The organism is Mumia sp. Pv4-285 (genome assembly GCF_041320275.1).
GTDB classification, from domain to species: domain Bacteria; phylum Actinomycetota; class Actinomycetes; order Propionibacteriales; family Nocardioidaceae; genus Mumia; species Mumia qirimensis.
The window spans coordinates 2832683-2944417 of sequence record NZ_CP162023.1 but is presented as its reverse complement, the minus strand read 5'-3'; the positions used below and the strand labels follow the sequence as shown (position 1 = coordinate 2944417).

General features: G+C 70.6%; 115 protein-coding genes (2 of these 115 only partly in view). 78 read left to right on the top strand and 37 right to left on the bottom strand.

Translation table 11 applies throughout. The annotated features are described in order from the left end of the window. The 3 genes from AB3M34_RS14215 to AB3M34_RS14205 form a co-directional block, all read left to right on the top strand. Window positions 1-788, top strand: partial view of an ABC transporter permease subunit gene (locus AB3M34_RS14215; RefSeq protein WP_370614819.1) — the final stretch only. Its footprint begins 2074 nt before the window's first position; only the last 788 of its 2862 coding nucleotides appear in the window; the start codon falls outside the window, past its left edge; it ends in the stop codon at window positions 786-788. A 109-nt stretch (window positions 789-897) separates the two neighbouring features. Beyond that, a complete protein-coding gene (locus AB3M34_RS14210) occupies window positions 898-1506 on the top strand; it encodes a neocarzinostatin apoprotein domain-containing protein (RefSeq protein ID WP_370614817.1) in 609 nt (202 codons plus the stop codon). Beyond that, on the top strand, window positions 1503-2738 hold the full coding sequence (locus AB3M34_RS14205) for a hypothetical protein (RefSeq protein WP_370614816.1): 1236 nt from the start codon (window positions 1503-1505) through the stop codon (window positions 2736-2738). The genes AB3M34_RS14210 and AB3M34_RS14205 overlap by 4 nt, the downstream gene beginning before the upstream one ends. 165 nt (window positions 2739-2903) lie before the next feature. On the opposite strand, the gene AB3M34_RS14200 is transcribed toward AB3M34_RS14205, so the two are convergent. Next, complete coding sequence (locus AB3M34_RS14200) at window positions 2904-3767, bottom strand: NAD-dependent epimerase/dehydratase family protein (RefSeq protein WP_370614815.1); 864 nt, start codon at window positions 3765-3767, stop codon at window positions 2904-2906. After that, window positions 3764-4585, bottom strand: a complete 822-nt coding sequence (locus AB3M34_RS14195) for a hypothetical protein (protein ID WP_370614813.1) — start codon at window positions 4583-4585, stop codon at window positions 3764-3766. The genes AB3M34_RS14200 and AB3M34_RS14195 overlap by 4 nt, the downstream gene beginning before the upstream one ends. A 52-nt stretch (window positions 4586-4637) precedes the next feature. On the opposite strand from AB3M34_RS14195, the gene AB3M34_RS14190 reads away from it, so the two are divergent. Both AB3M34_RS14190 and AB3M34_RS14185 read left to right on the top strand, forming a co-directional pair. Next, window positions 4638-4955 (top strand): antibiotic biosynthesis monooxygenase family protein, encoded by a 318-nt coding sequence (locus tag AB3M34_RS14190; RefSeq protein WP_370614811.1) that lies wholly within the window; start codon window positions 4638-4640, stop codon window positions 4953-4955. Then, window positions 4952-5641: an alpha/beta fold hydrolase gene (locus tag AB3M34_RS14185; protein WP_370614810.1), complete on the top strand. Its 690-nt coding sequence runs from the start codon at window positions 4952-4954 to the stop codon at window positions 5639-5641. The genes AB3M34_RS14190 and AB3M34_RS14185 overlap by 4 nt, the downstream gene beginning before the upstream one ends. Here AB3M34_RS14185 and AB3M34_RS14180 read toward each other — a convergent pair. Continuing rightward, the gene (locus tag AB3M34_RS14180) at window positions 5613-7163 is read right to left on the bottom strand and encodes a class I adenylate-forming enzyme family protein (RefSeq protein ID WP_370614808.1); all 1551 of its coding nucleotides are present in this window, start codon (window positions 7161-7163) and stop codon (window positions 5613-5615) included. The two genes, AB3M34_RS14185 and AB3M34_RS14180, sit on opposite strands and share 29 nt — an antisense overlap. 224 nt (window positions 7164-7387) lie before the next feature. On the opposite strand from AB3M34_RS14180, the gene AB3M34_RS14175 reads away from it, so the two are divergent. Next, the gene (locus AB3M34_RS14175) at window positions 7388-8194 is read left to right on the top strand and encodes an IclR family transcriptional regulator (protein WP_370614806.1); all 807 of its coding nucleotides are present in this window, start codon (window positions 7388-7390) and stop codon (window positions 8192-8194) included. A gap of 11 nt (window positions 8195-8205) precedes the next feature. Here AB3M34_RS14175 and AB3M34_RS14170 read toward each other — a convergent pair whose 3' ends face one another. The 4 genes from AB3M34_RS14170 to AB3M34_RS14155 are packed head-to-tail and all read right to left on the bottom strand — an operon-like array spanning window position 8206 to window position 13251. Then, entirely contained in the window at window positions 8206-9672 is a 1467-nt protein-coding gene (locus tag AB3M34_RS14170; protein ID WP_370614805.1) for a dihydroorotase, read from the bottom strand. Continuing rightward, entirely contained in the window at window positions 9669-11129 is a 1461-nt protein-coding gene (locus tag AB3M34_RS14165; protein WP_370614803.1) for an MmgE/PrpD family protein, read from the bottom strand. Before AB3M34_RS14165 ends, AB3M34_RS14170 begins: the two co-directional genes overlap by 4 nt. After that, entirely contained in the window at window positions 11122-11970 is an 849-nt protein-coding gene (locus AB3M34_RS14160; RefSeq protein WP_370614801.1) for a cyclase family protein, read from the bottom strand. Before AB3M34_RS14160 ends, AB3M34_RS14165 begins: the two co-directional genes overlap by 8 nt. Before the next feature lie 15 nt (window positions 11971-11985). Further along, window positions 11986-13251 (bottom strand): CaiB/BaiF CoA transferase family protein, encoded by a 1266-nt coding sequence (locus tag AB3M34_RS14155; RefSeq protein WP_370614799.1) that lies wholly within the window; start codon window positions 13249-13251, stop codon window positions 11986-11988. Window positions 13252-13386: 135 nt separating this feature from the next. Here AB3M34_RS14155 and AB3M34_RS14150 point away from each other — a divergent pair, with 135 nt between their 5' ends. Beyond that, window positions 13387-14244, top strand: a complete 858-nt coding sequence (locus AB3M34_RS14150) for an HpcH/HpaI aldolase/citrate lyase family protein (RefSeq protein ID WP_370614797.1) — start codon at window positions 13387-13389, stop codon at window positions 14242-14244. Between the two features lie 11 nt (window positions 14245-14255). Here the strand turns inward: AB3M34_RS14150 and AB3M34_RS14145 are convergent, their stop codons facing one another. From AB3M34_RS14145 to AB3M34_RS14090, 12 genes are read right to left on the bottom strand one after another with little or no spacing between them, the layout of a single operon-like run. Further along, window positions 14256-15419 carry an acyl-CoA dehydrogenase family protein gene (locus AB3M34_RS14145; protein ID WP_370614795.1) on the bottom strand — a complete coding sequence of 388 codons (1164 nt, stop codon included), beginning with the start codon at window positions 15417-15419 and terminating at the stop codon, window positions 14256-14258. Continuing rightward, entirely contained in the window at window positions 15419-15859 is a 441-nt protein-coding gene (locus AB3M34_RS14140; protein WP_370614793.1) for a Zn-ribbon domain-containing OB-fold protein, read from the bottom strand. The genes AB3M34_RS14145 and AB3M34_RS14140 overlap by 1 nt, the downstream gene beginning before the upstream one ends. Further along, window positions 15856-17004 carry an acetyl-CoA acetyltransferase gene (locus AB3M34_RS14135; protein WP_370614791.1) on the bottom strand — a complete coding sequence of 383 codons (1149 nt, stop codon included), beginning with the start codon at window positions 17002-17004 and terminating at the stop codon, window positions 15856-15858. Before AB3M34_RS14135 ends, AB3M34_RS14140 begins: the two co-directional genes overlap by 4 nt. Beyond that, on the bottom strand, window positions 17001-17447 hold the full coding sequence (locus AB3M34_RS14130; protein WP_370614789.1) for a MaoC/PaaZ C-terminal domain-containing protein: 447 nt from the start codon (window positions 17445-17447) through the stop codon (window positions 17001-17003). The genes AB3M34_RS14135 and AB3M34_RS14130 overlap by 4 nt, the downstream gene beginning before the upstream one ends. Beyond that, entirely contained in the window at window positions 17444-17944 is a 501-nt protein-coding gene (locus tag AB3M34_RS14125) for an FAS1-like dehydratase domain-containing protein (protein ID WP_370614787.1), read from the bottom strand. The genes AB3M34_RS14130 and AB3M34_RS14125 overlap by 4 nt, the downstream gene beginning before the upstream one ends. A 1-nt stretch (window position 17945) precedes the next feature. Beyond that, window positions 17946-19172: a Rid family hydrolase gene (locus tag AB3M34_RS14120; RefSeq protein WP_370614785.1), complete on the bottom strand. Its 1227-nt coding sequence runs from the start codon at window positions 19170-19172 to the stop codon at window positions 17946-17948. Then, the gene (locus AB3M34_RS14115; RefSeq protein WP_370614784.1) at window positions 19169-20554 is read right to left on the bottom strand and encodes an MmgE/PrpD family protein; all 1386 of its coding nucleotides are present in this window, start codon (window positions 20552-20554) and stop codon (window positions 19169-19171) included. Before AB3M34_RS14115 ends, AB3M34_RS14120 begins: the two co-directional genes overlap by 4 nt. A gap of 4 nt (window positions 20555-20558) precedes the next feature. Then, window positions 20559-21779 carry a CaiB/BaiF CoA transferase family protein gene (locus AB3M34_RS14110; RefSeq protein ID WP_370614782.1) on the bottom strand — a complete coding sequence of 407 codons (1221 nt, stop codon included), beginning with the start codon at window positions 21777-21779 and terminating at the stop codon, window positions 20559-20561. Further along, window positions 21776-22807, bottom strand: coding sequence for an LLM class flavin-dependent oxidoreductase (locus AB3M34_RS14105; RefSeq protein ID WP_370614780.1), 1032 nt, complete (start codon window positions 22805-22807; stop codon window positions 21776-21778). Before AB3M34_RS14105 ends, AB3M34_RS14110 begins: the two co-directional genes overlap by 4 nt. 5 nt (window positions 22808-22812) lie before the next feature. Continuing rightward, on the bottom strand, window positions 22813-23337 hold the full coding sequence (locus AB3M34_RS14100; protein WP_370614779.1) for a MaoC family dehydratase: 525 nt from the start codon (window positions 23335-23337) through the stop codon (window positions 22813-22815). Window positions 23338-23363: 26 nt separating this feature from the next. Next, window positions 23364-24104: a hypothetical protein gene (locus tag AB3M34_RS14095; protein ID WP_370614778.1), complete on the bottom strand. Its 741-nt coding sequence runs from the start codon at window positions 24102-24104 to the stop codon at window positions 23364-23366. Further along, complete coding sequence (locus tag AB3M34_RS14090) at window positions 24101-25417, bottom strand: DUF4437 domain-containing protein (RefSeq protein ID WP_370614777.1); 1317 nt, start codon at window positions 25415-25417, stop codon at window positions 24101-24103. Before AB3M34_RS14090 ends, AB3M34_RS14095 begins: the two co-directional genes overlap by 4 nt. A gap of 145 nt (window positions 25418-25562) precedes the next feature. On the opposite strand from AB3M34_RS14090, the gene AB3M34_RS14085 reads away from it, so the two are divergent. From AB3M34_RS14085 to AB3M34_RS14070, 4 genes are all read left to right on the top strand, one after another. Next, complete coding sequence (locus AB3M34_RS14085; protein ID WP_370614775.1) at window positions 25563-26093, top strand: gluconokinase; 531 nt, start codon at window positions 25563-25565, stop codon at window positions 26091-26093. After that, a complete protein-coding gene (locus AB3M34_RS14080) occupies window positions 26090-27484 on the top strand; it encodes a gluconate:H+ symporter (RefSeq protein WP_370614774.1) in 1395 nt (464 codons plus the stop codon). The genes AB3M34_RS14085 and AB3M34_RS14080 overlap by 4 nt, the downstream gene beginning before the upstream one ends. Window positions 27485-27559: 75 nt before the next feature. Beyond that, on the top strand, window positions 27560-29293 hold the full coding sequence (locus AB3M34_RS14075; protein ID WP_370614773.1) for an ABC transporter ATP-binding protein: 1734 nt from the start codon (window positions 27560-27562) through the stop codon (window positions 29291-29293). Beyond that, window positions 29290-31206 carry an ABC transporter ATP-binding protein gene (locus AB3M34_RS14070; protein WP_370614771.1) on the top strand — a complete coding sequence of 639 codons (1917 nt, stop codon included), beginning with the start codon at window positions 29290-29292 and terminating at the stop codon, window positions 31204-31206. Before AB3M34_RS14075 ends, AB3M34_RS14070 begins: the two co-directional genes overlap by 4 nt. Window positions 31207-31220: 14 nt before the next feature. Here the strand turns inward: AB3M34_RS14070 and AB3M34_RS14065 are convergent, their stop codons facing one another. Beyond that, the gene (locus AB3M34_RS14065; RefSeq protein ID WP_370614769.1) at window positions 31221-31664 is read right to left on the bottom strand and encodes an HIT family protein; all 444 of its coding nucleotides are present in this window, start codon (window positions 31662-31664) and stop codon (window positions 31221-31223) included. Between the two features lie 182 nt (window positions 31665-31846). On the opposite strand from AB3M34_RS14065, the gene rpsP reads away from it, so the two are divergent. From rpsP to trmD, 4 genes are read left to right on the top strand one after another with little or no spacing between them, the layout of a single operon-like run. Next, entirely contained in the window at window positions 31847-32299 is a 453-nt protein-coding gene (gene rpsP, locus AB3M34_RS14060; protein WP_370614768.1) for a 30S ribosomal protein S16, read from the top strand. A gap of 8 nt (window positions 32300-32307) precedes the next feature. Continuing rightward, window positions 32308-32550, top strand: a complete 243-nt coding sequence (locus AB3M34_RS14055) for an RNA-binding protein (protein WP_370620023.1) — start codon at window positions 32308-32310, stop codon at window positions 32548-32550. A 4-nt stretch (window positions 32551-32554) separates the two neighbouring features. Beyond that, on the top strand, window positions 32555-33094 hold the full coding sequence (rimM, locus tag AB3M34_RS14050; RefSeq protein ID WP_370614767.1) for a ribosome maturation factor RimM: 540 nt from the start codon (window positions 32555-32557) through the stop codon (window positions 33092-33094). Then, window positions 33094-33813: a tRNA (guanosine(37)-N1)-methyltransferase TrmD gene (gene trmD / locus AB3M34_RS14045; protein WP_370614766.1), complete on the top strand. Its 720-nt coding sequence runs from the start codon at window positions 33094-33096 to the stop codon at window positions 33811-33813. The genes rimM and trmD overlap by 1 nt, the downstream gene beginning before the upstream one ends. 24 nt (window positions 33814-33837) lie before the next feature. Here trmD and AB3M34_RS14040 read toward each other — a convergent pair whose 3' ends face one another. Next, the gene (locus AB3M34_RS14040; RefSeq protein ID WP_370614764.1) at window positions 33838-34680 is read right to left on the bottom strand and encodes a LuxR C-terminal-related transcriptional regulator; all 843 of its coding nucleotides are present in this window, start codon (window positions 34678-34680) and stop codon (window positions 33838-33840) included. A gap of 440 nt (window positions 34681-35120) precedes the next feature. Here AB3M34_RS14040 and rplS point away from each other — a divergent pair, with 440 nt between their 5' ends. The 10 genes from rplS to AB3M34_RS13990 all read left to right on the top strand — a co-directional run bounded on the left by rplS (window position 35121) and on the right by AB3M34_RS13990 (window position 45007). After that, window positions 35121-35471, top strand: a complete 351-nt coding sequence (gene rplS / locus AB3M34_RS14035) for a 50S ribosomal protein L19 (protein WP_370614763.1) — start codon at window positions 35121-35123, stop codon at window positions 35469-35471. A 25-nt stretch (window positions 35472-35496) separates the two neighbouring features. Then, window positions 35497-36273: a signal peptidase I gene (gene lepB / locus AB3M34_RS14030; RefSeq protein WP_370614761.1), complete on the top strand. Its 777-nt coding sequence runs from the start codon at window positions 35497-35499 to the stop codon at window positions 36271-36273. 56 nt (window positions 36274-36329) lie between these two features. Then, on the top strand, window positions 36330-37040 hold the full coding sequence (gene lepB / locus AB3M34_RS14025; RefSeq protein WP_370614759.1) for a signal peptidase I: 711 nt from the start codon (window positions 36330-36332) through the stop codon (window positions 37038-37040). A gap of 51 nt (window positions 37041-37091) precedes the next feature. After that, window positions 37092-37868 carry a ribonuclease HII gene (locus AB3M34_RS14020; RefSeq protein ID WP_370614757.1) on the top strand — a complete coding sequence of 259 codons (777 nt, stop codon included), beginning with the start codon at window positions 37092-37094 and terminating at the stop codon, window positions 37866-37868. 59 nt (window positions 37869-37927) lie between these two features. After that, entirely contained in the window at window positions 37928-38236 is a 309-nt protein-coding gene (locus AB3M34_RS14015; protein ID WP_370614756.1) for a DUF2469 domain-containing protein, read from the top strand. Between the two features lie 108 nt (window positions 38237-38344). Next, on the top strand, window positions 38345-38713 hold the full coding sequence (locus tag AB3M34_RS14010; RefSeq protein WP_370614754.1) for a YraN family protein: 369 nt from the start codon (window positions 38345-38347) through the stop codon (window positions 38711-38713). Window positions 38714-38730: 17 nt separating this feature from the next. Beyond that, complete coding sequence (locus AB3M34_RS14005; RefSeq protein ID WP_370614753.1) at window positions 38731-40284, top strand: YifB family Mg chelatase-like AAA ATPase; 1554 nt, start codon at window positions 38731-38733, stop codon at window positions 40282-40284. Beyond that, the gene (gene dprA, locus AB3M34_RS14000; protein ID WP_370614751.1) at window positions 40281-41549 is read left to right on the top strand and encodes a DNA-processing protein DprA; all 1269 of its coding nucleotides are present in this window, start codon (window positions 40281-40283) and stop codon (window positions 41547-41549) included. Before AB3M34_RS14005 ends, dprA begins: the two co-directional genes overlap by 4 nt. 32 nt (window positions 41550-41581) lie before the next feature. Continuing rightward, entirely contained in the window at window positions 41582-42586 is a 1005-nt protein-coding gene (locus tag AB3M34_RS13995) for a tyrosine recombinase XerC (RefSeq protein WP_370614749.1), read from the top strand. A gap of 168 nt (window positions 42587-42754) precedes the next feature. Then, window positions 42755-45007, top strand: a complete 2253-nt coding sequence (locus AB3M34_RS13990) for an NADP-dependent isocitrate dehydrogenase (RefSeq protein WP_370614747.1) — start codon at window positions 42755-42757, stop codon at window positions 45005-45007. 56 nt (window positions 45008-45063) lie between these two features. Here AB3M34_RS13990 and AB3M34_RS13985 read toward each other — a convergent pair whose 3' ends face one another. Next, the gene (locus AB3M34_RS13985) at window positions 45064-45963 is read right to left on the bottom strand and encodes a M23 family metallopeptidase (RefSeq protein WP_370614745.1); all 900 of its coding nucleotides are present in this window, start codon (window positions 45961-45963) and stop codon (window positions 45064-45066) included. Window positions 45964-46091: 128 nt separating this feature from the next. Here AB3M34_RS13985 and AB3M34_RS13980 point away from each other — a divergent pair, with 128 nt between their 5' ends. The 12 genes from AB3M34_RS13980 (at window position 46092) to AB3M34_RS13925 (ending at window position 55962) form a co-directional block, all read left to right on the top strand. Then, window positions 46092-46604: a CAP domain-containing protein gene (locus AB3M34_RS13980; protein ID WP_370614744.1), complete on the top strand. Its 513-nt coding sequence runs from the start codon at window positions 46092-46094 to the stop codon at window positions 46602-46604. Between the two features lie 254 nt (window positions 46605-46858). Beyond that, window positions 46859-47851 (top strand): 30S ribosomal protein S2, encoded by a 993-nt coding sequence (gene rpsB, locus AB3M34_RS13975; RefSeq protein ID WP_370614742.1) that lies wholly within the window; start codon window positions 46859-46861, stop codon window positions 47849-47851. A 117-nt stretch (window positions 47852-47968) separates the two neighbouring features. Beyond that, entirely contained in the window at window positions 47969-48793 is an 825-nt protein-coding gene (gene tsf / locus AB3M34_RS13970; RefSeq protein WP_370614741.1) for a translation elongation factor Ts, read from the top strand. A 108-nt stretch (window positions 48794-48901) separates the two neighbouring features. Continuing rightward, entirely contained in the window at window positions 48902-49648 is a 747-nt protein-coding gene (gene pyrH / locus AB3M34_RS13965) for a UMP kinase (protein ID WP_370620021.1), read from the top strand. A gap of 36 nt (window positions 49649-49684) precedes the next feature. Further along, the gene (frr, locus tag AB3M34_RS13960; RefSeq protein WP_370620019.1) at window positions 49685-50239 is read left to right on the top strand and encodes a ribosome recycling factor; all 555 of its coding nucleotides are present in this window, start codon (window positions 49685-49687) and stop codon (window positions 50237-50239) included. Beyond that, the gene (locus tag AB3M34_RS13955; RefSeq protein WP_370614739.1) at window positions 50239-51081 is read left to right on the top strand and encodes a phosphatidate cytidylyltransferase; all 843 of its coding nucleotides are present in this window, start codon (window positions 50239-50241) and stop codon (window positions 51079-51081) included. The genes frr and AB3M34_RS13955 overlap by 1 nt, the downstream gene beginning before the upstream one ends. Window positions 51082-51087: 6 nt before the next feature. Then, window positions 51088-52071 carry a zinc-binding metallopeptidase family protein gene (locus AB3M34_RS13950; protein ID WP_370614737.1) on the top strand — a complete coding sequence of 328 codons (984 nt, stop codon included), beginning with the start codon at window positions 51088-51090 and terminating at the stop codon, window positions 52069-52071. A gap of 53 nt (window positions 52072-52124) precedes the next feature. Further along, on the top strand, window positions 52125-53255 hold the full coding sequence (gene rlmN, locus AB3M34_RS13945; RefSeq protein WP_370614736.1) for a 23S rRNA (adenine(2503)-C(2))-methyltransferase RlmN: 1131 nt from the start codon (window positions 52125-52127) through the stop codon (window positions 53253-53255). After that, entirely contained in the window at window positions 53248-54111 is an 864-nt protein-coding gene (locus AB3M34_RS13940) for an HAD family hydrolase (RefSeq protein ID WP_370614734.1), read from the top strand. Before rlmN ends, AB3M34_RS13940 begins: the two co-directional genes overlap by 8 nt. After that, window positions 54108-54836, top strand: a complete 729-nt coding sequence (locus AB3M34_RS13935; protein ID WP_370614732.1) for an enoyl-CoA hydratase — start codon at window positions 54108-54110, stop codon at window positions 54834-54836. Before AB3M34_RS13940 ends, AB3M34_RS13935 begins: the two co-directional genes overlap by 4 nt. Further along, complete coding sequence (locus tag AB3M34_RS13930; RefSeq protein ID WP_370614731.1) at window positions 54836-55240, top strand: thiol-disulfide oxidoreductase DCC family protein; 405 nt, start codon at window positions 54836-54838, stop codon at window positions 55238-55240. The genes AB3M34_RS13935 and AB3M34_RS13930 overlap by 1 nt, the downstream gene beginning before the upstream one ends. Then, window positions 55237-55962, top strand: coding sequence for an AMP-binding protein (locus AB3M34_RS13925; RefSeq protein ID WP_370614730.1), 726 nt, complete (start codon window positions 55237-55239; stop codon window positions 55960-55962). The genes AB3M34_RS13930 and AB3M34_RS13925 overlap by 4 nt, the downstream gene beginning before the upstream one ends. 6 nt (window positions 55963-55968) lie before the next feature. Here the strand turns inward: AB3M34_RS13925 and AB3M34_RS13920 are convergent, their stop codons facing one another. After that, window positions 55969-56439, bottom strand: coding sequence for an Lrp/AsnC family transcriptional regulator (locus AB3M34_RS13920; protein ID WP_370614729.1), 471 nt, complete (start codon window positions 56437-56439; stop codon window positions 55969-55971). Window positions 56440-56695: 256 nt separating this feature from the next. Here AB3M34_RS13920 and AB3M34_RS13915 point away from each other — a divergent pair, with 256 nt between their 5' ends. Genes AB3M34_RS13915 through AB3M34_RS13900 form a run of 4 tightly spaced genes read left to right on the top strand, consistent with a single transcriptional unit; the run spans window position 56696 to window position 60780 of the window. Continuing rightward, a complete protein-coding gene (locus tag AB3M34_RS13915; protein ID WP_370614727.1) occupies window positions 56696-57844 on the top strand; it encodes an ABC transporter substrate-binding protein in 1149 nt (382 codons plus the stop codon). Next, on the top strand, window positions 57828-58994 hold the full coding sequence (locus tag AB3M34_RS13910) for an ABC transporter ATP-binding protein (protein WP_370614725.1): 1167 nt from the start codon (window positions 57828-57830) through the stop codon (window positions 58992-58994). Before AB3M34_RS13915 ends, AB3M34_RS13910 begins: the two co-directional genes overlap by 17 nt. Beyond that, window positions 58994-59935 (top strand): ABC transporter permease, encoded by a 942-nt coding sequence (locus AB3M34_RS13905; RefSeq protein WP_370614724.1) that lies wholly within the window; start codon window positions 58994-58996, stop codon window positions 59933-59935. The genes AB3M34_RS13910 and AB3M34_RS13905 overlap by 1 nt, the downstream gene beginning before the upstream one ends. After that, a complete protein-coding gene (locus AB3M34_RS13900; protein ID WP_370614722.1) occupies window positions 59932-60780 on the top strand; it encodes an ABC transporter permease in 849 nt (282 codons plus the stop codon). The genes AB3M34_RS13905 and AB3M34_RS13900 overlap by 4 nt, the downstream gene beginning before the upstream one ends. Before the next feature lie 183 nt (window positions 60781-60963). On the opposite strand, the gene AB3M34_RS13895 is transcribed toward AB3M34_RS13900, so the two are convergent. Beyond that, on the bottom strand, window positions 60964-62340 hold the full coding sequence (locus AB3M34_RS13895) for an aspartate aminotransferase family protein (protein WP_370614721.1): 1377 nt from the start codon (window positions 62338-62340) through the stop codon (window positions 60964-60966). 143 nt (window positions 62341-62483) lie between these two features. Here AB3M34_RS13895 and AB3M34_RS13890 point away from each other — a divergent pair, with 143 nt between their 5' ends. Next, the gene (locus AB3M34_RS13890; RefSeq protein ID WP_370614719.1) at window positions 62484-63926 is read left to right on the top strand and encodes a gamma-aminobutyraldehyde dehydrogenase; all 1443 of its coding nucleotides are present in this window, start codon (window positions 62484-62486) and stop codon (window positions 63924-63926) included. Between the two features lie 34 nt (window positions 63927-63960). Here AB3M34_RS13890 and AB3M34_RS13885 read toward each other — a convergent pair whose 3' ends face one another. Beyond that, window positions 63961-64605, bottom strand: a complete 645-nt coding sequence (locus AB3M34_RS13885; RefSeq protein ID WP_370614718.1) for a response regulator transcription factor — start codon at window positions 64603-64605, stop codon at window positions 63961-63963. After that, window positions 64602-65768: a sensor histidine kinase gene (locus tag AB3M34_RS13880; RefSeq protein WP_370614716.1), complete on the bottom strand. Its 1167-nt coding sequence runs from the start codon at window positions 65766-65768 to the stop codon at window positions 64602-64604. The genes AB3M34_RS13885 and AB3M34_RS13880 overlap by 4 nt, the downstream gene beginning before the upstream one ends. Window positions 65769-65907: 139 nt before the next feature. Here AB3M34_RS13880 and AB3M34_RS13875 point away from each other — a divergent pair, with 139 nt between their 5' ends. The 5 genes from AB3M34_RS13875 to ispG all read left to right on the top strand — a co-directional run bounded on the left by AB3M34_RS13875 (window position 65908) and on the right by ispG (window position 71448). Continuing rightward, window positions 65908-66855, top strand: a complete 948-nt coding sequence (locus AB3M34_RS13875; protein WP_370614714.1) for an ABC transporter ATP-binding protein — start codon at window positions 65908-65910, stop codon at window positions 66853-66855. Then, window positions 66852-67646 carry an ABC transporter permease gene (locus AB3M34_RS13870; protein ID WP_370614713.1) on the top strand — a complete coding sequence of 265 codons (795 nt, stop codon included), beginning with the start codon at window positions 66852-66854 and terminating at the stop codon, window positions 67644-67646. The genes AB3M34_RS13875 and AB3M34_RS13870 overlap by 4 nt, the downstream gene beginning before the upstream one ends. Before the next feature lie 63 nt (window positions 67647-67709). Continuing rightward, window positions 67710-68948 carry a 1-deoxy-D-xylulose-5-phosphate reductoisomerase gene (dxr, locus tag AB3M34_RS13865; RefSeq protein ID WP_370614712.1) on the top strand — a complete coding sequence of 413 codons (1239 nt, stop codon included), beginning with the start codon at window positions 67710-67712 and terminating at the stop codon, window positions 68946-68948. Further along, on the top strand, window positions 68945-70246 hold the full coding sequence (locus AB3M34_RS13860) for a M50 family metallopeptidase (RefSeq protein ID WP_370614710.1): 1302 nt from the start codon (window positions 68945-68947) through the stop codon (window positions 70244-70246). Before dxr ends, AB3M34_RS13860 begins: the two co-directional genes overlap by 4 nt. Before the next feature lie 53 nt (window positions 70247-70299). Then, a complete protein-coding gene (gene ispG, locus AB3M34_RS13855) occupies window positions 70300-71448 on the top strand; it encodes a flavodoxin-dependent (E)-4-hydroxy-3-methylbut-2-enyl-diphosphate synthase (RefSeq protein ID WP_370614709.1) in 1149 nt (382 codons plus the stop codon). Between the two features lie 13 nt (window positions 71449-71461). Here ispG and AB3M34_RS13850 read toward each other — a convergent pair whose 3' ends face one another. Then, the gene (locus AB3M34_RS13850; protein WP_370614708.1) at window positions 71462-71977 is read right to left on the bottom strand and encodes a DinB family protein; all 516 of its coding nucleotides are present in this window, start codon (window positions 71975-71977) and stop codon (window positions 71462-71464) included. An 87-nt stretch (window positions 71978-72064) separates the two neighbouring features. Here AB3M34_RS13850 and AB3M34_RS13845 point away from each other — a divergent pair, with 87 nt between their 5' ends. The 7 genes from AB3M34_RS13845 to AB3M34_RS13815 all read left to right on the top strand — a co-directional run bounded on the left by AB3M34_RS13845 (window position 72065) and on the right by AB3M34_RS13815 (window position 77339). Beyond that, window positions 72065-72907: a GNAT family N-acetyltransferase gene (locus AB3M34_RS13845; RefSeq protein ID WP_370614707.1), complete on the top strand. Its 843-nt coding sequence runs from the start codon at window positions 72065-72067 to the stop codon at window positions 72905-72907. 9 nt (window positions 72908-72916) lie between these two features. After that, entirely contained in the window at window positions 72917-73486 is a 570-nt protein-coding gene (locus tag AB3M34_RS13840; protein WP_370614705.1) for a hypothetical protein, read from the top strand. Window positions 73487-73499: 13 nt separating this feature from the next. Beyond that, window positions 73500-73877, top strand: coding sequence for a DoxX family protein (locus AB3M34_RS13835; RefSeq protein ID WP_370614703.1), 378 nt, complete (start codon window positions 73500-73502; stop codon window positions 73875-73877). A gap of 50 nt (window positions 73878-73927) precedes the next feature. Then, window positions 73928-74503 carry a hypothetical protein gene (locus AB3M34_RS13830; protein ID WP_370614702.1) on the top strand — a complete coding sequence of 192 codons (576 nt, stop codon included), beginning with the start codon at window positions 73928-73930 and terminating at the stop codon, window positions 74501-74503. Further along, complete coding sequence (locus tag AB3M34_RS13825) at window positions 74500-75069, top strand: hypothetical protein (RefSeq protein WP_370614700.1); 570 nt, start codon at window positions 74500-74502, stop codon at window positions 75067-75069. Before AB3M34_RS13830 ends, AB3M34_RS13825 begins: the two co-directional genes overlap by 4 nt. Then, window positions 75066-75488 (top strand): hypothetical protein, encoded by a 423-nt coding sequence (locus tag AB3M34_RS13820; protein ID WP_370614698.1) that lies wholly within the window; start codon window positions 75066-75068, stop codon window positions 75486-75488. The genes AB3M34_RS13825 and AB3M34_RS13820 overlap by 4 nt, the downstream gene beginning before the upstream one ends. Window positions 75489-75578: 90 nt before the next feature. Further along, window positions 75579-77339: a proline--tRNA ligase gene (locus AB3M34_RS13815; RefSeq protein WP_370614697.1), complete on the top strand. Its 1761-nt coding sequence runs from the start codon at window positions 75579-75581 to the stop codon at window positions 77337-77339. A gap of 99 nt (window positions 77340-77438) precedes the next feature. On the opposite strand, the gene AB3M34_RS13810 is transcribed toward AB3M34_RS13815, so the two are convergent. The 3 genes from AB3M34_RS13810 to AB3M34_RS13800 are packed head-to-tail and all read right to left on the bottom strand — an operon-like array spanning window position 77439 to window position 79575. Next, window positions 77439-78584: a GNAT family N-acetyltransferase gene (locus AB3M34_RS13810; RefSeq protein WP_370614696.1), complete on the bottom strand. Its 1146-nt coding sequence runs from the start codon at window positions 78582-78584 to the stop codon at window positions 77439-77441. Between the two features lie 5 nt (window positions 78585-78589). After that, window positions 78590-79036: a ferritin-like domain-containing protein gene (locus AB3M34_RS13805; RefSeq protein WP_370614694.1), complete on the bottom strand. Its 447-nt coding sequence runs from the start codon at window positions 79034-79036 to the stop codon at window positions 78590-78592. After that, a complete protein-coding gene (locus AB3M34_RS13800; protein ID WP_370614692.1) occupies window positions 79033-79575 on the bottom strand; it encodes a hypothetical protein in 543 nt (180 codons plus the stop codon). Before AB3M34_RS13800 ends, AB3M34_RS13805 begins: the two co-directional genes overlap by 4 nt. A gap of 145 nt (window positions 79576-79720) precedes the next feature. Between AB3M34_RS13800 and rimP the strand changes: the two genes are divergently transcribed. The 10 genes from rimP to AB3M34_RS13750 all read left to right on the top strand — a co-directional run bounded on the left by rimP (window position 79721) and on the right by AB3M34_RS13750 (window position 89620). Then, a complete protein-coding gene (rimP, locus tag AB3M34_RS13795) occupies window positions 79721-80179 on the top strand; it encodes a ribosome maturation factor RimP (protein ID WP_370614690.1) in 459 nt (152 codons plus the stop codon). Continuing rightward, entirely contained in the window at window positions 80179-81180 is a 1002-nt protein-coding gene (gene nusA / locus AB3M34_RS13790) for a transcription termination factor NusA (protein ID WP_370614688.1), read from the top strand. The genes rimP and nusA overlap by 1 nt, the downstream gene beginning before the upstream one ends. 61 nt (window positions 81181-81241) lie before the next feature. Then, window positions 81242-81604 carry a YlxR family protein gene (locus AB3M34_RS13785; RefSeq protein ID WP_370614686.1) on the top strand — a complete coding sequence of 121 codons (363 nt, stop codon included), beginning with the start codon at window positions 81242-81244 and terminating at the stop codon, window positions 81602-81604. Between the two features lie 111 nt (window positions 81605-81715). Then, complete coding sequence (gene infB / locus AB3M34_RS13780; RefSeq protein ID WP_370614684.1) at window positions 81716-84694, top strand: translation initiation factor IF-2; 2979 nt, start codon at window positions 81716-81718, stop codon at window positions 84692-84694. Between the two features lie 100 nt (window positions 84695-84794). Next, window positions 84795-85277, top strand: a complete 483-nt coding sequence (gene rbfA, locus AB3M34_RS13775) for a 30S ribosome-binding factor RbfA (protein ID WP_370614683.1) — start codon at window positions 84795-84797, stop codon at window positions 85275-85277. Further along, window positions 85274-86164: a tRNA pseudouridine(55) synthase TruB gene (truB, locus tag AB3M34_RS13770; RefSeq protein ID WP_370614681.1), complete on the top strand. Its 891-nt coding sequence runs from the start codon at window positions 85274-85276 to the stop codon at window positions 86162-86164. Before rbfA ends, truB begins: the two co-directional genes overlap by 4 nt. A 119-nt stretch (window positions 86165-86283) precedes the next feature. Then, the gene (locus AB3M34_RS13765) at window positions 86284-86754 is read left to right on the top strand and encodes a hypothetical protein (protein ID WP_370614679.1); all 471 of its coding nucleotides are present in this window, start codon (window positions 86284-86286) and stop codon (window positions 86752-86754) included. 44 nt (window positions 86755-86798) lie between these two features. Continuing rightward, window positions 86799-88034 carry a phospholipase D-like domain-containing protein gene (locus AB3M34_RS13760; RefSeq protein ID WP_370614677.1) on the top strand — a complete coding sequence of 412 codons (1236 nt, stop codon included), beginning with the start codon at window positions 86799-86801 and terminating at the stop codon, window positions 88032-88034. A gap of 163 nt (window positions 88035-88197) precedes the next feature. Then, window positions 88198-88641, top strand: a complete 444-nt coding sequence (locus AB3M34_RS13755; protein WP_370614675.1) for a hypothetical protein — start codon at window positions 88198-88200, stop codon at window positions 88639-88641. A gap of 91 nt (window positions 88642-88732) precedes the next feature. After that, window positions 88733-89620, top strand: coding sequence for a serine/threonine-protein kinase (locus AB3M34_RS13750; RefSeq protein ID WP_370614673.1), 888 nt, complete (start codon window positions 88733-88735; stop codon window positions 89618-89620). A 12-nt stretch (window positions 89621-89632) separates the two neighbouring features. On the opposite strand, the gene AB3M34_RS13745 is transcribed toward AB3M34_RS13750, so the two are convergent. The 3 genes from AB3M34_RS13745 to AB3M34_RS13735 are packed head-to-tail and all read right to left on the bottom strand — an operon-like array spanning window position 89633 to window position 92087. After that, complete coding sequence (locus AB3M34_RS13745) at window positions 89633-90298, bottom strand: response regulator transcription factor (RefSeq protein WP_370614671.1); 666 nt, start codon at window positions 90296-90298, stop codon at window positions 89633-89635. Further along, window positions 90295-91689: a sensor histidine kinase gene (locus AB3M34_RS13740; RefSeq protein ID WP_370614669.1), complete on the bottom strand. Its 1395-nt coding sequence runs from the start codon at window positions 91687-91689 to the stop codon at window positions 90295-90297. Before AB3M34_RS13740 ends, AB3M34_RS13745 begins: the two co-directional genes overlap by 4 nt. Window positions 91690-91733: 44 nt before the next feature. Beyond that, the gene (locus AB3M34_RS13735) at window positions 91734-92087 is read right to left on the bottom strand and encodes a hypothetical protein (RefSeq protein WP_370614668.1); all 354 of its coding nucleotides are present in this window, start codon (window positions 92085-92087) and stop codon (window positions 91734-91736) included. Between the two features lie 112 nt (window positions 92088-92199). Between AB3M34_RS13735 and AB3M34_RS13730 the strand changes: the two genes are divergently transcribed. Further along, on the top strand, window positions 92200-93156 hold the full coding sequence (locus AB3M34_RS13730; protein ID WP_370614666.1) for a bifunctional riboflavin kinase/FAD synthetase: 957 nt from the start codon (window positions 92200-92202) through the stop codon (window positions 93154-93156). A gap of 14 nt (window positions 93157-93170) precedes the next feature. On the opposite strand, the gene AB3M34_RS13725 is transcribed toward AB3M34_RS13730, so the two are convergent. Further along, window positions 93171-93377 (bottom strand): hypothetical protein, encoded by a 207-nt coding sequence (locus AB3M34_RS13725; protein ID WP_370614664.1) that lies wholly within the window; start codon window positions 93375-93377, stop codon window positions 93171-93173. A gap of 204 nt (window positions 93378-93581) precedes the next feature. Between AB3M34_RS13725 and rpsO the strand changes: the two genes are divergently transcribed. The 3 genes from rpsO (at window position 93582) to AB3M34_RS13710 (ending at window position 97772) form a co-directional block, all read left to right on the top strand. Next, entirely contained in the window at window positions 93582-93878 is a 297-nt protein-coding gene (rpsO, locus tag AB3M34_RS13720) for a 30S ribosomal protein S15 (RefSeq protein ID WP_370614663.1), read from the top strand. Window positions 93879-94206: 328 nt separating this feature from the next. Beyond that, on the top strand, window positions 94207-96450 hold the full coding sequence (locus tag AB3M34_RS13715; RefSeq protein ID WP_370614661.1) for a polyribonucleotide nucleotidyltransferase: 2244 nt from the start codon (window positions 94207-94209) through the stop codon (window positions 96448-96450). Next, window positions 96447-97772 carry a M16 family metallopeptidase gene (locus AB3M34_RS13710; RefSeq protein WP_370614660.1) on the top strand — a complete coding sequence of 442 codons (1326 nt, stop codon included), beginning with the start codon at window positions 96447-96449 and terminating at the stop codon, window positions 97770-97772. Before AB3M34_RS13715 ends, AB3M34_RS13710 begins: the two co-directional genes overlap by 4 nt. A 25-nt stretch (window positions 97773-97797) precedes the next feature. On the opposite strand, the gene AB3M34_RS13705 is transcribed toward AB3M34_RS13710, so the two are convergent. Both AB3M34_RS13705 and AB3M34_RS13700 read right to left on the bottom strand, forming a co-directional pair. After that, window positions 97798-98478: an ABC transporter ATP-binding protein gene (locus AB3M34_RS13705; RefSeq protein WP_370614659.1), complete on the bottom strand. Its 681-nt coding sequence runs from the start codon at window positions 98476-98478 to the stop codon at window positions 97798-97800. Beyond that, window positions 98475-99509, bottom strand: a complete 1035-nt coding sequence (locus AB3M34_RS13700; RefSeq protein ID WP_370614657.1) for an ABC transporter permease — start codon at window positions 99507-99509, stop codon at window positions 98475-98477. Before AB3M34_RS13700 ends, AB3M34_RS13705 begins: the two co-directional genes overlap by 4 nt. A gap of 175 nt (window positions 99510-99684) precedes the next feature. Here AB3M34_RS13700 and AB3M34_RS13695 point away from each other — a divergent pair, with 175 nt between their 5' ends. Beyond that, window positions 99685-100929, top strand: coding sequence for a sensor histidine kinase (locus AB3M34_RS13695; RefSeq protein WP_370614655.1), 1245 nt, complete (start codon window positions 99685-99687; stop codon window positions 100927-100929). Next, entirely contained in the window at window positions 100926-101552 is a 627-nt protein-coding gene (locus AB3M34_RS13690) for a response regulator (RefSeq protein ID WP_370614653.1), read from the top strand. The genes AB3M34_RS13695 and AB3M34_RS13690 overlap by 4 nt, the downstream gene beginning before the upstream one ends. Window position 101553: 1 nt before the next feature. Here the strand turns inward: AB3M34_RS13690 and AB3M34_RS13685 are convergent, their stop codons facing one another. After that, window positions 101554-101967 carry a TIGR03667 family PPOX class F420-dependent oxidoreductase gene (locus AB3M34_RS13685; RefSeq protein ID WP_370614652.1) on the bottom strand — a complete coding sequence of 138 codons (414 nt, stop codon included), beginning with the start codon at window positions 101965-101967 and terminating at the stop codon, window positions 101554-101556. Window positions 101968-102092: 125 nt separating this feature from the next. On the opposite strand from AB3M34_RS13685, the gene AB3M34_RS13680 reads away from it, so the two are divergent. From AB3M34_RS13680 to kynU, 8 genes are all read left to right on the top strand, one after another. After that, window positions 102093-102791, top strand: coding sequence for a response regulator transcription factor (locus tag AB3M34_RS13680; RefSeq protein WP_370614651.1), 699 nt, complete (start codon window positions 102093-102095; stop codon window positions 102789-102791). Window positions 102792-102841: 50 nt separating this feature from the next. Further along, window positions 102842-104335 carry a sensor histidine kinase gene (locus tag AB3M34_RS13675; protein WP_370614650.1) on the top strand — a complete coding sequence of 498 codons (1494 nt, stop codon included), beginning with the start codon at window positions 102842-102844 and terminating at the stop codon, window positions 104333-104335. Between the two features lie 82 nt (window positions 104336-104417). After that, entirely contained in the window at window positions 104418-104978 is a 561-nt protein-coding gene (locus AB3M34_RS13670; RefSeq protein WP_370614649.1) for a hypothetical protein, read from the top strand. Continuing rightward, complete coding sequence (locus tag AB3M34_RS13665) at window positions 104975-106033, top strand: peptidoglycan-binding protein (protein WP_370614647.1); 1059 nt, start codon at window positions 104975-104977, stop codon at window positions 106031-106033. The genes AB3M34_RS13670 and AB3M34_RS13665 overlap by 4 nt, the downstream gene beginning before the upstream one ends. Then, on the top strand, window positions 106030-106710 hold the full coding sequence (locus AB3M34_RS13660) for an ABC transporter ATP-binding protein (RefSeq protein WP_370614646.1): 681 nt from the start codon (window positions 106030-106032) through the stop codon (window positions 106708-106710). Before AB3M34_RS13665 ends, AB3M34_RS13660 begins: the two co-directional genes overlap by 4 nt. A gap of 20 nt (window positions 106711-106730) precedes the next feature. Further along, window positions 106731-107903 (top strand): ABC transporter permease, encoded by a 1173-nt coding sequence (locus AB3M34_RS13655; RefSeq protein ID WP_370614644.1) that lies wholly within the window; start codon window positions 106731-106733, stop codon window positions 107901-107903. Between the two features lie 88 nt (window positions 107904-107991). Beyond that, entirely contained in the window at window positions 107992-110706 is a 2715-nt protein-coding gene (locus tag AB3M34_RS13650; RefSeq protein WP_370614643.1) for a cation-translocating P-type ATPase, read from the top strand. After that, on the top strand, window positions 110703-111735 hold the 5' portion of the coding sequence (gene kynU / locus AB3M34_RS13645; protein WP_370614641.1) for a kynureninase. Its footprint extends 185 nt past the window's final position; the window shows 1033 of its 1218 coding nt (coding positions 1-1033); it begins with the start codon at window positions 110703-110705; its stop codon lies off the right edge, out of view. The genes AB3M34_RS13650 and kynU overlap by 4 nt, the downstream gene beginning before the upstream one ends.

Below are 111735 nucleotides of genomic sequence, written 5' to 3'. Positions count from 1 at the left end.
GGCACTTCGGTGGCGTCGTCGCGGTGGACCACGTCGACCTCGAGGTAGGACCCGGAGAGATCGTCGGCGTGATCGGACCGAACGGCGCCGGCAAGACGACCCTGTTCGAGATCATCGCCGGGTTCACAGCACCGGACACCGGCGCCATCTTCTTCGCGGACCGAGACATGACGAAGGCGACCCCGGAGCACCGAGCGACCGCCGGTCTCGTCCGCTCCTTCCAGGACGCGGCGTTGTTCCCGACGATGACCGTGCGGGAGACCGTCATGGTTGCGGGGGAGCGCACCCACCCGAGCCGCCTCGCGGTGGCCGCGTTGGGCACGCCGTTCCCGGACCGGCTCAAGGCGAACCGCGCCGACGAGCTCATCGACCGGATGGGTCTGGGGCCGTTCGCGGGGCGCACCATCGCCGAGCTGTCGACCGGCACCCGCCGCGTGGTGGAGCTCACCTGCCTGCTCGCCCTGGAGCCGCGGGTCCTGCTCCTCGACGAGCCGTCGGCCGGCATCGCCCAGAACGAGTGCGAGGCGCTCGGTGACCTGCTGCTCGACGTCCGGCGCGAGCTCGGCACGGCGATGGTCGTCATCGAGCACGACCTGCCGCTGCTCAGTCGGCTGTGCGACCGGATGGTCGCGATGAACCTCGGACGCCTCGTCGCCTCCGGCACGCCGGACGAGGTCCGCAGCCACCCCGAGGTCATCAGCTCCTACCTCGGCTCCGACCATGCCGCCATCGAGCGGTCCGGTTCGCATCTCGCGCCCGTCACGCCGCTGCCCGCGGGGACGCCATGACAGCCGCCGAACTACTCCAGCCCACCGCCCGCCCGTCCATCACCGCACCCGGAGAACGATGCAGATGACCCCGAAGCTACCGTCCGCCCTCCGTGCCCTGGCTTGTGCCATGGCGCTCGGACTCGTGATGCTGATCTGTGCGCCTGCGGCGTCCGCGGCACCCAAGATCGATGTCAGCAAGACCTCGGGCCTGACGGACGGAGCGTCGATCACCGTCTCGGGGACCGGCTTTGCTCCCAATCTCAAGTCGATCGCCGTCGGCCAGTGCAAGACCGGCTACACCGGACCCGCCGACTGCAACACCGCGACGGGCGCGACGTTCGTGAACGCGGACGCCAGCGGCAGCTTCAAGGCCGTCACGCTGAAGATGAAGGAGAAGTTCGGTTCGGTCGACTGCACCAAGCAGAAGTGCGTGATCGGTGCGGCACCGCTGCCGACGAACAACTCTGCGGCCGTGGTCTCCGCCAACACCGTGGACGTCGTGCTGGAGTTCGGCGCTGCGGCACCGGTCGCTGACCCGGCTCCCACCGAGGCCGCGCCGGCCCCGGAGCCGACGCAGGCCGTCGCGCCGGAGACGAACACGGCCGGTGACCTCCCCAAGACGGGCGGCATGGACAGCCTGCCGGTGCTGCTGCTGGCCGCCTCGGCACTGGTGCTCCCGGGCCTCGCACTGCTGGTCGGCATGCCGTCACGACGCCGCGGCGGAGCGAGCGCGTGAGGGCGCCCGGGCGCGTCCGCGCTCTCGCACGCGTCGTGGGCGCCACACTCCTGGCATCGGCGTCCCTCGCTGTCGTCGCCGCGCCGGCGTCGGCAGCAGCGGGCACGCCGGCGACCGGGGAGGCGACGCTCACGTGCCAGCTGTCGGGCTTCGTGAACCGGCCCTTCGACTACCCGATCGAGGTCGAGATCTCGGGCTACCGTGCCGCCGAGGGCGACCCCGTCACGCTGACCGCAGACCTCAACGACATGCCTGGTCTCTCACCGGCGCCGATTCAGAACTACCAGATGGACGTGACCCTCGACCTCGAGGTCGAGGGCGCGGCCGTCACCCTCACCGGCGGGGGAAAGCCGACGGCCGCCGCGAACGCGCCGGTCCCCGTTCCGACCATGACGGGAGAGATCGATTCAGACGCGTCGGACCTCGAGATCAAGGTCAAGAAGTTCACCTTCAACTTCCCGATCCTGACACTGCGGGCCGACTGCCCGGCCGACCTCGCGCTCTCGACACTCACCGTGGGCGACGAGACGCCACCGCCGACGACCGCTCCGACGACTGCGCCGCCGACGACCGCTCCGACGACCGCCGTTCCTACGACTCCGGCACCCACCTCGAAGGAAGGCGAACCGGCCACGGGCACGGTGAACTTCGCGTGCACCCTGAGCCTCGGCTCGAAGTTCGAGTATCCGGCGGAGATGTCGGTGTCCGGCTACCGCGCGAAGGACGGCGACCCGGTCGCGCTGCAGGCGACGATGAGCGATCTGCCCGGCATGTCTCCCGTCCCGATCAACGGCTCGATGGACTTCACCCTCGGTCTCACGGTCGGGGGTACGGCGACGACGCTCAAGGCGACCAGCACGGTCGACGCGGCGGCGAAGGCCGAGGTCAAGGTCCCGACGCTCACGGGCTCCGTGAAGGCGAGCGGTGACGAGCTCGACGTGTCGGGCAAGTCTTTCACGTTCGACTTCCCGTCCGCAGGGATCGGAGCGGAGTGCACCGGTGACGGAGAGCTCTCGAAGCTCGTCGTCGGTGACGAGGCTCCCGAGGACGGAGACGATCCGCCCGGCGGTGGCGGTGGTGGTGGCGGTGACACCGGCGGCGAGCAGCTGCCGAAGACCGGTGGCACCGACGCGCTTCCCGTGATCGCGCTGGTGGCGAGCGCCCTGCTGATGATGGGCGCCGCGGGCCTCGTGCTCGTACCCGCGCGTCGACGAACGGTGTCGGGCGGCTGATCCTCGGCCACCGACGCCCCACGAACGGCGGGCTCCCTGCGTACCTGTCAACGTCAGGGAGTCCGCCTCTGTGCACCTGCTCCCGCTTGACGACGTGACGACATGACGAAGCCCCGACGGGACCTCCCGTCGGGGCAACGTGTCGTCAGGTGCGCGAGTGAGTGCTCAGACCTGCTCGAGCAGGGGGTGAGCGACGTACGACCGCCGTGCGACGAACCCGGTGTCGGCGAGCCGCGCCACCGAGATCGGTGCGGACGGTGCGGCGATCTCGCCACGGTAGGTCAGGCCGGGCAGGCCCTGACTGGCGCCGATCACGTCGAAGATCTCGCCGTTGCGGGGTGGCAGCTCGGGGTGGGTGAGGTTGAAGAGACCCACGGTGCGGTTCTCGACGGCATGCACGATGGCGTCGGCGGCGTCGTCGACCGACAGCCGGTAGAAGAGCGCGTCGGCCCCGAACGGGACCGAGCCGCCGAGGTACTGGTGGGCCATCGCGACCTTCGTCTCGATCGGCGGATCGTCTGCACCGAAGATGTCGCCGCAGCGGAACACCGTCGCACGGTCGCCGGCGGCGTCCAGATAGGTCGCCTCCATCGCGAGGAAGCGGCTCGGGCTCGGATCGCTCGACGTCGTCACCGGAGAGTCCTCGGTGACCGCGTCGAGATGGTCGCTCGCGTCACCGTAGACCGAGAGTGAGGAGAGTGCGACCAGGTGCGGTGAGCCGGGGGCCGACGTCACGCTCTCGGCCGTCGCGACGAGGATCTCGTGGTACGTCGCGGCGCGGTCCTCGGGCGTCATCGCGCGTGCGGCCGAGGGCCCGGCCGTCACGACGACGGCGTCGGCCTCGGAGACGTGTGCGTGGACGGCCTCGCGATCAGCTCCGCGGAGCACGACCACCTCGTCGAAGAGGGTGCTCAGGCCGTCCACCTTCGCCGGGGTGGTCGTGGTGCCCGTGACGTGGTGCCCGCGATCGCGCAGCGTCGCCGCGGCGGCTGTGCCGACGAGGCCGGCACCGATCACGAGCACCCTCATGCGTCACCGCGCATCTGCCCCAGTCCGGCGCGGACCGCGACGAGGTCCTCGACCCGCTCGGCGCCGAGGAACTTCTTCGACAGCTCGTTCATGGGGTCGAGGGTGTAGCCGTACGTGCGCAGGAGGTGGTCGCGCTTGCGGAGCTCGGCGCGCTCCTCCGGCGGCACGGGGGTTGCGTTCTGGACCCACGAGAGCCACGTCTCCACGCGCTCCTCCACGGCCTTGCGGAGGGTGTCCACGATGTCGGCGTCGGAGCTGGCGGCGACGTAGGAGTTGCCCACCGGCGAGAGGAAGGCGCGCATGTAGGTGCCGTGGCTGACGGACCAGGTGAAGCGGTCGTCGCTGCGCAGCGAGAGCCAGGAGGAGTTCTCGGGCTCGTAGTACTTGTCGAGGTACGCGATGTCGGTCGTGATGTCGCGGCGCGCCACGAGATCGCTGAAGTGGAAGATGTTGGGGATGGTGCCGAACACGATCACGAGGTGCGGTACGTCGATGTGCGGGCCGAGCCACACCTGGAGGTTCATGTCGAGGATCGAGGCGCTGCGGTTGCCGATCCACGAGTGGACGAGCCACTCGGCGCCGTTGTCGGGGTCGCCGGCGTAGGTGTTGAGGGAGCCCTCGTACGAGCCGTCCGGGGTGCTCCACGCCTCAAGGTCCGCACTGCTGGCGTGCGGCACGACGTCGAGCACCTCCGTGATGCGCTCCTTGGCGGCGGTGAGGATGTCCCAGAACGCCTGCCAGAGCTCGCGAACGTCGACGTCGGGGGCTTCGGCCAGGAACTCAGGGATGGTCTTGGTCTGCGAGCTGCTGCTTGTCATGACAGAAGTGTAAAGATATATGATCTATGAGTCGAGACCTCTGGAGGATTGCATGATCGTCGTCGTGAGCCAGGCATGGACCAAGCCGGGAGAGGAGCACGCCGATGCCTACATCGCGCTCTCGGAGAAGTTCGGAGTCCTCTTCCGCGACCACTCCGGGTTCCGCGGACGGCGACTGATCCGTGGCGTCGAGGACAGGACCCACTTCACGCACCTCCGCTTCTTCGACAGCGTGGAGGACTACGACGCCTGTACGCAGGCGCCCGACTACGGGGACCACCTCGTGGCGATGTACGAGCACCTGCAGCCGTACGACTCCTATCCGCGGGAGTTCATGGAGGTCGTCATCGACGAGCCGGACCCCCGGTGACCACGTTCGTGCTCGTCCACGGAGCATTCCGCGGAGGGTGGTCGTGGCGCCGGGTGCGGCCGCTTCTCGTCGCGGCCGGCCACGACGTCTACGCGCCGAGCCTCTCCGGCGCGGGTGAGCGCGCGTCAGGGGTCGCGAGCGTGCAGGGGTTGTCGTCGTGGGTCGACGAGATCGTCGGACTGCTGGAGGTCGAGGACCTCGACGACGTGGTGCTCGTCGGCCACAGCCAGGGCGCCGTCGTCGCCCGGGCGGTCGCCGACGCGGTTCCGGACCGGCTCAGGCACCTGGTCTTCGTCGACGGCGCCGTCCCCGACGTGGGGGAGCGGGCGGTCGACCTGACGCCCGGCGCGACGGGCCTGCCGCCGCGAGACACGCTGATTCCGGCCCGGCCGCCGGCCGCCGACGGCGACCTCGATGCCGAGACGGCCGCCTGGATCGCGACCCGCCTGACCCCGACCCCGTTCGCGCCGTCGTTGGACCCGCGGCCGGGTCCGGCCTCCGACGTCCCGGTGGCGTACGTCTTCTGCAGTGGCACGCCTGCCGGCTACCCGTCCGAGACGACCCGCTCACGCCTCGACGAGCGCGGGACGCCGTACGCGCTGATCGACGCCGGTCACGACGCCCCGCTCACGGCTCCCGCGCTCGTCGCGCGCTCGCTCATGCAGGTACTGGCACGTCCCGCTTGACGACCTTCCCGGCGGCGTTGCGGGGGAGCACCTCGATCGCCGACCAGCGTCGCGGCACCTTGAACCCGGCCAGCCTGGTACGGCAGTACGCCTCGAGGGAGGCGACGTCGAGCTCGACGCCCGCACGCAGCACCAGGACGGCCGCGACCTCCTCGCCCCACTGCTCCGACGTCGCTCCGAGGACGCAGGCATCGACGACGTCGGGATGCGTGACGAGGACGTCCTCGATCTCGCGCGGGTACACGTTGATGCCGCCGGAGACGATCATGTCGCTCACGCGCCCGACGATGTGCACGTAGCCCTCGTCGTCGAGGCGCACGAGGTCGCCGCAGGTGACGAACCCGTCCTCGGTGGTGCAGGAGGCCGTGGCCTCCGGGTTCTTGAAGTAGCCGCGCATGAGGTACGGCGACCGGCTGAACAGCTCGCCGGTCCCGCCGTTCCCGACGACCGTGCCGTCGGCGGCGACGACGCGGATCTCCGTCATGTACCACGGCTGGCCGACCGAGCCGGGCTTGCGAGCCATGTCGACCGGTCGGAGGTTCGTGATGATCCCGCTCTCCGTGGAGCCGTACAGCTCGTGCACGGCGACCCCGGGGAAGGTCTCCATCACCCACTGCTTGAGCTCCCAGGGCAGCGCCGCAGCGTTGAAGTAGAGGGTGTCGAGGGTGCTCAGGTCGCGGGCCGCGATCGCGTCGGCGCCCAGCGCGCGCAGCATCTGGGCGTGCGCCGGCACCAGGAACACCGACTGGACGCTGTGGCGCTCCACGAGGTCCAGCATCTCCTCGGGGGACCACTTCGGGAGCATGACGACCGTGCCGCCGGTGAAGACCGGCGCGTAGCCGAAGGCGAAGCCCGCCCCGTGGTACATCGGAGCGACGGCGAGCGAGACGCGGCCGTGGCCCAGGCCCCACTCGGCTGCCGACTGGTAGAAGGTCAGCGTCCGGGACCGGTGACTGATCATCACGCCCTTCGGCTGACCGGTCGTCCCAGACGTGTAGGCGATGCAGAACGGGTCCGACTCGTCGACGGTCCGCTCCGGTGCCACCGGCGACGCGGCGGCGAGTGCACCCTCGTAGTCGAGAACGGGCACTGCGTCGATCGCTCCGTCCGCTCCGTCGATGGCGACGACCGCGATGCCGAGGTCGGCGGCGGCCTCGCTCACGAGGTCGATCAGTGCGCCGTCCACGACGACCGCGCGCGCCTCGGCGTGCTCGAGGATGAACCGCGCCTCGCCCGGGGTGTAGCGAGGGTTCACGGGGATCATCGTCATCGCTGCCATCGCGATGCCGCAGGCGATCTCGGGGTGCTCGAGTCGGTTTCCGACGCAGACGGCGACGTGCACGGCATCGCCGAGCTCGAGATCGATGAGCGCGTTCGCCCAGCGGGCGGCACGCTCGCCGAGGTCGCGGTAGGTCAGGGAGCGGTTGCCGTCGAGGACGGCGGTCGCGTCGGGGGTGGCGCGAGCGAACTCGCGGACGCCGTTGGCGATGTTCAGGGAAGCGCCGAAAGCTGTCAGTGTCACGGTGAGCACCTCGTACGTGGGCAGTTTTTGAAGGAGGGCCGTTTCGGAACAGTGTTCCGCGATAGGTAGGCTCGCGTCCACGAAACTGATGTGGTGCGAGCGAGCTCGACGTCGTCCCGGCAGGTCAAGCCGCATGCGCCTTGCAACTGCTGCAGACTTCGTGAGAGAACAGATCCGCCCGGGTCGGGGCCTCCCGACCCGTTCGATGCACAAGGAGCCGCCTGATGCCGCCGAGGACCAAGACGTCGGACAACGGCGCCACGAGCAGCAGCGCCACGATCGCGACGGTCGAGCGCGCGGCGGACATCCTGCTGCTCTTCGCCGACCGTCCTGGTCCGGACCTCGGGGTCACGGAGATCGCCGACGCCCTCGACCTGTCCAAGGCCGCCGTCCACCGCGTCCTCGCGTCGCTGCGCAGCCGCGGGCTGGTCGACCTCGACGAGCGCTCGCGGCGCTACTCGCTCGGCGTCGCCGCCATGCGGCTCGGCCTCACGTACCTCGACCGCATCGACGTCCGCCGCGTCGGCCGACCCTTCCTCGAGGACCTGTCCGAGCGCACCGACGAGACCGCGACGCTGTCGGTGCTCCTCGGCGACCACAGCCGGATCTACGTCGACCAGGTCACGCCCGACCGCGAGGTCATCATGTCGGTCACCATCGGCGAGCCCTACCCCCTGCACGCGGGCGCCTCGTCGCGGGCCTTCCTGGCATTCCTGCCCGACGAGGAGGTCAACGCCTACCTCGAGGAGACGCCGCTCGACGCCGTCACGGCCAGCACGGTCGTCGACGCCGAGGCCCTCCGCGCAGACCTCGCCGAGGTTCGTCGCCAGGGTTGGGCACACTCGCACGGCGAGCGGATGGACGGAGCGGCGTCCGTCGCCGCCCCTGTGCGGGGCAGCGACGGACGCCCGGTCGCCGTTCTCAGCGTGTGCGGTCCTGCCGAGCGCTTCGAGCGCGAGGTCGACGCGTGCCGCGAGGCGCTGCTCGAGACGGCGGGCGTCCTCTCCCGCCGCTTCGGCTGGGCCGGCTGACCGAGGCACGATCAGGCGCTCGGCCGTGCGAGGTAGCGCCCGCCGCTCGTCGCGGTGATCACGCCGTCGGTGAGGACCTGGCGTCCGCGGACGAACGTGTCGGTCACCTTCGCGGTGAGCTCGGCACCCTCGAAGGGCGTGTACTCCTGGGTCGACTCGGAGTCCTCGGCCCGCACCGTCCACGTGTGACCCATGTCGACCAGTGCGATGTCGGCGTCGGCGCCGACCCGGATCGCACCCTTGGTCGCTCCGAGGCCGTAACGCTCAGCGGGGTTCGTGGCCGTCAGGCGCGCGATGCGGTCGAGGCCGAGCCCGCGCTTGCGGCCCTCGGTGATCATCCCGGCCAGGAGGTACTCCGCACCGCCGAAACCGGACTTCGCCAGGAACACGTCGTCGCGGTCCTCGCCGAACTTCTGCTCGTCGCGGCAGCACGCGTGGTCGCTCACCACCCAGTCGATGTTTCCGGCGAGGACGTGCTCCCACAGCGCCTCGACGTCCTCCCGGGGCCTCAGCGGCGGGTTGACCTTGCCGCCGATGCCGTGGGCGGTGTCGCAGTCCGCGAGCAGGTGACCGACGGTGACCTCGCGGCGGAAGTCGACGTGCGGGAAGGCCTCCGCCATCCGCACCGCCGCGTCGACGGCCTTGCGCGAGGTGAGGTGCAGCAGGTTGATCGTCGGCAGGCCCGTCTCGTGCGCGAGGTACGACGCGATGGTGACCGCCAGACCCTCCGAGTGCGGCGGGCGCGACGCGCTGTAGGCGGGAAGGCCCGACAACGACCCGTCCTCCTCGACGAGCTTCGTGTACGCACTCATGATCTCGGCGGTCTCGCAGTGCAGCGACAGCGAGATCTGGTCGGCCATGTCGGGGTACTGCTCGCGGGCCGCCTGCACGCCGCGCATCACGAACTCGAAGTGCGCCAGGTCGTAGCGCTCGCCCTCCGGCGTCATGAGGAACGCGCGCTGGTCCTCGGAGCGCCCGTGGAGGCCATGGCTCCCGTAGAACATGAAGATCTTGAACGACGTGACGCCGTGCTCCTTGACGAGAGCCGGGATCTCGTCGATGTGGCCCTTCGACATGGGCGCGAGGTGGAACGCGTAGTCGACGATCGACCGGCCTTCGGTGGCGGCGAGAACCTCCGGGAAGAAGTCGGCGTACGAGCCGCCCTTGTTGAGGTAGTACTGCCCCGTACGCATGTAGTTGAGCGCCGTCGTCACGCCGCCCTGGGCGCAGGCCCGGCTCTCGGTCGCGGTGTCCTCCGGGAGCGGGTTGTAGATGCCCCAGTGCTGGTGCGCGTCGACGACGCCGGGGAACGCCGTACGCCCCGCGGCGTCGACGAGGTCGACCCCGGGCTCGACCGGGAGGTCAGGTGCGAGGACGGCGATCTTGCCGTCGCGGATCCCGATGTCGAGCGTACGCGGATCCGTCGCGCCGCTCACCATGACGTCGGCGTTCTTGATGATCAGGTCGAGGTCGCTCATGCGGACTCCTCCTCGGTCGGTGTGGCGGGGGTGCTCTGGAAGTGGGTGAGTCGCGCCATGAGTGTCGCGACGTCCGTGGCGCCATCGAGGCCGAGGACGTCGCGTCGGACGCTGTCGGCGACGTCGGGTGAGATCCTCCCGGCGACGTTGTCGCGGAACTTGCAGGCGAGCTCCTCGTCGGACAGCGGACGCTGCGGGCCGCCACGGTTGGTGAAGACCTCCTCCACCAGGACGTCGCCGGAGGTCGTCGTGAGCGTCACGACCGCCGGGAACTGGTGTGGATAGATCGCGTCGCAGCGCTCGTCGGGGACGACGTCGACGATCGCCATCAACGCGCGGCGGCGTGGCTCCTGAGCCAGCTCGTCGGTGAAGTCGTCGAGCCCGACCCCGAGCCCGCCGCCCCCGAGCAGGCCGGCCACGACGGCGTACGGTCCGCTGAACTGGGCCTGGTAGCCGGTCTGCGGGGCGCGCTTCGTCTCCAGCGGCGCACCGATCGTACGGATGACGGCGGTGGGCGCTCCGATCGTGATCGACGCGACGTCCTCGGCCCTGATGCCGCGGGCGCGCAGAGCCAGCCCGGCGTCGATCGACGTGTGGGTGAAGTGGTTCGCCGGGTACGGCTTGAAGAAGATCCCGGGGACCGCCCACTCCTTGCCGAGGCCGTCGGTGACCGCCTCCGGGAAGAACCGTCCGTGCAGCCACGCCTCGAAGAAGCCGAACCGGCCCTCGAGCACGGTCGGGGGGCCGGTGAAGCCTCGGCGTGCGAGCTGCGCGGCGGTGACTCCCGCCTGGGCGGCGAGCCCGCAGTGCAGGCGCTTGACCGTGCCGCCGGTCCGGTTCGCCTCGATGATGCCGGAGGCCATCGACGCGGTCAGGCCGAGAGCGTCCAGGACGCCTTTCTCGTCTGCGCCGTAGATGATCGACGCCGCGACCGCACTGCCCATGGCACCGGTGATCGACGTGGCGTGCTGCCCGTGCTCGAAGAACACCGAGTTGCCGAGCTCCTGGTCGTAGCCGGCCATGCCCAGGCGTACGGCGACCTCGAGGCCGACCGCGATCGCGCGCACGGTGAGCGCGCCGTCGGCACCGGCGTGCTCGGCCGCGGCGAGAGCGGCCGGCACCACGCTGGCGCTGGGGTGCAGGACGGAGGGCAGGTGCGTGTCGTCGTAGTCGAGGGAGTGCGCCAGGACGCCGTTGACGAGGGCGGCCTGTGCCGCGGTGACGCGCTGCGGCACCCCGACGATGGTGGCCTGCTCGTGCCCGCCCTGGTCGAGGACGTGGTCGATGATCGCGGCGCTGGTCTCCAGGCGGTGGGAGGCGACGCACAGGCCCAGGACGTCGAGGACCCGCTGACGGGTGCTGGCGGCGACGTCGTCCGGTACGCCGTCGCGCGCCACGTCGACCGCGAACCGCGCGAGCTGGGCGCCGAGGGTGTCCGGCGCGGGTGCGTCACTCACCGGCGACCACCGCCAGCGGGCGCACGGGAGACCCGGTGGCTCCGAAGAAGGGAAGCGGCGAGAGGACGAAGACGAACGCGTGGATGCCGGCGACGGCCAGCTCCTCGAGGTCCATCGCCTCGATGATGTAGATGCCGTTCTCGACGAGCAGCACGCGGTGTGCCGGCAGAGTCGCATGACCGGCGCCCGGGGGAAGGCACTCGAAGGCGATGGTGTCCGCGCCGGTCGCGTGGACGCCCCGGTCGGCGAGCCACTGGGCTCCGGCCGCTCCGATGCCGGGGACGCCCGAGTCGTGGCCGACGTACAGCTCCTTGGCGCCGTCGTCGAAGTGCTGGCCCCAGCCGCTGCGGACGAGGACCACGTCACCGTCACCGATCTTGCTGCCCTGTCGCGCCACGGTCAGCTCGAGGTCGGCGACCGTGATCTCGTACCCCGGGTCGAGCCGGCCCACGCCCAGCGCGGAGGGGACGTCGAGGAGGACGCCCGGGCGCACCATCGGCGCGATCGTGTGCGCGCCGAGCCGGGCGTACCGGCCGCCCTCGAGCGCGTCGGCGACGTCGAGGCCGCCGTACAGCTTGCCGTCGTGGGAGACGTGCGCCAGCGCGTCGATGTGGGTCCCGACGTGGGTGCCCATCGTGATCATGTCGTTCGCGGCGGACCCGCCGTCGACGCGCACCGTGTCGCCGTGGCGGCGGGGGAGCGAGTGCCAGTACGCGGGGTGGTTCGGGGACTGCGGCATGCCGACCGTGAGCGGGCGGCCGAGGTCCACGACGCGGACGCCGGCGCGCACGGCGTCGAGCAGCGGCGACGGTGCGGCGGTGGTGGGAGGAACGGTAGTCATGGGTCCTCGATCTGGTCAGCGGACGACGTTGCGGGTGCGGAGGTCGTGAAGGGTGTCGGGGTCGACGCCGAGGTCGGCGAGCAGGGCATCGGTGTCCGAGCCGAGGTCGCGGCCGGTGAACCGGATCCGGCCGGGGGTCTGCGACATCCTCCACATCACGTTGTGCTGCAGTACGGGGCCGAGGTCGGGGTCATCGACCTCGACGAGCATCCCGGTCTCGCGCACGTGCGGGTCATCGACGAGGTCCTTCGCCGAGTAGACGGGCGCGACGGCGGCACCGGCGTCGGTGAACGCCGAGACGACCTGGTCGCGGGTGCGCTCGCCGATCCATCCGCCGACGTAGCCGTCGAGGAGGTCGGCGTGGAGCGCTCGGCTGTGGCCGGCGGCGAACCAGGGCTCGTCGATCACCTCGGGGTGCCCGACGAGGTGCATGACGCGCTCGGCGATCGCCTGTGCGCTGGTGGAGATGGCGACCCAGTGCCCGTCCGAGGTCTCGTACGTGTTGCGGGGCGCGTTGTTGTGCGACCGGTTGCCGTGGCGGGTGCCGACGGTGCCGAGCTGCTGGTAGACGGTCGGGCCCGGTCCGACGGCGGCCATGATGGGCTCGAGCAGGCTCATGTCGACGACCTGTCCCTGACCGCCGTTGTGCTCGCGCGCGAGGAGGGCCATCGACACGGCCGAGGAGGCGGCGATGCCGCAGATCGAGTCGGCGAGGCCGAAGGCCGGCAGGGTCGGGGGCCCGTCGGGCTGGCCGGTGAGGTGGGCGAAGCCGCTCATCGCCTCCGCGAGGGTGCCGAACCCGGCGCGGGACGCGTACGGGCCCCGCTGGCCGAAGCCGGTGATGCGGACGAGGACGAGGCCGGGGTTGATCTCCTGCAGGCGCTCGGGGGACAGACCCCAACGCTCGAGGGTGCCGGGGCGGAAGTTCTCGACGACCACGTCGGCGGTCGCGACGAGCCGGGCGAAGACCTCGGCTCCCTCGGGCGCCGAGAGGCTGAGTCCGATCGTCTGCTTGTTGCGGGCGATCTCCTTCCACCACAGCGGCGTGCCGTCCTTGCTCTCGCCGTGGCCGCGCATGCTGTCGCCGGCGGTGGGGTGCTCGATCTTGATCACCTCGGCGCCGAAGTCTCCGAGGATCTGGCAGCAGAGCGGCCCCGCGAGGATCGTGGACGCGTCGATGACGCGTACGCCGGTGAGGGGGCCGTCGCTCAGCGGCGACGGCGCGTGCTGGGGATCAGGAGGAGGACTCGAGGAGTCGTGTTCCATTGTGCGAAACGCCATTCCAGAATCGTAGGCGCGAGTCTCCCGACGGTCAACGCGTGGTGCCGTGTCGCGTTGACGGGGGAGGGAAGGCGCGGTTAGCGTGCAGTGAAACGCTGTTCCACTTTGTGCACGTCCAAGCCGCGGAGTCGCCCTGTGATCGCTCGCTCGTACCTCTACGTCCCCGGCAACGCCCCGGACAAGCTCGCCAAGGTCCTGGACCGCGGTGCGGACGGCGTGATCGTCGACCTCGAGGACGCCGTGCCGTGGCCTGCCAAGGAGTCGGCCCGCGCCGGCGTCGCCGCGTGGCTGCGAGCGCTCGGCGGTGACACCGCGGGCGTCGAGGTGTGGGTCAGGGTGAATGCGGGTCCGCTCGGAGTGACCGACGTCGACTCCGTCGTCGTCCCCGGTCTCGCCGGCGTGATGGTCGCGAAGACCGAGACCCGTGCGGAGATCGAGGCGATCGACGCCGCGCTCGGCAAGGCCGAGGCACGGGAGGGTCTCGCTGCCGGCTCCGTCGGCGTGGTCCCGCTGCTCGAGTCGGCGGCGTCCCTGCTCGACGCCCGGGCGATCGCCGGCGCCCCGCGCGTCGTACGCCTGCAGGTCGGGGAGGCCGACCTGGCCGCCGACCTCGGGTTCGGTGACGGCACCGACGACTCGGACTGGGCGACGATCCGCACCCAGGTCGTACTGGTCAGCGCAGCCACCGGGATCAGCGCACCGGTGGCGCCAGTCTCGACGGACTTCAGTGACCTCGACCGGTTCGCGGAAGGCACCCGTGCCCTGGCGCGGCGCGGATACGTCGGACGGGCCTGCATCCACCCGGCGCAGGTCGCCGTCGCCAACGAGGTCTTCACGCCGAGCGCCGAGGCGGTCGAGAGTGCGAGGGCGCTCGTCACCGTCTTCGACGACGCCGTCGCCGCCGGGTCCGGTGTGATCATCGGACCCGACGGGCGCATGGTCGACGAAGCGGTCGTACGCCGCGCCCGTGCCGTGCTCGCCCTGGCGCGCTGAGGCGCCCGGGCTCACCGCCCGATCACCGTCTCGCCCGAGACGAGCGACTTGGCGACGACGGTGCGGAGGATGTCGTTGGTGCCTTCGCCGATGCTCATGAGGATGGCGTCGCGGTAGAGGCGCTCGACCTCGAACTCGGTGGAGTAGCCGTAGCCGCCGTGGACCTTCATCGCGTCGATGGCGGCCTGGAGCGCGACCTCGGAGCAGAAGATCTTGGCCATGCCCGTGGCTCCGTCGGCGCGTCCGGTGCGGACGGCGTCGGCGGCCCAGTACGCCATCAGGCGCGCGGCCTGGACCTGGGTGCCGAGCTCGCCGAGCTTGAGCTGGATGGCTTGGAAGTCGGCGATGGGTTTGCCGAACGCTTTGCGCTGCTGGGCGTAGGCGAGGGCTTCGTCGTGGGCACGCTGGGCGATCCCGACGGAGCGGGCGGCGATGTTGACGCGACCCCACTCGAGGGCGGACAGCACCTGCTGCATCCCGCGACCCTCGACACCGCCCACCAGCTGGCTGACCGGGACGCGGACGTCCTCGAGGAGGATCTCGCAGGACTCGGTGCCCTTGTAGCCGAGCTTCGGGATGTCCTTGGTGACAGTGAAGCCGGGGGTGTCCGCCTCGATGAGCAGCACGCTCATGCCCTTGTGGGCCGGGGAGGCCGTGGGGTCCGTCTTGACCAGCACCGGGAGCGGGTCGGCGTAGCGGGCGTTCGTGATCCACATCTTGGCGCCGTTCACGACGTAGTGGTCACCGTCGCGGCGAGCGGTCGTGCGGATGCCCTGCAGGTCGGTGCCGGCGTCGGGCTCGGTCAGGCCGATGCCGCTGCGACGCGTGCCGGTGGCGAGGTCGGGGAGGTACTTCTGCTTCTGCTCCGCCGTGGCGTGCATCGCGATCAGGCGGCACGCCAGCGAGTGGCTGCCGAGGATGCCCGCGATGCCCATCCAGCCGCGGGCGATCTCCTCGAAGACCAGTGCGAAGGAGACCGGGTCGAGGTCGAGGCCGCCGTACTCCTCGGGCACCGTGATGCCGAACAGTCCCATGTCGGCCATGCCCGCGACGATCTCGGTCGGGTAGCGGCCCGCCTGCTCCCAGTCGCGCGCGACCGGGACGATCTCGTTGTCGACGAACTGCCGGAGCAGCGCCTTGAACTCGCGCTGGTCCTCGTCGAGCTCGAACTTCATCAGGACTCCTCGGTCGGGTCGTTGGGGCGGAAGCAGGGGAGTGCCCGTCCGTCGGGCAGGTCGGTCCAGACGACCTCGACGCGGTCGCCGATCGACCAGGACTCAGGGTCGGCGCGCCCCTCGAGGCGGGTCAGCACGATCGGGCCTTCGCCGAGACGGACGCGTGCCACGGCGTACGGTGCGTCGAGGTCGGCACGCGGCGGCCGGTGGACCACCGTGAACGTGTCGACGATGCCGGTGCCGGCGACATCGGGCTGGATGAGCGTGGTCGTCGACGAGCAGCCGGTGCAGACAGCACGCGGCGGGTGCTGCCGGTGGCCGCAGGCCGTGCACTCCTGCACCGTGAGGCGGTGCTCGCGGGTGGCGTCCCAGTACGGGGCGGTCACCTCGTCGGCGGGCGGCACGTCGCCGGACACCCAGCCAGGGCGGTCGATGCTCATCGGTCGACTCCCAGGACGACGGTGGCGTGGGTGGAGAGGATGCCGCCGGTGCCGTGGGCGACGGCGATCTGTGCGTCGGGGACCTGGCGCTGTCCGCACTCGCCGCGCAGCTGACGGACCGCCTCGACCAGCAGCAGGACGCCGAGCTGGCCGGGATGGCAGTACGAGAGACCACCGCCGCTGGTGTTGAGGGGCAGTGCGCCGCCCGGGCGGATCCGGCCGTCGGCGATGTAGTCGAACACCTCGCCCGGGCCGCAGAACCCGAGCGCCTCGACGTTGAGCGCTGCCGTGATCGTGAAGGAGTCGTAGACCTCCAGGACATCGACGTCGGCGGGGGAGATGCCGGCGCGCGCGAACGCGTCGGCGCCGGAGCCGACCGCGCCCGGACTGGTGAGGTCGTCGACGGCGGTGAACGAGGTGTTGGTGGTGCGTTCGCCGTAGCCGAGGACCTGCACCGGTTTGTTCGGCAGATGACGGGCGCGTTCGAGCGAGGTGAGCACGACGGCTCCGCCGCCGTCGGTGACCAGGCAGCAGTCGGCCGCGGTCAACGGGCTCGAGATCATCGTCGACCCGACGACGTCGTCGACGCTCAAAGAGCCTTTGCCGTGACGGAACGCCTTCGGGTTCAGCAGGGCCCACTCGCGGGCGGCGACCGCGATCTCTGCGAGCTGCTCGCGGGTGCCGCCGTAGCGGTGCAGGTACGAGCGTGCCGCCATCGCGTAGTACGACAACGGGTAGAGCGGGTCGTACGGCTCCTCGAACTGTGCCTCGGGGATCCAGGGGTCGTGGACGCCACCGAGCTTGCGCGAGCGTGCTGAGCGCTGGTTGGACGCGAAGGAGATCACCACCGTCGTGCACTGCCCGGCCTCGATGGCCTGGGCGGCGCGGGCGACGAACATCTCGAACGCCGACCCGCCGGCGAACGTCGAGTCCGTCCACGTGGGGACGATCCCGAAGTAGTCGGCCAGCTGCGTCGCAGAGAACCGCGACACGCCGGTGGTGGCGATCCCGTCGACATCGGCGAGCGTGAGTCCGGCGTCGGCCAGGGCGCGGCTCACCGCCTGGGTCTGGAGGCCCAGGATCGACAGCCCGGTGACACCGAGGTCGCACTCGGCTGCCCCGACGATCGCGACGCCGGTGCTCACGGGCGCGAGCCCCCGTCTGCGGTGCCGAGCAGGACCCGTGCTGTGGCGGGCTTGACGGCGAACCGGTCGTCGGCACCGTCGACGCCCACGATCGTGACGGCCAGCGCCACCTCGACCGCGTCGTCGTCGACGGCCGTCACCTCCCCTGTGCAGCGGACCGTCTCGCCGGCGAAGACGAGGTTGCGGAAGGAGAAGTCGAGGGTCTGGACGAAGCAGTCCGGGCCGAGCCAGTCCTGCAGCATCTCGACCAGGTACGCGCCGAAGACCTGCCCGTCCACGATCGGACCCGGCAGGCCCTTCGCTGCCGCATAGGCGGTGTCGTAGTGGAGCTGGTGCCAGTCCCAGGTCGCGCCGGCGTAGGCGACCATGTCCGTCAGGGTGATCGTCCGCTCCAGCCGCGCCACTATGTCGCCGACGGCCGGGGGAGCGGTCTGCGAGGTCATGCTGCACCCTCCAGCGCGACGAAGATGATCGTCTCGGTGTTCTCGGCCAGCAGCTCGCCGTGCTGGTTGGTGTAGGTCGCCGTGGACCCGACCACCAGCATGTCGGCGCCAGAGCGGTTCGTCTTCTCGGTCGCGCTGGTGATCTCCCAGGTGGCGGTCACGACGTCGTCCGGGCGGATCCGGCGCGCGAACTCGTACCGGTTGCCGCCACGCACCTGCCGCGTCCCGGGAAGGTGCAGTCCCCAGGTGTGTCCGGCATAGCCCTCGGCGTCCGCAGGCAGCCCCGCGTACTGGTTCGTCTCGCAGACCAGTGTCGGCGGCAGAGTCACCCCGGCCAGGCCGTGCTCACGTGCGAACGCGGCATCGGTGTAGAGGGGGTTGTCGTCGCCGGTCGCGAGGGCGAAGTAGCGTCCGGCGGCGGCACCCATCGCCTCTGGTGCGGTGTAGACGCGCTGCGTGCCCACCAGGGCACGGACCTCGTCGGTCAGCAGTCCCACGTCATGCCTCCTCGGGGCTGTGCTGATCGAGGGGATAGAGCGCGGTGGGGAAGACCTCGAGCAGGAACTCCGGCCGCAGCAGGTCGGCGCACATCGCGCCGGTCGACGCCGGCCACGGCGCGCTCAGCAGCCGCTCGCGCACCTCGTGGACGACCCCGTAGTGAGGAAGCTCGCTCGCCACGCAGAACTCGATCGTGCTGAGGAGGTGCTCCGGCCCGAGCCCGGCGTAGGTCAGCAGGTGGAGGATGGCCTCGTACGTCACCTCTGCCTGTGCTCTGAGGTCGCCGGGGTGGAGCGCCTCCTGGGTCTCCATGTCGAGCGCGGCGAACCCCGACATGAACAACGTGCGCCCCGCCTTCACGCCGGGCGCGTAGGTCAGCGTGTCGTAGCGCGACCAGCCGGGGTTGACCAGCTCGAGCGGGTGCCGGGAGGCGGTCACGTCGATCGCGACGAGCTGCTCCGGGTGGTGGAGGCGGCTCATCAGGATGCCGCCGGCACCGGGGTAGACGCCAGCGCCGCCGAGCAGCTCCTTACGGACCCGATGGGTCTTGCGGTAGACCTCGCGCGTGCCGGGCGTCGAGTAGTCGAACGTCGTCACGGCAGCGTCGATCGACATCCCCGCCTTCCGCAGCAGCGCGTCGGCCTGCTCCAGGCAGTAGCGGTACTGACCGACGAAGTCTCCCGGCGCGACGATCTCGCCGCTCGCGTCGATCGGCACCATCGTCGGCAGGTGGACGGTGCCGTCGTGCCCCTCGACCACCGGGGAGGCGGTCCACTCGCCCGCACGTCGTGCCTCGCTCGCCAGCAGCATCGTGCCGCCGCCCGCCGACGCCTTCAGCTCGACCTCGAGGAGGGCGGCAGACCGTACGAGGCGCTCGACGACGACCGTCGTCACCGCCGGCTCGTGGTCGCCGAAGACCTCGCGGCGCACCGCCAGTGCCTCGTCGTACGAGGCGAGCCCGGCGATCGTGACGTTCTCGGTGACGTGGGTGACGTCGGTCAGCGACAGGCCAGCACCCTCGACGATCGTGAGGACCTTGCGGTACGCCGTACGCGCCTGCTCGGCCATCGAGCCGGACACCGTCATCTTGCCGACCGCCTCGTCCAGCGCGGCGGCGGTGTGTCCGGACGTCCACACGTGTCCCGACTCGGTCAGGCCGAGGCAGAAGGTGAAGCCGTCGTACGGGAACCAGGTGAACGCGGCCGGTGCGATCGCGGTCGTGGTCATGCGTGTGCCTCCGAGGGGATCAGGTCGGTCGACGCCGCACGAGCGGCGAGGGTGAGCAAGGCGTCCAGGTCCGGCGCCGACGCGAGCGACTCGACGGCGTCGGCGAGCGGGGCGGCGAGCGGGCCGACGTTGCCGGCCAACTTGGCCAGCAGGGCATCCTTCGACAGCGGGGAGGACCCGCCGCCGGGGCTGCGGTCGACGTGCCCGCGGAGCCGGGTGCCGTCGCGCAGGACGAGCTCGACGTCGCCTGCTGCGTCGGCGGCCGCGCCCTGCGGGCCGGTGAGCACGTCCCAGGAGACTGCAGCGGCGAGCTCAGTCACGTCCGGGCGCGCGAGGGCGCGCTCGTCGTACGTGTCGGTGCCGACCCGTCCGTCGAGGACCATCGCCGCGACGCTCCAGGGCAGCGAGAACTTCGCGGCGTACGGGCTGACCGGCCGCGACAGGTCCCGATCGGTCGCACACACCACCGACGCGGAGTCGGGGTGGACCTGCGCATGGACGCCGACGACGTCGGACGGGTCGGCACCGGAGCGCGCGAGGGCGTCCTGAGCGGCAGCCATCGTCGCGTGAGCGAGCTGGCACGTCGGCCACGGCTTGATCCCGATGGCCTCCGTCTCCCAGACCTTGCCGAGCCCGGTGAGGATCGCGGCGGGGTCGACCGGTCCGGTGGCCAGTGCGTCGTACACACCGTGCGGTCCGTCGAACACGGTGACCGGACCGGTCGCGCCCGCGGCGGCGAGCCGCGCGGCGAGGATCCCCGCGTGCGAGGCGAAACCGGGGTGGAGCTGCTTGGTGCTGGCACCGGTGCCGAGGAAGGCGAGCAGCCCGCCGGCCTGGCTCCCGGCGATGCCGAGTGCGTGCGCCGTCGTCGCTGCGTCGAGTCCCATCAGCCGCGACGCGACCGCGGCCGACGAGAACACGCCGGCCACCATCGTCGCGTGGAGGCCCCCGCGGTGGAACGCGTGCGGGGCCGCGGCAGCCACCCGGCACGCCACCTCGTACCCGACCACCGCGGCGGTGAGGACCTCACGGCCGTTCGCCCGCGTCTGCTCGCCGACCGCGAACGCCGCCGGCAGCACCACGGCGGTCGCGTGCACCAGACCGCCGGCATGCGTGTCGTCGAAGTCGAGGGCGTGCACGAGCGTGCCGGTGGCCAGCGCGGCCGCGGCGGCACCGACCCGAGTATCGGTGCCGACGATCGTGGACTCGGCAGGACCGCCGAGGCCTGTCGCGACGGCGACGGCGGGCGCGGCGGCGTGGAGACGCGCTGCGGCGACTGCGGTGCCGATGCCGTCGAGCAGATGACGACGCGCGGCGTCGTCGACCGGCACGGGGACCAGGAGGTCACCGGTCGCCCACGCGGCGAGCTCGGACGCGATCATCGGGTCACTCCTCCGTCGGCTCCGCCGGGGCGCCGAACGCGCCGGCCGCACGCAGCTTCGCGACCTCCGCGTCGTCGTACCCGATGATGTCGCGGACCACGTGGTCGAAGTCCTCGTTGCGGCGCGGTGCGCGGCGGTACGTCGGGGTCTCGGCACCCACTCGTACGGGCGACGCCACCTGGCGGACCGTCCCGTAACGGGGGTGCTCGGTCTCGACGACGAGGTTGCGGGCGAGCGTGTGCTCCTCGCGCAGGGCCTGCGGCACGTCGTTGATCGGTCCGCAGGGGATCGACGCGGGGTAGAGCACGGACAGCCAGTCGTCGACCGTGCGCTGGAGGAAGATCTCCTCGAGCTGCGCGAGGAGGTCCGCGCTGCCCTGCTGGCGCCCCGAGAAGGTGGCGTACGGGGACTCCTGCTCGGCCCACTCCGGGTGGCCGACCACGACCGCGAGCCGTGCCCAGAACTTCTCCTTGGCGCAGCCGACCACGAGCCAGCCGTCGGAGGCCTCGAACGCCTGGAACGGCACCAGCGAGGGGTGCGCGGAATGACGCGTGCGCTCGGGGGTGAACCCGGCGTTGAGGTGCCAGGTCGCGGGGTAGGTCAGCATCGAGAGCGCGGTGTCGTACAGGCTGACGTCGCAGTCCATGCCGATCCCGTCGCGGCGGGCGGCGTGCAGCCCTGCGAGCAGCGAGATCGCGGCGACGTACCCACCGGAGAAGTCCACCAGGGAGAGCCCGGACTTGGTGGGAGGGCCGTCGGGCTCGCCGGTCAGGTCCATCCACCCGGCGAGTCCCTGCAGGATGTAGTCGTAGCCGGGCTCCTTCTGGCGTGGACCCGTCATGCCGAACCCGGTGAGCGAGCAGCACACGATCGCCGGGTTGAGGTGCTTGAGGTCGTCGTAGGTGATGCCGATCTTCTTCGGCACGTCGCCGCGCAGGTTCGAGTAGACGACGTCCGAGCGGGTCACCAGGTCCTCGAAGACCGCCCGACCCTCGGGAGAGGTGAGGTCGAGCGACAGGCTCCGCTTGTTGCGGTTGAAGGTCTCGAAGAAGAGCGAGTCCTCGTCCTCGGAGTACGGCGGCACGTAGCGGCCGACGTCGCCGCCGACCCGCGGGTCCTCGATCTTGATGACCTCGGCTCCGAGGTCCGCGAGGTGGACGCTGCCGAACGGGCCGGCGCCGTACTGCTCGACGGCGATGATGCGGACGTCCTCGAGCGGCTTCATGCGGTGCCTCCGGTGAGCTCGGCGATGAGCGTGATGATCTCGTCCTGGGCGGCACGGGTCTCGACCGCCGAGATGCCGTGGGTGGGCGGGCTGAGCTTGACGGCGTCGGCGAGCCCCTCGTACGCCGCGAGCTGCGTGGCGACGCGGGCGCGGTCACCGTTGAGGGTGAGCGCGTCGACCATCTCCGCGTCGACCGACCCGGCGAGGTAGTCGGCGCCACGTCCCTCGCGGAACGCGTCGATCACCCGCTGCTGCTGGTCCGCCAGCCCGTGGAAGGCGAAGAACTCGGCGTACGTCCGCACGCTGGCGTAGAAGCCGACGGTGCCTGCCACACGTCGCGTCGCGGTCGACGCGTCGTCCGCGACCGAGCAGCACGCCGACACGACGACCTCCACGTCGTCACGACGGCGACCCGCGGCCTCGATGCCAGCCTGCAGCTCGGGCAGGATCTGCTTCTCCAGATAGGTGGGCGAGCAGAGCTCGTGGCTGATCCAGCCGTCACCGATCCGCCCTGCCAGACGGGTCATCGCCGGTCCCATCGCGGCGACGTAGACGGGGATGTCGCGGCGCGGGGGAGCGTACGGCCGCTCGTACCCGCGGATGCGCATCGGCTCGAACTCGCCCTCGACCTCGATCGTCTCGCCGGTCGTGGACCTCTCCCAGAAGAGCCGCACGTTGCGCACGGTCTCGCGGAAATGACCCACCGGCTTGCCCCAGCGGGCGTTGTGCCAGTCCTCGTTGAGTCGCTGGACGCCAGTGCCGAGGCCGAGCACGAAGCGTCCGTCCGACATCTCGTCGAGGTCGAGCGCCTCGAGCGCGGTGACCATCGGGCTCCGCGTGAACGCGAGCGCGATGGCGGTGCCGACCTGCGCGGTCGACGTCGCGCCGATCAGCGCGGCCGCGCTCACCGTGGCGCTGCGGTGCAGCTCGGGAACCCACAGCACCTCGGCGCCGGCGGCCTCCGCACGGCGTGCGGCGTCGGCGAGCTCCGCGAGCGTCTCGCCCCACGGCGCGTACGTGATGCGCACCGCCGTCACGCGCCTTCAGCGGTCAGCGGGCGCTTGCCGGTCGGGAACGTCCCCTCGACCTGCTCGGCGCCCCGACGGTAGACGTAGAACGTCCGCTTGAACGAGCAGACCTCGTCGCCGTCCTGGTTGAGGGTCCGGGTGCGGACGGTGACGATGCCGGCGTGCGGGCGGCTGCCCGACTCCCGCTTCTCCAGCACCAGCGACTCGCTGAACAGCGTGTCGCCCGCGAACACCGGGTGCGTCATGCGGATCTCGTCCCAGCCCAGGTTCGCGAACGCGTTCTGGGTGATGTCGGTGACGCTCTGGCCCACCGCGATCGCCACCGTCAGGGTCGAGACGACCAGCGGCTTCTCGAACTCCGACTTCTTGGCGTACTCGGTGTTGAAGTGCATCTGGTTGGTGTTCATCGTCAGCAACGAGAACCACGTGTTGTCGGACTCGGAGACCGTGCGCCCGAGCGGGTGCTGGTAGACGTCGCCGATCTCGAAGTCCTCGAAGAACCGGCCGGTCCACCCGAGCTTCTGGGTCATCTCTCTCCTTCTCAGGCTGTGTGGATTCAGAACGCTGTAGAGCCGGGCTTGATCACGCCGAGGACGGCGGCAAGCAGGACGAAGCCCCAGATCGCGAAGACGTACGGCTCGCAACCGCGCAGCGAGGTGCGCAGGTCACGCTCGACCTCCGGGGTCGAGCCGGTCGCCATCAACCGGCCGAACGCGGGCCCGAACGACCGCAGCTTCCAGCGGATGAGGACTCCGGAGAGGATGCAGAGGGCGTACGCCGCGAGCTTCGCGCCGAGCCACTTCGGGTTGGTGTCGACCCCGAACGGCTCGGCGACGACCATCGTGTAGGCGCCGATCGCCAGCAGGCTCGCTCCGAGCCCGTAGCGGACGACCAGGTCGAGCCGGGCGATGGTGTGGCCGAACCGTGTCGCCGTGCCGTGGAAGTAGTCGTACACCGCGATCGCGAGCCAGATCAGCGACGCCACCCAGACGAGCGCGAGCAGCGCCCCGTTGACGAAGAACTGGTCTCCGAGCGGGCCCCACGCCATCAGCGTGATCCCGCTCGGCAGGAACAGGACGAGGCAGATGCGGGGTGCCAGATCGACGCCGTGCATGATCTTCAGCGCCGTCGCCCGGGTCTGCGGCGCCAGGTCGTCGCGCAGGATGAAGCGGCTGGAGTAGAAGACGCCGAGGTCGCCGCCGAGCCAGTACGCGAACAGGAGGATGTGCAGCAGGATCGCGACGCTGTAGCCGTTGAAGCCGTGGACCGCCTCGACGGCAGCGAGGGTCTCGCTCACATCCCGTCCCCGTCCCAGCGGCCGCGGGAGCGGCTGCGGACCGGCATCGACGACAGGATCGGCGCGGGGACCGGGTCGCCCGCCTTCCACGCGCGGCCGGCACCCCAGTTGTGGGCCTGCTCGTCCGTACGCTCGTCGGCGTGCTCGGTCGCCTTGCCGGTCCAACCCCAGTCGGGGTTGATGACCTCGCGCTCGTGCTCGTGGCTGTGGTCGCCGTGGTCGTGGTCGTGGTCGCCGTGGTCGTGGTCGTGGTCGTGGTCGTGGTCGTGATCGTGGCTGTGACCGTGGTCGTCGCCGCCGTGCCCGCCCTGGAGGTTGTAGGCGTCCAGGGCCTTCGCGATCGCGATGGCACCGCGATCGGTGGTGCCCTGGTGCGAGATGGGCGTGTTGTCCTGGCCCTGGTCGATCTGGAACTGCCAGGAAGCGGTGAGCTGGCGCATGTCCTCGTCGGTGCGCCACGGCTGTGCCATGTCGTACGTGGAGTGTGCCCAGCGCACCGGCGGGTGAGGCTCCTCCTGCACTCCCTCGGGCCCGTAGTTCACGCCGTCGCCGCCCCAGCGGACCCACTCGTTCTGGGTGTACCAGTTGGCGAGCTCGCCGTCCGAGCGCAGCAGCCAGGTGGCGCCGCCCTCCATCGTCGTGAAGTGGCCGTGCTTCACGCGCGCGGGGCGGAAGAAGTAGGTGCCGAGGTCCAGGGTGCCGAAGTTGTACTCCATGTGGCCCTGAGTGGTGTAGGCCTCCTCGTAGCAGGGGTGGTGGGCGAGGCGGTGGTCGGCCCAGCCCTCCTGCGCGTGCACGAGTCGCGTGTAGAAGCCGGTCTCCGGGTCGACGTGGAGGTACTTGATGAAGAGGCCCGGCATCGGGCCGGGGTTGGGGACGGAGTCCCACTTCATCGCCTCGGAGTCGATCACGATGACGTCTTCACGGGCGTCGGTCCACCGCTGCGCGGGGTCGAGCGAGTCGACCGGGTCGAAGCCGGCGCCGCCGTACTCGCGGTAGTGGAGGATCTGGGTGCCCTCGGCGATCCGGAGGTAGTCGTTCGGGACGCCCTTCGGGGCGTAGACGTACCCGCCCTTGCCGATCTTGCGGCCGCCGTAGTCGATCTCGCCCTCGAGCACGTAGTACTCGGTGTTGGCGTGGTGGATGCCCGGGCCGCGTCCCCAGTCGGTGTGGAAGTCGACGCGCAGCGACGAGGAACCGTCCTCCTCGTCCACCGACAGCCGCCGCTCGCTCGCGCGGCCCTCGCCACCGGGCAGCTCGGCGCCGTGCCAGACGTAGTCGTCTTCCTGGATGAGCTCGACGTGGGGTCGCACTGTTCCTCCTCGATGGATATCGGATATGAAAATATACGATATCTGCATTTCTCGGATGACGATAGGGGATCCGGCAAGCCGGCTTCGGCAGTGATCGGCGCGCCGCCGCGGGTCGTGCCACCCTCTCGGGAGGGAGGTGCGTGGCATGAGCCGACTGACACTGCCGCCGCTGGTGGTGGTCATGGGGATCTCGGGCGTCGGGAAGTCCGAGATCGGGCACGAGCTCGCCGACCGGTACGACATCCCGTACGAGGACGGCGACGCGTTCCACTCCGAGGCCAACATTGCCAAGATGTCCGCCGGGACCCCGTTGACCGACGACGACCGCTGGCCCTGGCTGGAGTCCATCGGTGCGTGGCTCCACGCGCACGACGAGTCCGGGGGAGTGGTGAGCTGCTCGGCGCTGCGCCGGGTCTACCGCGACGTCCTCGTCTCCGCGGCCCCGCGCACGACGTTCCTCCACCTCGCAGGGGACCACGACCTCATCCGCCAGCGGATGGAGCACCGCGACCACTTCATGCCTGTCTCGCTCCTGCAGTCGCAGGAGGAGACGCTCGAGCAGCTCGAGCCGGACGAGAACGGTGAGCTCCTCGACATCACGCCCACCCCGGCCGAGATCGTCGACGAGTTCCTCGCGCGCACGGAGGTCGTGGACGAGCAGGAAGGACCCCGATGACCGACCCGAGCGGACTCTTCGGACTCCTCGGCACGCAGGACGCGATCACCCCGGCTGCCGGGACCGCCCAGCTGATCACCGCCGCCCTCGTCGGCATCGCGTTGATCGTCGTGCTCATCGTCTGGCTGAAGGTCCACCCGTTCCTCGCGCTCACCCTCGGCTCGCTCGCGGTCGGCGTGGTCGCGACGATGCCGATGAAGGACACCCTCGAGAGCTTCACCGCCGGTGTCGGCACCACCGTGGCCGGTGTCGGCGTCCTCATCGCCCTCGGTGCGATGTTCGGCAAGCTGCTCGCGGACTCCGGTGGTGCGGACCAGATCGTCGACACGATCGTCGGGAAGTCCAGCACCCGGATGCTTCCCTGGGCGATGGCGGCGATCGGCGCGATCATCGGCCTGCCGATGTTCTTCGAGATCGGCCTCGTGCTCCTGATGCCCGTGATCTACCTGGTCGCCAAGCGCAGCGGACTGTCCCTGATCGCGGTCGGGCTCCCGACGCTCGCCGGACTGTCGGCGATGCACGGCTTCGTCCCGCCCCACCCGGGCCCGCTGGCGGCGATCGACGTCCTGAGCGCCGACGTCGGCATCACGCTGGGTCTCGGCATCATCGTCGCGATCCCGACGATCGTGGTCGCCGGCCCGCTCTTCACGAGGTTCGCCTCGAAGTGGGTCGACGTCCACGCCGACGCCGCCCAGTTCGAGACCTCACGTGACACCGAGGGACGTCGGCCGTCCTTCGGCATCACGCTCGCGACGGTGCTGCTGCCGGTCGTGCTCATGATGGCGAAGGCCGTCGCCGACCTGGTCCTCGACGAGGACGGCCTGTCGTACGCGTTCATGGACTTCGTCGGCGAGCCCCTCGTCGCCCTGCTCCTCGCGGTCATCGTCGCGATGTTCACCCTCGGAGTCGGGTCGGGCATGGGACGCGACGAGCTGAGCGCGAGCATCGGCGCGTCGCTCCCGCCGATCGCCGGCATCGTCCTGATCGTCGGCGCGGGCGGCGGTTTCAAGCAGGTGCTGATCGACACCGGCATCGGCGAGGTGATCGCCGACTTCGTCACCGACTCGGGCGTCTCGGTCGTCCTCGTCGCCTGGCTCGTCGCCGTGCTGATCCGCCTCGCGACCGGCTCGGCGACCGTCGCGACGATCACCGCGGCCGGCATCATGGTGCCGCTCACCGAGGGGATGGCCCAGGGAGAGATCTCGCTGCTCGTCCTCGCGATCGGCGCGGGCTCGGTGTTCTTCTCCCACGTCAACGACGCCGGGTTCTGGCTGATCAAGGAGTACTTCGGCATGTCGGTCGGCCAGACCATCAAGTCCTGGTCGCTGATGGAGACGGTGCTGTCGGTCTCGGGCCTCGTGTTCGTGCTGCTCATGCACCTCGTGATCTGACTGCCGGCGTTCGCCCTCGGCGTACGGGTCCGAAATGAGTGTCATGGGCAACCACCCCGCAGGTAACGTCGTCCCGTGCTCTGGACCCTCGCGCGGACCTACCTGCGCCCCTACCGAGGTGCGATCGCGGTCGTCATCGTCTTCCAGCTGATCTCCACGCTGGCCACCCTCTACCTTCCCGGCCTGAACGCCGACATCATCGACGAAGGCATCGTCAACGGGGATACCGACTACATCCTCCGCATCGGCGGCGTCATGCTGCTCGTGACCTGCCTGCAGGCTGTGTGCTCGATCATCGCCGTCTACTACGGAGCCCGTACGTCGATGGCGTTCGGGCGCGACCTGCGCGCCGCGGTCTTCGCCAAGGTGGAGACCTTCGCCGCAGCAGAGGTCACGCGGTTCGGCCCGCCGACGCTCATCACCCGCAGCACCAACGACGTCCAGCAGATCCAGCTGATCGCGTTCATGGTCTTCGTGATCCTGGTCGCCGCGCCGATCATGTGCGTCGGCGGCATCGTGATGGCCCTGCGGCAGGACGTGGGGCTGTCCTGGCTGATCGCCGTCGTGATCCCGCTGCTGGCGGTCTCGGTGGGCTTCATCATCTCCCGCATGCGGCCGTACTTCCGCCAGATGCAGGACAAGATCGACGCCATCAACCGCATCCTGCGTGAGCAGATCATGGGCATCCAGGTCATCCGCGCGTTCGTCAAGGGCGGCTTCGAGCGCGACCGCTTCGAGGTCGCCAACCACGAGTACCGCGACGTCGCGATCAAGGCGGGCCAGTGGATGGCCCTCATGTTCCCGACCGTCATGCTCGTCATGAACGCCTCCAGCGTCGCCGTGCTCTGGTTCGGCGGGCACCGGGTCGGCGACGGCACGCTCGAGGTGGGCACCCTCACGGCGTACCTGACCTACCTGGTCCAGATCCTCATGTCGGTGATGATGGCGACCTTCATGTTCGTGATGCTGCCGCGTGCGGAGGTGTCGGCGGAGCGCATCCAGGAGGTCCTCGAGGTCGAGCCGAGCGTGCTGACCGCACCCGATGCCGACGCCGGCGCGGTGCGGGAGGGGCGCGTCGACCTCGTCGGTGTGTCGTTCAGCTATCCCGACGCCGAGGAGCCGGTCCTCTGCGACGTCGACCTGATCGCGAGACCGGGGGAGACCACGGCGATCATCGGTTCGACCGGCAGCGGCAAGTCGACCCTTCTCAACCTCATTCCGCGGCTCTTCGACGCCACTGCCGGACAGGTCCTCATCGACGGCGTCGACGTCCGGGACCGAGCTCTTCCGCAGGTCTGGGCCGCGATGGGGCTGGTGCCGCAGAAGGCGTTCCTGTTCTCCGGCACGGTCGCGTCGAACCTGCGGATGGGTGATCCGGACGCCACCGACGAGCAGCTGTGGGACGCGCTCGAGATCGCGCAGGCGCGCGACTTCGTCGAGGCGATGACCGAGGGCCTCGACGCGCCGATCGCCCAGGGTGGCACGAACGTCTCCGGCGGGCAGCGGCAGCGCCTCGCCATCGCGCGGGCGATCGTGAACCGACCGCTCGTCTACCTCTTCGACGACTCGTTCTCGGCGCTCGACTTCGCCACCGACGTGGCGTTGCGACGTGCGCTCCGTCCGGTCACCGCCGATGCCGCCGTGATCGTGGTCGCGCAGCGCGTCAGCACGATCCGCGACGCCGACCGCATCGTGGTCCTCGACGAGGGCCGCGTCGTCGGGACGGGCACGCACTCCGAATTGATGGACACGTGCGGGACGTACCGCGAGATCGTACTGTCTCAGCTGACCGAGCAGGAGGCGGCATGAGCGGCCGTGGCCCCGGCCCGATGATGGGCATGGCGGCGCCTCAGCGGGCGAAGTCGTTCAAGGCGTCCGTACGCCGTCTGGTCGGCACGCTCGTGCGTGACCGGACGAGCACGGCGGCGATCCTGGTGCTCGCCGTCATCGGCGTCGCCCTCAGCGTCATCGGTCCGCGGATCCTCGGTCACGCGACGGACATCGTCTTCGAGGGCTACATCGCGAGCCAGCTGCCGCCTGGGGAGTCCAAGGCGGAGGCAGTGGCCGGCCTGCGCGCCCAGGGCGACGACCGTGTCGCCGACATGGTCGCCGCGATGGACCTGCAACCGGGGCAGGGCATCGACTACGGCGCGCTCGGATGGGTGCTCATCGGAGTCCTCGCGCTGTACGTCCTCTCGTCGCTGTTCATGTGGCTGCAGGGCATCCTGACGACTCGTCTGGTCCAGCGGACGGTCGCGGACCTGCGCAGCGAGGTCGAGGACAAGATCGGGCGTCTCCCGCTGGCGTACTTCGACTCGCGCTCGCGTGGCGAGATCCTGTCGCGGGTCACGAACGACCTCGACAACATCGCGCAGTCGCTGCAGCAGACGATCAGCCAGCTGCTGGTGTCGCTGCTCACCGTGATCGGCGTCCTGGTGATGATGGTGACGATCTCGCCGCTGCTGACACTCGTCGCGCTGATCACGATCCCCATCGCCGTGCTCATCACGAGCGCGGTGGCCAAGCGCTCCCAGCCGCAGTTCGTCGCGCAGTGGGCGGCGACCGGCCAGCTCAACGGCCACATCGAGGAGAACTTCACCGCGCACGAGGTCGTCAAGGTCTTCGGCCGCCAGGAGAAGGCACGCGCCGACTTCGACGCCGCCAACACGAAGGTCTACGACGCAGGGTTCCGCGCGCAGTTCGTCTCCGGCATCATCCAGCCCGTGATGATGTTCGTCTCGAACGTCAACTACGTCGCTGTGGCGGTCATCGGCGCTGTCCGCGTCGGTTCCGGTGCGATCTCGGTGGGCGACGTGCAGGCCTTCATCCAGTACTCCCGTCAGTTCACCCAGCCGCTGACGCAGGTGGCGTCGATGATCAACCTGCTGCAGTCCGGCGTGGCCTCGGCAGAGCGGGTCTTCGAGCTGCTCGACGAGGCCGAGGAGGTGCCGGACCCGCCGGACGCGCTCGCTCCCACCCTCGTGCGCGGACGCGTCGCGTTCGAGGACGTGTCGTTCTCGTACGACCCCGACAAGCCGCTGATCGAGCACCTCGACCTCGTCGCGGAGCCGGGGCAGACGGTGGCGATCGTCGGCCCGACCGGCGCGGGCAAGACGACGCTCACGAACCTGGCGCTGCGCTTCTACGACGTCGACGACGGCCGGATCACGCTCGACGGCGTCGACGTACGAGCCATGGACCGCGACGTGCTGCGCGACAACTTCGGCGTCGTGCTGCAGGACGCGTGGGTCTTCCACGGCACGATCCGCGACAACATCGCCTACGGGGCGGACGGAGCGTCCGAGGAGGAGATCGTCGCGGCGGCGCAGGCGGCGTACGTCGACCACTTCGTCCGCACGCTCCCCGACGGCTACGACACCGTGATCGACGACGACGGCGGCAACCTGAGCGCCGGGCAGCGGCAGCTGCTCACCATTGCACGCGCGTTCCTGGCGGATCCGTCGATCCTGGTGCTCGACGAGGCGACGAGCTCGGTGGACACGCGCACCGAGGCCCTCGTCCAGCAAGCGATGGCGGAGCTGCGGTCGGGCCGTACGAGCTTCGTCATCGCGCACCGTCTGTCGACTATCCGCGACGCGAGCCGCATCGTGGTCATGGAGGACGGGCAGATCGTGGAGCAGGGCACGCACGACGCTCTGATCGCGGCCGGCGGGGCGTACGCGCGGCTCTACGAGGCGCAGTTCGCGGGCGCCGGGGTGTGAGCGGCGCCGGCGAGTCAGCCGGCGGAGGAGACGTCGGCGGGGACGTACGCCTCGTGGCCGTGGGCGACAAGCCTGGCGCGCAGCCGCTCGGCAGCCTCGTCGAGCGACTCGGGGGAGGGGTTCGGGTCGACCGCCGCGAAGCTGAAGTCGTCCAGACCCCAGACCGGCCACACGTGGACGTGCAGGTGCGGGATCTCGAAGCCGGCGACCATCGTGCCGACCCGCGGGCTGTCCCACTCCTCCTGCTGGGCTGCGCCGATCCGCTTGGCGACGCTGGTCAGCCGGCCGAGCAGGGCGTCGTCGGCGTCGATCCAGTGGTCGATCTCGGCACGGGGGACGACCAGCGTGTGCCCCGGACGGATCGGCCCGATGCTGATGAAGGCGACGACCTCCTCGTCGGCCCACACGAACCTGCCCGGGATCTCACCGGCGATGATCTGGGTGAAGAGCGTGCTCATACGAGCAGTCTGCCGTACGGAGTTGGAGGGCCGACCGGCGTTCTGGCACAATGGGATGTCGATTCCGTCTCGCGTCCGAACCCTCTCATTCGTTCGCGTCCGGATCCGCGATCAGGTGGCCCGTTCCCCACACGGTGCCCGCTGGATCACCACACCACGTTCATTGAGGAGACACCACACCCGTGGCCGTCAAGATTCGCCTGAAGCGGATGGGCAAGATCCGCACGCCGTTCTACCGAGTTGTCGTCGCCGACGCACGCACCAAGCGTGACGGTCGCGTGATCGAGGAGATCGGCACCTACAACCCCAAGACCGATCCGTCGATCATCAAGATCGACTCCGATCGCGCCCAGTACTGGCTCGGCGTCGGTGCCCAGCCGAGCGAGGCCGTCGCGGCGCTGCTCAAGCTGACCGGCGACTTCCAGGCCTCGAAGGGCGAGAAGGCCGAGTCGACCGTCAAGGTCGCCGAGCCGAAGCGCGACAAGGCCGAGCTCTTCAACGAGGCGCTCAAGGCCGTCCACAGCGCGCCGGCCACCGAGGCCGTCACCAAGAAGGCTCCCGCGAAGAAGGCCGCCAAGGCCGAGGAGCCGGCCGCCGACGAGTCGGCCGAGGCGCCTGCGTCCACGGAGGCCTGAGCACCATGATGGTCGCCGAAGTCATCGAACACCTGGTCGGCGGCATCGTCGACCACCCTGAGGACGTCGACGTCAACGCGAAGCAGCTGCGTCGAGGCCTCCTGTTCGAGGTCCGGGTCCACCCCGACGATCTCGGCAAGGTGATCGGGCGCCAGGGCCGTACGGCCTCGGCCATCCGCACCGTTGCCGGCGCGATCGCCGGCAAGGGCGGGGCCCGCATCGACTTCGTCGACGTCGACCGGCGTCGCTGAGCCGGTGGAGATCGTCGTCGGCCGAATCGGCCGGGCGCACGGCATCCGCGGCGAGGTCAGCATCGACCTGACGACCGACGAGCCCGAGAGGCGTTTCGCCCCGGGCTCGTCGGTCGTCGTTCGTCCGCGCTCCGGCGTCGACCGCAAGCTGGTGATCGGTTCCGTCCGCCCGCACCAGGGACGCCTCCTCGTGACGTTCCCGGCCGTGCCGGACCGCACCGCGGCCGAGGCTCTGCGCGGCTCCCAGATCGTCGTCGACGTCGACCCCGACGAGCGGCCGGACGATCCGGAGGAGTTCTACGACCACCAGCTCGAGGGGCTGAAGGTCGTGTCGGGCGGGGTCGACCGTGGGACCGTCCGTGCTGTGCTCCACCTTCCTGTCCAGGACGTCCTCGCCGTGGAGCGTCCGGACGGCACGGAGGTCCTGGTGCCGTTCGTCGCCGCGCTCGTCCTCGAGGTCGACCTCGACGAGGGCGTCGTGCACGTCGCCGAGGTCGCGGGCCTGCTCGATCCCGAGCAGGCCGAGAACGCCGGTCCGCAGTGATGCGGATCGACGTCGTCACGATCTTCCCCGACTACCTGGCGCCGCTCGCGCTGTCGCTGCCCGGCAAGGCGCAGCAGCGGGGCCTGCTCGACCTGCACGTGCACGACCTCCGCGACCACACGTACGACCGTCACCGCACCGTCGACGACACCCCGTACGGCGGGGGAGCCGGCATGGTCATGCGTCCCGAGCCCTGGGGCGAGGCCCTCGACGGGCTCCTGGCCGCCGGCGCCTCGGGCGACGCACCCGCCGACACGCCGCGGCTGCTGGTGCCGACGCCGTCGGGTCGTCCGTTCGCCCAGGCCGACGCCCAGCGTCTCGCCCGCGAGCCGTGGCTCGCCTTCGCCTGCGGGCGCTACGAAGGCATCGACCAGCGCGTCGTCGACTGGGCGTCCGAGCGGATGCCGGTCGAAGAGGTGTCGCTCGGCGACTTCGTCCTCAACGGGGGAGAGGTCGCTGCCCTCGCCGTGATCGAGGCCGTCATCCGGCTGCTGCCGGGCTTCATGGGCAACCCGGAGTCCCTCGCCGAGGAGTCGCACGGGTCCGACGGGCTCCTCGAGTACCCCGTCTACACCAAGCCCGCCCTCTGGCGCGACCACGAGGTCCCGCCGATCCTGCTGTCGGGCGACCACGGCCGCATCGCCGCGTGGCGCCGCGAGCAGGCGCTCGAGCGTACGGCGCAGCGTCGGCCCGACCTGCTCGCGGCCGACGACGACTGAACGCCCGCCGCAGCGACGCAGCTGTCAGGTCAGGACGTCGGCGAATCCGTTGCCTTCCGAACGACCGCCCGCCAGTGGCGGCCGGGCACCAGCCACCGCGTCGGCCCCCGGGGCGTCCACGATGAGGCCGCGACGGTAGGCGAGCTGGAGCGCCGCGACACGGTCGCTCACCCCGAGCTTGCGATAGACGTTCTCGAGGTGCTTGTGCACGGTGCGCGCCGAGATGCCGAGGCTGCGACCGATCGACTCGGCCGTACGACTCTCGGCCAGCATCGTGATGATCGTGTGCTCGCGGGGGGTCAGGCTCACGCCCGCGGACGTGGCCGCGGCCACCGTCTCCGGCTCCGCGAGGCGCAGCAGCAGGTGCCGGTCGAGACCGCGGATGAGCGGCAGGAGCGCGCTCGCGCGCAGACGCGCCCACCGGGGGAACGGATCGTCGCGCACGAGGACGTACGCCACGAGACCTGTCTGCGGGTCGTTGCGCAGCGGGAGGACGAGCTGGTGGAGCCCGACGCCGACCGAGTGCAGCAGGCCGAGCAGGGGAGCGGGGAGCGAGCGCGTGGTCTCGCCCGGCTGGACCAGGACCTCCGGATCCATCGAGCCGGTCGCCCGGTAGTGCTGGACGAGCGGGTGAGTCCTCGCGATCGTCCGCTGTCCGTAGGGCCAGCGCTCGGTGTCGAAGGCGATGTCGCGCGGGAACGTCTGCAGGGCGATGTCGTCGGTGGACGCCGCGATCACCACCCGTGCGCCGCCGGTGGCGCCGAAGTCGCAGAGGAGCTGATCGGTGAGACACCTGCGCGCCTCGGTGACGTCGTCGAGCGCGAGGAGGTCGGCAGCGACCTCGATCCACCGCGCGGAGTCCGTCATCGGTTCCCGTCCTGTCGGATGTCTTGACGGGAGCGTACCGAACAGCGGGTCGCAGCAGCGTCTTTCCCGGATCCGCAGGGTCCGGCGGGTCGCCGAGCGGCGTGAGACATCTCGGGTGCACGTGTCACGGCCAGGCGCCATGCGTACGTACGACTGCGTATTCTTCGGTGCGGTGCTGCCGATCTAGCCTCAGGTGTGGGTCCAGCACCGTGCCCCCGGCGTCTGCGGGGGTGAAGTCGTGGGGGCGGTGCTGGACCCGCTCCGGCCGATTAACGGCCGTCAGGCCTGGTATGGCAGACTGGGACGTCGGTGCTGGACTCTGCTGCCACAGGGGCCTCGAGTCGTCTGATACGTCGTCGCGACGTGTTGCAGCACCGCTCCAAGCATTCACCCCGCGCTGTTTCGTGGGTGACCTGTGGCACCGACGAGGAAGAGATGAGATGACCAACGTAGTCGACGCCGTCGCGAGCCAGTCGCTCCGTGACGACGTTCCCGAGTTCCGCGCCGGTGACACCCTCAAGGTTCACGTCAAGGTGATCGAGGGCAACCGCTCCCGCGTCCAGGTCTTCCAGGGCGTCGCGATCCGCATCCAGGGGTCGGGCATCGGCCGCACCTTCACTGTCCGCAAGGTCAGCTTCGGTGTCGGTGTCGAGCGCACCTTCCCGCTGCACACGCCGATCATCGAGAAGATCGAGGTCGTGACCCGCGGCGACGTCCGTCGCGCGAAGCTCTACTACCTCCGCAACCTGCGCGGCAAGGCAGCCAAGATCAAGGAGAAGCGCGAGATCTGAGCAGTCTCGGGGGGAGACTGTGACGATGCGTGACGGCCGGCCGGACGACGGCCGCGCCGACGATGCTCCAGGGACGCACCGGGCACCCCGTACGACGGGGGGCCCGGTGCGTCCTCGTCTGCCTGCGGCGGCGCGTACGACGAAGCGTGCGTTCCCGCTCTGGATGGAGGTGGGCGCCCTCCTGATGGTGGCGCTCGTGCTCTCGCTCGTGGTGAAGTCGCTCTTCCTCCAGACGTTCTACGTCCCGTCGGAGTCGATGGAGCCGACCCTCACCGGCCACGCCCAGGGCGCCAAGGACCGGATCGTCGTCCAGAAGGTGTCGTACTGGGGTCGCGACCCGCACCGCGGCGAGGTCGTCGTCTTCGAGGACCCGGGCGGCTGGCTCCGCGCGGGCGAGGTCCAGGACTCCACCAACGCCGCCCAGAAGCTGCTCTCCACCGCCGGCCTGTTCCCCTCGGGTGGACACCTCGTCAAGCGCGTCATCGGCGTCGGTGGTGACACCGTCAAGTGCTGCGACACGTTGGGGCGGATCGAGGTCAACGGCGTGGCGATCGAGGAGCCGTACGTCAAGGACGCGTCCGCGACGGCGCGGTCTCCCTTCTCGGTCGAGGTGCCCGAAGGCTACCTGTGGGTGATGGGCGACAACCGGGGCAACTCGGCCGACTCCCGAGCCCACATCGAAGGCGCCGGCGGCGGCTTCGTCCCCACCGGGAACGTCGTCGGCAAGGTCGCCTTCGTGGTGTGGCCGTGGAAGGACCGAGCCGTCCTGCACGACCCCCAGTCGTTCTCCACGCTCGACTGAATCCCGGCCGCTCTGCCGCGCGCAGAACCTGTGGGGCTCGGGGCTAGGCTGTCTGCGTGACGTCCCACGAGCCGGCCGCGAGCGCCGCAAGCCGCCCTTCGAGCAAGAAGCGCAAGGCGCTCCCGCTGTGGCAGGAGACGATCCTGCTGGTCGCGATCGCGCTCGTGCTCGCGCTGGTCGTCAAGACCTTCCTCGTGCAGGCGTTCTGGATCCCGTCGGGCTCGATGGAGGACACCCTTCAGATCGACGACCGCATCCTCGTCCAGAAGGTCTCCTACTGGACGGGCGAGCCTGAGCGCGGCGACGTGGTCGTCTTCGACGACCCGGGTGACTGGCTGGGTGCGGGCGGCGAGCAGGAGCTCGGACCGGTGCAGCAGGTGCTGTCGGTCTTCGGCCTGTATCCGGCGGGCGGTCACCTCGTGAAGCGCGTCATCGGCGTCGGAGGCGACCGCGTGGTGTGCTGCGACGCCCAGGGCCGGCTCGAGATCAACGGAACGTCGGTCGACGAGCCGTACCTCAAGGACAAGAACGCCGACGCGAGCAGCCAGCGCTTCGACGTCAAGGTTCCCGACGGACGTCTGTGGCTGATGGGCGACAACCGCGACAACTCGGCCGACTCGCGTGCGCACCTGGGCTCGCCGGGCGGCGGCTTCGTGAACGTCGACGCCGTGCTCGGCAAGTCCTGGGTCACCGTCTGGCCGTTCGACCGCATGGGTTCGGGCGGGTCGGACAACGCTCCGTTCGCCGCGGTGCCGGACTCCGACTGAGGCGGTCCCAGGTTGTCCACGAACCGGCCAGGTGCAAAGCGGGGAGCGAGCATGCTGACCCCTCCGACGTTGCGGATCGAGCGTCAGATGCTCCGAGGCGGCCTGGCGTCGCTCGCCTGCAGCGACGAGGTCGGCCGCGGCGCCCTGTGCGGGCCGGTCACCGTGGCGATGGTGCTGATCACCGAGGCGACCAGGACGGCCCCGCAGGGCGTACGCGACAGCAAGCTGCTGACGGCGGACGCCAGGCGCCGGCTGGTCCCGAAGATCCAACGGTGGGCGCCGTCGTACGGGGTGGGGCACGCCAGTCCCGGTGAGATCGACGACTTCGGCATCATCGCCGCGCTGCGCCTCGCCGGTCACCGAGCCCTGGCTCAGCTGTCGGTCGTGCCCGACTCCGTGCTGCTCGACGGCAACCACGACTACCTCACCACCCCTGAGCAGCCCGCCATGTTCGGGCCGCCCGTGGTGGTCGACCGGGTGCCGCCGGTCGTCACGATGATCAAGGCCGACATGCGTTGCGCCGCCGTCGCCGCGGCCAGCATCCTCGCCAAGACCGCCCGGGACGAGATCATGGTCGGGCTCGCCGCAGACCATCCCGAGTACGGCTGGGCCGACAACAAGGGCTACGCCGCGCCGGAGCACGTCGCGGCGCTGGTGACCCACGGACCCACGCCTCACCATCGGGTGTCCTGGCGGCTGCCGGGCCTGAACGGGGTCGTCGCAGACGACCCGGAGCTGGACGGTCTTCTCGACGATGCCGAGATGTGGCCGGAGCCGCCGCCGGAGGCGCGCCTTCCCGGCGAACCGTCCGGGCTGCTCGACAGCTGAGTCGGCGCCGCGCGCCAGACGCGGTAGTTTCGCAGTGCGGGAGCAACCGAGGGAGAGCGATGAGCGCAGAGGATCTCGAACGGTACGAGGCGGAGATGGAGCTCGCGCTGTACCGCGAGTACCGCGACGTCGTCGGCATCTTCACCTACGTCGTCGAGACCGACAGGCGCTTCTACCTGTGCAACGCCGTCGACGTGAAGGTGCGCTCGGAGACCGGTGACGCGTATTTCGAGGTGACCATGACCGACGCCTGGGTGTGGGACATCTACCGGCCGGCTCGGTTCGCGAAGAACGTCAAGGTCCTCACGTTCAAGGACGTCAACGTCGAGGAGCTCGCCACCAGCGACTTCGAGCCTCCCAAGGTGTGACACCGGACTTCTCCACAGCCCCGTCGGACGCTCGACCGTCCCCAGCCCGCCGCTGTCGACGGATCTGACGCGTCGTGACGCGCCACCGTGGGTGCGGAGGTGGTTGCGATGGGATCGACGTACGACCAGCGCCAGGCAGTCGGCGCGCACGGCGAGAACGTGGCTGCGGACTATCTGCGCTCCAGGGGCATGCAGGTGCTCGCGCGCAACTGGCGGTGCCGGTGGGGTGAGATCGACATCGTCGCGCAGGACGGCGAGACGCTGGTGTTCTGCGAGGTCAAGACGCGGCGGACGACCACGCACGGCACGCCGCTCGAGGCGATCACGGCCCAGAAGGCCGCGCGGCTGCGGAGGCTCGCCGGTGCCTACCTCGCCCAGCAGGACCGCCGCGCCGCCGGCGTGCGCATCGACGTCGTCGCCGTCCTGCTCCCTCGGCGAGGTGCTGCGAGCGTGACTCACGTCCCGGGGGTGTCGTGATGGGGTTGGGACGCACCATGTCGGTGTCTCTGGAGGGCATGCGCGGGCGCCTCGTCGACATCGAGGTCGACGTGAGCGCCGGGCTCCCCAGGACGACCCTGGTCGGTCTGCCCGATGCCTCGTTGGCGGAGGCGCGCGACCGGTGCCGGGCGGCGATCGTCAACAGCAGGTTCCCGTGGCCCGACCGCAAGGTCACGATCAACCTCTCGCCGGCCTGGCTGCCCAAGGCCGGCGCTCACTTCGACCTCGGCATCGCGCTGGCCGTCCTCGCGAGCGAGGGCCACGTGCCGCAGGAACGGATCGCCGGGGCAGCCGCGCTGGGCGAGCTCGGGCTCGACGGTCGGCTGCGGGCGGTGGCAGGCGTGCTGCCCGCGACGGTCGCCGCAGTCGCCGCAGGCTGCGAGGTCGTGATCGTGCCGGAGCCGAACGCTGCCGAGGCCTCCATCGTCGACGGCGCACGGATCATCGGCGTGCGTTCGCTGCGTCAGGCCGCGGCGCTGCTCCGCGGTGAGGACCCGCCGGACGAGCCGCCCGTCGAGCCGCTCGTGCCGGGAGTCGATCCGCGCCCAGGACGGCTCGACGGCCTGGACCTGAGCGACGTCGCTGGACAGGACGAGGCTCGTGCCGCGGTGGTCGTCGCGGCGGCCGGGGCCCACCACCTCCTGCTCACGGGGCCGCCGGGCGTGGGCAAGACGATGCTCGCGCAGAGGCTCCCGGCACTGCTGCCCGACCTCGACCACCAGCAGTCCATGGAGACGAGCGCCGTCTACTCGGTGGCCGGTGCGCTCTCCCCGGACGCGCCTCAGCTCCAGCGACCGCCGTTCGTCGACCCGCACCACACCGCCTCCGCGGCCGCCCTGGTCGGTGGAGGGACGCGCACGGTCCGCCCGGGCGCGATGTCGTTGGCGCACCACGGCGTGCTCTTCCTCGACGAGGCCCCGGAGTTCCGCCGGGACGTGATCGAGGCGCTGCGCCAGCCGTTGGAGAGCGGCTGCGTCACGGTCGCCCGCGCGGCGCAGACGGCTGAGTTCCCGGCGCGGTTCCTGCTCGTGCTCGCCGCCAACCCGTGCCCGTGCGGCAGCCGCTCAGGTCCGGAGGGCCGGTGCGCGTGCACAGCGGTGGCCAAGCGGCGCTACCGCGAGCGGCTGTCGGCGCCGATCCTCGACCGGGTGGACCTTCAGCGCACCGTTGGTCCAGTCTCGGCCCACCACACCGGAGAGGCGGCGAAGCTCCCCACACCGACCGCCGTCGTCGCCGCACGTGTGGCGGAGGCCCGCGACCGTCAACGACATCGCCTCAGCGGCACACCCTGGCGCACGAACGGCGAGGTCCCCGGGGCGTTCCTCCGCCGGGGACTGCCGACTCCCGCCCGGCTGGTCCTCACGGTCGACCGCCTCGTCCGGTCGGGCAAGGCCAATGCCCGTACGGCTGACCGCCTCCTCCGGGTCGCGTGGACGATCGCCGACCTCCGAGGCCAGTCCGAGCCCGACATCGACGCGCTAGACCTGGCGACGGTCCTGCGTCGCGACCTCCCGTTCGACGGCGGCCAGCTCGCAGGGATCACCACATGACCGGCGACGGGGCCCCGGAGGACGGCGTCACCCGTGACGAGATGCCAGTGCCGACCTCCGTGACGAGATCGGTGTCGCGAGCGCGTCGTGAGGATCGTCGCGCTCGCGTCACGCTCAGCCTCGTCGCGGAGCCCGGTGATCCGCGCCTGGCCGCAGCGCTCGTCGAGTGCTCGCCGACCGATCTGGTGCGAGCGGTCCTGGCGGGCGACTCCGCGGTGCCCGAGGCGTGGCGTGCGCGCGGCGCCGGCATCGACGCTCGCCTCCGCGCGGCGGTCGCTGCTGCCCACGCGTGCGGGGCGCGCTGGGTGTGCCCTGGGGACGCCGCGTGGCCGGCCCAACTCGACGACCTCGACCTGGTCGGCACGGTGGCCGGCGTCGCGGGGCGGCCGCTCGGGCTCTGGGTGCGGGGCGCCGGTCCGCTTGCCGACCGGGTCGCCCGGTCGGTGGCGGTCGTCGGGGCGCGTGACGCCACGCCCTACGGGTGCGACGTCGCGGGTGACCTGGCTGCCGATCTCGTCGATGCGGGCACGACGGTCGTGAGCGGTGCCGCGTTCGGCATCGACGCCGCAGCCCACCGTGGCGCACTGGCGCTCGCAGGACCGACGGTCGCGGTGCTGGCGTGCGGCGTCGACATCGACTATCCGCGGGCGCACTCCGGCCTCCTGCACAGCATCGCGGAGGCCGGCCTCGTCATCAGCGAGCACCCGCCAGGCGCGACCCCGACGCGCAACCGCTTCCTGACCCGCAACCGGGTGATCGCGGCTCTCTCGCAGGGCACCGTGGTCGTCGAGGCAGCCCGCCGCAGCGGGGCGCTCAACACCCTCGGTTGGGCCCACGAGCTCGGGCGGCTCACGATGGCTGTTCCCGGGGCGGTGACGAACCAGTCGGCCGTGGGGGTGCACCAGGCGATCCGGCAGGGCCGTGCCGTTCTCGTCACGAACGGCGCCGAGGTCCTCGAGGACCTCGACGACCTCGGGCAGCGTGACGCGACTCCTCCGCCCGCGCCGGCGACCGCCTGGGACGCGCTCCCGCCGGCCTCACGTGCGGTCATCGAGGTTCTCCCGGCGGCAGGGCCACGGACGACGCCCGAGATCGTCTGGCACTCGGGATTGCGCTCCGACGAGGTGGAGGCCGCGCTCGCCGACCTCGAGGCGCAGGGCTACGTGCGCGCCTCCGTCCACGGCTGGCACCTCCTGCGGCGCGCCGACCTCTCCGCTCGGCCGGTGGACAGCGGTGGTGCCGATGCCGACGGCGTGCCCCGTTGATGCCAGGAGGATCGCTCGTCAGACTCAGCACCATGACGTCCTCCGAGCGCAGCCCTGCGTGGTCCGACGCGCTCGAGGCCTACGCGCGACACCTGCGGTCCGAGCGTGGTCTGAGCGAGCACACCGTCCGCGCCTACTCCGGGGACCTCGCGCTCCTCGCCGACCATGCCGAGGCGCTCGGCGTGCGCGACCCCGCCGAGCTCGAGCTGAGGGTTCTGCGCAGCTTCCTCGCAGGCCAGCAGGTGCGGGGGAGGGCCCGCAGCACGCTCGCCCGCCGCGCCGCCGCCGTACGCCGCTTCACGGCCTGGCTGGTCCGGACGGGCCGCGCCGACCAGGACCCCGGCGCGATGCTCGCCAACCCACGTCGACACCGAGAGCTTCCCGGCGTGCTGCGGCAGGACGAGGTGCGCGACCTTCTGGACGCGGCGGCGCGCGCCGCGACCTCGACCGCACCAGCGCCGGCGGGTGCGCCCGCCGACGGGCGAGGTGCCGCGGTCCCTGCGGGCGGCTCACCCTCCGAGGCCGAGATCTCTGCAGTCGCCGTGCGCGATGTGGCGATCCTCGAGCTCCTGTACGCGACCGGCATACGCGTCGGTGAGCTGTGCGGTCTCGACGTCGACGACATCGACCGCAACCGCAACGTCGTCCGGGTGATCGGCAAGGGTGACAAGGAGCGCAGCGTCCCCTTCGGACGCCCTGCCGCCGACGCGGTCGACAGGTGGGTGGCGCGCCGCTCGGAGCTGGCTGCCGCAGCGAGTGGGCCCGCACTGTTCCTCGGTCGGCGTGGCGGACGCGTCGACCCGCGGACCGTACGCCGGATGGTGCACACGCGGCTCGCCGACGTCGACGGAGCACCCGACCTCGGACCCCACGGTCTCCGGCACACGGCGGCGACCCATCTGCTCGAGGGCGGCGCCGACCTGCGCAGCGTCCAGGAGCTTCTCGGGCACGCCTCCCTGGCGACCACGCAGCTCTACACCCACGTCAGCTCGGAGCGTCTGCGCAGCGCCTACGCGCAGGCTCATCCGCGCGCCTAGGCCCACCCGTTCGTCCCGCGTCCGGCGCCGGGGGCGCGACGAAGTAGGCTCTGTGTACGGAGCGCCTGACCTCAGCGCGGACCGCCACGGTGTGGCGCGTCCCCTCCCGTGCGGTCGCACGGCTGACGGACATGACCCCCAGCACGCCGAACCATCCTGGGAAGCGGGATGGTCGAACGCAGGAACGGAGCCTCGGAGTTGGACTCGAAGGTCATCTACACGCTTACGGACGAGGCGCCGCTGCTCGCGACGTACTCGCTCCTCCCGATCATCTCCGCGTACGCCGGCACGGCCGGTGTCACCGTGGAGAGCCGCGACATCTCGCTCGCGGGGCGGATCCTGGCCCAGTTCCCAGACCGGCTCTCGCCGGAGCAGCAGGTCGGCGACGCTCTCGCCGAGCTCGGACAGCTCGCGAAGCAGCCCGAGGCCAACATCATCAAGCTGCCGAACATCAGCGCCTCGGTGCCGCAGCTCAAGGCGGCCGTCGCCGAGCTCCAGGCCCAGGGCTACGCGATCCCGAACTACCCGGACGAGCCCGCGACCGACGAGGAGCGCGACGTTCGCGCCCGCTACGACAAGGTCAAGGGCAGCGCCGTCAACCCCGTGCTGCGTGAGGGCAACTCCGACCGCCGTGCACCTGCGTCGGTCAAGAGCTACGCCCGCAAGCACCCCCACTCGATGGGCGCATGGTCGGCCGACTCGAAGACCAACGTGGCCCACATGGAGGCCGACGACTTCCGTTCCAGCGAGAAGTCGGCCGTCATCGAGAAGGACGGTTCGCTGCGCATCGAGCACGTCGCTGCCGACGGCTCCACCACCGTCCTGCGCGAGTCCGTGCCGGTTCTCGCCGGCGAGGTCGTCGACGCGACCGCGATGAACGTCGCCGCGCTGCGTGAGTTCCTCACCGCGCAGATCGAGCGCGCCAAGGCCGAGGGCGTGCTGTTCTCGGTGCACCTCAAGGCCACCATGATGAAGGTCTCCGACCCGATCATCTTCGGTCATGTCGTCCAGGCGTTCTTCCCGCAGCTCTTCGCCGAGCACGGCGACGCCCTTGCGGCGGCCGGCCTCAGCCCCAACAACGGGCTGGGCAGCATCCTCGCCGGGATCGACTCGCTCCCGGCGGACGTCCGTGACTCCGTCCAGGCTGCGATCAACCAGGGTCTGGCCGACGGCCCGGCCCTCGCGATGGTCGACTCCGACCGCGGGATCACCAACCTCCACGTGCCGAGCGACGTCATCGTCGACGCGTCGATGCCGGCGATGATCCGCACCTCGGGCCACATGTGGGGCCCGGACGGCGCCGAGGCCGACACACTCGCCGTCATCCCTGACAGCAGCTACGCCGGCATCTACCAGGTCGTGATCGACGACTGCCGTGCGCGCGGCGCGTTCGATCCGACGACGATGGGGTCCGTCCCCAACGTGGGCCTGATGGCGCAGGCCGCCGAGGAGTACGGCAGCCACGACAAGACCTTCGAGATCGCCTCGGCCGGCACGGTGCGCGTCGTCGACAACGACGGTTCGGTGGTCTTCGAGCACGCCGTGTCGGAGGGCGACGTCTGGCGCATGTGCCAGACCAAGGACGTCCCGATCCGGGACTGGGTCAAGCTCGCCGTGTCACGGGCCCGTGCGACAGGGGCGCCGGCGGTGTTCTGGCTCGACGAGACGCGGGCGCACGACCGCAACCTGATCGCGAAGGTCCGGTCCTACCTGACCGAGCACGACACCGACGGTCTCCAGATCGAGATCATGTCGCCGGTCGACGCGACCGCGTTCTCGCTGGAGCGCATCCGCAAGGGCGAGGACACCATCTCGGTGACCGGCAACGTCCTGCGCGACTACCTGACGGACCTGTTCCCGATCCTCGAGCTCGGGACCAGCGCCAAGATGCTGTCGGTGGTGCCGCTGATCAACGGCGGCGGTCTCTTCGAGACCGGTGCCGGTGGCTCCGCGCCCAAGCACGTGCAGCAGCTGGTCAAGGAGAACTACCTCCGCTGGGACAGCCTGGGCGAGTTCCTCGCCCTGGCGGTCAGCCTCGAGCACCTCGCCGAGGTGACGGGCAACGCGAAGGCCCAGGTCCTCGCCGACACCCTCGATCGCGCGACGGGCACGTTCCTCGACGAGAACAAGTCGCCGAGCCGTCGGGTCGGCGGGATCGACAACCGCGGCAGCCACTTCTTCCTCGCGCTCTACTGGGCGCAGGAGCTGGCGGCCCAGACCGAGGACGCGGAGCTCGCGGCGGCGTTCGCTCCGCTGGCGGAGACACTGTCGGCGAACGCCCAGCAGATCACCGACGAGCTCATCGGCGTGCAGGGCTCGCCGGTCGAGATCGGCGGCTACTACCGCCCCGACGACGCACTCGCGTCGCAGGTCATGCGCCCGTCGAAGACGCTGAACGACGCGATCGCCACGCTGGCCTGACGTCGGACCGTCCGGATCGAGACCCGCCGAGGAAGCCCTCGGCGGGTCTCGCCGTCTCAGAGCATGGTCAGCGGGTCGAACGGACGGCCGTCCTGGAGTGCCATCCAGTGCAGGTGGCATCCCGTCGACAGCCCCGTGGACCCGACCTCCCCAACGACACCACCCGCGGCGACGACCGCACCCCTGGCGATGGACGGGGTCGCGAGGTGGTTGTAGCTCGTGACGATCCCGCCACCGTGATCAACCACGACACGGTTGCCGTACGCGGGGTCGTACGTCACGGCGCTCACCCGACCGGCGGCCGCGACCGTCACCGGTGACCCGCACGCCGCCGCGATGTCTGTGCCGTCGTGGAGCTTGAGCTCGCCGGTGACCGGGTGGACGCGCATCCCGAACGAAGAGCTGATCGGTCCGTCGACGGGGAGCAGGAAGCCGCCGGGCCCCGTCGGCGGCACGGCGACCGGAGGGACCGGCGGCGGCCCGTACGGGGTCACGAGGCGCACGGTCGCGGCACGGTCGAGCAGCTCGACGGGGTCGGCGTACGTGGCGCCATGACGTCGTCCGAGGTGCAGGCACGCGCGCGGCAGGCAGTGCCCGCCTGCGAGGAGGAGCCGACCGAGGACGTCGCCTGCGACGACGTGCGTCCCGACCTCCACGGTCGCCGCGACGGGCTGATACGTCGAGCGCACCGAGCCGTGGTCCACGCTCACGACCTCGACGCCGGCGACACTGCCGGCGAAGGTGACGACCCCGTCGTCCACCGCCCTGACGAAGGCGCCGGCGCTCGCGTCGAGGTCGATGCCGCGGTGACCGGAGGCGTACGGGGTGGGCGGCGCCTCGAACGCCCGCGAGACCGTCGGGCGCGGATCGAGGGGCCACCACCATCTCAGATCGTCGGTGCCGGGACCGTGGGGAAGCGCCGCGAGCAGCAGCGCGGCGATCAGCGTTGAACTCATCTGAGGATGCAATCGCGCCGGACGCGACTAGCGTGTCCCGAAAGTCGGCTTTTGGGGACAAACACGACGAGCGGCGCCTGGGGACAACTCACGACGGCGCTCCGGGGGAGTGGGAGAACCCTATGCGAGTGATCGGACCTGCCCTGCTCATCGCCGCGGCGACGCTGGTGGCGCCAGCAGCCTCGAGCACCGCGGCAACACCTGCTCGCGCTTCGGCGGTGTCAGGCTCTGGCGCGGAGGTGGCCCGCACGGCCACGTCGGTGCCGCCGGGTCCCAGGCGCTACGAGCGCCGCGTCGTCCGGCACACCAACCGAGCGCGCCGTGCCCACGACATGAAGGCGCTGCGCCGCAACGCGTGCCTCGACCTCTACGCCCAGCGCTCGGCCGACCGGATCGCGCGCTCGGGGCGTCTCACCCACCAGAACCTGCGGCCGGTGCTGCGGCGGTGCGGCGGCTGGAAGGTCGGAGAGAACATCGCCTACGGCTACCAGTGGCCGCGGTGGGTGGTGCGGGCATGGATGAACTCGCCCGGGCACCGGGCGAACATCCTCGAGCGCCGCTACCGACGGATCGGGGTCGGTGTCCGCGCGGACAGCAACGGCACCGTGTGGGTCAGCCAGGTCTTCGCCTACCGGCGCTGATCCGCGGCGGGGCCGCGTCGGGGGTGCGATTTCGCCCGCTGGGGCCGGTGGCCTAGACTCGGAGCAGCACCTCGACTGTCTCACGACGGGACGGGTGACTTCGCGCGCTCATCGCCCAGCACCGCTGGGATGCGCGGCCCTGGTCCTCTCCTCACGGCGAGGCGGTCCGCGCAAGGGCGCCAGGGTGTCGGCGCCGCCGGCACGTCAACCAGGATCGGGTGCACCCGTGCGCCCTTGCAAGAAAGAGGAACGTCATGGCCGTCGTGTCCATGCGCCAGCTGCTCGAGAGCGGTGTCCACTTCGGGCACCAGACCCGCCGCTGGAACCCCAAGATGAAGCGCTTCATCCTCACCGAGCGCAACGGCATCTACATCATCGACCTCCAGCAGTCGCTGGCCTACATCGACCGCGCGTACGACTTCGTCAAGACGACCGTCGCCCGCGGTGGCTCGATCCTCTTCGTCGGCACGAAGCGCCAGGCGCAGGAGGCCATCACCGAGCAGGCGACCCGCGTCGGCATGCCGTACGTGAACCACCGCTGGCTGGGCGGCATGCTCACCAACTTCTCGACCGTCCACGAGCGGATCAAGCGCCTCAAGGAGCTCGACGAGGTCGACTTCGACGACGTCGCCGGCTCGGGACGCACCAAGAAGGAGCTCCTCCAGCTCAAGCGCGAGCACGACAAGCTCGACCGCACGCTGGGCGGCATCCGTGACATGGGCCGTACCCCCTCGGCGCTCTGGATCATCGACACCAAGAAGGAGCACCTGGCGGTCGACGAGGCCAAGAAGCTGGGCATCCCGGTCGTCGCGATCCTCGACACCAACTGCGACCCCGACGACGTCGACTACCCGATCCCGGGCAACGACGACGCGATCCGCTCGGTCACGCTCCTCACCCGCGTCGTCGCCGACGCGGTGGGCGAGGGCCTGATCTCGCGCGGCGCCGGCAAGGAGACCGAGGCCGCTGAGGCCGAGGGCACCGTCGCCGCCGGCGAGCCGCTCGCCGAGTGGGAGCGCGAGCTCGCCGAGGGCACCGACGCCGCCACCACCGAGGCTCCGGCCACGGAGGCTGCGGCCACCGAGGCGCCGGCCTCCACGGAGGCAGCGGCCCCCGCAGCCGAGGCCGAGGTCCAGTCGTCGGCCAGCGCTGACGACACGCCGGCCGAGGTCGCCGAGGAGACCGCCACGGCCGAGGAGAACCTCGCCGAGACCGGGTCCGTCGAGGACAAGCCCGCCGACGCCTGATCGACCCGGCGGTCTGTCACACCACTTCGGTCGTCGGCCGGCTCCCACGGGAGTCGGCCGGCGGCTAGCACCAACGGCCGGTCCACCGGCCACGGACGAACGACGAGAGAGATACAGATGGCAATCTCTGCAGCAGACGTGAAGAAGCTCCGCGACGCGACCGGCGCGGGCATGATGGACGCCAAGAAGGCCCTCACCGAGGCCGAGGGCGACTTCGACAAGGCCGTCGAGATCCTGCGGGTCCACGGTCAGGCGAAGGCCGACAAGCGTGGCGCGGAGCGCCAGGCGACCGCCGGCCTCGTGGCAGCGTCGGGCAACGCGATCGTGGAGCTCAACGCCGAGACCGACTTCGTCGCCAAGAACGAGCAGTTCGTCGCGATGGCCGAGGAGTTCGCAGCCCTGGCCGACCGTACGAAGCCGGCCACGGCCGAGGAGTTCGCCGCGACCGACGCCGGAGACGGCCAGACGGTCGCCGAGAAGATCTCGGCGCTCGCCGCGATCATCGGCGAGAAGCTCGAGCTCGGCCGCGTCCAGGTCCTCGAGGGCAAGGGTCGCGTCGCGACGTACCTGCACCGCCGTGCGAGCGACCTGCCGCCGGCCGTCGGCGTGCTCATCGAGTTCGAGGGCGACGGCGAGGAGGAGGTCGCACGCAGCGTGGCCATGCAGGTCGCCGCGATGCGTCCGCGCTACCTGACGCGCGACGAGGTCCCGGCCGACGTCGTGGCCAAGGAGCGCGAGATCGCCGAGGCCGCGGCCCGCGAGGAGGGCAAGCCCGAGCAGGCGATCAGCAAGATCGTCGACGGCAAGGTCAACGCCTTCTTCAAGGACTTCGTGCTTCTCGACCAGCCGTCGGTGACGGAGCAGAAGAAGACCGTGCGCCAGGTCCTCGACGAGGCAGGCCTGACGGTCACCCGCTTCGCTCACATCGAGATCGGCGGCTGACAGCCCGATTGCGAGACCCTCGCGATCGATGAGCTCGACCTGACGAAGACGCGCGATACGGAGGCCGGTGTGGTGGACCAGAACGAGACAGTCGACCCGCCGGCCTCCGTGCCGTCCGGGGGAGCCTCCCCGAGCGAGCCGACGGGCGAGCGGCGGCGTGTGCTGCTGAAGCTCTCCGGTGAGGCCTTCGGTGGCGGCAGCCTCGGGGTGGACCCCGACGTCGTCAACACGATCGCCCGTCAGATCGCCGAGGGCGTCGCGGCAGGTGTGGAGATTGCCATCGTCATCGGTGGCGGCAACTTCTTCCGTGGGGCCGAGCTCCAGCAGCGCGGCATGGACCGTGCCCGCGCCGACTACATGGGCATGCTGGGCATCGTCATGAACTGCCTCGCGCTCCAGGACTTCCTGGAGAAGCAGGAGATCGACACGCGGGTCCAGACCGCCATCACGATGGGCCAGGTCGCCGAGCCGTACATCCCGCGCCGTGCGATCCGCCACCTCGAGAAGGGGCGCGTCGTGATCTTCGGCGCGGGCGCCGGCATGCCGTACTTCTCGACCGACACGGTCTCGGCCCAGCGCGCGCTCGAGGTCCGCGCGGACGAGGTGCTGATGGGCAAGAACGGCGTCGACGGTGTCTACACCGCGGACCCGAACAAGGATTCCAGCGCCACCAAGATCGACTCCATCTCGTACAACGACGTCCTGCAGCGTGGGCTGCGGGTCGCCGACGCGACGGCGTTCGCGCTGCTGATGGAGAACAGGTTGCCGATGCGCGTCTTCGGGATCGAGGGCGAGGGCAACATCTCGTCGGTCCTGAGAGGTGAGAAGATCGGCACGCTGGTCTACGCAGACTGACCGACCAGACACCGCAGACGAAGGAGCAGGCCAGTGATTGACGAGACCCTGCGTGACGCCGACTCCAAGATGGACAAGGCCGTCGAGCACGCGCGCGAGGACTTCGCCGCGATCCGTACCGGGCGCGCGCACCCCGCCATGTTCGCGAAGATCACGGCCGACTACTACGGCACGCCGACGCCGATCCAGCAGCTCGCGGGGTTCCAGATCCCCGAGCCGCGGGTCGTCATCGTGAGCCCGTACGACATGGGTGCCAAGGGCGCCATCGAGAAGGCCATCCGTGAGTCCGACCTCGGCGTGAACCCGACCGACGACGGCAAGGTCCTGCGCCTGTCCCTGCCGCAGCTCACCGAGGACCGCCGCAAGGAGTACATCAAGCTCGCGAAGTCCAAGGCGGAGGAGGGCCGCGTCGCGGTCCGCAACATCCGCCGCAGCGCCAAGCAGGCGATGGACAAGGCCGAGAAGGACGGCGAGATCAGCAAGGACGACGTGACCGGCGCGGAGAAGCGCCTCGACGCGCTGACGAAGAAGCACGTCGACCACATCGACGAGCTCGTCAAGAACAAGGAGCAGGAGCTGCTCGAGGTCTGATGAGCGCTTCTGACGTCCCCGCAGCGCCCCGGCAGCGCGGCGGCCGCAACCTGCCTGCCGCGATCGGGGTCGGGGTCGGCCTCGGCGCTGCCGTCGTCCTGTCGCTGTTCTTCGTCAAGGCAGCCTTCGTCGCGGTCGTCCTCGCAGCGGCCGGAGTCGCGATCTGGGAGCTGACCGGCGCCCTCGCGAAGGCCGGCATCGCGCTCCCGCTCCCGCCGTTGATGGCCGGCGGGCTCGCCACGTTGGCTGCGGTCTACGTGGGCGGCACCGAGGCGATCGCGATCGGTACGGCACTCACCGTGCTCGGCATCTTCGTCTATCGGATGCCGCGCGGCGCGGACGGCTTCGTCCGCGACGCGTCGGCTGCCGTGTTCGTCTTCGGGTACGTCCCGGTGCTCGGCTCGTTCGTCGTCCTGATGGCGGCGGAGGACGACGGAGCGCTTCGGATCGTCACGTTCATCGTGGTGACGATCGCCTCCGACATCTTCGGCTACGCAGCCGGCTACAAGCTCGGCAAGCACCCGATGGCCCCCACCATCAGCCCCAAGAAGTCCTGGGAGGGCTTCGGCGGCTCGGTGCTCGGGTGCGTCCTCGCCGGCGTGCTCCTCGTGACCTTCCTGCTGGACGGTCGTTGGTGGGTCGGCGTGATCCTGGGCCTGGCCGCGGTGGCGATGGCCACGTTGGGCGACCTCTCCGAGTCGATGATCAAGCGCGACGTCGGCATCAAGGACATGAGCGACCTGTTGCCAGGTCACGGTGGTCTGATGGACCGGCTCGACTCGTTGCTCGCCGTCGCCCCGGTCTGCTGGCTGGTCCTGCACTTCCTGGTCCCCGTGAGCTGACACTCCGTGCGGTCCTTCCGGTGCGACGTCTGCGGCGGCCCTCTCTACTTCGAGAACTCGCTGTGCCTCACCTGCGGATCCGCAGTGGGCTACTCACGGGCGGACCACCGCGTCCGGGTCCTTGACGACGACCCCGTGTGCGCGAGCGCGACGCTCAACGGCTGCAACTGGATCGTCGAGCGCGCGGGAGCGCTGTGCTTCAGCTGCTCGCTCACCCGGATCCGCCCGGCCGACGAGGACGCGGTCGGTCTCGCGCAGTACCAGCGGGCGGAGGAGGCAAAACGTCGCCTCGTGTTCCAGCTCGACGACCTGCGCCTCCCGCTCACCACCCGCGCGCAGGATCCCGAGCGGGGCATCGCCTTCGACCTCCTGTCCTCGGCGGACACTCCGGTGACCACCGGTCACGCCGACGGCGTCATCACGATCGATCTGGCCGAGAGCGACGACGCCTACCGGGAGCGGCTCCGCGTCGAGCTCGGCGAGCCGTACCGCACGATGCTCGGGCACCTTCGGCACGAGGTCGGCCACTACTACGAGACGGTGCTCGTGCTCGACGACGCGAGCCCGTGGCTCGGCAGGGTCCGCGACCTCTTCGGCGACGACACGACGTCGTACGCCGACGAGATCGACCGGCACTACCGCGAGGGATCCCCCGACGGCTGGGCGGACGCGTTCGTGAGCGAGTACGCGACGATGCACCCGTACGAGGACTTCGCGGAGTGCTTCGCGCACGTGCTGCACATCCGCGACACCGTCCAGACCGCCGGCGCGTTCGGCCTCACAGCCGCCGTCGACGCAGACGCGGTGGACTTCCGCAGCCTCGTGACGGCGGTCTGGCTGCCGTTGTCGTACGCGCTCAACCAGGTCGACCGCAGCATGGGACAGGACGACCTCTACCCGTTCGTGCTCGCGCCGCGCGTCCTCGACAAGCTGGCCCTGGTCGGCGAGATCGTCGCCGCGACGGGCTCGGTCGAGCGCGCCGAGAGCTGACGACGCGGACGACGGCGCGCGCGGTTGGCGCGGGATGGGAGGATGGATCCGACATGTCGCACGTGAACCCGAACCCGCTCCCGCTCGTCTTCGAGCAGCCCAAGGGGCGTGGCAAGCCGCCGCTCCACCTGGCCGACCTCGACCTCGCCGCCCGCAAGGAGGCCGTCGAGGCTCTCGGGCTCCCCGGCTACCGCGCCAAGCAGCTCTCGACGCACTACTTCACGCGGCTGGTCTCCGACCCCGCGGAGATGACCGACCTCCCCGCAGGCATCCGCGACCAGCTCGTCGACGGGCTCATGCCGCACCTGATCACCCCGGTCAAGACGCAGACCGCAGACCGCGGCACGACGCGCAAGACCCTGTGGAAGCTGTTCGACGGCGCTCTGGTCGAGTCGGTGCTCATGCGCTACCCCGACCGCGCCACGATCTGCGTGTCGAGCCAGGCCGGCTGCGGCATGGCCTGCCCGTTCTGCGCCACGGGTCAGGGCGGGCTCCAGCGCAACATGTCGACGGGCGAGATCATCGAGCAGGTCGTCGACGGCGCGCGGGCCATGGCACGTGGCGAGATCCCCGGCGGGCCCGGGCGCCTCTCCAACGTCGTGTTCATGGGGATGGGCGAGCCGATGGCCAACTACAAGGCCGTGATCGGCGCCGTGCGGCGGATGGTCGACGACGGTCCCGACGGTCTCGGCATGTCGGCGCGCAACATCACCGTCAGCACGGTCGGGCTGGTCCCTCGCATCAAGCAGCTCACGAGCGAGGGCATCCCGGTCACGCTCGCGCTGTCGCTCCACGCGCCCGACGACGAGCTGCGCGACGACCTCGTCCCGATCAACACGCGGTTCAAGGTCGAGGAGGCCGTCGAGGCTGCCTGGGAGTACGCCCGTACGACCAAGCGCCGTGTCTCCATCGAGTACGCGATGATCAAGGACATCAACGACCAGGCATGGCGCGCAGACATGCTCGGCGACCTCCTGCGGTCGTACGGCGACTGGGGATGGGTGCACGTCAACCTGATCCCGCTCAACCCCACCCCTGGTTCGATCTGGACCGCCTCCGAGCCCGCAGACGAGCGCGAGTTCGTCCGCCGGCTCGAGGCCAAGGGCATCCCGACGACGGTGCGCGACACCCGCGGTCAGGAGATCGACGGCGCGTGCGGCCAGCTCGCGGCGGCCGATGCGTGACGTCCCCGCTGTGCCGCTGGGTGCGGCGCTGCTCGCGACCGACCTCGACGGCACGCTGCTGAGGTCGGACGGCACCCTGTCCGTCCGGACCCGGGAGGCGATCGCAGCCGCCGAGGAGGCGGGCGTTCCCACCGTGTTCGTGACGGCACGCCCGCCCCGATGGCTCGACGACCTCGCGGACGCCGTCGGAGACGCGACCGGGGGAGTCGCGCTCAGCGCCAACGGTGCCTTCGTCTATCACGTCGCCAGCCGGACGGTCACCGAGGTGGGCACGATGTCGCCCGAGGTGCTTCACGAGCTCGGAGAGCTGCTGCGCGCGGCGATCCCGGGCATCGCCTTCGCGGTCGAGCGGGCCGACGGGATGCGCCGCGAGGAGCGGTTCGCGTACGTCCGCGAGCGCCCTGCCGCCGACGACCTCGACGACTGGGCCCGGATCACGGACCGTCCCGCCGGCAAGCTGCTCGCCAAGCTCGAGGGCCACGACCCCGACGAGTTCCACCGGATGGTCGCCGTGGCGCTCGAGGGCCGCGCCGAGCTGGGGTTCTCCGGTGCCGTCGGGCTGGCCGAGATCACGGCGCCCGGCGTCACGAAGGCGTCGGGGCTCGCTCGCTGGACGGCTCAGGCGGGCTTCGCGCGGGAGCGGGTCTGGGCCGTCGGCGACATGCCGAACGACCTCCCGATGCTGCGCTGGGCGGGCCGTTCGTTCGCCGTCGCCAACGCTCACCCCGACGTCCTGTCCACCGCCCACGAGGTGGTGCCGAGCAACGACGAGGACGGGGTGGCTGCCATCCTGGACCGGATCAGCCTGGAGAGCGGCAGCCCTCGCCGTACCCTCGACCGACAGGAGCACCTGTGATCGACGTGACCCGTGACGGGGCCGTGACGACCGTGGAGCTGAGACGCCCGGAGCGGCGCAACGCCCTTGACCTCGACACCTGTACGGCGCTGCGCGACGCGGTCGTCGCCGCAACCGCTGACGGGACGCGTGCGATCGTCGTCACCGGCGAGGGCACGAGCTTCTGTGCGGGGGCCGACCTGACCGGCGTGTACGGTGACGCCTTCATCGAGGCGCTCTACGGGATGCTTCAGACGCTGACGGCGGCCGAGGTCCCGATCATCGCCGCAGTCAACGGACCGGCGATCGGTGCCGGCACCCAGCTCGCTCTGGCGTGCGACCTGCGGGTCGCCGCGCCCACGGCGAAGTTCGGTGTCCCGACCGCACGCAACGGGATGGCCGTCGACGCGTGGACCATCCGTACGCTGGCCGCGGTCGCCGGCGCGGGCACCGCCAAGGCACTGATGCTCGGCGCCGACATGCTCGACGCCGAGACCGCGTACGCTCGCGGGCTCGTCGACCGGCTCGGCGACCTGGAGGCCGCCACGGCGTGGGCGCACGAGATCGCGACGTTCGCGCCGCTGACGCTCGCCTACAACAAGCTGGTCCTCAGCTCCGACCCGTCCGACCCGGACGCGACCGCGCGCATCGCGAAAGGGTTCGACGCCTGCTGGGGGAGCGACGACGTGCGCGAGGCAGCCACCGCACGCACGGAGAAGCGCGCACCGCTGTTCCGGGGTCGGTGATGACCCCGGTGCTGGTGTTCGACGGTGACTGCGCCTTCTGCTCGAGCTCGGCGCGCTGGGTCCAGCGATGGGCGCCGTCGCGCCGCGCCGAGGTCGTGGCGTGGCAGCACACCGACCTGGGCGCGATCGGGCTGACGGCTCAGGAGTGCAGCACCGCGCTGCGCTGGGTCGACGGCGAGCGACACAGCGCCGGGCCGGTGGCCGTCGCGGACTACCTCCGTACGGCTCGTGCGCCGTGGCCCGCGCTCGGTGCCGTCCTCGGTACGCGCCTGGCGACCGCGGCGGCGTGGCCGGTGTACCGGTGGGTCGCCGAGCACCGCCACCAGCTGCCGGGCGGGACGCCGCAGTGCGCCCTCCCGACCGGCCCCCGCCCCGACGAGGCGGCCGGCGGAGCCGGTCGATGAGCGATCCGACCTGGTTCACGCGTCCCGGTGGCGACACGGCCGGCCGGCTGAACCTCGCCTACGACGCGCTCGACCGTCAGGTGATCGGCGGACGCGCTGACGAGCCCGCTCTGCGGACGCCGGAGGACGACCTGTCGTACGCGGTGCTCCTGGAGCGCGCCGCTGCCTTCGGAGGCTTGCTGTTGGCACTCGGCGTGCGTCCCGGTGATGCCGTCGCGGTGCCGGCGTCGATCTCGACCGAGACGGCCGTCGTCGTGCTCGCCGCTGCGCGGATCGGCGCCACGACGTGGATCGGCGGTGCCTGTGCCGATCTCGTGCGAAGCAGCGACTCGCCGCTGGTCGTCGCCGAGGGCGTGCAGATGGCCGACGTGGTCGCCGCCCTCGAGACGCTCGCGCCCGGCCGCCCGCGCGCGGTCGTCGTCGTCCGGCCAGGGGAGTGGGTCGTCGACGAGACCCGCGACGTGGCCTGGGAGCTCGCCCTGAAGGCGGGTGCGACGGACCCCGCGACGGTCGTGCCGGTCGACGCGGACGCCGCGATCGTCGTCGCGTCGAGCGGAGAGTCGTACGCGTCCAGCGCGCACGGCGACATCGCGGCGGTTGCCACGGGCGACGCACGGTCCGAGCCGGCCGTGCTGCGGGCAGGCGCCGCGTGGACGACGGCCCTGGTCGGTGATCTGCTCACCGCGCTCCGTACCGGGCAGGGCGCGGTCCTGGAGGCCTGACTCGGCCTACACGCCCCACGCGTAGGTCTGCTTGCGCAGCCGCAGGTAGACGAACGTCTCGGTCGTCGTCACCTCGGGAAGCGCACGGATCTTGCCGGTGATGAGGTCGAGGAGGTCGTCGTCGCTCTCGCAGACGATCTCGGCGAGCATGTCGAAGCGGCCGGTCGTGATCACGAGGTAGTCGATCTCGGGGATCGCGGCGAGCTTCTCGGCGACCGTGACGATGTCACCGTTCACGCTGATGCCGATCATCGCCTGGCGCGCGAACCCGAGCTCCAGCGGATCGGTGACGGCGACGATCTGGATGACCCCCGCGTCGGTGAGCTTCTGGACGCGCTGGCGCACCGCCGCCTCGGAGAGACCGACCGTCTTGCCGATCGCTGCGTACGAGCGACGGCCGTTGACCTGAAGCTCCGCGATGATGCTCCGCGAGACGTCGTCGAGATTGACGCCGTTCGTGCCCTTGCGCTCGACCATGCGCTCATCCTGCCCGAGTCGAGGGCCACGTGCCGACCGGATGTCACCGCGTGTCGCCTCTCGCGGTTTCACGCTGAACTCCGGGCGCAAATCCTCTGAATTCGTTGCAGTGGAGTAAACAGTCCACGGAATCCCTTGTCAGGGGGTAGTTTTCCGTGTGACGATCCCAGCCAAGTCTTACGCCGCGCGGGTGCCGTGAGGTGCCCCCGGACGAAAAGAGGTCGGACACAGTGGTAGGGCAACCGTGGCAAGGCAGATGAGTCGCCGGACGCTGATCCGTGGTGCGGGAGGGGTGGCCTTCCTCGCGGGCAGCGCAGCCGTGCTTCCGCTCTTCGGCACGCCCGACCGGCAGCAGGACCCGGCGAACTGCGCCGCCAAGGACCTGAGCTCCGACGGTCGGTTGATCGTCTCGAACTGGCCCGAGTACATCGACCAGCCCGAGGACGGCTACGTCACCACCATGGCGGAGTTCGAGAAGGAGACGGGCATCAAGGTCAGCTACACCGCTGACGTGAACGACAACAACGAGTTCTTCGCGAAGGTCGTCAACCAGCTCGGCGCCTGCGAGCCGGTCAACCGCGACATGTTCATGCTCACCGACTGGGCGGCGGCGCGGATGATCCAGATGGGTTGGATCCAGCCGCTGGAGCCGGCGAACGTGCCGAACCTCCACAACAACCTCATCTCGTCGCTCCGTGACCTCTCCTGGGACCCCGACCGCGGCTACTCGGCGCCGTGGCAGGCAGGCCTCACCGGCATCGCCTACAACAAGGCGAAGGTCAAGGAGGTCCGCTCGTTCGACGAGCTGCTGACCCGCAGCGACCTCAAGGGCCGCGTCACGCTGCTCACCGAGATGCGCGACACGATGGGATTCATGCTCCTGAAGAACGGCGCCGACCCGGCCGACTTCAGCGACGACGAGTGGGGTGTCGCGATGGACGACCTCCGCTCGGCGTCGGACGCGGGCCAGATCCGCGCGTTCACCGGCAACGAGTACGTCCAGGACCTCGCGGCCGGCAACATCCTCGCCTGCGAGGCATGGTCGGGCGACGTGCTGGCCGCCGGTGACCCCAACATCGCGTTCGTGGTCCCCGAGGAGGGGCTCATGATCTGGGCCGACAACATGCTCATCCCGAACCAGGCCGAGCACCGCGCCAACGCCGAGAAGTGGGTCGACTACTACTACCGGCCCGACGTCGCCGCGAAGCTCGCCGCGTACGTCAACTACATCTGCCCCGTCCAGGGCGCCCAGGCGGAGATGGAGAAGATCGACCCCGAGCTGGCCGCGGACCCGCTGATCTTCCCCGACGACGAGACCCTCGCCCAGACCCACTCGTTCATGGCCCTCGAGGAGTTCAAGATGCGTGAGTACGAAGGAGACTTTGCCGATGTCACTGGTGGCTGACCACGACTCGTCCACGCAGGACCCGACGGCTTCTGGGCGTGATCTGGAGCTGCGGGCGGTCACCAAGTCGTACGGCGCCTTCACGGCCGTCAAGTCGCTCGACCTGGTCGTCCCGCAGGGCTCGTTCTTCGCCCTGCTCGGCCCGTCCGGCTGCGGCAAGACCACAACCCTGCGGATGGTCGCCGGGCTCGACACGCCGACCGCCGGCACGATCTCGCTGGGCGACCGCGAGATCACCTACGACAAGCCGTACAAGCGGCCGGTCAACACGGTCTTCCAGAGCTATGCGCTGTTCCCGCACCTCGACATCGCCGAGAACGTGGCGTTCGGCCTGAAGCGGCGAGGCGTGAAGGACACCAAGGCCAAGGTCGCCGAGATGCTCGAGCTGGTGGAGCTCACCGGGCAGGGGCAGAAGAAGCCGTTCCAGCTCTCGGGCGGCCAGCAGCAGCGCGTCGCGCTCGCTCGCGCGCTCATCAACAGCCCCGAGGTCCTGCTTCTCGACGAGCCGCTGGGTGCACTCGACCTCAAGCTGCGCCGCGGCATGCAGATCGAGCTCAAGCGCATCCAGACCGAGGTGGGCCTGACCTTCGTCCACGTCACCCACGACCAGGAGGAGGCCATGACGATGGCTGACACGGTCGCGGTGATGAACGGCGGCGTGATCGAGCAGATGGGCGCGCCGGCCGAGCTCTACGACAACCCGGAGACGACCTTCGTCGCCAACTTCCTCGGGCAGTCCAACCTCCTCGCCGGCGACATCCTCGGACCGGACGGCGACGTCGTGAAGGTGTCCGTCCAGGGCACCACGGTGTCGATCCCGAGCCAGCGGTGCCACTCGGAGAGCGGCAAGGGCTGGGTGGGCGTACGCCCGGAGAAGGTCATGATCGCCGAGGTGGGCGGCGAGATCGACGCCCCTGGCAACCGCTTCGAGGGCGGTGTGGTGACCGACGTCAGCTTCGTCGGCGTGAGCACGCAGTACCTCGTACGGATGCCGTGGGGGCAGGAGCTGATGGTCTTCGAGCAGAACACCGGGCGCCGTCCGATCCTGCCCGTCGGCACGCCGGTCGACCTCTCGTGGCGCCCCGAGTACGCGTTCCTCCTCGATGCGAGCCAGGACGCCAAGGCGGGCGTCGAGGACGGGGACGACTGATGACCCACCAGCCGCAGGAGGCCCTCGTCGAGCCGGACGCGGTCGGGCTCGGTCCGTCGGGCGAGGACACCACGCCGCCGCCTCCGGTCAAGACCCGCGGCGGCCGGTTCACGGGTTACTGGCTCATGCTTCCCGGTGCGTTGTGGCTTGCGGTCTTCTTCCTCGTACCGTTCTACTCGTTGATCGCGATGAGCCTGTACGACCCGGAGGGCTCCGCGCTCACCGGTTACGACATGACCTGGCACTTCGCCAACTACGTGGACGCGATCCAGTCGTACTGGCGGCCGCTGCTGCGGTCGTTCTGGTACGCCGCTCTGGCGACCTTGGGCTGCTTCTTCCTCGGCTACGTGCTCGCCTACGCGATCGCGTTCAAGGCGGGTCGTTGGAAGAACCTCATGCTGGTGCTCGTCATCGCACCGTTCTTCACCAGCTTCCTGATCCGGACGCTGTCGTGGAAGCTGATCCTCGCCGACGACGGCTGGATCGTGAACACGCTCCAGGCCTTGCAGATCCTCGGGCCCGACGGTCGGCTCCTCGCGACGTCGTTCGCGGTCGTGATGGGCCTCACGTACAACTTCCTGCCGTTCATGGTGCTGCCGCTGTTCGCGAGCCTGGACAAGATCGACAACCGGCTGATCGAGGCCGCCGGCGACCTGTACGCCTCGCCGGCCCGCGGGTTCTTCAAGGTGACCCTGCCGCTGTCCATGCCGGGTGTCGTCGCAGGCACGCTGCTGACCTTCATCCCGGCGGCCGGCGACTACATCAACTCGGAGCTCCTCGGCAGCCCCAACCAGCGGATGATCGGCAACGTCATCCAGAACCTGTTCACGAACCAGGGCGACTACGCCGCCGCGGGAGCCCTGTCGATGACGCTGATGATCATCATCACCATCGGTGTCGTGCTCTACATCCGGCGCGCAGGGACGGAGGATCTCGTATGAGCCCGCTCCACAAGCTCGGCCGCTGGATCGGCGAGCACCTGGTGCTCGCCCTCGGGCTGCTCGTGCTCGTCTACATGTTCGTTCCGATCGCGATCGTCGCGCTGATGAGCTTCAACGACCCCACGTCGCGCAACGTCTACAAGTTCGACGGCTTCACGCTGCACAACTGGCTGAACCCGTGCGAGCCGGCCGGCATGTGCTCGTCGGTCGTCCGCAGCGTCGAGATCGGTCTCCTCGCGACGCTGGTCGCGACCATCTTGGGGACGCTGGCGGCGTTCGCGCTCGTCCGGCACCGGTTCGCCGGGCGCGGGCCGCTCAACACGCTGATCATCCTGCCGATGGCGGCGCCCGAGATCGTGCTTGGCTCGTCCATGCTGGCGCTGTTCGTGTCGGCAGGCTTCGGCGGCAAGCTGGGCTTCTGGACGATCTTCATCGCACACGTGACGTTCTGCCTGTCGTTCGTGATCATCACCGTGCGGGCGCGGCTGTCCGGCCTGGACGACAACCTCGAGCAGGCGGCGATGGACCTGTACGCGACGGAGAACCAGACGTTCTGGCGGGTCACGTTCCCGCTGGTGTTCCCGGGCATCCTCGGCGCTGCGCTGCTGAGCTTCTCGCTGTCGTTCGACGACTTCATCATCACGAACCTCAACGCGGGCCAGACCGTGACGTTCCCGATGTACGTGTGGGGCGTCGCGCAGCGGGGCATCCCGATGCAGGTCAACGTGATCGGCACGGCGATGTTCCTGATCGCGGTGACGATCGTCCTCGGCAGCGAGCTCGCGCGCCGCCGCCAGGCACGCGCAGCAGTGGCGAGCTTCGTGCGGAACGTCGACGCCGCCTAGCGCCGCACCCGGCTCCGTCTTCCCGTTTGAGGTGTGAACACCTCCTCTGCCGGGATCCCACCTGCTATCCGAGGTGGGGTCCCGGCATTTGGGGTGTGACCACCTCAAACGGAGGTGAGCGGCGGTACGACGAAAGGCCGCCGCCCCCGGGTACCTGGGGACGGCGGCCTTTCGTCGTACGGCTCAGAGCATGTTCTGGCCCTCGGTGATCACGGAGCGCAGGATGCGCTCCATCTCGTCGAAGTGCTCCTGGTCGCAGATCAGCGGGGGAGCGAGCTGCACGACCGGGTCGCCACGGTCGTCGGCGCGGCAGTAGAGGCCCGCGTCGTACAGCGCCTTGGAGAGGAACCCGCGCAGCAGGCGCTCGGACTCGTCGTCGTCGAAGGTCTCCTTGGTCGCCTTGTCCTTGACGAGCTCGATCCCGTAGAAGTAGCCGTCGCCGCGGACGTCGCCCACGATGTCGAGGTCGAGCAGCTTCTCGAGCGTGGAGCGGAAGCCGTCCTGGTTGGCGCGGACGTTCTCGTTGATGCCCTCGCGCTCGAAGATGTCGAGGTTGGTCATCGCGACCGCCGTCGACACCGGGTGCCCGCCGAACGTGTAGCCGTGCAGGAACGACTCCTGGCCCTTCAGGAACGGCTCCATCAGGCGGTCCGAGGCGATCATCGCGCCGAGCGGTGCGTAGCCGGACGTGAGGCCCTTCGCGCACGTGATGATGTCGGGCTGGTAGCCGTAGCGGACGGCGCCGAACATCTCGCCGAGGCGCCCGAACGCGCAGATCACCTCGTCGGAGACCAGCAGGACGTCGTACTCGTCGCAGATCTCACGGACCCGCTGGAAGTATCCGGGCGGAGGAGGGAAGCACCCTCCGGCGTTCTGCACCGGCTCGAGGAACACCGCCGCGACCGTGTCGGGGCCCTCGAACTCGATGGCCTCGGCGATGCGGTCGGCGGCCCAGCGACCGAAGGCCTCCGGGTCGTCGCCGTGCTCGGCCGCGCGGTAGATGTTGGTGTTCGGGACACGGAACGTGCTCGGCACCAGCGGCTCGAACGGTGCCTTCATGTCCGGGATGCCGGTGATGGACAGCGCTCCCTGCGGGGTGCCGTGGTAGGCGATGTTGCGGCTGATGACCTTGTGCTTGGTGGGCTTGCCGGTCAGCTTGAAGTACTGCTTGGCGAGCTTCCAGGCGGACTCGACGGCCTCGCCGCCGCCGGTGGTGAAGAAGACGCGGTTGAGGTCGCCCGGCGCGTACGAGGCGACGCGCTCGGCGAGCTGGATGGCCGGCGGGTGGGCGTACGACCACAGCGGCATGAACGCCAGCTCGCGGGCCTGCTTCGCGGCGGCCTCCGCGAGCTCCTCACGGCCGTGCCCGACCTGCACGACGAACAGGCCGGCGAGACCGTCGAGGTAGCGCTTGCCTGCCGTGTCGAAGAGATATGCACCCTCCCCCTTCGCGATCACAGGCACGTCCGAGGTGTCGTACGTGCTGTGACGCGTGAAGTGCATCCAGAGGTGGTCCTTGGCAGCGCGCTGAAGGTGCGCGTCGTCCCACTGTTCGCTCATGACATCGAGTATCGCTCAGGATCGGGATTCGGGCAAAGGTTTACGTTGGTTGAAGGGCGTAACAGATACGAAATCCGCATTATTTGCCGCTGCTCGCGGTGCGATCCATTGTGGGGTCCGGGCAGGTGTGCCAGATTGAAGCCATGACCGAAACCATCGCGAACTTCGTCAACGGCCAGAAGGTGGCGGCGCAGGACGGCGCCACGTACGACGTGATCGATCCCACGACCGGACAGGTCTACGCGCAGGCCCCGATGTCGCGCGAGGCGGACGTCGACGCGGCGATGACGGCAGCGCAGGACGCCTTCGACAACGGGTGGCGTGACACCACCCCGCGCGAGCGGCAGGCCGCGCTCCTCAAGCTCAACCAGGCCCTCGCCGACCGTGCGGACGACATCGTCGCCGCGGAGGTCCAGGACACCGGCAAGCCGCGCGGCCTCACGGTCAGCGAGGAGCTGCCGATGGTCGACGACGCCCTCACGTTCTTCGCCGGTGCCGCGCGCGTGCTCGAGGGCCGCGCTGCCGGCGAGTACATGGCCGGGCACACCTCGATGATCCGTCGCGAGCCGATCGGTGTCGTCGCCCAGGTGACCCCGTGGAACTACCCCCTCCTGATGGGCATCTGGAAGATCGCCCCCGCGCTCGCCGCCGGCAACACGATCGTGCTCAAGCCGAGCGACACGACGCCAGCCTCGACGGCACTGCTCGCCGAGATCGCGGCCGACATCCTTCCCCCGGGCGTCCTCAACGTCCTCTGCGGCGACCGTGACACCGGACGCGCGCTCGTGGCGCACCGGATCCCGGCGATGGTGGCCATCACCGGCTCCGTCCGTGCCGGCATGGAGGTGGCGCGGTCGGCCTCCGAGGACGTCAAGCGCGTCCACCTCGAGCTCGGCGGCAAGGCTCCTGTGGTCGTGTTCGACGACGCTGACATCGCGGCAGCGGCCGAGGCGATCGCGGTCGGCGGCTACTTCAACGCCGGCCAGGACTGCACTGCCGCGACACGCGTGCTCGCCTCGCCCCGGGTCTACGCCGACTTCGTCGACGCGATCTCCGAGCAGGCGAAGAGCCTCAAGACGGGCCTCCCCGACGACGAGGACGTGATGTACGGACCGGTCAACAGCGCCAACCAGCTCGAGCGGGTCAGCGGGTTCGTCGACCGCATCCCGAGTCACGCGAAGGTGTCCGCCGGCGGGTCGCGTCCCGGGGGAGACCTCGCCAACGGCTACTTCTTCGAGCCCACGGTGCTCAGCGACCTCAAGCAGGACGACGAGGCCATCCAGAACGAGATCTTCGGCCCCGTCATCACGGTCCAGCCGTTCACCGACGAGGACGAGGCCGTGCGTTGGGCCAACGGCGTGCCGTACGGCCTGGCGTCGTCGGTGTGGACCAAGGACCACGGCCGCGCGATGCGGATGGCGAAGCGGCTCGACTTCGGGTGCGTGTGGATCAACACCCACATCCCGCTGGTGGCGGAGATGCCGCACGGTGGCTTCAAGCACTCCGGCTACGGCAAGGACCTGTCGATGTACGGGCTCGAGGACTACACCCGCGTCAAGCACGTCATGAGCAACATCGAGGCCTGACCTCCAACGAAGGGTGTCGGGCGGCCCCGAGGCGTCAGATCAGGCCGGCGTCGTGGGCCGCGATCGCGACCTGGACGCGGTTCGCGGCGTCGAGCTTGGTCAGGATGCGCGACACGTGAGCCTTCACCGTCGCGACGCTCATGTGCAGGTCGGCCGCGATCTCGGCGTTCGACAGGCCGTGGCCGACGGCGACGGCGACCTCGAGCTCACGCTCGCTGAGCACGGCGATGCGGGTCCGGGCGTCGGTGTCGCCGTCGCCGGAGTCGCGCACGCGGCGGATCAGCTGCTCGGTGACGCTCGGCGACAGCATCGGGTCGCCTGCGGCGACCTTGCGGACCGCGTCGACGAGGACATCCGGCGGTGTGTCCTTGAGCAGGAAGCCGCTGGCGCCGTGCCGCAGTGCCCGCAGGACGTAGTCGTCGGCATCGAAGGTCGTCAGCACCACGACCTGTGGGGATCCTGGGAGACGCTGCAGCTCCGCGGTCGCCGAGAGGCCGTCCATCCGGGGCATCCGGATGTCCATGAGCACGACGTCGACCTGCGTCGTACGGAGGACCGCGAGCGCCTCGGCTCCGTCACCGGCCTCGGCGACCACGGCGATGTCGTCCGCGCCGCCGAGGATCAGGCGGAGGCCGGCACGGACGAGAGCGTCGTCGTCGACGAGGGCGACCCGGATCATGTCGGCCACGGTAGTGCCAGCGTCAGCACGAACTCGTCACCGCTGACCCGGTGGCTCAGGGTGCCGCCGACGAGACCGGCTCGCTCCGTGAGCCCGACCAGGCCGAGCCCGGACGTCGGCAGAGCCTGCGGCGAGGTGCCGACGCGCAGCGGGTTGCGTGCCTCGACGACGATGCCGTCGCCGGACTCCCCGCGCATGGTCACCGAGACCATCGTGTCGGGGGCGTGCTTGTGGGCGTTGGTGAGGGCTTCCTGGACGACGCGGTACGCCGTACGACCCATCCGCTCGGGCGGGCCCAGGGGAGTCAGGTCGTCGGTGAGCGCGACGCGCATCCCGGCCGAGCGTGCACCGTTCACCAGGTCGGGCACGTCGCGCCACGACGGCTGGGGCCGGTCGGCCGGGTCGAGCTCGGCGCCGCGCAGGATGCCGAGGACCTCCCGCAGGTCGGTGAGCGCGAGGTGGGCGTTGTCGCGGATGACCTCGGCGGCGTCGTGGACCTCGTCGGGCGGCAGGTCGGTGCGGTACGCGAGGGCGCCCGCGTGCATCGCCACCATCGAGATGCGGTGGGCGAGCACGTCGTGCATCTCGCGGGCGATCCGGGCGCGCTCGGCGATCCGGGCCTGCGAGACGCGGCCGGCCTGCTCGGCCTCGGCGACGCGGGCGCGCTCGCGGAGCGTGTAGAGCAGCTCGCGGCGCGACCCGACGTACATGCCGACCGCGAACAGGGTGATCATCATGAGGATGCTGAGGGCGAGCACGATCTGCCACTCGTCGGCGCGCAGGGTCGGGTCGATGAAGACGACCGCCGCCGTCTGCACGAGCACGAGCGAGCCGACGCCGATGACCTCGGGCCAGCGACGACGGGTCGCGAGGGAGACGACGGCCAGCGCCGCCGGGCCGGCGGCGGTGAAGGAGAACGCGGCGATCACCGTGGTGGCGGCGGCCACCGCCACCGGGTGGCGCCGCCGCTGCGTCACCAGACCGAAGGCGACGAGTCCGCCGGCGATGTCCAGCCAGAACCACAACGGCGCGTGCTGCGCCTGCCACTCGGCGACCCCTGCCAACCAGACGACGGCGCTGATCAGGACCACGACGGAGTAGCGCCACAACTGGCTCGGCCAGCGCAGCGGCGGCTGGTACGCCGCGGGGTCCACCTCGTTCACGGCTCCAGCCTAGGCAGTCGGAGACCTTCGGCGTACCGGTCGATGGTCGACCGCCTGTCGGCCCACCCCCTACTTTCGGCTAGCCAGGAGCAGCCCATGGGCCGATGCGTGCGGCCTGTCGCAGCGCGATGCTGGAGGCATGATCCAGGTCCAGAACCTTTCGAAGAGGTACGGCGACCACCTCGCGGTGGACGACATCACCTTCACGTGCCGCCCTGGCACCGTCACGGGCTTCCTCGGCCCGAACGGCGCCGGCAAGTCCACGACGCTGCGGATGCTCACCAGCCTGACCATCCCCACATCCGGGTCCGCGACGATCGGCGGGCACCGCTACAGCGACATTCCCAACCCGGGAGCGCAGATCGGCGTCCTTCTCGACGCGTCCGCGCAGCACAACGGCCGCACCGGCCGCGAGGTCCTCACCATCGCCGCTCAGACGATGGGTCTGGACCGCCAGCGTGTCGACGAGATGCTCGACCTCGTCGGGCTGTCGCCGAAGGAGGCCAAGCGTCGGGTCGGCAACTACTCGCTCGGCATGCGCCAGCGTCTCGGCATCGCGTCGTCGCTGCTCGCCGACCCGCAGGTGTTGATCCTCGACGAGCCCGCGAACGGTCTCGACCCGGCCGGCATCCACTGGATGCGGCAGCTGCTGCGCCACTACGCCGACCGAGGGGGCACCGTCCTTCTCTCGTCGCACCTGCTGCACGAGATCGAGGTCATCGCCGACGAGATCATCGTCATCGGCAACGGTCAGATCGTGGCTCAGGGCAGCAAGGAAGAGCTGCTCGCAGGGGCGGGCACCTTCGTCCGTGCGCTCGAGCCGGACGAGCTCGCGCGGGCCCTCTCGGTCGCTGGCATCCACGTCACTCCGGCGACGGCCGACGGCTTCAGCACCGACGCCGACCCCGCCGACGTCGGCAAGGCGGCCGCCGCCGCCGGTGTCGCACTCATCGAGCTGCGGCCCGGTGACCGCGCCGGCCTCGAGGACCTTTTCCTCCAGCTCACCGCGGGCAACCAGCGCGATGCGCTCGCACCCGCCCCCGCTCCGGGCTTCGGTCCGGCCGTCCAGCAAGGAGGCCAGGCATGACCGCCCTCGCCCCGGAGGTCGGCATCGACCTCAACCGTCCCCGCGTCCCCTTCACCCGGCTGGTCGCTGTCGAGCTGCGCAAGCTCGCCGACACCCGCGCCGGCAAGTGGCTGCTGGGCGCGATCGCCGCGATCAGCGTGCTCGTCATGGTGATCATGCTCTGGGTGGTCCTCGCCAACGACATCTCCGTGTCGTTCAAGGACTTCCTCATCGCGATGAGCGTCCCGATGGGCGTCCTGCTGCCGGTGCTCGGGGTGCTGTCGGTGACCAGCGAGTGGTCGCAGCGCACCGCCCTCGTCACGTTCACGCTCGAGCCGCACCGTGGTCGCGTGCTCGCGGCGAAGGTCGTCGTCGGACTGATCGTCGCTCTCTTCGCCGTGATCGTGGCGGCGATCGCGGCAGCGTTCGGCAACGTCATCGCCGGTGCCGCGTCGGACGCGACCGTCTGGAACGTCAACCTCCTCGAGCTGCTCGGCTTCTACGCGATGCAGGCGCTCGGGATCCTGATGGGCCTCACGTTCGGTGCGCTGCTGCTCAGCTCGCCGGCTGCGATCGTCGTCTACTTCGCGTGGGCCTTCGTCATCCCGACGATCTTCCAGGTCGCCGCGGCGTTCATCGGCTGGTTCGAGGACCTGCTGCCGTGGATCGACTTCGCGACCGCCCAGATGCCGCTGTTCGACGGCGGCTGGACCGGCGAGAAGTGGGCCCAGCTGGCGGTGTCCGGCACGATCTGGCTGATCATCCCGTTCCTCATCGGGGCGCGTCGCGTCCTTCGGAGCGAGATCAAGTAGCGGCACCCGACCGCGTACTCCCCACGACGACGTCGCGGCGGCGGCACCTGAGACACTGGCCTCATGGTGCAACCCCGCGACGTCGTCGTGCTCGGATCGACCGGCTCGATCGGGACGCAGGCGCTCGACATCGTCGCCGCCAACCCTGACCGCTTCCGGGTCGTCGGCATCGCTGCCGGAGGCAGCGATCCCGTGCTCCTCGCGCAGCAGGCGATCGCGCACGAGGTCGAGGTGGTCGCGGTCGCGCAGGGCACGGCTGCGCAGGACGTCCAGCTCGCGCTGTACGCCGAGGCGCAGCGCCGTGGCTACGCGGAGGGTCAGCACCGCCTCCCGCGGATCCTCGCCGGCCCACGAGCGGCCACCGAGCTGGCGGCCACCCGGTGCGACGTCGTCCTCAACGGCATCACGGGCGCCGTCGGACTCGGCCCCACGATCGCGGCGCTCGAGGCGGGGACGACCTTGGCGCTCGCCAACAAGGAGTCGCTGATCATCGGGGGGCCCGTGGTGACGGCGCTGGCGCGGCCCGGCCAGATCGTCCCGGTCGACTCCGAGCACTCGGCGATCGCCCAGGCGCTGCGGGGCGGCACCGCGGCCGAGGTGCGCCGGCTCGTGCTCACGGCGAGCGGTGGCCCGTTCCGTGGTCGTACCCGCTCGGAGCTGGGCGACGTGACTCCCGACCAGGCGCTGGCCCACCCCAACTTCGCGATGGGCCGGGTCATCACGATCAACTCGGCGACGCTGGTCAACAAGGGCCTCGAGGTGATCGAGGCGCACCTGCTGTTCGACGTCCCGATGGACCGGGTCGACGTCGTGGTCCACCCGCAGCAGATGATCCACTCGATGGTCGAGTTCGTGGACGGGTCCACCCTCGCCCAGGCGTCGCTGCCGTCGATGCTGATCCCGATCGCCCTCGGCCTCGGCTGGCCGGACCGCGTGCCTGATGCGGGCCCCGGCTGCGACTGGACCCGGGCGTCGTCCTGGGACTTCGCCCCGCTCGACGACGAGGCGTTCCCCGCGGTGCGCCTGGCCCACGAGGCCGGCGCGTTCGGGCGTACGGCGCCGGCGGTCTACAACGCCTCCAACGAGGAGTGCGTGGCCGCCTTCCTTGACGGGAACCTGCCGTTCCTCGCGATCGTCGACACCGTGGGCGCGGTTCTGGCCGAGCACCTCACCGACCCCGGCGTACGCTCGGCCTCGGGGCCCTTGACCGCTGCTGACGTGCTCGCCGCCGACGCCGCAGCGCGCGAGCGGGCCCAGGAACTGATGGCGGGAGCTCCCCGGAAGGCACAGGAGGCACGATGACGACAGCGTTGCTGTACGCCCTCGGTGCCGTCGTCCTGCTGGTCGGGCTCGCGATCTCGATCGCGCTGCACGAGGTCGGCCACATGTATCCCGCGAAGAAGTTCGGCGCGAAGGTCACCCAGTACTTCGTCGGCTTCGGCCGCACGCTGTGGTCCACGAAGCGCGGTGAGACCGAGTACGGCGTCAAGGCGTTCCCGCTCGGCGGCTTCGTCAAGATCCAGGGGATGCTCCCGCCGAACCCCGGCGACGAGCCCAGCGTCGTCCGCAAGTCCAACACCGGCATGCTGACGCAGCTCGCCTTCGACGCGCGCTCCGCCGAGTACGAGCACGTCGCGCCGGAGGACGAGCCGCGCCTGTTCTACCGCCTGGTCTGGTGGAAGAAGGCGATCGTGATGGCGGGCGGTCCCGCCGTGAACCTCGCCATCGCGTTTGTCCTGTTCGCCGCGGTCTTCCTGACGATCGGCGCGAGCATGGCGACGACGACCGTCGCCGTGGTCTCGGACTGCGCGATCCCGTCCGCGGAGGCCGGCCGCAAGTGCGCCGCAGACGACCCGGTCGCTCCCGCCAAGCAGGCGGACCTGCAGCCGGGCGACACGATCATGTCGTTCAACGGCACCGAGGTCACAAGCTGGGACCAGCTGTCGCGCGCGATCCGCGCCAACGGTGACGCGCCCGCCACGATCGGCTACGAGCGTGACGGTTCCTCGGAGTCGGTCACCGTCAACACGTCCGTCGAGGCGCGCACCTCGCTGGACGATCCCGACAAGGTCGAGAACGTCGGTTTCCTGGGCGTCGCGCCGACACGTGGCTACGAGCGTCAGGACGTCGGGTTCGTCTTCACGACGATGGGCGACATGACGGTCCAGACGATCAAGGCGATCGGCTCGCTGCCGGAGAAGATGGTCGAGGTGACCAAGGCGGCGTTCGGCGCCGAGCGCGGGCAGGACACGCCGATGAGCCCCGTCGGCGCGAGCCGTGTCGCCGGTGAGATCACCTCCGACGACGAGACGACCGTGACCGACAAGGTCTACAGCGTCACGTTGATGCTCGCGAGCCTCAACCTGTTCGTCGGGCTCTTCAACCTGATCCCGCTGCTCCCGCTCGACGGCGGCCACATCGCCGGCGCCCTGTGGGAGGGCATCCGCAACGGGTGGGCCCGACTGCGTCGCCGTCCGATCCCTGGCCCGGTCGACGTGGCGACGATGCTTCCCGTCGCGTACGCCGTGGGTGCCGTCCTCTTGGTGATGGGCGTCATCCTGGTCTATGTCGACATCGTGAACCCCGTACGCCTCAGCTGAGGCCCGACGCACCGCACCCGAGACCGATCCGCTTCAAGGAGAGTCGTACCCGCATGGACGTCAACCTGGGCATGCCGGCCGCCCCGCCGCCGGTTCTCCGACCCCGTCGACCCAGCCGCAAGATCAAGGTCGGCAAGGTCGAGGTGGGCGGCGACGCGCCCGTCTCCGTGCAGTCGATGACGACGACCCCGACGGTCGACGTCAACGCGACCCTCCAGCAGATCGCCGAGCTCACCGCCGCCGGCTGCGACATCGTGCGCGTCGCGTGCCCGAGCCAGGACGATGCGGAGGCGCTGCCCGACATCGCCCGCAAGTCGCAGATCCCGGTGATCGCCGACATCCACTTCCAGCCGAAGTACGTCTTCGCCGCGATCGAGGCCGGTTGTGCCGCCGTCCGCGTGAACCCGGGCAACATCCGCAAGTTCGACGACCAGGTCAAGGAGATCGCGCAGGCCGCGAAGGACCACGGCACGTCGATCCGGATCGGTGTCAACGCGGGCTCGCTCGACAAGCGCCTCCTCGAGAAGTACGGCAAGCCGACCCCGGAGGCACTCGTCGAGTCGGCCGTCTGGGAGGCGTCGCTGTTCGAGGAGCACGGCTTCCACGACTTCAAGATCTCGGTGAAGCACAACGACCCGGTCGTGATGGTGCGGGCGTACGAGCTCCTCGCCGAGAAGGGCGACTGGCCGCTGCACCTCGGTGTCACCGAGGCCGGTCCGGCGTTCCAGGGCACGATCAAGTCCGCCACCGCGTTCGGTGCGCTGCTGAGCCAGGGCATCGGTGACACGATCCGGGTCTCGCTGTCCGCGCCCCCGGTCGAGGAGGTCAAGGTCGGCATCCAGATCCTCCAGTCGCTCAACCTCCGGCCCCGCAAGCTCGAGATCGTGTCGTGCCCGTCGTGCGGCCGCGCGCAGGTCGACGTCTACACGCTGGCCGAGGAGGTCACCGCCGGGCTCGAAGGCATGGAGGTGCCGCTGCGCGTCGCCGTGATGGGCTGCGTCGTCAACGGGCCGGGGGAGGCCCGCGAGGCCGATCTCGGTGTCGCCTCGGGCAACGGCAAGGGTCAGATCTTCGTCAAGGGCGAGGTCATCAAGACCGTGCCCGAGTCGAAGATCGTCGAGACCCTCATCGAAGAGGCGATGCGGATCGCCGAGGACATGGAGCCAGTCGACGGCGCGTCGCCGTCGGTCGCCGTCTCCTGACCCGCGCCAGCACTCACTCCCCGACGGGGCCGGCCGCGATCTCGGTGACGATGTCGAGGTGGCCGACGTGCCGCGCGTACTCCTGCAGAAGGTGCAGCAGGATCCACGCGAGATTCGGCGGACTCTCCTGGAAACGTCCACCGAGCGCGGCGACGTCCAGAAGGTCGGCCCCTGCGACGATCTCGCGCGACCGCTCGGCCTGAGCGAGGAACCGCCCTCGAAGCACCGCGTACGTCTCGTCGTCGGCGACGTACCACTCCTCGGTGCCGTGGAGCGTGTCTCCCCAAGGGTCGGCGACCGGCTCCGCGAGGAAGCCCCACTCCAGCCAACGACGCTCGACGTACGTGAGGTGCTTGAGCAGGCCGAGCGGGGTCCAGCGCGACGGGACACGGCTGCGGGCGCGCTCCTCGTCCGGTACGGCGTCGAGCTTGCGGAGGAGGGCGTTGCGGACGTGGTCGAGCTGGCCCGCGAGCAGGGCCTGAGGGTCGCGGACGTCCCGCGGCGGCTCCCCGAGCTGAGGGATGGTCATGGGCCCGAGCGTACGTCCGCGGTCGGCCGTGGCTCTCGTCGAGCCGGACGGATAGGCTCGACCTCACCGACGGCGGGAGGAGGCCCGGTGCTCAGCACGGCAGCAGGCGTCCGCGTCCTGCGCGAGGACGATCTCCCCGCGCTGCAGGTGCTGATCGACCGCGACCCGATCGTCAACCTCTTCGTCGACCACCGAGCCGCCAGCACCCGGCTCGCCCCGCGCTGGCTCGGCGGTGAGATGTGGGGCTACTTCGAGGACGACGCGCTGATCTCCGCCTGCCACGTCGCGGCCAACATGGTGCCGGTCGCGGCGACTGAGGGCGCCGTGGCGGCCTTCGCCGAGCGCGCGCGACTCACCGGCCGTCTCTCCTCGTCGATCGTCGGGCCTCGCGTCGCCGCGGTCGGGCTCTGGGAGCGGCTCGAGGAGCCGTGGGGCCCCGCCCGTTCGCTGCGCCTGAACCAGCCCTTCCTCCAGATCGCCGACGCGCCCCTCGTCGCGCCGGACCCGAGGCTTCGGGCCGTCCTCATGGACGAGGTGGACATCCTCTATCCCGCGAGCGTCGCGATGTTCGAGGAGGAGGTCGGTGAGAGTCCCGAGCTTCCCGGCCGCAACAGCTACCGCGCACGGGTCACGCAGCTCGTCGCGCGCGGCTGGGCGTACGCGATCATCGAGGACGGCGAGGTCCTCTTCAAGGCCGAGGTCGGCTCGGCCTCGACGAAGGGCTGCCAGATCCAGGGCGTGTACGTCGCTCCGCACCTTCGCGGCAGCGGTCTCGGGACCGCGGGGATGGCCGCGGTCGTGGAGCGCGCACGCCGCGAGGTGGCGCCGGTGGTCTCGCTGTACGTGAACGACTACAACCATGCCGCCCGGACCGTGTACGAACGCGTCGGCTTCGTCCAGACCGAGACGTTCGCGTCGGTCCTGTTCTGAGGAGGCTCCGTGCTCCGTGGTGCGATTCTCGGACTCGTGGTCGTCATGGCGCTCGGCGCCGGGTTGGCGTCGCCCGCCGAGGCTGCCGTACGCCGCGTCGACGACCCGCGCGGCGATGCGTTGTCGGCGCTCGACGTCTCCGCCGTGACGGTCCGCAATGCCAGGACACGTGTCACGGTGACCTTGCGAGTTCCGCGGCTCGAGCGTCGCAGAGTCGGCGGAGTCACCGTCTTCGTCCGGCGCAAGGCCCCAGGCCGCCCCGAGTACGCCGTCTCGAAGGTACGCCGCGGCGACGGCTGGCGGACCACCTGGCAGGAGTTCGGCGCCAGCCGGCTGGTGTGCAAGGGCCTACGGGTCCGGCTGCGCGAACGCCGCGTCGTCGTCTCGATCCCGCAGCGGTGCCTCGGCGACAACCGGTCGGCCGTCCGGGTCCAGGCGTCGGTCTTCACCCGCGCGTACCTCCGCGGCAACGTCCCCGACGAGGTGATCCTCGATCCCAAGCCCGGTCCGTCGCTCCCCATCGACGGGGTGCCGACGGTCCGCGGAGCCCGCATGACACCCTGGGTCGCACACCGCTGACGTTGGAGGACCCATGGCCCGACCTGCCCGTGACGTGACCGCGCTCGCCGCCCTCCTCGGAGTCGCCGGTGTCGCCCACTTCGTACGGCCGCGACCGTTCGAGCGGATCGTCCCGAAGGCGCTGCCGGCCAAGCGTGAGCTGGTCTACGCGAGCGGAGTCGCCGAGCTGGTGTGTGCGGCCGGGCTGGTCCACCCGAAGACGCGGAAGGCCGCCGGCTACCTGTCGACCGCGCTGCTGGTCGCGGTCTTCCCGGCCAACGTGCAGATGGCCGCGGACGTCTCCCGCAGCCGTCGGGCGTCGACGGCGTACAAGGTCGGGACGATCGCTCGCCTGCCGCTCCAGCTGCCTCTGATCCGGATCTCGTGGAGGGCGACCCGCGACCTGGGCTAGGATGCGGCGACCCGCCCCGACCCCCGGGGGCGATCCGCAGGAGCACCCCCATGATCCGTCCCATCCGGACCCTTGCCGTCGGCGCCGCCGCCGTCGCACTCGTGGTCGGCGTCAGCGCATCGCCGGCCGCTGCCAAGACCCGCACCTTCACCGACAAGAGTGACGACGCCGTCGCCGCCCTCGACATCACCAAGGTGAAGGTCAAGAACAAGAAGCACGTCGTCGTGATCAGGGCCAGCGTCCCCGGCCTCGACAAGGCCAAGGTCGGCGGCGTCTCTGTCGGCATCCGTACGAAGGCGAAGGGGCGCCCCGAGTACGCGCTCAGCAAGGTCCGCGCGGAAGGGCGGTGGATGCCGGTGACGTTCATGGACCTGAAGTCGGAGGACATCATGGTGTCGTGCAAGGGTGACCGGATCTCGTTCGGCAAGAAGTCCGTCACTGTCCGCATCCCGCAGCGGTGCCTCGGCGCGAACAAGAAGGCGGTCCGGGTCGGTGTCGCTCTCTTCGGCCGCGACCTGGACGAGGTCATGATCGATGAAGAGCCGACATCGGGTCCGGATGCGCAGTTCGACGTCTACCCCACGATCGCGTCGAACCGGCTCTCGCCGTGGGTGCGCTACCGATGAGGCGCACCCTCCGCGCCCTCGCCGTCGGCGCCGCCGCCGTGGCGCTCGTGGTCGGCGCCACCGCGTCGCCGGCCAGCGCCAAGACCCGTACGTTCACCGACAAGGCTGGCGACGCCCTGCCCGCCCTCGACATCACCAAGGTCAAGGTCAAGAACAAGAAGCACGTCGTCGTCGTCCGCCTCTCGGTGCCAGGTCTGCAGCGGTCGAAGCTCGGGTTCGTCGTGATCGCAGTCCGGACCAAGACCAAGGGCCGCCCCGAGTACGCGTCGATGAAGCTGCGCTTTGACGGCACTGGCTGGACGCCGCTTTCGTTGTCCGGCGATGAGCTCGACGACGTCCGCTGCAAGGGCGACCGCATGACGTTCGGCAAGCGCTCCGTCACGGTTCGCATCCCGCAGCGCTGCCTCGGCGGCAACACGAGGTCCGTGAAGGTCGGTGCCGCGCTCGCTGCCCGCGACTGGCTGGAAAAGGGCGAACCGGAGCCGGAGCCCGGTCCCGACGCCTGGGGCGACGCGTACCCGTCGATCACGTCCGAGAAGCTCTCGCCCTGGGTGCGCTACCGATGAACTGCGCCACGCGGGTTCTTGTGACGGGGGCAGCGGCAGTCGCCGCGCTCGCCGCCACAGCACCTGCCACGGCAGCTCCGTCGGGGCGTGATGTCACCAAGGTCGAGGTCACCAACAACAAGCGGACCGTCGTCGTACGCCTCTCTGTGCCTGATCTCGACAGGGCGGCGCTCGATCGTGTCGCGGTCGAGCTGAAGCCGCGCAGGCAGCGGGAGACCTTCACGGTGGGCCGGTTCCGGTTCGACGGCCGATGGGGCGGTGTCGTGCTCGTCCAGGAGAACGCCGGGGCTGTCGTCCGCTGCAAGGGCGACCGCGTGAGGATCCGGCCGCACTACATCACGGTCCGCGTCCCGAAGCGCTGCCTCGGCGGCGGAGGACGAGCCGTACGCGTCCGCGAAGCGCAGATCGGCTACCGCTGAGCCTGCCGTGACCGGCCGTTAGGCTGAGCACCGCACGTTCCGTCAGTGACATCCCGTCCTGAACCCGTCGTCCGAACCAGGAGTACGCCCGTGGTCACCCGCATGTCTCGTCTCTTCCTCCGCACGCTTCGCGAGGACCCGGCGGACGCGGAGGTGCCGTCGCACCGGCTCCTGGTCCGCGCCGGCTACGTCCGTCGCGCTGCACCCGGCATCTACTCGTGGCTGCCGCTGGGGCTGCGGGTGCTGCGCAAGATCGAGACGGTCGTCCGCGAGGAGATGGATCGGATGGGCGCGCAGGAGGTCTCGTTCCCCGCGCTGCTCCCCAAGGAGCCGTACGAGGCGACCGGGCGCTGGGTGGAGTACGGCGACAACATCTTCCGGCTCCAGGACCGCCGTGGCACCGACATGCTGCTCGGACCTACGCACGAGGAGATGTTCACCCTCCTCGTCAAGGACCTCTACTCGTCCTACAAGGACCTGCCGCTGTCGATCTACCAGATCCAGACCAAGTACCGCGACGAAGCACGGCCGCGCGCAGGCCTGCTGCGCGGCCGCGAGTTCATCATGAAGGACTCCTACTCCTTCGATGTGACCGACGACGGCCTGCGACGCTCGTACGCCGACCACCGTGACGCCTACATCCGGATCTTCGACCGGCTCGGCCTCGACTACGTCATCGTGCAGGCAGTGTCCGGTGCGATGGGCGGCTCGGCAAGCGAGGAGTTCCTCGCGACGGCGGCCAACGGCGAGGACACCTACGTACGCTCTCCCGGCGGCTACGCGGCCAACGTCGAGGCGGTCACCACGGTCGCACCGGCACCGCTCGACGACGCCGCGATCGCTGCGCTGCCTCCCGCCCATGTCGAGGAGACCCCCGACACCCCGACGATCGAGACGCTGGTCGCGCTGGCCAACGAGCGGTTCCCTCGTGCGGACCGTCCCTGGACCGCCGCAGACACGCTGAAGAACGTCGTGGTGTGGGTGCGCCAGCCCGACGGCACCCGCGAGGTGCTCGTCGTCGGCATCCCGGGCGACCGCGAGGTCGACCTGAAGCGTCTCGAGGCGCAGCTGGCACCCGGCGAGATCGAGCCCTTCGAGGAGGGTGACTTCGCGAAGCACCCGGCCCTCGTGCGCGGCTACATCGGCCCCGAGGCGCTGGGGGAGGAGTCGGACTCCGGCATCCGCTTCCTCACCGACCCGCGGGTGGTCGCAGGGTCGGCCTGGTTGACCGGCGCCAACCAGCCCGGCAAGCACGTGTTCGACCTCGTCTGCGGACGCGACTTCACCCCGGACGGCACGATCGAGGCCGCCGAGGTACGCCCTGGCGACCCCGCTCCCGACGGCTCCGGCCCGTTGGAGCTGGCGCGCGGCATCGAGATGGGCCACGTCTTCCAGCTCGGCCGCAAGTACGCCGACGCGCTCGGCCTCCAGGTGCTCGACGCGAACGGCAAGCTGGTCACGGTCACGATGGGTTCGTACGGCGTCGGAGTGTCGCGTGCCGTCGCCGCCATCGTCGAGAACAGCCACGACGAGGCGGGCATCGTGTGGCCGGCCGAGGTGGCGCCGTACGACGTGCACCTGGTCGCGACCGGCAAGGACGCCGAGATCTTCGACGCGGCGGCGAACCTGGCCGAGGAGCTCGAGGCGGCCGGCGTCGAGGTGCTGTACGACGACCGTCCGAAGGTCTCGCCCGGTGTGAAGTTCAAGGACGCCGAGCTGATCGGGGTCCCCACGATCGTGGTCGTCGGGCGCGGTCTTGCCGAGGGTGTCGTCGAGGTCAAGGACCGCAAGACCGGCGTGCGCGAGAACGTCCCGCTCGACGACGTCGTCGCGCAGCTCGCCGCACGCTGACCCGCCCGTCAACTTTGCGTTGGCCCCAACGCAGAGCTGCCGCCCCACCGGAACTTTCCGGTGGGGGAGCACCTCTGCGTGGGGCCCCACGCAGAGTGGTCAGAACAGGACGAGCGGGTTGACCCGGTCGAGGACCAGCATCTCGGCGATCGTCCCGTCACGGCGTACGGTCCCGGCACGCTCGCGCCCGCACACCTCGAACCCGCACGCGAGCGCGACGTCGAGCGACGCATGGTTGTCCTCGTCGATGCGGACGTACGCCCGCAGCGCGCCGAGGCCGCCGAGGTCCCGGGGCGTGAAGGCGTGCTCGACCAGCAGGTCGACCGCGTCGCGGGCGTAGCCGTGCCCGCGGGCGTCCGGGTGCAGCCAGTAGCCGATCTCGGCACCGAAGTCCGAACGGTGCGGGATGCCGACGGCGCCGAGCAGCTCGTCCGTCACGGAGTCCACCAAGGCCCACGCGAACGACGTGCCGTCCGCGGCGGCGTCGAGCGTCGAGAGGCGGAAGGTCTCGGCGTCCTGGCGCTCGTACGGCGACGGGAACGACGGCATCCATCGTTGGACCGCCTCGTCGTTGCCGCCCTCCACCACGCGAGCGTCGTCGGTGACGTCGAACGGGCGCGCCGTGACCCGCTCACCGCGCAGCGTCGGCAGCGACCACCAGAGCGTCTGAGGCTCGCGGGCACCGTCGCGGTGCAGGGTGCCGACCCACCCGTCGGCGTAGGAGCCACGGTCGACCAGCCAATGGCGCACCGTCCCCCCGAACGTGAAACCGGTCCGCCACACCAGCTTGCGCGACGCCCAGTTGCCCTGAGCCGCCCACCAGAGCACGGTGTGGAGCCCGAGCGTCTGGAACCCGTGGTCGAGGAGCATGCGGAGCGCGGTCTCCATGACGCCGCGTCCCCGGTACGCCGGATGCGCGACGAACCCCACGCTCGCGCGCGCGGCTCCCTCGTCCCGCAGCGTCACGGTGCCGGCGTAGCGCGGTCGTCCGTCGGGGCCCGGAGCCTCGACGGCGAACGCGTGCTCCGTGCCGCCGCGCCAGCCGGCCGGCACCATCTCGGTGACGAAGCCCGTCCCCATCGCCGCGTCGTACCCCAGCGGGATCGTCGTCCACCGCAGCGTCAGCATGTCGCGGCACTGCACGACGAGGTCGTCCACGTCGTCGAGACGGTGGGGGCGGAGTCGGACGTCACCGTCGGAGAGCACCGGCACGTCGTCGGGGAAGCGGACGGAGTCGAACGGCACGGGCGTCACTCCGTGCCGGGCAGCGCCGTCGGGTCGCCGCCCCATGCGAGCAGCGCCGTCGCCGAGTCGGTGGCCGCGTCGCAGGCGTACGTGCGCGTCACACCGGACGTCGTCCCGACGACGGCCAGCCAGCTGCCCACGAGCGCGGACTCGATCTGCTGGGCGAGCCGCCGGGCGTCGGCGGCGGCGTCGACCGTGCCGGTCTCGTAGGCGGGCGCCGGCTCGACCGGTGTCTGCTCGTCCCGGGTGAGGGTGGCGATCAGGTCGTCGCGCCGCTTGAGGTGGACCGCGTACGACGCCGTCGCCTGGCGCTGCATCGCGGAGCCCGGCTCGAGCCTGCCGGCCACGAAGCCGTACGCATAGACCGCGCCGTGCTCGCCCGCGAGCGCGTTCTGGAGAGCGTCGGTGGGGTCGGTCTCGACAGCGTCCGGATCGTCGTCGTGCGTCCTCACGTCGCGGCCCTCGTGGTCCGGAGGACGACGACGTCCTGGGCGTATCCGGCGCTGAGCGACGCAAGCAGGCGGGCGACACCCTGGTCGGTCGCCGCGACGCAGTCCTCGCGCCGCGCGGACTGTGCGGCGCGGCTGCGAGCGCCCAGGTCGCGGAGGGCGGCAGCGGGACGCGCTGGTACGCCGGGTGTCGCGGTCGGCTCCGACGTGACCGAGGGTGCCGACGTCGCCCTGGTCGGCTCGCCGAGGGCGTGGTCGAGCGCGGCGAGGCGCTCCTCCGACCGGAGGATCAGCGGAGCGAGCGCGGCGGCGAGGGCGGCGTGCGTCATCGAGGTCGCGCGCTCGGCGTCGAGCAGCTCTGCCTGCTGGTCGCGCGCGGCGGTGAGGAGACCGTGGTCGGGGTGGACCTCAGCGGCCGGGTCCTCCGGGGTCCGGTCGAGCCACGAGCACCCGGACACTGCGGCGAGCGCGAGGAGTCCGCCACCGACGAGCAGCGGACGCCGGCCGACGCCGGGCGGGCGGTGCTGCGGTCCGAGGCTCACGGGCCGAACCTATCGGAGCGGTCGCCGCCCGTCGCACTCGTGCCGCCGGTGCGCGCTCGGCACGAGCCCCTAGACTGGGATCGACGATCCAAGCACCACCGCGGTCACCACGCTCGCGGCACAACAGAAGACGGAGGCGCGCCCCATGGCTACGACACCGGTCCCCGACAGCCTCCAAGCGTTGTTGGACGAGATCGCCACCTCCCACGGCATGGACCTCGATGCCGTCGAGCTCACGAACGGCCGGATCCTCCGTGTCGTGCTCGATGCCGAGGGTGGTCTGACGCTCGACGACGTCGCCGAGGTGACGCGTTCCGTGTCCGACGCGCTGGACGCCGACGACTCGCTCGGCCCGGACCCGTACACGCTCGAGGTCGGCTCACGCGGCACCAGCCGCCCCCTGACGCTGCCGCGGCACTGGTCGCGCAACATCGGCCGTCTCGTGAAGGTGACGCCGCTCGAAGGCCAGACCTTCACCGGCCGCATCGTCTCCGCCGACGATGCGGGCGCGGTGCTTCGCACCGACACTGGTGAACGAACGGTCGCGTACGCCGAGGTGAAGAAGGCGAAGATCGAGCCCGAGCTCAATCGGAAGGACGTCTGATGGACATCGACATGGCGGTGCTCCGCACGCTGGAGCACGAGAAGGACCTGCCGCTGGACGTCGTCGTGACGGCGATCGAGCAAGCGCTCCTCGTCGCTTACCACCGGACGCCGGGCGCGCGCAGCAGCTCGCGGGTGGAGCTCGACCGCAAGTCCGGGCACGTCGTCGTCTGGGCTCGCGACCGCGTCGAGAGCGAGGAAGGCGGCTTCACGCTGACCGAGGAGTTCGACGACACCCCGAGCGACTTCGGCCGGATCGCGGCGACCACGGCGAAGCAGATCATCCTGCAGCGTCTTCGCGACGCCGAGGACGAGCAGCGCTTCGGCGAGTTCTCGGCCCGCGAGGGCGACATCGTCTCCGGCGTCGTCCAGCAGGGCCGCGAGCCGGGAGACGTCCTCGTCGACCTCGGCCGCGTCGAGGCGCTGCTCCCGATGGCCGAGCGGGTGCCGGGGGAGTCGTACGTCCACGGCGACCGCATCAAGGCGTTCGTGACGAGCGTGCGCCGCGGCCCTCGTGGGCTGCAGGTCCAGGTGTCCCGTACGCACCCCAACCTCGTCAAGAAGCTGTTCGCGCTGGAGGTTCCCGAGATCGCCGACGGCACGGTCGAGATCTCCGGCATCGCACGTGAGGCAGGTCATCGCACCAAGATCGCGGTCCGCTCCACCCAAGCGGGCGTCAACGCCAAGGGCGCCTCGATCGGTCCCATGGGCCAGCGGGTGCGCAACGTGATGTCGGAGCTGCACGGCGAGAAGATCGACATCGTCGACTACTCCGAGGATCCCGCCGACTACATCGCGCACGCGTTGTCGCCTGCCCAGGTGACATCCGTCACGGTCGTCGACGCGGAAGCGAAGGCGGCGAGGGTCGTCGTGCCCGACTTCCAGCTCTCGCTCGCGATCGGCAAGGAGGGCCAGAATGCCCGTCTCGCCGCTCGACTGACGGGGTGGCGGATCGACATCCGGCCGGACACGGAGGTCGTCGAGGACGCTTCGAAGGCCTGAGATCGGCCGCCGGGGCGGGCCGGACGACAGTCCCAGGGTCGACCCGCTAGACTGAACGACGGTGAATCACTCGTCCCCGTCCGGTGGTGCGTCGTCAGACGCAGTCCCGGAGATCCCGGTCCGTGTGCGGCCTGTCCGTACGTGCATCGGGTGTCGAGCTCGAGTCGACAGAGCCGATCTGGTTCGTGTCGTGGCGGTCCACGGCGGGACGGTCACGATCGTCACGCCGGATCTCCGTGGCTCGGCACCGGGCCGAGGAGCGCACCTGCACCTCGATCCCATGTGCCTCGAACGAGCGACACAGCGCAAGGCGTTCGCACGGGCCCTCCGGGTGGAGGGACCGCTCGACACCGAGCAGGTGGAAGCACTCGTCCGAGGATCGACCAGAAAGACGCAACCGGCACCGCTCACAGGCGGTGCATAGACAGAAGTGGAGCAGACGCTCATGAGCACTCGATGAGTTCCGTTCGATGAGCATGCACGTCAACTAGCGGTTTGCGCCCTTCCGGGCTCGGACCGCCCTTGAAGGAGAGAAGTGGCAAAGGTCCGAGTCCATGAGCTCGCGAAAGAGCTCGGAGTCACCAGCAAGGATGTCCTGTCGGCACTGAACGACATGGGCGAATACGTCCGGTCGGCCTCGTCGACCGTCGAGGCGCCGGTGATCCGTCGCCTGACCGAGAAGTACGGCGACCAGTTCCGCACGCAGGGCGCCAAGAAGACGTCCAAGAAGGCCGCGCCGGCCAAGTCGGCGACCACGGCCGACTCCGCTGCACCTGCAGCCGAGTCCACCCCCGCGAGCTCGGGCGCTCCCATGCCCGGCCCGCGCAAGAAGGCAGAGGCGCCTGCTGCCCCGGCAGCCCCCAAGGCCCCCGCAGCACGCAAGGCTCCGGTGGAGCCCGAGGCACCTGTCGCTCCGGCGACCGAGGCGCCTGCCGCACCCGCGGCACCTGTCGAGACCGAGGCCGCAGCAGCTCCGGCGGCCCCGAAGCCTGCCGGACCGCGCCCGTCGCCCCGTCCCGCCCCGCGCCCCGAGACTCCGGCCGCCCGGTCGGACGCTCCTCGTCCCGGCGCACCGGCGGCACGCCCCGGTGCAGGACGCCCGGGGCCGCGCCCCGGCGGTGCCGGCGGTGCCGCAGGAAGCGGCCGCGGTGGTCCGCGTCCGGGCAACAACCCGTTCTCGTCGACGCAGGGCATGCAGCGTCCGGGTCGCGACGGCGGCCCGCGCGACGGCGGTCCCCGTGAGGGGGCGCCCCGCGAGGGTGCTCGTGAGGGCGGTGCACCCCGTCCGGGCATGCCGCCCCGTCCGCCGGCCTCCCGCGACGGTGCACCCGCACCGCGTCCGGGGATGCCGCGTCCCAACCCGGCGATGATGCCCAAGCAGAGCTCGATCGGCCCGTCGCGTGGCGGTCCGGGTGGCGGCCGCGGCCGCGGTGGCGCGCCGGCTGGTGCCGGGCGCCCCGGTGGCGGCGGTGGCGGCGGAGGCCGTCCCGGTGCAGGCGGTCCCGGTGGCGGCGGCGGTGGCCCCCGTCCCGGCGGATTCGCTGGCGGCGGCGGTCGTCCCGGCCCCGGTCGCGCAGGACGTGGTGGCACGCAGGGTGCGTTCGGTCGCGCCGGTGGGCCCGTCCGTCGTGGACGCAAGAGCAAGCGCGCGAAGCGTCAGGAATTCGACCAGATGCAGGCGCCGGCGGTCGGGGGTGTCCGCGTCCGCAAGGGTGACGGGCAGACCATCCGCCTGTCGCGCGGCGCGTCGCTGACCGACTTCGCCGAGAAGATCGGCGCCGACGCGGCGTCGCTCGTCCAGATCCTGTTCGCCCTCGGCGAGCTGGTGACCGCGACCCAGTCGGTGAACGACGAGATCCTTCAGATCCTCGGCGAGGAGCTGAACTACGACGTCCAGGTCGTCTCGCCCGAGGACGAGGACCGCGAGCTGCTCGAGTCGTTCCAGATCGAGTTCGGCAACGACGAGGGCGACGAGGACGATCTCGCCGCACGTCCGCCGGTCGTCACCGTCATGGGTCACGTCGACCACGGCAAGACCAAGCTGCTCGACGCCATCCGCTCGGCCAACGTGGTCGACAAGGAGGCCGGCGGCATCACCCAGCACATCGGCGCCTACCAGGTGGCGACGGACGTGGACGGCGTCGAACGCCGGATCACCTTCATCGACACCCCGGGTCACGAGGCGTTCACCGCCATGCGTGCCCGTGGTGCGCAGGCGACCGACATCGCGGTCCTGGTGGTCGCGGCCGACGACGGCGTGATGCCGCAGACGGTCGAGGCGCTCAACCACGCCAAGGCCGCCGGCGTGCCGATCGTCGTCGCGGTCAACAAGGTCGACAAGCCGGACTCCGACCCGACCAAGGTGCGCGGTCAGCTCACCGAGTACGGGCTGGTGCCGGAGGAGTACGGCGGCGACACGATGTTCGTCGACGTCTCTGCGAAGTCGCGCCTCAACATCGACGGCCTGCTCGAGTCCATCGTGCTGACCGCCGACGCGTCGCTCGACCTGCGTGCCAACCCGAACCAGGGCGCCGAGGGCATCGCGATCGAGGCTCACCTCGACCGCGGCCGCGGTCCCGTGGCGACGGTCCTGGTCCAGCGCGGCACGCTCCGCGTGGGTGACTCGATGGTCGCCGGACCGGCCCACGGCCGCGTGCGCGCCATGCTCGACGAGCACGGCGACAACGTGGACCAGGCCGACCCGTCGCGTCCGGTCCTCGTGCTCGGCCTGACGGCCGTGCCCGGCGCCGGTGACAACTTCATGGTCGTTCCCGACGACCGGATGGCCCGGCAGATCGCCGAGAAGCGTGAGGCGCGCGAGCGCAACGCGGCTCTCGCGCAGCGTGCCGGCCGCCGTACGCTCGAGGACTTCATGCAGCACATGGAGAAGGGCGAGACCGACGAGCTGCTCCTCATCCTCAAGGGTGACGGGTCGGGTTCGGTCGAGGCACTCGAGGACGCGCTCAGCAAGATCGATGTCGGCGAGGACGTCGCGCTGCGGGTCATCGACCGCGGTGTCGGTGCGATCACCGAGACCAACGTGATGCTGGCGGCCGCGTCGAACGCCGTGATCATCGGCTTCAACGTGCGTCCGCAGGGCAAGGCGACCGAGGTCGCCGACCGCGAGGGTGTCGACATCCGGTACTACTCGGTCATCTACCAGGCGATCGACGAGATCGAGGCGGCCCTCAAGGGCATGCTCAAGCCCGAGTTCGAGGAGGCCCAGCTCGGCCGTGCGGAGATCCGCGAGATCTTCCGCTCGTCCAAGATCGGCAACATCGCGGGCTGCATGGTGACCTCGGGCACGATCCGCAGGAACTCCAAGGCGCGGCTGCTCCGTGACGGCGCGGTCGTCGCGGACAACCTCGACATCGCGAGCCTGCGTCGCGAGCGCGACGACGCCTCCGAGGTCCGTGAGGGCTTCGAGTGCGGTCTGACGCTCAAGGGTTACAACGACATCAAGATCGGCGACATCGTCGAGACGTTCGAGATGCGGGAGATTCCGCGCAGCTGAGACCGCACGGTCATGGCTGAGTGCTCGGCAACAGCGTGAGGTGGTGGGGTGTCGTACCAGTGGGTACGGCACCCCACCGCTCGTTCGAGAAGGAGTTCTGATGGGAAGCATGCGCGTCAACAAGGTGGCCGACCGCGTGAAGGTCGTCGTCGCCGAGATGCTCGACCGCCGGATCAAGGACCCGCGCCTGGGGTTCGTGACGGTGACCGACGTCCGCGTCACGGGTGACACGCAGCACGCGACCGTGTTCTACACGGTGATGGGTGACAGCGAGGAGCTCGACGCGACTGCCGCCGCGCTCGAGAGCGCCAAGGGGCTCATCCGCTCGGAGGTCGGCAAGCAGCTCGGCATGCGGCACACGCCGTCGCTCGAGTTCGTGCGTGACGCCGTCCCCGAGAACGCCCGGCAGATCGAGGACCTGCTCGAGCGTGCCCGTGAGCGCGACGCGCGGGTCGCGGCGAAGGCAGCGAAGGCGGAGTACGCGGGCGACGCCGACCCGTACAAGGCGAAGGCCGAGGAGCTCGAGGAGCAGGTGGCCCTGGAGGATCAGCCTCCGCGCCTCGACCGCGACCCCGAGGCGTGAGCACAGCACCGCAGCCCACCGGGATCGTCGTCGTCGACAAGCCCCCAGGCTGGACGTCGCACGACGTGGTCGGTCGGATGCGTCGGATCGCGGGCACGCGCAAGGTGGGGCACGCCGGCACGCTGGACCCGATGGCGACCGGTGTGCTCGTCCTCGGCCTCGGCCGGGCCACGCGTCTGCTGGGGCACGTCGCTGGTCACGACAAGGACTACGACGCGACCATCCGGCTCGGGGCAACCACCGTCACGGACGACGCCGAGGGTGACGTCGTGGCGACGGCGGTCGCCTCAGAAGTGGACCTGGACTCCGTCCGTACGGCGACGCTGCCGCTGATCGGTGAGATCGACCAGGTGCCGTCGGCCGTGTCGGCGATCAAGGTCGACGGGCGGCGGGCGTACGCACGCGTTCGCGACGGCGAGGACGTCACGCTTCCGGCCCGCCGGGTGACGGTCGAGCGGTTCGAGGTCTCCGACCTGCGACCTGGGCCGGACGCGACGGTCGACGTCGACGCTCGCGTGACCTGCTCGAGCGGCACCTACGTCCGGGCACTGGCCCGCGACGTCGGCGCCGCGCTCGGCGTGGGTGGACACCTGACGGCGCTGCGACGTACCCGGGTCGGCGGTTTCACCCTCGCCCAGGCCAGCACGCTCGACCAGCTGGCCGAGGAGCTCGTCGTCGTCTCGCTCGAGGACGCCGCGCGCTCAGCGTTCCCGTCGGTCGACCTCGACGCCGAGACGGCGCGGATCGTGCGGCACGGGCGCGCGCTGGAGTCGTACGCCCTGGGCTCGGCCGGCCCGGTGGCGCTGTTCGACCCCGACGGGACCTTCCTTGCGCTCTACGACCAGCGGGGCGCGGACGCGAGATCGGTCGCGGTGTTCGTCGGCTGAGACCCTGCGGGCGATGCGGTGAAAGCGCAGTGAAAGTCCGCTCGTCCACGCTTGCCTGGTGGCGTCCGATGGCCACGCGGAGATGGTCTCCGCGGACCCGGACCGGGACGGGAGCTCTCATGATGGGCAGCAGGAGGTGGCGTACGGCGGTCGTCGTGGCCGCGAGCGGGCTGGCGCTCGGTGCCGCCGCGACATCGCCGGCGCAGGCGGCGGTCGACTACGACTCCCGGGCCATCGACCGGTGGTCGGACAGCGACCCGGGTGGCCGGGCGCTCTCGTGGACGCTGTTCCCGCGAGGTTCCTCGTACGCCGATGTGCACTACTCGGCGTACTTCGAGCCGAGCGGTGAGCTTCTCTACATCCGGGACAACAAGTCCGACGGTCGCGAGGCACAGGTCGAGCTCCGGGTGTTCAACACGTCGGGCAAGCTCGTCGACGTCGACAACTTCTCCTGCGGCTACCGGTGCACCGAGAACCTCGGGACGCCCGACGGCTCGGGCAACATCCCTGAGGACTACCACGTCGTCATGAAGCTGCGTGCGGAAGGCTTGTCGTGGCACGGTCCAGATTTCGTCTACGGCGTCACGTGACGCGCTGACCTGTCGAGAAGGCGGGAACGCCTACGCTGTCAGCCATGTCGACGATCCTGAACATCGCGCTGTGGTTCGTGGCGATCTGGTTCGTCCTGATCGTGCTGGTGACCGCGGTCCTCATGATCGTCGACACGCGGCGCAAGCGGCGGGTCGGGGACGCCGACGAGGTGGTGTTCCCGCGACTCCCGCCGATCTCGGAGAAGCTCGGCGACTCGACCCTCACGCTCTACACCTACGGACGCGACCTCTTCGACGCGATGCTCGCGGAGATCCGGGGCGCGAAGCACGAGGTCCATCTCGAGTCGTACATCTGGAAGGACGACGCGCTCGGCGAGCAGTTCAAGCGCGAGATCATCGCCGCCGCGGAGCGCGGGGTGAAGGTGCACGTCATCTACGACGTGTTCGCGAACCTGGTCGTCAAGCGCTCGTTCAAGCGGTTCCCGCCCTCCGTCCACGTCATGCGGCACCCGTGGTTCACGCCATGGATCTTCGTGCTGCGGATCCGCAAGACCGGTCGCGACCACCGCAAGATCCTGGTCGTCGACCGCAAGGTCGGCTTCGTCGGCGGCTACAACATCGGGTCCGACTACGCGACGAAGTGGCGAGACACCCACCTGCGCGTCGAGGGGCCGCTGACGTGGGAGCTCAACAACGCGTTCGTCGACTTCTGGAACGCTCACCGGAAGGGATCTCAGCCCGACCTGGTCGACACGGGCGACATCGAGTGGGAGCCCCGATTCCGGGCGCACCGCAACGCGCCGATCCACCTGTCGTTCCCGATCCGCAACATGTACCTGGACGCGATCGACCGTGCGAGCCTTCGGGTCTCGATCACGCAGGCCTACTTCATCCCCGACCGCGACGTCCTCGCGGCGCTGCTGCGTGCGGCCGGGCGGGGCGTGGACGTCCGGGTCATCGTTCCCGAGATCTCCAACCACGTCCTCTGCGACTGGCTCTCGCGCGGGTTCTACTCACAGCTGCTCCGCGGCGGCGTCAAGATCCTGCTCTTCCAGGGAGCGATGGTCCACGCGAAGACCGCGACGATCGACGGACGCTGGTCGACCATCGGCACCGCCAACATCGACCGCCTGAGCCTCACCGGCAACTACGAGGTGAACGCCGAGGTCGTCGACGAGAGCGTCGCGGCGATGATGGACCGCGTCTTCGAGAACGACTGCACCGCCACGCGCGAGCTCACCCTCGAGGAGTGGTCGAGCCGCCGCCACCGGGCCCGCTTCAGTGAGGCCGTTCTGGTGCCCCTGCGTCCCCTGCTGTAGCGCCCCGCCACGCGGATTCCGTGGGTGAACGGACGGTGAACGCACGGTGAGAGCGCTCTCACCGTCGACTCACACAGGTCTCACTGCGTCTCGACAGCATCAGTGGTGTCAGAACGAAGGCAAACCGCCGGCACCGCCGGCGAGAGACCACAAGGGGACCATCATGAGCAGCTCGATCATCCGGACCGGCGTCGCGGCACTCGGCGCCACCATCGCCCTGGGCGGTGTTGCCTGGGGTGCCTCGTCGATGTCGACCGCGACCGCCGAGCAGCCCGCCGTCACGAAGCGGATCGACGGCGAGGACGCCGTCGTGCTCGTCGCAGACGACGACGATGACGACGACGGCGCACGCAAGGCGGACGACACGAACACGCGCAGCCGGGCGACGCGCTCGAACATCAGCCGCGGCACCGCGCACAGCCGCAACTCCGCGCGCAGCAACGACCGCACCAACAGCCGGAAGACCAAGGTGAGCCGCGACCGCGACCGGAGCCGCGCCGACAAGACGAGGGACTGGACCCGCGACGGCGGTGACCGGACCCGTGACCGCTCGGCGAACCGGACCAACGACCGCAGCAAGAACGACACCCGCTACCGCCGCGCCTGACGAGCCGGGGGGCCGGGCGTTTCCCCCGACGCCCGGCTCCCCGCTCCACCGCCCACCCTCCACTCCGTACGACCGTCGAAGTAGGGACACCATGACCGATCAGCTGGCCTCCTGGGAGCTCGCCCGTGGCGACTCGCTCACCGACGACCTCATCGCGATGCGCCTGCTCGGCGGCGGCAACGCGTACGAGGCCTACCTCTGCTTCGACGAGGTCCTGCACGCGCCGGTGGTCGTCAAGGTCGTCCGACCCGACCAGGTCGACGACGAGACGACGCTGCGCGGACTGGCGCGTGAGGCGCAGATGCTCGACGAGCTCGCGCACCCTGCCGTCGTACGACGGTTCGGGCTCGACCTCGACGCCCCCCGGCCGCACCTGATCCTCGAGAACATCGACGGTCCGCGGCTCTCGTCGCTGGTCCGCAAGCACGGAGCGCTCCCGGTGCAGCAGCTGCTGCCGCTCGGCCTCGAGCTCGCCTCGGCGCTCCACTACCTGGGCGTACGCGACGTCGTCCACCTCGACGTCAAGCCGAGCAACGTCATCATGGGCTCGCCCGCCAAGCTGATCGATCTCAGCATCGCGCGCCGGACCGAGGACGCGCAGGCGCTGACCTACGTCCTGGGCACGGACGACTACATGGCGCCTGAGCAGGCCGACCCGCAGGGGTACGGCGCTCCCGGACCGGCGAGCGACGTGTGGGGCCTGGGCGCATCGCTCTACTACGCGGCGAGCGGCTACGCGCCGTTCGCGATCGGCGGGGGCGACGACCCGCTCGAGGTCCGCTATCCCCAGCTGGTGAGCCGCCCCCGGCCGATGCCGTACTTCGTGCCCGTCGAGGTCGCGGAGCTGGTGTACCGCTGCATGGCTCCAGCACCGCAGGACCGTCCGGCGCCCGCCGAGATCGCCCGGCTGATCGAGCCGCTCATGGAGGCGATGCCGAAGGCTCGCCTGGCAGGCTTCAAGATCTCGGCGACCGCCTGATCGCCCAAGCCGTCAGCCGCCGTACCGGTATCCGACGCCGCGCACGGTCTTGATGAGGTCGGAGCCGAGCTTCTTGCGCAGGTAGCCGACGTAGACGTCCACGACGTTCGACCCGGGGTCGAAGTCGTACCCCCAGACCTGGGACAGCAGCTGTTCCCGCGAGAGCGCGTGGTCGGGGTTGCGGAGGAACACCTCGGCGAGGGTGAACTCCCGCGAGGACAGCTCCACGTCCTTGCCGTGGACGCTGGCCACCCGGCGGCGCAGGTCGAGCCGGACGCCGGCGACCTCGAGCACGTCGTCCGCCGGTCCGCCGCCGGGAACGGCGCGCAGACGCAGCCGGACGCGAGCCACGAGCTCGTCGAACCGGAACGGTTTGCTCATGTAGTCGGCCGCGCCGCCTTCCAGCGCTGCGACGGTGTCGGTCACGGAGTCGCGGGCTGTCAGCACGATCACCGGCAGCGCGGGTCGCTCCACCGCGAGCCGGTCGAGGATCGAGAAGCCGTCCAGGAGCGGCAGGCCGATGTCGAGGACGACCAGGTCGAAGTCGCCGGTCAGCGCATAGTCCTGGCCGGTGATCCCGTCGGCGACGATGGTGACCGTGTAGCCCTCGGACCGGAGTCCCTTGGCGACGAACGACGCGATCCGGTCCTCGTCCTCGATCACGAGGATGCTGCTCATCGTTCTCCTTCGGCGGTGTCGGTGGTCTCGGCGATGGTGTCGGGCAGGAAGAGACGGAACGTCGCGCCCTCTCCCGGACGGTAGGGGTCGAGCGAGACGGTGCCTCCGTGGGCGTCGGCGATCGCCGAGACGATGGAGAGTCCCAGACCGAAGCCCTCGCCGCGTGGGGCGGTGCCGCGACGGAACCGCTCGAACAGCACCGCGCGGTCAGCAGGACTCACACCCGGGCCGCTGTCACGCACCCAGAGCGTGGTGCCGTGGCGGTCCACCGTGCAGCCGACCGCGACGGTGTCGCCGTCAGCGGTGTGGCGTACGGCGTTCTCGGCGAGCTGGAGGACGGCCTGGGTCGTACGGCGGGGGTCGAGGTGCGAGACCGAGCCGTCGTGGGGCATGGCGTCGAGGACCCACGCGCGCGGGCCCAGCGCCCGGCACTTGTCCAGGATCCCGGTGACGAGAGCGACCGCGTCGACGGGTTCGGGGCGCACGAAGTCGGGGCGCCGCGCCTTGGCGAGGACAAGAAGGTCGTCGACGAGCAGGCTCATCCGGTCAACCTCGTCGAGCAGGAGCGCCTGCGTCGACGCCACCTCGACCGGGTCGTCGACGTCCATCAGCTCGAGGTGGCCGCGGAGGACGGTGAGCGGGGTGCGCAGCTCATGGCCGGCGTCGTCGAGGAGCTCGCGCTGCGAGGCGAAGGCCTGGTCGAGGCGTTCGAGCATCTCGTTGAGGGTCTCCGTGAGCGCCGTGAGGTCGTCGCTGCCGGTGACCGGGATCCGGCGACTGAGGTCGCCGCCGTCGGTGATCCGCGCCGCGGTCGTACGAAGCGTGCGGACCGGCCGCAGCAGCCGTCCCGCGATCAGCCAGGCGACCAGCGTGATGACGAGCCATGAGCCGAACGCGACGGCCACGTAGGTCAGGAGCATGCTCCGGATCTCCGCCCGCTGGGCGGTGACGTTCCAGGCGACGACGAACGCCGCGTCCTTGTCGGCCGGCCCGAGGACGGGGCGTACGGCGATCACGTGGCGCCCGGTGCTTGTCTCGACGACCGTGCTGCCGCCCGCGGCCCGGAGGCGGTCGACTGCCTCAGTGAAGTCCGGGGAGGAGAACAGCGAGGAGTCGCGGCGACCGAGGAAGCGACGCTCGCCGTCGCTCGAGAACGCGATGATCCGCTCGTGCGCGTTGGGCTGGTTGCGGGTCATGAACGTCGTCAGGAGGCTGTCGGGGTCGGTGAACGGCGCGTTCGTCTCAGGGTCGACGCCGCGCTCCTGCAACGTCTGGAACTCTCTCAGCTCCTGGGTGATCTGCTCACGGACGTGGTCGTCGACGCGGCGCAGCTCGACGAAGTACGCCGCGAGCCCGGCGCAGAGCAGCGCGACGCCCGTCAGCAGCGCCACCACGCCCGTGATGCGCTGACGTACGGAGAAGGCAGTCCGTGCGCTCAGTCGTCGTCCCCATCGTCATCGCCGCTGTCGTCGCCGCCGTCATCGCCGCCGTCGTCGTCTCCATCATCGCTGCCGTCGTCGTCCAGCGTGCGCGGCGTGGGGGTCTGCTGCTCGAAGTCGTCGTCGTCACCGTCACCCGGGCGGGTCGGCGGGCTCGTGGGTCGGGGAGTGGGCGCGGGATCCGTCGTCGTCGTCGCCGTCGGAGCGGCGGTCGTAGGGGCGATGCGCAAGGGCTGCGTCTCGCCCGGAGCCGGGGCCGACGAACCTAGTCCCGCGAACGCCGCCGTCGCTCCCACGACGGCGACGAGAACGCCGAGCAGGGCGAGCGCGATCTTCGTCGAGAGCGTCATGGTCCCAGCATCCTGCTCCACCCACGCAGGAACATGAAGTGCGGATGAGAGAACTCTCATGGTGCGGGGGAGTGACCGACGGCGGCGGCACTGCCCATGGCACAGTTGCCCTGTGAACGTGTGGCGAGCGATCGACGGAGCGCAGACAGGCGCCCGCAGCGCACCGAGCGTGGCGACCATCGGTGTCTTCGACGGCGTCCACGCCGGGCACCGACGCGTGCTCGCGCGCTCGAAGAACCTGGCTACAGAGATCGGGGCAGCCCCGTTGCCGGTCGTCGCGGTCACCTTCGACCCGCACCCGACCGCCGTGTTCGCACCCGATCGTGCGCCACTGATGCTGACGACGGTCGAGCAGCGGATCGAGCTCCTCCGCTCGGCGGGCGCCGACGAGGTCCGTGTGCTCGCCTTCTCGGCCGAGATGGCCCGGTGGAGCCCGGAGGACTTCGTCGCACGCATCCTCGTCGGCGAGCTCCGCGCCGCCGGCGTGGTGGTCGGCGCGAACTTCACGTACGGGAGCCGTGCCGCCGGCGACGCCGCGACGCTCGCCGCCAGCGGCCCGGAGCACGGGTTCATCGCCGAGGGCCTCACGCTCGACGGCCGCGACGACCTCGCCTACTCGTCGACGTACGTGCGCCAGCTGGTCGCCGAGGGCGACGTGGCCGAGGCCGCGCACGTCCTCCAGCGCCCGCACAGCCTCCGCGGCGTCGTCGTCGAGGGCGACAAGCGGGGCCGTGAGATGGGGTTCCCGACCGCGAACGTCCTCCCTCCGTACGGCATGGCCGTCCCCGCGGACGGCGTCTACGCCGGATGGTTGCGGCGGTGCGACGGCGGCGACCCGATGCCGGCGGCGATCAGCGTCGGGAGCAACCCGACGTTCGACGGCGTCCAGCGCCGCGTGGAGTCGTACGTGCTCGACCGTGACGACCTCGAGCTGTACGGCGTCGAGGTCGAGGTCTCGTTCGTCTCCCGCATCCGGGGGCAGGTGCGGTTCGAGGGGATGGACGCGCTGGTGCAGCGGATGCACCACGACGTGGTCGAGGTCCGCGAGGCACTCAGCGCCCCACGCTGAGCCGTACGAGCTGGTCAGCCGCGGTCGAAGCCGTCGTCCAGCGCGACCTCCCAGGCCTGGTCGATCTGGTCGGCCTCGGCCGCTTCGGCGAACGGGTCGACCTCGTCGAGGTCCACCCGAGGCGTCGGATCGAGGTCGGGATCTGGTGTCAGACGCTCTTCGGGTCGGTCGTCGTCGAGCGGTGCCTCGGTGTCGAACGACTCGGTCTCGAACTCGGACATGTGGCCACCTCCGTGATCACGTGCGATGGTGACTTTCCTTCGATGGTGTCGTCGGTCCGCGCCGTGCGCAAGGGGAGGGGCCGACCGATTAGGGATGGCTTCACGCCGCTGATATCCTGGACGCTGCCGTCAGAACGGCCACGGATCGAGAGTGCCCGGGTGAACATGCCCCGGCGCGCCGTGCAACGACCAGAAGGAGACCGCGTGAGCGCGACCAAGACGTACACCCCGGCCGAGATCAAGGATGTCGACCGCAAGGACATCATCGCCGAGTTCGGCACCACCGAGGGCGACACCGGTTCTCCGGAGGTCCAGGTGGCACTCCTCACGGCGCGCATCGCGCACCTGACGGAGCACCTCAAGACGCACAAGCACGACCACCACAGCCGGCGCGGCCTGCTCCTGATGGTCGGCCAGCGTCGCCGCCTCCTGAACTACCTGCAGAAGAACGACATCGCCCGCTACCGCAGCCTCATCGAGCGCCTCGGTCTGCGCCGATGATCTGAGCGACGAGCGGCCCCTCCGCCTCTGGACGGGCCGCTCGTCGCATGCACGAGGTGCCTGGGCTCGGGCAGACTGGGCCCAGGGTCACCCCTCGACCTGACAACTTCACATCGCACCACCAACAGACGGAGCAGCGCCCGGGGTCGACGCTCGGTCCTCGGTAGTGGCTCGCGGATTGCGGCGTACGAGACGCTCAGCACTTCGCGGACCTCGATCGAAGACCGGCGCCCAAACGGAGCCGGCGCACCCAGACGGTGCGCACCAACCGCTCGCGTGACTGCTCCGCGAGACGCACGCGCTGGATGCGCGTGAGAAAGGGATACCCATGACGGGACCCGAGATCCACTCCACGACCGCCGTGATCGACAACGGTCGATTCGGCAAGCGTGAGATCCGCTTCGAGACCGGTGTGCTGGCCCGCCAGGCCGCCGGCGCCGTGACCGCCTTCCTCGACGACGACACGATGCTGCTGTCGGCGACGACGGCCGGCAAGCACCCCAAGGACCACTTCGACTTCTTCCCGCTGACGGTGGACGTCGAGGAGCGCATGTACGCCGCGGGTCGCATCCCCGGCTCGTTCTTCCGCCGTGAGGGGCGCCCCAGCGAGGACGCGATCCTCACCTGCCGCCTGATCGACCGCCCCCTGCGCCCGACCTTCAAGAAGGGTCTGCGCAACGAGGTCCAGGTCGTCATCACGGTGATGGCCCTCAACCCCGACGTCGCCTATGACGTGCTCGCGATCAACGCCGCGTCGGCGTCGACGCAGATCTCCGGTCTGCCGTTCTCCGGCCCGATCGGCGGCGTCCGCGTGGCGCTCATCGACGGCCAGTGGGTCGCGTTCCCCAAGCACTCCGAGCTCGAGAACGCCGTGTTCGACATGGTCGTCGCGGGTCGTGTCGCCGGCGACGACGTCGCGATCATGATGGTCGAGGCCGAGTCGACCGAGGTCACCTGGGATCTCGTCCGTGGCGGCGCAACCGCGCCGACCGAGGACGTCGTCGCCGAGGGCCTCGAGGCTGCCAAGCCGTTCATCCGCACCCTCTGCGAGGCGCAGGCGGCGCTCGCCGCGTCGGCCGCCAAGCCGGTGCAGGAGTTCCCGATCTTCCTGGACTACCAGGACGACGTGTACGACGCGGTCGAGGCCGCTGCCGCCGACGACATGCGCCAGGCGCTGACGATCGCAGGCAAGGCCGAGCGCGAGGACAAGCTCGATGCGATCAAGGCCGACGTCCTCGACAAGCTCGGCGAGCAGTTCGCCGGTCGCGAGAAGGAGATCGGTGCGGCTGTCCGCTCGGTCACCAAGCAGCTCGTCCGCCAGCGCGTGCTGAGCGACAAGGTCCGCATCGACGGCCGCGGTCTGGCTGACATCCGTACGCTCCACGCCGAGGTCAGCGCCATCCCGCGCGTCCACGGCTCGGCCCTGTTCGAGCGCGGCGAGACGCAGATCCTCGGCGTCACGACGCTCAACATGCTGACGATGGAGCAGAAGCTCGACACGCTGTCGCCCGAGCGCAGCCGTCGTTACCTGCACAACTACAACTTCCCGCCGTACTCGACCGGTGAGACCGGCCGGGTCGGCTCGCCGAAGCGGCGCGAGATCGGTCACGGTGCGCTCGCCGGCCGTGCGCTCATGCCGGTGCTGCCGACGCGCGAGGAGTTCCCCTACGCGATCCGTCAGGTCTCGGAGGCGCTGAGCTCCAACGGCTCGACCTCGATGGGGTCGGTCTGCGCCTCCACGATGTCGCTGCTCAACGCCGGTGTCCCGCTGCGTGCGCCGGTCGCAGGCATCGCGATGGGCCTGATCTCGGGCGAGGTCGACGGTGAGACCCAGTACGTGACGCTGACCGACATCCTCGGCGCCGAGGATGCCTTCGGCGACATGGACTTCAAGGTCGCCGGCACGCGTGAGTTCGTCACCGCGCTGCAGCTCGACACCAAGCTGGACGGCATCCCCGCGTCGGTCCTGGCCGGTGCGCTGACGCAGGCGCGCGACGCCCGCTTCGCGATCCTCGACGTCATGAACGAGGCCATCGCCGAGCCCGACGAGATGTCGCTCTACGCGCCGCGGATCATCACCATCCGCATCCCGGTCGACAAGATCGGTGAGGTCATCGGCCCCAAGGGCAAGGTCATCAACCAGATCCAGGACGACACGGGCGCGCAGATCACGCTCGAGGACGACGGCACCGTCTACGTCGGCGCGGAGTCGGGCGAGGCCGCCGAGGCGGCACGCGCGGCGATCAACGCGATCGCCAACCCGACGATGCCCGAGGTCGGCGAGCGCTACCTCGGCACGGTCGTCAAGACGACGAACTTCGGTGCGTTCGTCTCCCTGATGCCCGGCAAGGACGGCCTGCTGCACATCAGCAAGCTCCGCGACCTCAACGACGGCAAGCGCGTCGAGAACGTCGAGGACGTCGTCAAGGTCGGTCAGAAGGTCATGGTCGCGATCGCCGAGATCGACGACCGCGGCAAGCTGTCGCTGATCCCGGCCGTCGAGGAGTCCTCCTCCTCGCGCGAGGCAGCCGCTGAGGGTGCCGACGAGGCCCAGGCCGACAGCGCTTCGTGACCGTCCCGCTCGACCCGGCGCAGACCCCGGGCACCACGCAGACCCTCCTGACCGAGGGCGGTCTGGTTCGACGCACCGTCCTCGAAGGCGGCCTGCGCGTGGTGACCGAGGCGATGCCGGGCGTGCGGACGGCCACCATCGGCATCTGGGTGGGGGTCGGATCCCGCGACGAGACCCCCACCCTCTCCGGTGCCTCCCACTTCCTCGAGCACCTCTTGTTCAAGGGGACGCCGAAGCGCTCGGCGCTCGAGATCTCGGCCGCCCTGGAGGCGGTCGGAGGCGAGATGAACGCCTTCACGGGCAAGGAGTACACGTGCTACCACGCACGGGTGCTCGACGACGACCTGCCGCTGGCGGTCGACGTCCTCGCCGACATGGTGACCGACTCGGTGGTCACCGCCGACGACGTCGAGGCCGAGCGTGACGTCATCCTCGAAGAGATCGCGATGAACGAGGACGACCCGGACGACGTCGTCCACAACCTCGCGACCGCCCTCGCCTGGGGAGACACCCCGCTCGGCCGCCCGGTCGCAGGCGATCCCCACACGATCCGCGGCCTGTCCCGTGCGCAGATCCTCCGCTACTACCGCCGCCGCTACGTGCCGTCGGCCATCGTCGTGGCCGTCGCCGGCAACGTCGACCACGACCGTGTCGTCACCCAGGTCGCCGCGGCGTTCGAGTCCTCGCTCGCCGCTGCCGGAGACGCGGGTCCGGCGCCCTCCCGCAAGGGCAACGGTCGGACCCGTTTCCGGCGCGCACGCGGGCTCGTCACCCGGCCGACCGAGCAGGCGAACGTCGTCGCGGCGCTTCCTGGCCTGGCCCGCGGCGACGACCGGCGCCACGCCCTCGGCGTGGTCAACGCGGTGCTCGGGGGCGGCATGTCGTCGCGACTCTTCCAGGAGATCCGCGAGAAGCGTGGCCTCGCGTACTCGGTCTACTCCTTCGGCGCGAACTACGCCGACGCGGGGATGCTGGGCGTCTACGCGGGATGCGCCCCCGGCAAGCTCGGCGACGTCCTCAAGGTCGTCCGCGACGAGCTGGGCGCCTTCGCCGAGCACGGTCCGAGCCTCGACGAGCTGGAGCGCGGCAAGGGCCAGCTCAAGGGCAGTGTCGTCCTGGGTCTCGAGGATCCCGCGTCGCGGATGAGCAGGATCGCCAAGGCCGACCTCCTCAACGGCGAGATCGCCGGACTCGACGAGATGCTCGCGAAGATCGACGCCGTCACGCTCGACGACGCCCGTGACGCAGCGCAGCTGTTCGCCGGGAAGCCCGCCCTCGCCGTGGTGGGCCCGTTCGAGTCGCTCGACGCGATCGACGTCTGACCGCGGTCTGCACCGGCGCGGCTTCTCACGCCTTCGGTGCGAGAAGCCGCCCGTCGGCGAGCGTGGTCCGGCTGTCGACCAGGTCCAACGTGTCGAGGTCGTGGGTGACAAGCACCGTCGCCACCTGCTGCTCGTGCGTCATCCGGGCCAGAAGCGTCACGATCTCCCGGCTGCGCGCGGAGTCGAGCGCGGAGGTCGGCTCATCCACGAGCAGCAGCGCAGGAGCGTTGATCAGCGCGCGCGCGATCGCGACGCGCTGCCGCTGACCGCCCGACAGCTGGTGCGGCCGCCGGGCGGTCTCACCCTCGAGCCCGACGGCGTCGAGGAGTGCGCGGCATCGGGCGTCGGTCTCGGCCCCGTGATTGCCGGCGACGCGGGCGGCCATCTCGAGCTGCTCCAGCGAAGTCAGTGACCCGAGCAGGTTCGCCTGCTGGAACACGAAGCCGATCCGTTCTCGCCGGGCACGCGTGTCCTCCCAGCGAGAGCGCCCCGTCAGCTCTTCGCCGTCCAGCCGGACGGCGCCGCTGTCAGGGCGCTGGAGGAGCCCGGCGACGGCGAGAAGGCTCGATTTCCCTGATCCCGACGGCCCGGTGACGGCACGGATCTCGCCGGCGTCGACCCGGAGCGAGACCCGGTCGAGCGCGACGAGCGTGCGGTCGCCGTCCGGGTACGTGAGCGTGACGTCGTCGAGAGCGAGCCGGGTCATCGGGAACCTCCAAGGGCGGTGAGGGGATCGACGGCGGCGATGCGGCCAAGAGCGGCGGCGGCGCCGAGGAGCCCGAGCGCGACGAGCAGGAGCAGCGGCCCGAGGGTGGTCGACGCGTCGACGACGAAGGGGACCTGCGACGACACCGCGAGCCCGGACGCGGTACCGACGACGGCGCCCGCTCCTGCGCCCGCCAGGAGGACGACGGCGGCCTGGCCGAGCGAGTCGCGGAGAAGGTAGCCGGTCCGTGCGCCGATCGCCTTCAGGACGGCGAGATCGGGTGTGCGCTGGATGGTCCACACCGTGAAGAACGCGCCGACCACGAGCGCGCTCACCGCGAGAAGGAGTCCCCGGATCATCGTCAGCGACCCGTTCTCGGCGGAGTACGAGCCGACCGCGGAGCGTGCGTCGCCCCGTGCCTGGACCTGCAGATCCGGCGGCGCTGCAGCGGGATCGAAGGTGTCGTCGGTGGTGAGTGCGACGGCCGTGGCGGTCTTTCCACCACTGCCGGCGAGCGACTGCCATACGTCGAGAGGGACCCACACGGCGGGAAGATGGTTCAGCATGTCGCCGTCGACGGTGCCGCCGACGCGGAGAGTGGTCGTTCCGACGCGGACGGTGTCCCCGACCGCCACGCCGAGGGAGCGATCGGTGACAGCCGTCCCCGGAGCGAGCTCCTCGGGGGCGATGGAGCTGTGCGGCACTGCGCCGAGGACGGCGACGGCGTCCTCGCCGACCCGGTCGGTGGTCACCCCCCAGGCGTCAGCCTCGGTCACCCCGGGCGTGCGGGCGAGGCGTTCGACATCCGCCGCTGTGACGGCGCTCGTGTCGAAGGAGCTCTGGTCGGGTCCGCGTGCGGAGAGTGCGACGTGGTCGGCTGCGAGACGCTCCAGCGCGCCCACGCTCTGGGCCGCCAGGCCGGCGGTCAAACCGGAGAGGATCACGACGAGCAGGCTGAGGAGCGCGATCACAGCCGTCATCAGCGTGAAGCGTCCACGGGCGCTGCGCAGCTCGCGGAGGGCGAGGAACACGGGTTCGCTCCTTCGTTCGGGGTGCTTCCAGCGTGTCCGGCGCAGGCGGTCCGGACATCGTCCGCAGGCACGATCGTCAGTCACGCCTACGGACGACGGCCGGATCCATCGAACGATGGATCCGGTGTCGAACCCCGGGGCTTCGGGCGGGTCGACGGCTACCGTGGCGGTGACCATGACTGACGTGGAAGACGCCGTCCGGCGAGACGGCTCCGACGAGACCGCCGTGCTGCGCACCATGCAGCTCGGCCAGCACGCGTTGTTCGTCGCCCTTCTCGCGATCGGCGCGGTGCGGACCGGCGACGCCGTGGCGGTCGTCGGGGCGGTGATGCTCGGCGGCTGGTACGCAGGCGGAGTGTCGACGGTGCGCCGCCAAACGGACACCTGGCGGGCACGGGTGTGGCTCGCAGGACTCGTTCTCGGGTGGCTCCTCCTCGTCCTGTGGTCCGCGGAGTTCGCGTGGGTCGCCTTCGCGATCTTCTTCATCTGCCTCCATGTCCTGCCGGTCGTTCCGGCCGTCGCGACCGTGGTCCTGATGACCGTCGCAGTCGTCGCGACGCAGCTCGCGCAGGGGGACGGCAGCGTGGTCGCCCGGGTGCTCGGACCGTGCATCGGCGCGGCGGTCGCGGTCGGGATGGGGCTCCTGTACGAGCGGCTCGTCACCCAGGACACGCGGCGTCGGGCGCTTGTCCGCGCACTCGTCCGTGCGCGCGACGAGCTGATCTCCGCCCAGAACGCCCTCGTCGCCGCCCAGCGGGAAGCCGGAGCCGAGGCAGAGCGGGCGCGGCTGGCGCGCGACATCCACGACACGCTCGCGCAGGGATTCTCCTCGATCGTCCTGCTGTCGCGAGCCGGGCTGACGGGGGCCGAGGATGCGACCGACGTTCTCCGGCGCATCGAGCGCACCGCGTCGGACAACCTCGACGAGGCGCGCCGCGTCGTCCACGCGCTCGCGCCCCTCGACCTCGACGGAGGCGTGCCTCTCACCGGCGCACTGGCGCGGCTCATCGAGCGCATCACAGACCCGGGTGCGCCCGACACCAGGCTGACGGTCGACGGTGACCCGCGCCCGACGCCGACGGCGTACGACGTGGCGCTGCTGCGCCTTGCCCAAGGTGCGCTCTCGAATGCGCGCCAGCACGCGCGCGCGTCGCGGGTGCAGGTGACGCTGACCTACGCCGAGGACGCGGTGCGGCTCGACGTCGTGGACGACGGAGTGGGCTTCGATCCGGCGGTGGGCGCGGCGAGCGAGGAGCGGTCCGGATTCGGGTTGCGCGCCATGCGGGAGCGCCTGACCCAGCTCGGTGGAGCGGTCGAGGTGGAGACGGCACGGGGGCAGGGGACCGCCGTCGTGGCGACTCTCCCGTTGCAGACGCCGCCAACGGAGAGCAGCCTCCCGCCTGGCCAGGAGGAGACGTGACCCTCGTGGACGTGGTGCTCGTGGACGACCATCCGGTGGTGCGCGCCGGACTGCGGGCGCTGCTGGGCGCGAGCGGCTCCGTGCGCGTGGTCGGCGAGGCGTCTTCAGGCGACGAGGCGCTCGGAGTGGTCACCCGTACGAGGCCCCAGGTCGTCTTGATGGATCTGCGGCTCGGCGCCGGGATGGACGGGGTCGCGGCGACCTCCGCCCTGCGTCGTCAGGCGGATCCGCCCTACGTGTTGATCCTGACCACCTACGACACCGACGCGGACATCCTGCGGGCGGTGGAGGCGGGCGCGGCGGGGTACCTGCTGAAGGACACGCCGCCAGACCAGCTCGTCCAGGCGGTCGTCCGGGCTGCGGCCGGGGAGACCGTGCTGGCTGCGGTCGTCCAGCAGCGGCTGGTGGACCGGCTCCAGAACCCGTCGCTCGAGCTCTCGGCCCGCGAGCTCGAGGTCCTTGCGAAGGTCGCCGACGGGATGTCGAACCGCGAGGCCGCCCGGGCGCTCTTCATCAGCGAGGCGACGGTGAAGTCACACCTCGTCCACGTGTTCGGCAAGCTTGGCGTCGACAGCAGGACGGGGGCCGTGGCGGCAGCGCGAGACGCTGGGCTCCTGCCCTGATCTACCAGGCGCGTACGCGTCCGACCGTCACCCGCAACGTCGTGGAGTAGTCGTCGGCGAACGAGGTCGGCGTGTAGCCGAGGCCGGTGATCTGGTCGGCGTACTTCCTCTCGTACGCGTCCCACACCGCACCCGGCATCGCCTCCTCGACCTTCGCCGTGCCGTTGAGGACGACCACGTCCCCGCCGGTCCGGTCGGAGTTCAGGTTGAGCGCCACGTGCGGGTTGCCCGCGGCGTGGGCGACCTTGGCGCCGGTGGGCTGGCTGCGGATCCAGAGCTCGTCGTCGAGCCAGACGAACCACACCGGCGTCGGGATCGGCTCTCCGGTGGCGTTGACGGTGGTCAACCAGACCACGGACTCGGTGTCGAGCCGTTCGCGTGCTCCGGCGGAGAGCGTCGTCACGTCGTTCGTCATCGGTTCCTCCTGTCGCCGTCGGCAGGTGCTGCCGTTCCTTCGACCGTAGCGCGACGGCCGTCGGTCTCAGCCAACCTTCAGGTCGTTCCGAGGTTCCTGTGAGGTTCGTCCGCGACCCTGACCTCATGGCAGGGCAGGGCGCACGAGTGCTGGTCGTCGACGACGAGCCCAACATCACGACGCTCCTGAGCTCCACGCTGCGGCTGGTCGACCTCGACGTCCGGCAGGCCCACACAGGCCGTGACGCCCTGTCAGCCGTCGACGCGTACGACCCGCACCTCGTCCTGCTCGACATCATGCTGCCGGACCTGGACGGCCTCGAGGTCGCGCGTCGCCTCCGAGCGTCTGACCACCGTGTCCCGATCCTCTTCCTCACCGCCCGCGGTGGTGTCGACGACCGCGTGGCCGGCCTCACCGCCGGGGGAGACGACTACGTCGCCAAGCCGTTCAGCCTCGAGGAGGTCGTCCTCCGCGTCCGCGCGATCCTTCGGCGAAGCCGTCCTGAGGCGGGCGAGGAGGACGCCGTCGTCCGGTACGCCGACCTCGAGCTCGACGAGGACGCGCACGAGGTACGCCGTGCCGGGCACAGCGTCGAGGTGTCACCGACGGAGTTCAAGCTGCTGCGCTACCTGCTGGCCAACGCGGGTCGTGTCGTGAGCAAGACGCAGATCCTCGACCGGGTCTGGAGCTACGAGTTCGACGGCAGCGGCGCGATCGTGGAGTCGTACGTCTATACGCTGCGCAAGAAGCTCGACGCCCACGGTCCACCGCTGATCCAGACCGTCCGCGGGGTCGGCTACTCCCTCCGTGAGCGACGGCCGTGATGCGACTGACCGGCTCTCGGCCGTGGCGGTCGTGGACGGTCCGCTCCCGCATGACCGCGGTGGTGGTGGTCGCCGCGGGGGCTGCGCTGGTCGTCGTCACTCTCGTCGGAACCGCCCTGCTGCGGAGCTACATGACCGACCGCGTGGACGTCCAGGTAGAGCGCATGACGTCCGGTCAGGTCGTCGTCCAGCAGCGCCTCGCGGGCTCACCGTCGGCAGCAGAGCAGGGACCGATGCTCAACACGACGGTGAACGACATCGTCGGAGAGACGCTACGGATCATCCGGGTCCTGCCTGACGGGCGGGAGACCGCGCTCGTCGGCCCCGGGGGCGAAGGTGGACCGGAGCTCCCGTCGGCCGAGGCCCTCGCCGACCACGCCGGCGGCGCGACGTTCACGGTCGACGACGTCGAGGACGGCGCCGCCTGGCGGGTCTCGGTCTCTTCGCTTCCCACCGGCGAGTACGTCGCGGTCGCGGCCTCCCTGTCCGACGTCGAGGCGACGGTGACGCGGCTGCTCTGGACCGGGCTGGCCGTGAGCCTGGCCGCGGTCGTCCTCATCGCCGGCGCGGCGCTGGCGGTCGTCCGCGTCGGGCTGCGCCCGCTCACTCGGATGGAACGGACCGCGGCTGCGATCGCGGGCGGGGCGCTCGAGGCCCGTGTGCCGGACACCGATCCCCACACCGAACCCGGACGGCTGGGCCTCGCGCTCAACACGATGCTCGGCCGGCTCCAGGGCGCGTTGACCGCCAGGGAGACGTCCGAGCGGCGCCTGCGCGCGTTCGTCGCGGACGCGTCGCACGAGCTGCGGACGCCGTTGACGTCGATCCGCGGGTTCGCCGAGCTCTACCGCCACGGCGGCGCGCCACCGGGCCCGGAGCTCGACGTCGCCATGCGGCGGATCGAGGACGAGGCGGCACGGATGGGGTCGCTGGTCGACGACATGCTCGTGCTCGCGGCCCTGGACGAGAGACGGCCCACGGCGCGGGAACGCGTGGACCTCGCTGCTGTGGCTGCGGACGTGGTGCGAGACGCCGGCGCGCGGTGTCCTGGCCGGCCGATCGGCCTGGAGCTCGAGGTCGAGGTGGGCGTGCCGGTCCCGGTCGCGGTGACGGGCGACGAGGCACGCCTGCGGCAGGTGGCGACGAACCTGGTCGCGAACGCCCTCGAGCACACCGGGCCCGGCACGACGGTGACGGTCCGCGCCGGTCGTGGCACGGGAGGGCCGGACGGGCGTACGGGCGCTTCGCAGGCCGTCGTCGGCACCTGGCCGTCCGGACCTGCGGTGCACCTGGAGGTCCGCGACGACGGCACCGGTGTGGCGCCGGAGCACGCGGCCAGGATCTTCGACCGTCTCTACCGCCCTGATCGAAGTCGGGTCCGCGGGACCGGCGGCGGCGCCGGACTGGGGCTCTCGATCGTGGCGGCGATCGCTGCGGCGCACGGTGGGGCTGTCGTGCTGTCCCGCACCGTGCCTCACGGTGCGACCTTCCGGGTCGTCCTGCCGCGCCGCGCGGACTCTGAGGAGACCTCGAGGTCGTCTTGAGGGACCACCGAGGCTGTGCGACGACGCTGCCGGTATGAACACGACAACACGGCCCCCTACGGGAGGGCGCACAGCGAGATGGATGCTGGTCGTTCCGGTCACAGTCCTCGTGATGCTGGTGCTCGGCGCGTGCGGTGGCTCCGCCGGCGGCGACGATGGAATCGCCACGGCCGACGGAGGCACCTCCGAGCCGAACGAGGACGCCGACGGCAACAACGGCAAGTCCGACAACGACAAGTCCGACGACGAGAAGGCGCTCGAGTTCGCGGCGTGCATGCGCGAGAACGGCGTCCCGATGGAGGACCCGAAGCCGTCCGAGGACGGGAAGGGACCTCGCATCACCATCAAGAGCGAGAAAGGCAGCGGCCCCAGCCAGGCCACGGTGGAGAAGGCGATGGAGGCCTGCCGCAAGCTGGCCCCGGGCGACGGCAGGCCGCACAAGCCCACCGAGGAGCAGCTCGAGAAGATGCGCGAGTTCGCCGCCTGCATGCGTGAGCACGGTGTGGACATGCCCGACCCGAAGGCCGACGGCGGACCGATGCTGCAACGGTTCGAGGACGACGAGTCGACCCGCAAGGCGATGGAGGCCTGCGCGGACCTGCAGCCCGGGGCGCGCGACGAGGCCGACGGGTCCTCGGCATGAGGCGGCTGACGCGGGTGGCCGTCGCTGCGGGCGCGGGCCTCGGGATCGCCGGAGCGACGGCGGCCGCGGTCGGCTACGGCGGTGCTGACCCGCAGCCCTCGTCCCAGGAGCCGGCCCCTGCGGCCACCGCGGAGGTCGTACGGACGACGTTGACCGCGACCGAGACGGTCGACGGCACGCTCGGCTACGGATCGGCGACGACGGTCTCGTCTCGCGTCGGGGGGACGGTCACGTGGCTGCGGCCCACCGGGAAGGTGGTCGAGCGGGGTGAGCGCCTCTACGAGGTCGACGCACGCCCCGTGGTCCTGCTGTACGGCACGGTGCCGGCGTACCGGTCGCTGTCCACGGGGGTGGAGGGCGCGGACGTCGAGCAGCTCGAGCGCAACCTGAGGGCGCTGGGGTACGGCGGGTTCACCGTCGACGAGGAGTTCACGAGTGCGACGGCCGACGCGGTCGAGCAGTGGCAGGAGGACCTGGACGTCGAGGAGACCGGCCGCGTCGACGTGGGCGACGTGGTGGTGTCCGACGGCGCCGTCCGCGTCGCGTCGCACGTGGTCGATGTCGGGGACCCCGCCAGCGGCCCGCTGATCACGACCACCCGGACGCGGCGGTCCGTCGCCGTCGACCTCGAGGTCGAGCACCAGGAGTCGGTCGGGCGGGGAGACAGGGTGACGGTGACGCTGCCCGACGGGACGGTCGTCGACGGGCGCGTCAGCGACGTGGGCACCGTCGCCACGACGCAGGAAGGTGACGAGCAGGGGGCCGAGACGACGACGACCGTCCCCGTGACGGTCACGATGGCGAAGCAGACGGGGCTCGGGCGGCTCGACGCCGCCCCGGTCGACGTGACGTTCACCTCGGAGGAGCGCGCGGACGTCCTCGCTGTTCCCGTGAACGCGCTCGTCGCGCTCGCGGAGGGCGGATACGGGGTGGAGGTCGTCGCCGACGGTGCGACCTCGTACGTGGCGGTCGAGGTCGGACTGTTCGCCGATGGCATGGTCGAGGTCACGGGCGAGGACCTGTCCGAGGCGACGACGGTGGTGGTCCCGTCATGACCCGTTGGATCGTCGACACCCGTGACGTCGTCAAGGCGTACCCCGGAGGCGTGCGCGCCCTGGACGGCGTCTCGCTCAAGGTGGGCCGTGGTGAGATGCTCGCCATCGTCGGACCGTCGGGATCGGGCAAGTCGACCATGCTCCACCTGCTGGGCACGCTCGACCGGCCGACGACCGGCGCCGTGGAGATCGACGGCCACGACGTCGCGAGACTGTCGGACGGCCAGCTGTCCGCGCTGAGGGCCCGCCGCATCGGGTTCGTCTTCCAGCAGTTCCACCTCGCGCCGGGGGTCGCCGCCGTAGACGGCGTCGCCGACGGTCTTCTCTATCTCGGGGTTCCACGCCGCGAGCGGCGGCGCCGGGCGGCGGACGCTCTCGAGCGCGTCGGTCTGCGACACCGGCTGGACCACCGCCCGCACCAGCTCTCCGGCGGCGAGCGCCAGCGGGTGGCGATCGCCCGCGCGGTCGTCGCCGAGCCGGCGCTGCTCCTGGCCGACGAGCCGACGGGAAACCTCGACTCCGCGTCGGGCGCCATGGTGATGGACGTGCTCCGCGAGCTCCACGGGGCCGGCACCACCGTGGTGGTGATCACGCACGACCGCGACATCGCCGCGAGGGTGCCGCGGCAGGTCGAGGTGCGCGACGGTCGCGTCGTGACGACGGGGGTGGCCAGATGAGCGCGTTGAGGCCGGCGCGGATGAGACTCCGTGACGTCGTACGCGTCGGTGCTTCGGGACTGGTCACCCGACCCCTGAGGGTGGTCCTCAGCGCGCTCGGCATCGCGATCGGCATCGCGTCCATGCTCGCGGTCGTGGGCATCTCGGCGTCGAGCCGCGCGGAGCTCGACCGGCAGCTCGATGCGCTCGGGACGAATCTCCTCACCGTCGGGCCGGGGGAGACCCTCTTCGGGGACACCGCGCACCTGCCCGACGACGCGGTCGCGATGATCAGCCGCATCGGACCGGTGACGTCGGCCAGCGCCACGGCGACGCTGGATGCCAGCGCCTATCGCTCCGATCTCGTGCCGGAGGCGGAATCCGGCGGCATCTCGGTGCGCGCCGCCCGTACCGACCTCCTCGACACTGCCGGGGTGACCGTTGCCGCCGGCGCGTGGCTCAACGAGGCGACGGCGGGCTACCCGGCGGTCGTCCTGGGAAGCACCACCGCCGAGCGGCTCGGGGTGACGGCTCCCGGGGCGGACGTCAGGGTGTGGCTCGGAGGGGAGTGGTTCACGGTCGTGGGGATCCTTCGCCCGTCCGCGCTGACGCCGGAGCTGGACATGTCGGCACTGGTCGGGTGGCCGGTCGCGGAGGCTCGGCTGGGCTTCGAGGGCTATCCGACCACGGTGTACGCCCGTGCCGAGGAGGACGCCGTCGCCGCGGTCCGCGACGTCCTCGCCGCCACCGCGAACCCGGAGAGTCCCAGCGAGGTCGAGGTCTCGCGGCCGTCCGACGCACTGGCCGCGCAGCAGGCGACCGACAAAGCCTTGAGCGGCCTCCTCCTGGGACTGGGAGGAGTAGCACTGCTGGTCGGTGGGGTCGGGGTGGCCAACACGATGGTCATCTCGGTGCTCGAACGCAGGTCGGAGATCGGGCTTCGGCGCTCCATGGGCGCGACGCGAGGGCAGGTGCGGCTGCAGTTCCTGGCCGAGTCCCAGCTTCTCTGCGTGCTCGGAGGACTCGGCGGCCTGCTGCTCGGGATCGCCGTGACGTCCGCGTACGCCGCGTACCAGGGCTGGATCACCGTCGTCCCGTTGTGGGCGAGCGCCGGCGGGCTGGCCGCGACGCTCCTCATCGGAGGAGTCGCCGGGCTCTATCCCGCGGTCCGCGCCGCTCGGATGTCGCCGACGGAGGCTCTCGCGACACCCTGACGGCGGGCGTACGACTGTGGTGCGGGCCACCCCGGACGCGGCGGCGTGCGGGGTGCGGGCACCGTCCCGGCACGGTTCGATGGGGGACATGCAGCCGATCACCGAGGAGCCGCCGGTCTGGGCCGCACCCGCGGACGAGGTGCTCGAGCGGCTCGGGACGACCCGCGAGGGCCTGACCACGACGGAGGCGGAGCGCCGTCTCGCCGAGGTCGGCCCGAACAGCCTGCCGCCGCCGGAGCCGACCCCGTGGTGGCGCCGGGTGGTCGCGCAGTTCCAGGACACCCTCATCTACATCCTGCTCGCCTCGGCGGCCGCCAAGGCCGCGTTGGAGGACTGGGTCGACTTCACGGTGATCCTGGCGGTCGCCGTGATCAACGCGGCCATCGGACTGGTGCAGGAAGGCCGGGCCGAGAAGGCGCTGGCGGGCATCAGGACGATGCTCAGCGTGCAGGCCGACGTACGGCGTGACGGGGGCTGGCAGCGCGTCGACGCGGACGCGCTGGTCCCCGGGGACGTGGTCAGGCTCCGCGGCGGCGACAAGGTGCCCGCGGACCTGCGGCTCGTCGGCGCCTCCAACCTCCAGGCCGAGGAGTCGGCGCTGACGGGGGAGTCGGTGCCGTCGACCAAGGACGTGGACGTGGTCGCACCCGACGCCGGCGTGGGGGACCGGACCGACATGGTGTTCTCAGGCACGCTCATCACGCAGGGCAGCGGTCGTGGCGTGGTGACGGCGACCGGTCAGGAGACCGAGGTCGGCAGGATCCAGACGTTGGTCGACGACGTCGAGCCGCTGGAGACGCCGCTGAGCCGGCAGCTCGACGCGTTCGGCAAGGCGCTCGCCCTCCTGATCGGCGTCATGGCGATCGTCATGGTGCTCGTCGGCCGACTCGTGCACGACTTCAGCCTGCCGGACCTGGTCTCGGCGACGATCGGCTTCGCGGTCGCGGCGGTGCCCGAAGGGCTGCCGGCGCTGGTGACGATCATCCTCGCGCTGGGCGTCCAGCAGATGGCGCGCCAGCGCGCGATCACCCGCAAGCTCCCCGCGGTCGAGGCGCTCGGCTCGGTCACCACGATCTGCTCGGACAAGACGGGGACGCTGACCAAGAACGAGATGACCTCGCGGACCGTCGTCACGCGGGCGGCCTCGTACGAGGTCACGGGGATCGGGTACGCCCCTGAGGGGGCCGTCCGGACCGGTGGGCGCACCGCCACGCTCTCCGACCGCGGGGACCTCGCGGCGCTGGTCACGGCGATGGCCCGCTGCAACGACGCGGTCGTACGACGCGACGAGTCCGGCTGGTCCCTGGTCGGCGTCCCGACCGACGGGGCGCTCCGGACGCTCGCTCTCAAGAGCGGGTTCGACGGGGAGGGGTGGCGCCGGCTGGACGTGATCCCGTTCGACTCGCAGACGAAGTACATGGCGACGCTCGACGAGGACCCTGCCGGCGTCGTGTCGGTGTACGTGAAGGGAGCACCCGACCGGATCCTCGACCGCTGCTCCTACCAGCGAGGTGCAGACGGCGCTCGCGAGGCGTTGGACCACGCGTGGTGGGAGGAACGGATCGACGCGCTCGGCGCCGACGGGTTGCGCGTCCTCGCGGCCGCGGTCGGGGCCCCTCCGCCGGCGGGGAGCGCGATCGCCGACGCAGACGTCAGCGAGGGTCTCGAGATGGTGGGCCTGGTCGGCATCGTCGACCCGCCACGCCCCGAGGCGGTCGCCGCGATCGCCCGGTGCCGACGCGCCGGGATCAAGGTCAAGATGATCACCGGCGACCACGCGGGCACGGCGCTGGCGATCGGTCGCGAGATGGGCATCGTGACCGACGACGGTGCTGGCATCGATGTGCTGACCGGTCCCGAGCTCGAGGCGATGTCGACCTCTCAGCTGCGCGACGTCGTCCGGGACGTCGACGTGTACGCGCGGACGAGTCCCGAGCACAAGATCCGGATCGTCTCGGCGCTCCAGCACCACGGGGAGGTCGTCGCGATGACCGGCGACGGGGTGAACGACGCCCCGGCTCTGACGCAGGCCGACGTCGGTGTGGCGATGGGCATCAAGGGGACGGAGGCCACGAAGGAGGCGGCCGACGTCGTCCTTGCCGACGACAACTTCGCCACGATCGAGCGGGCGGTCGAGGAGGGGCGGCGGATCTACGACAACGTCCGCAAGTCCGTCCTGTTCCTGCTCCCGACCAACGGGGCGCAGGCCCTCGTGATGCTGGTCGCGGTCATCGTCGGCATGACGCTTCCGCTGGAGCCGGTGCAGGTGCTGTGGATCAACATGGTCGCGGCGGTCACGCTGTCGCTGGCACTCGCCTACGAGCAGGCCGAGCCCGGCATCATGGACCGCGCGCCGCGCGATCCGAAGACCTCGGTGGTCGACACGGTGTACGGCGTGCGGATCGTGGTGGTGTCGCTGATCATCGGCGGCGCGACGCTCCTCGTCTTCACGACGACCCGAGAAGCCGGGCTGTCGCTCCCGGAGGCGCGCACCGCCGCGGTGACGATGCTGGCGCTCGGCCAGCTCGCGTACCTTTTCAACGCACGCTTCCTCGACGCGTCCAGCCTCAGGCTGGCGGTCCTGCGCGGCAACCGGGTCGTGTGGGCGTCGGCAGCAGGCCTGATCGCGGCGCAGCTCGCGTTCACGTACCTCCCGTTCATGAACCGATGGTTCGAGTCGGCACCCATCGGCCTCGGTGTGTGGGCCTACACGGCGGCGCTCGCGGTGGGGGTGTTCCTGCTGGTGGAGGCGGGCAAGGCGGTGGACCGCCACCGCGGGGCCCATGGTGGGATCAGAGGATGACCTCCACGTACGACGATGCCGTGGCGCTCGACCGAGCAGACCCGCTGGCCCCCTTCCGTGCCGAGTTCCTCATGGGCGACGACCCCGTCGCCTACCTCGACGGCAACTCGCTCGGACGCCCGCCGCTGCGCACCCTCGAGCGCGTCGAGCAGACGTTGCGCCACGAGTGGGGCGGGCGGCTGATCCGCAGCTGGGAGGAAGGCTGGCTCGACCTTCCCGAGCAGGTAGGCGACCGTCTCGCCGCCGCCTGTCTCGGCGCGGCGCCGGGTCAGACGGTGATCGCGGAGTCGACCTCGGTGAACATCTTCAAGCTCCTGCACGCCGGCTGCGACCTGCGTCCGGGCCGCGACGAGATCGTCGCGACCGACAGCGACTTCCCGACCGACCGCTACCTCGTCGAGTCGGTCGCCGGTTCGCGCGGGATGACGGTGCGGTGGCTGCGACCAAACATCGTCGAGGGCGTGACCGAGTCCTCGCTGCGCGAGGTGCTGTCGGAACGTACGGCGCTGGTGCTGCTCAGCCACGTCGACTACCGCTCGGGCGCGATGCTCGACGTGCGCATGCTGACCGCCCTGGTCCACGAGGTCGGCGCACTTGCCGCCTGGGACCTGTGCCACTCGGCCGGCGTCGTCCCGCTCGCCCTCGACGCGGACGCCGTCGACCTCGCGGTCGGGTGCACCTACAAGTACCTCAACGCGGGCCCTGGTGCACCGGCGTTCCTGTACGTCGCCGCACAGCACCTGGGCTCCGTGCGTCAGCCGATCACCGGCTGGTGGAGCAGCGCGGACAGGTTCGCGATGGGTCCGACGTACGAGGCAGACCCGTCGATCCGGGCGATGCTGTCGGGCACGGCGTACGTCCCGGGCATCGTGGCGGTCGACGCGTCGGTCTCGCTCGTGGCCGAGGCCGGGATCGAGGCGATCCGTACGAAGGCCGTCGCACTGACCGACCTGTGCGTGGAGCTGGTCGACGCCTGGCTCGTACCCCACGGGTTCGAGGTGGCCTCGCCGCGCGACGCCGCGCGACGGG

Bases quoted from the DNA above. Each gene is read 5' to 3' on its own strand.
- AB3M34_RS14210 (WP_370614817.1), top strand. From the start codon at position 898: ATGGCGCTCGGACTCGTGATGCTGATCTGTGCGCCTGCGGCGTCCGCG.
- AB3M34_RS14200 (WP_370614815.1), bottom strand. From the start codon at position 3,767: ATGAGGGTGCTCGTGATCGGTGCCGGCCTCGTCGGCACAGCCGCCGCG.
- AB3M34_RS14195 (WP_370614813.1), bottom strand. From the start codon at position 4,585: ATGACAAGCAGCAGCTCGCAGACCAAGACCATCCCTGAGTTCCTGGCC.
- AB3M34_RS14190 (WP_370614811.1), top strand. From the start codon at position 4,638: ATGATCGTCGTCGTGAGCCAGGCATGGACCAAGCCGGGAGAGGAGCAC.
- AB3M34_RS14175 (WP_370614806.1), top strand. From the start codon at position 7,388: ATGCCGCCGAGGACCAAGACGTCGGACAACGGCGCCACGAGCAGCAGC.
- AB3M34_RS14170 (WP_370614805.1), bottom strand. From the start codon at position 9,672: ATGAGCGACCTCGACCTGATCATCAAGAACGCCGACGTCATGGTGAGC.
- AB3M34_RS14160 (WP_370614801.1), bottom strand. From the start codon at position 11,970: ATGACTACCGTTCCTCCCACCACCGCCGCACCGTCGCCGCTGCTCGAC.
- AB3M34_RS14155 (WP_370614799.1), bottom strand. From the start codon at position 13,251: ATGGCGTTTCGCACAATGGAACACGACTCCTCGAGTCCTCCTCCTGAT.
- AB3M34_RS14145 (WP_370614795.1), bottom strand. From the start codon at position 15,419: ATGAAGTTCGAGCTCGACGAGGACCAGCGCGAGTTCAAGGCGCTGCTC.
- AB3M34_RS14140 (WP_370614793.1), bottom strand. From the start codon at position 15,859: ATGAGCATCGACCGCCCTGGCTGGGTGTCCGGCGACGTGCCGCCCGCC.
- AB3M34_RS14130 (WP_370614789.1), bottom strand. From the start codon at position 17,447: ATGACCTCGCAGACCGCTCCCCCGGCCGTCGGCGACATAGTGGCGCGG.
- AB3M34_RS14120 (WP_370614785.1), bottom strand. From the start codon at position 19,172: ATGACCACGACCGCGATCGCACCGGCCGCGTTCACCTGGTTCCCGTAC.
- AB3M34_RS14115 (WP_370614784.1), bottom strand. From the start codon at position 20,554: ATGATCGCGTCCGAGCTCGCCGCGTGGGCGACCGGTGACCTCCTGGTC.
- AB3M34_RS14110 (WP_370614782.1), bottom strand. From the start codon at position 21,779: ATGAAGCCGCTCGAGGACGTCCGCATCATCGCCGTCGAGCAGTACGGC.
- AB3M34_RS14100 (WP_370614779.1), bottom strand. From the start codon at position 23,337: ATGACCCAGAAGCTCGGGTGGACCGGCCGGTTCTTCGAGGACTTCGAG.
- AB3M34_RS14085 (WP_370614775.1), top strand. From the start codon at position 25,563: ATGAGCCGACTGACACTGCCGCCGCTGGTGGTGGTCATGGGGATCTCG.
- AB3M34_RS14080 (WP_370614774.1), top strand. From the start codon at position 26,090: ATGACCGACCCGAGCGGACTCTTCGGACTCCTCGGCACGCAGGACGCG.
- AB3M34_RS14070 (WP_370614771.1), top strand. From the start codon at position 29,290: ATGAGCGGCCGTGGCCCCGGCCCGATGATGGGCATGGCGGCGCCTCAG.
- AB3M34_RS14065 (WP_370614769.1), bottom strand. From the start codon at position 31,664: ATGAGCACGCTCTTCACCCAGATCATCGCCGGTGAGATCCCGGGCAGG.
- AB3M34_RS14055 (WP_370620023.1), top strand. From the start codon at position 32,308: ATGGTCGCCGAAGTCATCGAACACCTGGTCGGCGGCATCGTCGACCAC.
- trmD (WP_370614766.1), top strand. From the start codon at position 33,094: ATGCGGATCGACGTCGTCACGATCTTCCCCGACTACCTGGCGCCGCTC.
- AB3M34_RS14040 (WP_370614764.1), bottom strand. From the start codon at position 34,680: ATGACGGACTCCGCGCGGTGGATCGAGGTCGCTGCCGACCTCCTCGCG.
- rplS (WP_370614763.1), top strand. From the start codon at position 35,121: ATGACCAACGTAGTCGACGCCGTCGCGAGCCAGTCGCTCCGTGACGAC.
- lepB (WP_370614761.1), top strand. From the start codon at position 35,497: ATGCGTGACGGCCGGCCGGACGACGGCCGCGCCGACGATGCTCCAGGG.
- AB3M34_RS14020 (WP_370614757.1), top strand. From the start codon at position 37,092: ATGCTGACCCCTCCGACGTTGCGGATCGAGCGTCAGATGCTCCGAGGC.
- AB3M34_RS14015 (WP_370614756.1), top strand. From the start codon at position 37,928: ATGAGCGCAGAGGATCTCGAACGGTACGAGGCGGAGATGGAGCTCGCG.
- AB3M34_RS14010 (WP_370614754.1), top strand. From the start codon at position 38,345: ATGGGATCGACGTACGACCAGCGCCAGGCAGTCGGCGCGCACGGCGAG.
- AB3M34_RS14005 (WP_370614753.1), top strand. From the start codon at position 38,731: ATGTCGGTGTCTCTGGAGGGCATGCGCGGGCGCCTCGTCGACATCGAG.
- dprA (WP_370614751.1), top strand. From the start codon at position 40,281: ATGACCGGCGACGGGGCCCCGGAGGACGGCGTCACCCGTGACGAGATG.
- AB3M34_RS13995 (WP_370614749.1), top strand. From the start codon at position 41,582: ATGACGTCCTCCGAGCGCAGCCCTGCGTGGTCCGACGCGCTCGAGGCC.
- AB3M34_RS13990 (WP_370614747.1), top strand. From the start codon at position 42,755: ATGGTCGAACGCAGGAACGGAGCCTCGGAGTTGGACTCGAAGGTCATC.
- AB3M34_RS13985 (WP_370614745.1), bottom strand. From the start codon at position 45,963: ATGAGTTCAACGCTGATCGCCGCGCTGCTGCTCGCGGCGCTTCCCCAC.
- rpsB (WP_370614742.1), top strand. From the start codon at position 46,859: ATGGCCGTCGTGTCCATGCGCCAGCTGCTCGAGAGCGGTGTCCACTTC.
- tsf (WP_370614741.1), top strand. From the start codon at position 47,969: ATGGCAATCTCTGCAGCAGACGTGAAGAAGCTCCGCGACGCGACCGGC.
- AB3M34_RS13955 (WP_370614739.1), top strand. From the start codon at position 50,239: ATGAGCGCTTCTGACGTCCCCGCAGCGCCCCGGCAGCGCGGCGGCCGC.
- rlmN (WP_370614736.1), top strand. From the start codon at position 52,125: ATGTCGCACGTGAACCCGAACCCGCTCCCGCTCGTCTTCGAGCAGCCC.
- AB3M34_RS13940 (WP_370614734.1), top strand. From the start codon at position 53,248: ATGCGTGACGTCCCCGCTGTGCCGCTGGGTGCGGCGCTGCTCGCGACC.
- AB3M34_RS13930 (WP_370614731.1), top strand. From the start codon at position 54,836: ATGACCCCGGTGCTGGTGTTCGACGGTGACTGCGCCTTCTGCTCGAGC.
- AB3M34_RS13925 (WP_370614730.1), top strand. From the start codon at position 55,237: ATGAGCGATCCGACCTGGTTCACGCGTCCCGGTGGCGACACGGCCGGC.
- AB3M34_RS13920 (WP_370614729.1), bottom strand. From the start codon at position 56,439: ATGGTCGAGCGCAAGGGCACGAACGGCGTCAATCTCGACGACGTCTCG.
- AB3M34_RS13915 (WP_370614727.1), top strand. From the start codon at position 56,696: ATGAGTCGCCGGACGCTGATCCGTGGTGCGGGAGGGGTGGCCTTCCTC.
- AB3M34_RS13910 (WP_370614725.1), top strand. From the start codon at position 57,828: ATGTCACTGGTGGCTGACCACGACTCGTCCACGCAGGACCCGACGGCT.
- AB3M34_RS13905 (WP_370614724.1), top strand. From the start codon at position 58,994: ATGACCCACCAGCCGCAGGAGGCCCTCGTCGAGCCGGACGCGGTCGGG.
- AB3M34_RS13900 (WP_370614722.1), top strand. From the start codon at position 59,932: ATGAGCCCGCTCCACAAGCTCGGCCGCTGGATCGGCGAGCACCTGGTG.
- AB3M34_RS13895 (WP_370614721.1), bottom strand. From the start codon at position 62,340: ATGAGCGAACAGTGGGACGACGCGCACCTTCAGCGCGCTGCCAAGGAC.
- AB3M34_RS13890 (WP_370614719.1), top strand. From the start codon at position 62,484: ATGACCGAAACCATCGCGAACTTCGTCAACGGCCAGAAGGTGGCGGCG.
- AB3M34_RS13885 (WP_370614718.1), bottom strand. From the start codon at position 64,605: ATGATCCGGGTCGCCCTCGTCGACGACGACGCTCTCGTCCGTGCCGGC.
- AB3M34_RS13875 (WP_370614714.1), top strand. From the start codon at position 65,908: ATGATCCAGGTCCAGAACCTTTCGAAGAGGTACGGCGACCACCTCGCG.
- AB3M34_RS13870 (WP_370614713.1), top strand. From the start codon at position 66,852: ATGACCGCCCTCGCCCCGGAGGTCGGCATCGACCTCAACCGTCCCCGC.
- dxr (WP_370614712.1), top strand. From the start codon at position 67,710: ATGGTGCAACCCCGCGACGTCGTCGTGCTCGGATCGACCGGCTCGATC.
- AB3M34_RS13860 (WP_370614710.1), top strand. From the start codon at position 68,945: ATGACGACAGCGTTGCTGTACGCCCTCGGTGCCGTCGTCCTGCTGGTC.
- ispG (WP_370614709.1), top strand. From the start codon at position 70,300: ATGGACGTCAACCTGGGCATGCCGGCCGCCCCGCCGCCGGTTCTCCGA.
- AB3M34_RS13850 (WP_370614708.1), bottom strand. From the start codon at position 71,977: ATGACCATCCCTCAGCTCGGGGAGCCGCCGCGGGACGTCCGCGACCCT.
- AB3M34_RS13835 (WP_370614703.1), top strand. From the start codon at position 73,500: ATGGCCCGACCTGCCCGTGACGTGACCGCGCTCGCCGCCCTCCTCGGA.
- AB3M34_RS13830 (WP_370614702.1), top strand. From the start codon at position 73,928: ATGATCCGTCCCATCCGGACCCTTGCCGTCGGCGCCGCCGCCGTCGCA.
- AB3M34_RS13825 (WP_370614700.1), top strand. From the start codon at position 74,500: ATGAGGCGCACCCTCCGCGCCCTCGCCGTCGGCGCCGCCGCCGTGGCG.
- AB3M34_RS13820 (WP_370614698.1), top strand. From the start codon at position 75,066: ATGAACTGCGCCACGCGGGTTCTTGTGACGGGGGCAGCGGCAGTCGCC.
- rimP (WP_370614690.1), top strand. From the start codon at position 79,721: ATGGCTACGACACCGGTCCCCGACAGCCTCCAAGCGTTGTTGGACGAG.
- nusA (WP_370614688.1), top strand. From the start codon at position 80,179: ATGGACATCGACATGGCGGTGCTCCGCACGCTGGAGCACGAGAAGGAC.
- rbfA (WP_370614683.1), top strand. From the start codon at position 84,795: ATGGGAAGCATGCGCGTCAACAAGGTGGCCGACCGCGTGAAGGTCGTC.
- AB3M34_RS13765 (WP_370614679.1), top strand. From the start codon at position 86,284: ATGATGGGCAGCAGGAGGTGGCGTACGGCGGTCGTCGTGGCCGCGAGC.
- AB3M34_RS13760 (WP_370614677.1), top strand. From the start codon at position 86,799: ATGTCGACGATCCTGAACATCGCGCTGTGGTTCGTGGCGATCTGGTTC.
- AB3M34_RS13755 (WP_370614675.1), top strand. From the start codon at position 88,198: ATGAGCAGCTCGATCATCCGGACCGGCGTCGCGGCACTCGGCGCCACC.
- AB3M34_RS13750 (WP_370614673.1), top strand. From the start codon at position 88,733: ATGACCGATCAGCTGGCCTCCTGGGAGCTCGCCCGTGGCGACTCGCTC.
- AB3M34_RS13745 (WP_370614671.1), bottom strand. From the start codon at position 90,298: ATGAGCAGCATCCTCGTGATCGAGGACGAGGACCGGATCGCGTCGTTC.
- AB3M34_RS13735 (WP_370614668.1), bottom strand. From the start codon at position 92,087: ATGACGCTCTCGACGAAGATCGCGCTCGCCCTGCTCGGCGTTCTCGTC.
- AB3M34_RS13725 (WP_370614664.1), bottom strand. From the start codon at position 93,377: ATGTCCGAGTTCGAGACCGAGTCGTTCGACACCGAGGCACCGCTCGAC.
- AB3M34_RS13715 (WP_370614661.1), top strand. From the start codon at position 94,207: ATGACGGGACCCGAGATCCACTCCACGACCGCCGTGATCGACAACGGT.
- AB3M34_RS13705 (WP_370614659.1), bottom strand. From the start codon at position 98,478: ATGACCCGGCTCGCTCTCGACGACGTCACGCTCACGTACCCGGACGGC.
- AB3M34_RS13695 (WP_370614655.1), top strand. From the start codon at position 99,685: ATGACTGACGTGGAAGACGCCGTCCGGCGAGACGGCTCCGACGAGACC.
- AB3M34_RS13685 (WP_370614652.1), bottom strand. From the start codon at position 101,967: ATGACGAACGACGTGACGACGCTCTCCGCCGGAGCACGCGAACGGCTC.
- AB3M34_RS13680 (WP_370614651.1), top strand. From the start codon at position 102,093: ATGGCAGGGCAGGGCGCACGAGTGCTGGTCGTCGACGACGAGCCCAAC.
- AB3M34_RS13675 (WP_370614650.1), top strand. From the start codon at position 102,842: ATGACCGCGGTGGTGGTGGTCGCCGCGGGGGCTGCGCTGGTCGTCGTC.
- AB3M34_RS13670 (WP_370614649.1), top strand. From the start codon at position 104,418: ATGCTGGTCGTTCCGGTCACAGTCCTCGTGATGCTGGTGCTCGGCGCG.
- AB3M34_RS13665 (WP_370614647.1), top strand. From the start codon at position 104,975: ATGAGGCGGCTGACGCGGGTGGCCGTCGCTGCGGGCGCGGGCCTCGGG.
- AB3M34_RS13660 (WP_370614646.1), top strand. From the start codon at position 106,030: ATGACCCGTTGGATCGTCGACACCCGTGACGTCGTCAAGGCGTACCCC.
- AB3M34_RS13655 (WP_370614644.1), top strand. From the start codon at position 106,731: ATGAGACTCCGTGACGTCGTACGCGTCGGTGCTTCGGGACTGGTCACC.
- AB3M34_RS13650 (WP_370614643.1), top strand. From the start codon at position 107,992: ATGCAGCCGATCACCGAGGAGCCGCCGGTCTGGGCCGCACCCGCGGAC.